This window comes from Pectinatus haikarae, from assembly GCF_015732185.1.
Taxonomy (GTDB): domain Bacteria; phylum Bacillota; class Negativicutes; order Selenomonadales; family Selenomonadaceae; genus Pectinatus; species Pectinatus haikarae.
In genome coordinates this window covers 1-114,178 of sequence record NZ_WIQM01000004.1, presented here as the reverse complement: position 1 = coordinate 114,178, position 114,178 = coordinate 1, and the positions used below count along the sequence as shown (strand labels likewise).

Annotated in this window: 133 protein-coding genes, 2 tRNA genes and 2 rRNA genes (1 of these 137 cut by a window edge); 83 read left to right on the top strand and 54 right to left on the bottom strand. The window is 40.5% G+C overall.

Features of this window, described 5'->3' with window-relative positions; all coding sequences use genetic code 11:
* The 11 genes from I6758_RS01720 to I6758_RS01670 all read right to left on the bottom strand — a co-directional run.
* Positions 1 to 1,263, bottom strand: the 5' portion of a protein-coding gene (locus tag I6758_RS01720; protein WP_196603494.1) for a SpoIVB peptidase S55 domain-containing protein. The gene continues 654 nt to the left of window position 1, outside the view; 1,263 of the gene's 1,917 nt are visible here — the first part of the coding sequence; its start codon is at positions 1,261 to 1,263; its stop codon lies off the left edge, out of view.
* A gap of 143 nt (positions 1,264 to 1,406) precedes the next feature.
* Positions 1,407 to 1,700: a biotin/lipoyl-containing protein gene (locus I6758_RS01715; RefSeq protein WP_196603493.1), complete on the bottom strand. Its 294-nt coding sequence runs from the start codon at positions 1,698 to 1,700 to the stop codon at positions 1,407 to 1,409.
* Between the two features lie 142 nt (positions 1,701 to 1,842).
* On the bottom strand, positions 1,843 to 3,246 hold the full coding sequence (locus I6758_RS01710) for a phosphodiester glycosidase family protein (protein WP_196603492.1): 1,404 nt from the start codon (positions 3,244 to 3,246) through the stop codon (positions 1,843 to 1,845).
* Between the two features lie 133 nt (positions 3,247 to 3,379).
* Positions 3,380 to 3,775, bottom strand: a complete 396-nt coding sequence (locus I6758_RS01705) for a rod-binding protein (protein WP_196603491.1) — start codon at positions 3,773 to 3,775, stop codon at positions 3,380 to 3,382.
* A 10-nt stretch (positions 3,776 to 3,785) separates the two neighbouring features.
* The gene (locus tag I6758_RS01700; protein WP_196603490.1) at positions 3,786 to 4,910 is read right to left on the bottom strand and encodes a flagellar basal body P-ring protein FlgI; all 1,125 of its coding nucleotides are present in this window, start codon (positions 4,908 to 4,910) and stop codon (positions 3,786 to 3,788) included.
* A gap of 22 nt (positions 4,911 to 4,932) precedes the next feature.
* Positions 4,933 to 5,532, bottom strand: a complete 600-nt coding sequence (locus I6758_RS01695) for a flagellar basal body L-ring protein FlgH (RefSeq protein WP_196603489.1) — start codon at positions 5,530 to 5,532, stop codon at positions 4,933 to 4,935.
* A gap of 22 nt (positions 5,533 to 5,554) precedes the next feature.
* Positions 5,555 to 6,538: a flagellar basal body P-ring formation chaperone FlgA gene (flgA, locus tag I6758_RS01690; RefSeq protein WP_196603488.1), complete on the bottom strand. Its 984-nt coding sequence runs from the start codon at positions 6,536 to 6,538 to the stop codon at positions 5,555 to 5,557.
* An 11-nt stretch (positions 6,539 to 6,549) separates the two neighbouring features.
* Positions 6,550 to 7,344 carry a flagellar basal-body rod protein FlgG gene (gene flgG, locus I6758_RS01685; RefSeq protein WP_196603487.1) on the bottom strand — a complete coding sequence of 265 codons (795 nt, stop codon included), beginning with the start codon at positions 7,342 to 7,344 and terminating at the stop codon, positions 6,550 to 6,552.
* Positions 7,345 to 7,384: 40 nt separating this feature from the next.
* The gene (flgF, locus tag I6758_RS01680) at positions 7,385 to 8,227 is read right to left on the bottom strand and encodes a flagellar basal-body rod protein FlgF (RefSeq protein WP_196603486.1); all 843 of its coding nucleotides are present in this window, start codon (positions 8,225 to 8,227) and stop codon (positions 7,385 to 7,387) included.
* A gap of 122 nt (positions 8,228 to 8,349) precedes the next feature.
* Positions 8,350 to 9,363 carry a rod shape-determining protein gene (gene mreB, locus I6758_RS01675; protein ID WP_196603485.1) on the bottom strand — a complete coding sequence of 338 codons (1,014 nt, stop codon included), beginning with the start codon at positions 9,361 to 9,363 and terminating at the stop codon, positions 8,350 to 8,352.
* Positions 9,364 to 9,561: 198 nt separating this feature from the next.
* Positions 9,562 to 10,098 (bottom strand): GNAT family N-acetyltransferase, encoded by a 537-nt coding sequence (locus I6758_RS01670; RefSeq protein ID WP_196603484.1) that lies wholly within the window; start codon positions 10,096 to 10,098, stop codon positions 9,562 to 9,564.
* Positions 10,099 to 10,289: 191 nt separating this feature from the next.
* Here I6758_RS01670 and I6758_RS01665 point away from each other — a divergent pair, with 191 nt between their 5' ends.
* From I6758_RS01665 to I6758_RS01580, 17 genes are all read left to right on the top strand, one after another.
* A complete protein-coding gene (locus I6758_RS01665; RefSeq protein ID WP_196603483.1) occupies positions 10,290 to 11,333 on the top strand; it encodes a mechanosensitive ion channel family protein in 1,044 nt (347 codons plus the stop codon).
* A gap of 214 nt (positions 11,334 to 11,547) precedes the next feature.
* Entirely contained in the window at positions 11,548 to 12,153 is a 606-nt protein-coding gene (locus tag I6758_RS01660; RefSeq protein WP_196603482.1) for a hypothetical protein, read from the top strand.
* Positions 12,154 to 12,315: 162 nt separating this feature from the next.
* Complete coding sequence (locus I6758_RS01655; protein WP_196603481.1) at positions 12,316 to 12,696, top strand: ATP synthase subunit I; 381 nt, start codon at positions 12,316 to 12,318, stop codon at positions 12,694 to 12,696.
* A 71-nt stretch (positions 12,697 to 12,767) separates the two neighbouring features.
* Entirely contained in the window at positions 12,768 to 13,445 is a 678-nt protein-coding gene (gene atpB, locus I6758_RS01650) for a F0F1 ATP synthase subunit A (RefSeq protein WP_196603480.1), read from the top strand.
* Between the two features lie 68 nt (positions 13,446 to 13,513).
* Positions 13,514 to 13,762 carry a F0F1 ATP synthase subunit C gene (gene atpE / locus I6758_RS01645; protein WP_196603479.1) on the top strand — a complete coding sequence of 83 codons (249 nt, stop codon included), beginning with the start codon at positions 13,514 to 13,516 and terminating at the stop codon, positions 13,760 to 13,762.
* A gap of 44 nt (positions 13,763 to 13,806) precedes the next feature.
* A complete protein-coding gene (gene atpF / locus I6758_RS01640; protein ID WP_196603478.1) occupies positions 13,807 to 14,310 on the top strand; it encodes a F0F1 ATP synthase subunit B in 504 nt (167 codons plus the stop codon).
* Positions 14,304 to 14,846, top strand: coding sequence for a F0F1 ATP synthase subunit delta (locus I6758_RS01635; RefSeq protein ID WP_196603477.1), 543 nt, complete (start codon positions 14,304 to 14,306; stop codon positions 14,844 to 14,846). The genes atpF and I6758_RS01635 overlap by 7 nt, the downstream gene beginning before the upstream one ends.
* Before the next feature lie 19 nt (positions 14,847 to 14,865).
* On the top strand, positions 14,866 to 16,374 hold the full coding sequence (gene atpA / locus I6758_RS01630) for a F0F1 ATP synthase subunit alpha (RefSeq protein ID WP_196603476.1): 1,509 nt from the start codon (positions 14,866 to 14,868) through the stop codon (positions 16,372 to 16,374).
* A gap of 51 nt (positions 16,375 to 16,425) precedes the next feature.
* Positions 16,426 to 17,430, top strand: a complete 1,005-nt coding sequence (atpG, locus tag I6758_RS01620; RefSeq protein ID WP_231038452.1) for an ATP synthase F1 subunit gamma — start codon at positions 16,426 to 16,428, stop codon at positions 17,428 to 17,430.
* Between the two features lie 15 nt (positions 17,431 to 17,445).
* Positions 17,446 to 18,858, top strand: coding sequence for a F0F1 ATP synthase subunit beta (gene atpD / locus I6758_RS01615; protein ID WP_196603475.1), 1,413 nt, complete (start codon positions 17,446 to 17,448; stop codon positions 18,856 to 18,858).
* Between the two features lie 3 nt (positions 18,859 to 18,861).
* Positions 18,862 to 19,281 carry an ATP synthase F1 subunit epsilon gene (atpC, locus tag I6758_RS01610; RefSeq protein WP_196603474.1) on the top strand — a complete coding sequence of 140 codons (420 nt, stop codon included), beginning with the start codon at positions 18,862 to 18,864 and terminating at the stop codon, positions 19,279 to 19,281.
* Positions 19,282 to 19,445: 164 nt separating this feature from the next.
* Positions 19,446 to 20,414, top strand: coding sequence for a beta-propeller fold lactonase family protein (locus tag I6758_RS01605; RefSeq protein ID WP_196603473.1), 969 nt, complete (start codon positions 19,446 to 19,448; stop codon positions 20,412 to 20,414).
* A gap of 1 nt (position 20,415) precedes the next feature.
* Positions 20,416 to 21,804, top strand: coding sequence for a glucose-6-phosphate dehydrogenase (zwf, locus tag I6758_RS01600; RefSeq protein WP_196603472.1), 1,389 nt, complete (start codon positions 20,416 to 20,418; stop codon positions 21,802 to 21,804).
* Between the two features lie 204 nt (positions 21,805 to 22,008).
* Positions 22,009 to 22,449, top strand: coding sequence for a 50S ribosomal protein L13 (rplM, locus tag I6758_RS01595; protein ID WP_196603471.1), 441 nt, complete (start codon positions 22,009 to 22,011; stop codon positions 22,447 to 22,449).
* A gap of 25 nt (positions 22,450 to 22,474) precedes the next feature.
* Entirely contained in the window at positions 22,475 to 22,867 is a 393-nt protein-coding gene (gene rpsI / locus I6758_RS01590; protein ID WP_196603470.1) for a 30S ribosomal protein S9, read from the top strand.
* A 131-nt stretch (positions 22,868 to 22,998) separates the two neighbouring features.
* On the top strand, positions 22,999 to 23,274 hold the full coding sequence (locus tag I6758_RS01585) for a metal-sensing transcriptional repressor (RefSeq protein ID WP_196603469.1): 276 nt from the start codon (positions 22,999 to 23,001) through the stop codon (positions 23,272 to 23,274).
* Between the two features lie 114 nt (positions 23,275 to 23,388).
* Entirely contained in the window at positions 23,389 to 25,272 is a 1,884-nt protein-coding gene (locus I6758_RS01580; RefSeq protein ID WP_196603468.1) for a heavy metal translocating P-type ATPase, read from the top strand.
* A gap of 248 nt (positions 25,273 to 25,520) precedes the next feature.
* On the opposite strand, the gene I6758_RS01575 is transcribed toward I6758_RS01580, so the two are convergent.
* From I6758_RS01575 to I6758_RS01535, 9 genes are all read right to left on the bottom strand, one after another.
* On the bottom strand, positions 25,521 to 26,633 hold the full coding sequence (locus I6758_RS01575) for a tyrosine-type recombinase/integrase (RefSeq protein ID WP_196603467.1): 1,113 nt from the start codon (positions 26,631 to 26,633) through the stop codon (positions 25,521 to 25,523).
* A 55-nt stretch (positions 26,634 to 26,688) separates the two neighbouring features.
* The gene (locus I6758_RS01570; protein WP_196603466.1) at positions 26,689 to 27,285 is read right to left on the bottom strand and encodes a hypothetical protein; all 597 of its coding nucleotides are present in this window, start codon (positions 27,283 to 27,285) and stop codon (positions 26,689 to 26,691) included.
* The gene (locus tag I6758_RS01565) at positions 27,273 to 27,536 is read right to left on the bottom strand and encodes a hypothetical protein (protein WP_196603465.1); all 264 of its coding nucleotides are present in this window, start codon (positions 27,534 to 27,536) and stop codon (positions 27,273 to 27,275) included. The genes I6758_RS01570 and I6758_RS01565 overlap by 13 nt, the downstream gene beginning before the upstream one ends.
* 18 nt (positions 27,537 to 27,554) lie before the next feature.
* Positions 27,555 to 28,247, bottom strand: coding sequence for a hypothetical protein (locus I6758_RS01560; RefSeq protein ID WP_196603464.1), 693 nt, complete (start codon positions 28,245 to 28,247; stop codon positions 27,555 to 27,557).
* Between the two features lie 30 nt (positions 28,248 to 28,277).
* Positions 28,278 to 28,835: a hypothetical protein gene (locus I6758_RS01555; protein ID WP_196603463.1), complete on the bottom strand. Its 558-nt coding sequence runs from the start codon at positions 28,833 to 28,835 to the stop codon at positions 28,278 to 28,280.
* Between the two features lie 20 nt (positions 28,836 to 28,855).
* Positions 28,856 to 29,716 carry a hypothetical protein gene (locus tag I6758_RS01550; RefSeq protein WP_196603462.1) on the bottom strand — a complete coding sequence of 287 codons (861 nt, stop codon included), beginning with the start codon at positions 29,714 to 29,716 and terminating at the stop codon, positions 28,856 to 28,858.
* Between the two features lie 13 nt (positions 29,717 to 29,729).
* Entirely contained in the window at positions 29,730 to 30,173 is a 444-nt protein-coding gene (locus tag I6758_RS01545) for an ImmA/IrrE family metallo-endopeptidase (protein ID WP_196603791.1), read from the bottom strand.
* A gap of 191 nt (positions 30,174 to 30,364) precedes the next feature.
* Positions 30,365 to 31,204, bottom strand: a complete 840-nt coding sequence (locus I6758_RS01540) for a KilA-N domain-containing protein (RefSeq protein ID WP_196603461.1) — start codon at positions 31,202 to 31,204, stop codon at positions 30,365 to 30,367.
* Positions 31,205 to 31,234: 30 nt separating this feature from the next.
* Positions 31,235 to 31,615: a helix-turn-helix domain-containing protein gene (locus tag I6758_RS01535; RefSeq protein WP_196603460.1), complete on the bottom strand. Its 381-nt coding sequence runs from the start codon at positions 31,613 to 31,615 to the stop codon at positions 31,235 to 31,237.
* A gap of 154 nt (positions 31,616 to 31,769) precedes the next feature.
* On the opposite strand from I6758_RS01535, the gene I6758_RS15175 reads away from it, so the two are divergent.
* Positions 31,770 to 31,994, top strand: coding sequence for a helix-turn-helix transcriptional regulator (locus I6758_RS15175; protein ID WP_196603459.1), 225 nt, complete (start codon positions 31,770 to 31,772; stop codon positions 31,992 to 31,994).
* A gap of 10 nt (positions 31,995 to 32,004) precedes the next feature.
* On the top strand, positions 32,005 to 32,196 hold the full coding sequence (locus I6758_RS01525) for a hypothetical protein (protein WP_196603458.1): 192 nt from the start codon (positions 32,005 to 32,007) through the stop codon (positions 32,194 to 32,196).
* On the opposite strand, the gene I6758_RS01520 is transcribed toward I6758_RS01525, so the two are convergent.
* A complete protein-coding gene (locus I6758_RS01520) occupies positions 32,193 to 32,363 on the bottom strand; it encodes a hypothetical protein (protein ID WP_196603457.1) in 171 nt (56 codons plus the stop codon). The genes I6758_RS01525 and I6758_RS01520 overlap by 4 nt on opposite strands.
* Before the next feature lie 64 nt (positions 32,364 to 32,427).
* Between I6758_RS01520 and I6758_RS01515 the strand changes: the two genes are divergently transcribed.
* The gene (locus tag I6758_RS01515; RefSeq protein ID WP_196603456.1) at positions 32,428 to 32,763 is read left to right on the top strand and encodes a hypothetical protein; all 336 of its coding nucleotides are present in this window, start codon (positions 32,428 to 32,430) and stop codon (positions 32,761 to 32,763) included.
* Here I6758_RS01515 and I6758_RS15025 read toward each other — a convergent pair.
* A complete protein-coding gene (locus I6758_RS15025; protein WP_196603455.1) occupies positions 32,757 to 33,287 on the bottom strand; it encodes a DUF2441 domain-containing protein in 531 nt (176 codons plus the stop codon). The genes I6758_RS01515 and I6758_RS15025 overlap by 7 nt on opposite strands.
* Before the next feature lie 102 nt (positions 33,288 to 33,389).
* Between I6758_RS15025 and I6758_RS01505 the strand changes: the two genes are divergently transcribed.
* The 4 genes from I6758_RS01505 (at position 33,390) to I6758_RS01495 (ending at position 34,912) form a co-directional block, all read left to right on the top strand.
* The gene (locus I6758_RS01505) at positions 33,390 to 33,944 is read left to right on the top strand and encodes a hypothetical protein (protein ID WP_196603454.1); all 555 of its coding nucleotides are present in this window, start codon (positions 33,390 to 33,392) and stop codon (positions 33,942 to 33,944) included.
* Positions 33,945 to 34,005: 61 nt separating this feature from the next.
* Positions 34,006 to 34,281: a hypothetical protein gene (locus I6758_RS01500; protein ID WP_196603453.1), complete on the top strand. Its 276-nt coding sequence runs from the start codon at positions 34,006 to 34,008 to the stop codon at positions 34,279 to 34,281.
* The gene (locus I6758_RS15020; RefSeq protein WP_269140318.1) at positions 34,281 to 34,412 is read left to right on the top strand and encodes a hypothetical protein; all 132 of its coding nucleotides are present in this window, start codon (positions 34,281 to 34,283) and stop codon (positions 34,410 to 34,412) included. Before I6758_RS01500 ends, I6758_RS15020 begins: the two co-directional genes overlap by 1 nt.
* Positions 34,413 to 34,717: 305 nt before the next feature.
* Positions 34,718 to 34,912, top strand: a complete 195-nt coding sequence (locus I6758_RS01495; RefSeq protein WP_196603452.1) for a hypothetical protein — start codon at positions 34,718 to 34,720, stop codon at positions 34,910 to 34,912.
* Here the strand turns inward: I6758_RS01495 and I6758_RS01490 are convergent.
* Entirely contained in the window at positions 34,902 to 35,447 is a 546-nt protein-coding gene (locus I6758_RS01490) for a DUF2441 domain-containing protein (RefSeq protein ID WP_196603451.1), read from the bottom strand. The genes I6758_RS01495 and I6758_RS01490 overlap by 11 nt on opposite strands.
* 449 nt (positions 35,448 to 35,896) lie before the next feature.
* Here I6758_RS01490 and I6758_RS01485 point away from each other — a divergent pair, with 449 nt between their 5' ends.
* From I6758_RS01485 to I6758_RS01380, 22 genes are all read left to right on the top strand, one after another.
* Positions 35,897 to 36,622, top strand: coding sequence for a rolling circle replication-associated protein (locus tag I6758_RS01485; protein WP_196603450.1), 726 nt, complete (start codon positions 35,897 to 35,899; stop codon positions 36,620 to 36,622).
* 10 nt (positions 36,623 to 36,632) lie between these two features.
* The gene (locus I6758_RS01480) at positions 36,633 to 37,082 is read left to right on the top strand and encodes a hypothetical protein (RefSeq protein WP_196603449.1); all 450 of its coding nucleotides are present in this window, start codon (positions 36,633 to 36,635) and stop codon (positions 37,080 to 37,082) included.
* Between the two features lie 62 nt (positions 37,083 to 37,144).
* The gene (locus I6758_RS01475; protein ID WP_196603448.1) at positions 37,145 to 37,483 is read left to right on the top strand and encodes a Cas9 inhibitor AcrIIA9 family protein; all 339 of its coding nucleotides are present in this window, start codon (positions 37,145 to 37,147) and stop codon (positions 37,481 to 37,483) included.
* Between the two features lie 33 nt (positions 37,484 to 37,516).
* On the top strand, positions 37,517 to 39,151 hold the full coding sequence (locus tag I6758_RS01470; RefSeq protein ID WP_196603447.1) for a PcfJ domain-containing protein: 1,635 nt from the start codon (positions 37,517 to 37,519) through the stop codon (positions 39,149 to 39,151).
* Between the two features lie 17 nt (positions 39,152 to 39,168).
* Positions 39,169 to 40,185 (top strand): DUF3102 domain-containing protein, encoded by a 1,017-nt coding sequence (locus I6758_RS01465; protein ID WP_196603446.1) that lies wholly within the window; start codon positions 39,169 to 39,171, stop codon positions 40,183 to 40,185.
* A gap of 4 nt (positions 40,186 to 40,189) precedes the next feature.
* Positions 40,190 to 40,459, top strand: a complete 270-nt coding sequence (locus tag I6758_RS01460) for a hypothetical protein (RefSeq protein WP_196603445.1) — start codon at positions 40,190 to 40,192, stop codon at positions 40,457 to 40,459.
* Positions 40,460 to 40,471: 12 nt separating this feature from the next.
* Positions 40,472 to 40,987: a Holliday junction resolvase RecU gene (locus I6758_RS01455; RefSeq protein ID WP_196603444.1), complete on the top strand. Its 516-nt coding sequence runs from the start codon at positions 40,472 to 40,474 to the stop codon at positions 40,985 to 40,987.
* 102 nt (positions 40,988 to 41,089) lie between these two features.
* Positions 41,090 to 41,545, top strand: coding sequence for a hypothetical protein (locus I6758_RS01450; protein ID WP_196603443.1), 456 nt, complete (start codon positions 41,090 to 41,092; stop codon positions 41,543 to 41,545).
* A 187-nt stretch (positions 41,546 to 41,732) separates the two neighbouring features.
* On the top strand, positions 41,733 to 42,455 hold the full coding sequence (locus tag I6758_RS01445; protein WP_196603442.1) for a hypothetical protein: 723 nt from the start codon (positions 41,733 to 41,735) through the stop codon (positions 42,453 to 42,455).
* Positions 42,456 to 42,529: 74 nt separating this feature from the next.
* The gene (locus tag I6758_RS01440) at positions 42,530 to 42,940 is read left to right on the top strand and encodes a hypothetical protein (protein ID WP_196603441.1); all 411 of its coding nucleotides are present in this window, start codon (positions 42,530 to 42,532) and stop codon (positions 42,938 to 42,940) included.
* A gap of 91 nt (positions 42,941 to 43,031) precedes the next feature.
* Positions 43,032 to 43,511 carry a phage terminase small subunit P27 family gene (locus I6758_RS01435; RefSeq protein WP_196603440.1) on the top strand — a complete coding sequence of 160 codons (480 nt, stop codon included), beginning with the start codon at positions 43,032 to 43,034 and terminating at the stop codon, positions 43,509 to 43,511.
* Positions 43,511 to 45,250 (top strand): terminase large subunit, encoded by a 1,740-nt coding sequence (locus tag I6758_RS01430; RefSeq protein ID WP_196603439.1) that lies wholly within the window; start codon positions 43,511 to 43,513, stop codon positions 45,248 to 45,250. Before I6758_RS01435 ends, I6758_RS01430 begins: the two co-directional genes overlap by 1 nt.
* 62 nt (positions 45,251 to 45,312) lie before the next feature.
* Complete coding sequence (locus I6758_RS01425; RefSeq protein WP_330998006.1) at positions 45,313 to 46,569, top strand: phage portal protein; 1,257 nt, start codon at positions 45,313 to 45,315, stop codon at positions 46,567 to 46,569.
* Positions 46,566 to 47,354, top strand: a complete 789-nt coding sequence (locus tag I6758_RS01420; protein ID WP_196603438.1) for a head maturation protease, ClpP-related — start codon at positions 46,566 to 46,568, stop codon at positions 47,352 to 47,354. The genes I6758_RS01425 and I6758_RS01420 overlap by 4 nt, the downstream gene beginning before the upstream one ends.
* A 16-nt stretch (positions 47,355 to 47,370) precedes the next feature.
* A complete protein-coding gene (locus I6758_RS01415; protein WP_196603437.1) occupies positions 47,371 to 48,549 on the top strand; it encodes a phage major capsid protein in 1,179 nt (392 codons plus the stop codon).
* Positions 48,550 to 48,558: 9 nt separating this feature from the next.
* Positions 48,559 to 48,849, top strand: a complete 291-nt coding sequence (locus I6758_RS01410; RefSeq protein WP_196603436.1) for a head-tail connector protein — start codon at positions 48,559 to 48,561, stop codon at positions 48,847 to 48,849.
* The gene (locus I6758_RS01405; protein WP_196603435.1) at positions 48,846 to 49,163 is read left to right on the top strand and encodes a head-tail adaptor protein; all 318 of its coding nucleotides are present in this window, start codon (positions 48,846 to 48,848) and stop codon (positions 49,161 to 49,163) included. The genes I6758_RS01410 and I6758_RS01405 overlap by 4 nt, the downstream gene beginning before the upstream one ends.
* Entirely contained in the window at positions 49,163 to 49,603 is a 441-nt protein-coding gene (locus I6758_RS01400; RefSeq protein WP_196603434.1) for an HK97-gp10 family putative phage morphogenesis protein, read from the top strand. The genes I6758_RS01405 and I6758_RS01400 overlap by 1 nt, the downstream gene beginning before the upstream one ends.
* On the top strand, positions 49,600 to 50,001 hold the full coding sequence (locus I6758_RS01395; RefSeq protein ID WP_196603433.1) for a DUF3168 domain-containing protein: 402 nt from the start codon (positions 49,600 to 49,602) through the stop codon (positions 49,999 to 50,001). The genes I6758_RS01400 and I6758_RS01395 overlap by 4 nt, the downstream gene beginning before the upstream one ends.
* A gap of 9 nt (positions 50,002 to 50,010) precedes the next feature.
* Positions 50,011 to 50,733 (top strand): phage tail tube protein, encoded by a 723-nt coding sequence (locus I6758_RS01390; RefSeq protein ID WP_196603432.1) that lies wholly within the window; start codon positions 50,011 to 50,013, stop codon positions 50,731 to 50,733.
* Positions 50,734 to 50,749: 16 nt separating this feature from the next.
* On the top strand, positions 50,750 to 51,130 hold the full coding sequence (locus I6758_RS01385; RefSeq protein WP_196603431.1) for a hypothetical protein: 381 nt from the start codon (positions 50,750 to 50,752) through the stop codon (positions 51,128 to 51,130).
* Positions 51,131 to 51,189: 59 nt separating this feature from the next.
* Complete coding sequence (locus I6758_RS01380; RefSeq protein ID WP_196603430.1) at positions 51,190 to 51,450, top strand: hypothetical protein; 261 nt, start codon at positions 51,190 to 51,192, stop codon at positions 51,448 to 51,450.
* A 44-nt stretch (positions 51,451 to 51,494) separates the two neighbouring features.
* Here I6758_RS01380 and I6758_RS01375 read toward each other — a convergent pair whose 3' ends face one another.
* Positions 51,495 to 51,926 carry a hypothetical protein gene (locus tag I6758_RS01375; RefSeq protein ID WP_196603429.1) on the bottom strand — a complete coding sequence of 144 codons (432 nt, stop codon included), beginning with the start codon at positions 51,924 to 51,926 and terminating at the stop codon, positions 51,495 to 51,497.
* A 113-nt stretch (positions 51,927 to 52,039) separates the two neighbouring features.
* Here I6758_RS01375 and I6758_RS01370 point away from each other — a divergent pair, with 113 nt between their 5' ends.
* From I6758_RS01370 to I6758_RS01310, 13 genes are all read left to right on the top strand, one after another.
* Positions 52,040 to 55,837, top strand: a complete 3,798-nt coding sequence (locus I6758_RS01370) for a lytic transglycosylase domain-containing protein (RefSeq protein ID WP_196603428.1) — start codon at positions 52,040 to 52,042, stop codon at positions 55,835 to 55,837.
* A gap of 4 nt (positions 55,838 to 55,841) precedes the next feature.
* Positions 55,842 to 56,201 carry a hypothetical protein gene (locus tag I6758_RS01365; protein WP_196603427.1) on the top strand — a complete coding sequence of 120 codons (360 nt, stop codon included), beginning with the start codon at positions 55,842 to 55,844 and terminating at the stop codon, positions 56,199 to 56,201.
* A 3-nt stretch (positions 56,202 to 56,204) separates the two neighbouring features.
* On the top strand, positions 56,205 to 56,795 hold the full coding sequence (locus tag I6758_RS01360; RefSeq protein WP_196603426.1) for a DUF1833 family protein: 591 nt from the start codon (positions 56,205 to 56,207) through the stop codon (positions 56,793 to 56,795).
* 12 nt (positions 56,796 to 56,807) lie between these two features.
* Positions 56,808 to 57,188, top strand: a complete 381-nt coding sequence (locus I6758_RS01355; protein WP_196603425.1) for a C40 family peptidase — start codon at positions 56,808 to 56,810, stop codon at positions 57,186 to 57,188.
* Positions 57,188 to 60,895, top strand: a complete 3,708-nt coding sequence (gene gpJ / locus I6758_RS01350; protein WP_196603424.1) for a TipJ family phage tail tip protein — start codon at positions 57,188 to 57,190, stop codon at positions 60,893 to 60,895. Before I6758_RS01355 ends, gpJ begins: the two co-directional genes overlap by 1 nt.
* A 1-nt stretch (position 60,896) precedes the next feature.
* Complete coding sequence (locus I6758_RS01345; protein WP_196603423.1) at positions 60,897 to 61,715, top strand: phage tail protein; 819 nt, start codon at positions 60,897 to 60,899, stop codon at positions 61,713 to 61,715.
* 10 nt (positions 61,716 to 61,725) lie between these two features.
* Positions 61,726 to 62,025: a hypothetical protein gene (locus I6758_RS01340; protein ID WP_196603422.1), complete on the top strand. Its 300-nt coding sequence runs from the start codon at positions 61,726 to 61,728 to the stop codon at positions 62,023 to 62,025.
* Positions 62,026 to 62,111: 86 nt separating this feature from the next.
* The gene (locus I6758_RS01335) at positions 62,112 to 62,411 is read left to right on the top strand and encodes a hypothetical protein (RefSeq protein WP_196603421.1); all 300 of its coding nucleotides are present in this window, start codon (positions 62,112 to 62,114) and stop codon (positions 62,409 to 62,411) included.
* A 35-nt stretch (positions 62,412 to 62,446) separates the two neighbouring features.
* Complete coding sequence (locus tag I6758_RS01330) at positions 62,447 to 62,707, top strand: hypothetical protein (protein ID WP_196603420.1); 261 nt, start codon at positions 62,447 to 62,449, stop codon at positions 62,705 to 62,707.
* On the top strand, positions 62,688 to 62,894 hold the full coding sequence (locus I6758_RS01325; RefSeq protein ID WP_196603419.1) for a hypothetical protein: 207 nt from the start codon (positions 62,688 to 62,690) through the stop codon (positions 62,892 to 62,894). The genes I6758_RS01330 and I6758_RS01325 overlap by 20 nt, the downstream gene beginning before the upstream one ends.
* On the top strand, positions 62,881 to 63,465 hold the full coding sequence (locus I6758_RS01320; RefSeq protein WP_231038451.1) for a GH25 family lysozyme: 585 nt from the start codon (positions 62,881 to 62,883) through the stop codon (positions 63,463 to 63,465). The genes I6758_RS01325 and I6758_RS01320 overlap by 14 nt, the downstream gene beginning before the upstream one ends.
* A gap of 22 nt (positions 63,466 to 63,487) precedes the next feature.
* A complete protein-coding gene (locus I6758_RS01315) occupies positions 63,488 to 63,868 on the top strand; it encodes a hypothetical protein (protein ID WP_196603417.1) in 381 nt (126 codons plus the stop codon).
* Between the two features lie 10 nt (positions 63,869 to 63,878).
* A complete protein-coding gene (locus I6758_RS01310) occupies positions 63,879 to 64,496 on the top strand; it encodes a hypothetical protein (protein WP_196603416.1) in 618 nt (205 codons plus the stop codon).
* A gap of 55 nt (positions 64,497 to 64,551) precedes the next feature.
* On the opposite strand, the gene I6758_RS01305 is transcribed toward I6758_RS01310, so the two are convergent.
* The 3 genes from I6758_RS01305 to I6758_RS01295 form a co-directional block, all read right to left on the bottom strand.
* Positions 64,552 to 65,055: a DUF4411 family protein gene (locus I6758_RS01305; RefSeq protein WP_196603415.1), complete on the bottom strand. Its 504-nt coding sequence runs from the start codon at positions 65,053 to 65,055 to the stop codon at positions 64,552 to 64,554.
* A 2-nt stretch (positions 65,056 to 65,057) separates the two neighbouring features.
* Positions 65,058 to 66,251: an ImmA/IrrE family metallo-endopeptidase gene (locus I6758_RS01300; RefSeq protein WP_196603414.1), complete on the bottom strand. Its 1,194-nt coding sequence runs from the start codon at positions 66,249 to 66,251 to the stop codon at positions 65,058 to 65,060.
* 206 nt (positions 66,252 to 66,457) lie between these two features.
* A tRNA-Arg gene (locus I6758_RS01295) sits at positions 66,458 to 66,532 on the bottom strand.
* Positions 66,533 to 66,794: 262 nt separating this feature from the next.
* Here I6758_RS01295 and I6758_RS01290 point away from each other — a divergent pair.
* The 8 genes from I6758_RS01290 (at position 66,795) to I6758_RS01255 (ending at position 75,056) form a co-directional block, all read left to right on the top strand.
* Positions 66,795 to 67,496: an AzlC family ABC transporter permease gene (locus tag I6758_RS01290; protein WP_196603413.1), complete on the top strand. Its 702-nt coding sequence runs from the start codon at positions 66,795 to 66,797 to the stop codon at positions 67,494 to 67,496.
* On the top strand, positions 67,483 to 67,818 hold the full coding sequence (locus I6758_RS01285; RefSeq protein ID WP_196603412.1) for a branched-chain amino acid transporter permease: 336 nt from the start codon (positions 67,483 to 67,485) through the stop codon (positions 67,816 to 67,818). The genes I6758_RS01290 and I6758_RS01285 overlap by 14 nt, the downstream gene beginning before the upstream one ends.
* A 155-nt stretch (positions 67,819 to 67,973) precedes the next feature.
* Positions 67,974 to 70,157, top strand: coding sequence for a Tex family protein (locus tag I6758_RS01280; protein WP_196603411.1), 2,184 nt, complete (start codon positions 67,974 to 67,976; stop codon positions 70,155 to 70,157).
* Positions 70,157 to 71,590: a nicotinate-nucleotide--dimethylbenzimidazole phosphoribosyltransferase gene (locus tag I6758_RS01275; protein ID WP_196603410.1), complete on the top strand. Its 1,434-nt coding sequence runs from the start codon at positions 70,157 to 70,159 to the stop codon at positions 71,588 to 71,590. Before I6758_RS01280 ends, I6758_RS01275 begins: the two co-directional genes overlap by 1 nt.
* Before the next feature lie 9 nt (positions 71,591 to 71,599).
* Positions 71,600 to 72,547 (top strand): phosphodiester glycosidase family protein, encoded by a 948-nt coding sequence (locus I6758_RS01270; protein WP_196603409.1) that lies wholly within the window; start codon positions 71,600 to 71,602, stop codon positions 72,545 to 72,547.
* 9 nt (positions 72,548 to 72,556) lie between these two features.
* Positions 72,557 to 73,429, top strand: coding sequence for a hypothetical protein (locus I6758_RS01265; protein ID WP_196603408.1), 873 nt, complete (start codon positions 72,557 to 72,559; stop codon positions 73,427 to 73,429).
* Between the two features lie 159 nt (positions 73,430 to 73,588).
* Positions 73,589 to 74,158: a nitroreductase family protein gene (locus I6758_RS01260; protein WP_196603407.1), complete on the top strand. Its 570-nt coding sequence runs from the start codon at positions 73,589 to 73,591 to the stop codon at positions 74,156 to 74,158.
* Between the two features lie 70 nt (positions 74,159 to 74,228).
* Positions 74,229 to 75,056: a MetQ/NlpA family ABC transporter substrate-binding protein gene (locus tag I6758_RS01255; RefSeq protein WP_196603406.1), complete on the top strand. Its 828-nt coding sequence runs from the start codon at positions 74,229 to 74,231 to the stop codon at positions 75,054 to 75,056.
* A gap of 281 nt (positions 75,057 to 75,337) precedes the next feature.
* On the opposite strand, the gene I6758_RS01250 is transcribed toward I6758_RS01255, so the two are convergent.
* Entirely contained in the window at positions 75,338 to 75,547 is a 210-nt protein-coding gene (locus I6758_RS01250; RefSeq protein WP_196603405.1) for a helix-turn-helix transcriptional regulator, read from the bottom strand.
* Between the two features lie 127 nt (positions 75,548 to 75,674).
* Between I6758_RS01250 and I6758_RS01245 the strand changes: the two genes are divergently transcribed.
* The 4 genes from I6758_RS01245 (at position 75,675) to cbiT (ending at position 78,451) form a co-directional block, all read left to right on the top strand.
* Positions 75,675 to 76,061 carry a helix-turn-helix domain-containing protein gene (locus I6758_RS01245; protein WP_330998005.1) on the top strand — a complete coding sequence of 129 codons (387 nt, stop codon included), beginning with the start codon at positions 75,675 to 75,677 and terminating at the stop codon, positions 76,059 to 76,061.
* Between the two features lie 97 nt (positions 76,062 to 76,158).
* Entirely contained in the window at positions 76,159 to 77,262 is a 1,104-nt protein-coding gene (gene cbiD, locus I6758_RS01240; protein ID WP_196603403.1) for a cobalt-precorrin-5B (C(1))-methyltransferase CbiD, read from the top strand.
* Positions 77,247 to 77,873, top strand: coding sequence for a precorrin-6y C5,15-methyltransferase (decarboxylating) subunit CbiE (gene cbiE, locus I6758_RS01235; RefSeq protein WP_196603402.1), 627 nt, complete (start codon positions 77,247 to 77,249; stop codon positions 77,871 to 77,873). The genes cbiD and cbiE overlap by 16 nt, the downstream gene beginning before the upstream one ends.
* The gene (gene cbiT / locus I6758_RS01230) at positions 77,873 to 78,451 is read left to right on the top strand and encodes a precorrin-6Y C5,15-methyltransferase (decarboxylating) subunit CbiT (protein ID WP_196603401.1); all 579 of its coding nucleotides are present in this window, start codon (positions 77,873 to 77,875) and stop codon (positions 78,449 to 78,451) included. The genes cbiE and cbiT overlap by 1 nt, the downstream gene beginning before the upstream one ends.
* Positions 78,452 to 78,499: 48 nt before the next feature.
* On the opposite strand, the gene I6758_RS01225 is transcribed toward cbiT, so the two are convergent.
* From I6758_RS01225 to I6758_RS01190, 8 genes are all read right to left on the bottom strand, one after another.
* On the bottom strand, positions 78,500 to 78,910 hold the full coding sequence (locus I6758_RS01225; protein ID WP_196603400.1) for a 3-hydroxyacyl-ACP dehydratase FabZ family protein: 411 nt from the start codon (positions 78,908 to 78,910) through the stop codon (positions 78,500 to 78,502).
* Complete coding sequence (locus I6758_RS01220) at positions 78,897 to 80,222, bottom strand: class I adenylate-forming enzyme family protein (RefSeq protein WP_196603399.1); 1,326 nt, start codon at positions 80,220 to 80,222, stop codon at positions 78,897 to 78,899. Before I6758_RS01220 ends, I6758_RS01225 begins: the two co-directional genes overlap by 14 nt.
* On the bottom strand, positions 80,209 to 81,384 hold the full coding sequence (locus I6758_RS01215) for a thiolase family protein (protein WP_196603398.1): 1,176 nt from the start codon (positions 81,382 to 81,384) through the stop codon (positions 80,209 to 80,211). The genes I6758_RS01220 and I6758_RS01215 overlap by 14 nt, the downstream gene beginning before the upstream one ends.
* Positions 81,377 to 81,928 carry a biotin transporter BioY gene (locus I6758_RS01210; RefSeq protein ID WP_196603397.1) on the bottom strand — a complete coding sequence of 184 codons (552 nt, stop codon included), beginning with the start codon at positions 81,926 to 81,928 and terminating at the stop codon, positions 81,377 to 81,379. The genes I6758_RS01215 and I6758_RS01210 overlap by 8 nt, the downstream gene beginning before the upstream one ends.
* A gap of 258 nt (positions 81,929 to 82,186) precedes the next feature.
* Positions 82,187 to 82,567 carry a metal-sensing transcriptional repressor gene (locus I6758_RS01205; protein WP_196603396.1) on the bottom strand — a complete coding sequence of 127 codons (381 nt, stop codon included), beginning with the start codon at positions 82,565 to 82,567 and terminating at the stop codon, positions 82,187 to 82,189.
* A complete protein-coding gene (locus tag I6758_RS01200; protein WP_196603395.1) occupies positions 82,542 to 82,751 on the bottom strand; it encodes a type II toxin-antitoxin system Phd/YefM family antitoxin in 210 nt (69 codons plus the stop codon). The genes I6758_RS01205 and I6758_RS01200 overlap by 26 nt, the downstream gene beginning before the upstream one ends.
* A 13-nt stretch (positions 82,752 to 82,764) precedes the next feature.
* Positions 82,765 to 82,995, bottom strand: a complete 231-nt coding sequence (locus tag I6758_RS01195) for a hypothetical protein (protein ID WP_196603394.1) — start codon at positions 82,993 to 82,995, stop codon at positions 82,765 to 82,767.
* A gap of 17 nt (positions 82,996 to 83,012) precedes the next feature.
* Positions 83,013 to 83,966, bottom strand: a complete 954-nt coding sequence (locus I6758_RS01190) for a magnesium transporter CorA family protein (protein ID WP_196603393.1) — start codon at positions 83,964 to 83,966, stop codon at positions 83,013 to 83,015.
* A 269-nt stretch (positions 83,967 to 84,235) separates the two neighbouring features.
* Here I6758_RS01190 and I6758_RS01185 point away from each other — a divergent pair.
* Positions 84,236 to 84,324: transfer RNA gene (locus I6758_RS01185), tRNA-Ser, on the top strand.
* Between the two features lie 165 nt (positions 84,325 to 84,489).
* Here the strand turns inward: I6758_RS01185 and I6758_RS01180 are convergent.
* Entirely contained in the window at positions 84,490 to 84,846 is a 357-nt protein-coding gene (locus I6758_RS01180; protein WP_196603392.1) for a hypothetical protein, read from the bottom strand.
* Positions 84,847 to 85,063: 217 nt separating this feature from the next.
* Here I6758_RS01180 and I6758_RS01175 point away from each other — a divergent pair, with 217 nt between their 5' ends.
* A complete protein-coding gene (locus tag I6758_RS01175; protein ID WP_196603391.1) occupies positions 85,064 to 85,294 on the top strand; it encodes a hypothetical protein in 231 nt (76 codons plus the stop codon).
* A 32-nt stretch (positions 85,295 to 85,326) separates the two neighbouring features.
* Positions 85,327 to 85,554, top strand: coding sequence for a hypothetical protein (locus I6758_RS01170; protein ID WP_196603390.1), 228 nt, complete (start codon positions 85,327 to 85,329; stop codon positions 85,552 to 85,554).
* A gap of 136 nt (positions 85,555 to 85,690) precedes the next feature.
* Here the strand turns inward: I6758_RS01170 and I6758_RS01165 are convergent, their stop codons facing one another.
* The 5 genes from I6758_RS01165 to I6758_RS01145 all read right to left on the bottom strand — a co-directional run bounded on the left by I6758_RS01165 (position 85,691) and on the right by I6758_RS01145 (position 90,415).
* The gene (locus I6758_RS01165; protein ID WP_196603389.1) at positions 85,691 to 86,119 is read right to left on the bottom strand and encodes a C-GCAxxG-C-C family protein; all 429 of its coding nucleotides are present in this window, start codon (positions 86,117 to 86,119) and stop codon (positions 85,691 to 85,693) included.
* A 167-nt stretch (positions 86,120 to 86,286) separates the two neighbouring features.
* A complete protein-coding gene (locus I6758_RS01160) occupies positions 86,287 to 87,348 on the bottom strand; it encodes a HAMP domain-containing sensor histidine kinase (protein ID WP_196603388.1) in 1,062 nt (353 codons plus the stop codon).
* Positions 87,345 to 88,055 carry a response regulator transcription factor gene (locus tag I6758_RS01155; RefSeq protein WP_231038450.1) on the bottom strand — a complete coding sequence of 237 codons (711 nt, stop codon included), beginning with the start codon at positions 88,053 to 88,055 and terminating at the stop codon, positions 87,345 to 87,347. The genes I6758_RS01160 and I6758_RS01155 overlap by 4 nt, the downstream gene beginning before the upstream one ends.
* Before the next feature lie 101 nt (positions 88,056 to 88,156).
* On the bottom strand, positions 88,157 to 88,564 hold the full coding sequence (locus I6758_RS01150; RefSeq protein WP_231038449.1) for a hypothetical protein: 408 nt from the start codon (positions 88,562 to 88,564) through the stop codon (positions 88,157 to 88,159).
* 129 nt (positions 88,565 to 88,693) lie between these two features.
* Positions 88,694 to 90,415, bottom strand: a complete 1,722-nt coding sequence (locus I6758_RS01145; protein WP_196603387.1) for a methyl-accepting chemotaxis protein — start codon at positions 90,413 to 90,415, stop codon at positions 88,694 to 88,696.
* Positions 90,416 to 90,740: 325 nt separating this feature from the next.
* Here I6758_RS01145 and bioF point away from each other — a divergent pair, with 325 nt between their 5' ends.
* The 4 genes from bioF to I6758_RS01125 all read left to right on the top strand — a co-directional run bounded on the left by bioF (position 90,741) and on the right by I6758_RS01125 (position 94,933).
* The gene (gene bioF, locus I6758_RS01140) at positions 90,741 to 92,648 is read left to right on the top strand and encodes an 8-amino-7-oxononanoate synthase (RefSeq protein WP_196603386.1); all 1,908 of its coding nucleotides are present in this window, start codon (positions 90,741 to 90,743) and stop codon (positions 92,646 to 92,648) included.
* A 120-nt stretch (positions 92,649 to 92,768) separates the two neighbouring features.
* The gene (locus I6758_RS01135; protein ID WP_196603385.1) at positions 92,769 to 93,563 is read left to right on the top strand and encodes an HAD family hydrolase; all 795 of its coding nucleotides are present in this window, start codon (positions 92,769 to 92,771) and stop codon (positions 93,561 to 93,563) included.
* Between the two features lie 16 nt (positions 93,564 to 93,579).
* A complete protein-coding gene (locus I6758_RS01130) occupies positions 93,580 to 94,431 on the top strand; it encodes a PHP domain-containing protein (protein ID WP_196603384.1) in 852 nt (283 codons plus the stop codon).
* A gap of 55 nt (positions 94,432 to 94,486) precedes the next feature.
* Positions 94,487 to 94,933 (top strand): universal stress protein, encoded by a 447-nt coding sequence (locus I6758_RS01125; RefSeq protein ID WP_196603383.1) that lies wholly within the window; start codon positions 94,487 to 94,489, stop codon positions 94,931 to 94,933.
* Positions 94,934 to 94,985: 52 nt separating this feature from the next.
* Here I6758_RS01125 and I6758_RS01120 read toward each other — a convergent pair whose 3' ends face one another.
* The 8 genes from I6758_RS01120 to cobM all read right to left on the bottom strand — a co-directional run bounded on the left by I6758_RS01120 (position 94,986) and on the right by cobM (position 103,156).
* Positions 94,986 to 96,113, bottom strand: coding sequence for a DUF362 domain-containing protein (locus I6758_RS01120; protein ID WP_196603382.1), 1,128 nt, complete (start codon positions 96,111 to 96,113; stop codon positions 94,986 to 94,988).
* A 167-nt stretch (positions 96,114 to 96,280) separates the two neighbouring features.
* Entirely contained in the window at positions 96,281 to 97,279 is a 999-nt protein-coding gene (gene nirJ2, locus I6758_RS01115) for a putative heme d1 biosynthesis radical SAM protein NirJ2 (protein ID WP_196603381.1), read from the bottom strand.
* 16 nt (positions 97,280 to 97,295) lie between these two features.
* Positions 97,296 to 98,477, bottom strand: a complete 1,182-nt coding sequence (gene nirJ1, locus I6758_RS01110) for a putative heme d1 biosynthesis radical SAM protein NirJ1 (RefSeq protein WP_196603380.1) — start codon at positions 98,475 to 98,477, stop codon at positions 97,296 to 97,298.
* 329 nt (positions 98,478 to 98,806) lie between these two features.
* A complete protein-coding gene (tsaD, locus tag I6758_RS01105; RefSeq protein WP_196603379.1) occupies positions 98,807 to 99,832 on the bottom strand; it encodes a tRNA (adenosine(37)-N6)-threonylcarbamoyltransferase complex transferase subunit TsaD in 1,026 nt (341 codons plus the stop codon).
* Positions 99,829 to 100,599 (bottom strand): precorrin-6A reductase, encoded by a 771-nt coding sequence (gene cobK, locus I6758_RS01100; RefSeq protein WP_196603378.1) that lies wholly within the window; start codon positions 100,597 to 100,599, stop codon positions 99,829 to 99,831. Before cobK ends, tsaD begins: the two co-directional genes overlap by 4 nt.
* On the bottom strand, positions 100,596 to 101,333 hold the full coding sequence (cobJ, locus tag I6758_RS01095) for a precorrin-3B C(17)-methyltransferase (RefSeq protein ID WP_196603377.1): 738 nt from the start codon (positions 101,331 to 101,333) through the stop codon (positions 100,596 to 100,598). Before cobJ ends, cobK begins: the two co-directional genes overlap by 4 nt.
* Positions 101,321 to 102,376 carry a cobalt-precorrin 5A hydrolase gene (locus I6758_RS01090; protein WP_196603376.1) on the bottom strand — a complete coding sequence of 352 codons (1,056 nt, stop codon included), beginning with the start codon at positions 102,374 to 102,376 and terminating at the stop codon, positions 101,321 to 101,323. Before I6758_RS01090 ends, cobJ begins: the two co-directional genes overlap by 13 nt.
* Positions 102,377 to 102,382: 6 nt before the next feature.
* The gene (gene cobM, locus I6758_RS01085) at positions 102,383 to 103,156 is read right to left on the bottom strand and encodes a precorrin-4 C(11)-methyltransferase (protein WP_196603375.1); all 774 of its coding nucleotides are present in this window, start codon (positions 103,154 to 103,156) and stop codon (positions 102,383 to 102,385) included.
* A gap of 215 nt (positions 103,157 to 103,371) precedes the next feature.
* Here cobM and I6758_RS01080 point away from each other — a divergent pair, with 215 nt between their 5' ends.
* The 4 genes from I6758_RS01080 (at position 103,372) to I6758_RS01065 (ending at position 107,235) form a co-directional block, all read left to right on the top strand.
* The gene (locus I6758_RS01080; RefSeq protein WP_196603374.1) at positions 103,372 to 104,112 is read left to right on the top strand and encodes a methylenetetrahydrofolate reductase; all 741 of its coding nucleotides are present in this window, start codon (positions 103,372 to 103,374) and stop codon (positions 104,110 to 104,112) included.
* Between the two features lie 182 nt (positions 104,113 to 104,294).
* A complete protein-coding gene (locus tag I6758_RS01075; RefSeq protein ID WP_196603373.1) occupies positions 104,295 to 105,143 on the top strand; it encodes a sulfide/dihydroorotate dehydrogenase-like FAD/NAD-binding protein in 849 nt (282 codons plus the stop codon).
* A gap of 1 nt (position 105,144) precedes the next feature.
* Complete coding sequence (gene gltA, locus I6758_RS01070; protein ID WP_196603372.1) at positions 105,145 to 106,545, top strand: NADPH-dependent glutamate synthase; 1,401 nt, start codon at positions 105,145 to 105,147, stop codon at positions 106,543 to 106,545.
* Positions 106,546 to 106,674: 129 nt separating this feature from the next.
* Entirely contained in the window at positions 106,675 to 107,235 is a 561-nt protein-coding gene (locus I6758_RS01065) for a 3'-5' exonuclease (RefSeq protein WP_231038448.1), read from the top strand.
* Positions 107,236 to 107,273: 38 nt separating this feature from the next.
* Here the strand turns inward: I6758_RS01065 and I6758_RS01060 are convergent, their stop codons facing one another.
* Positions 107,274 to 107,999, bottom strand: a complete 726-nt coding sequence (locus I6758_RS01060) for a Crp/Fnr family transcriptional regulator (protein ID WP_196603370.1) — start codon at positions 107,997 to 107,999, stop codon at positions 107,274 to 107,276.
* Between the two features lie 171 nt (positions 108,000 to 108,170).
* On the opposite strand from I6758_RS01060, the gene I6758_RS01055 reads away from it, so the two are divergent.
* Positions 108,171 to 108,731, top strand: a complete 561-nt coding sequence (locus tag I6758_RS01055; protein WP_196603369.1) for a flavodoxin family protein — start codon at positions 108,171 to 108,173, stop codon at positions 108,729 to 108,731.
* 116 nt (positions 108,732 to 108,847) lie between these two features.
* Here I6758_RS01055 and I6758_RS01050 read toward each other — a convergent pair whose 3' ends face one another.
* From I6758_RS01050 to I6758_RS01040, 3 genes are all read right to left on the bottom strand, one after another.
* Positions 108,848 to 110,293, bottom strand: a complete 1,446-nt coding sequence (locus I6758_RS01050; protein ID WP_196603368.1) for a diguanylate cyclase — start codon at positions 110,291 to 110,293, stop codon at positions 108,848 to 108,850.
* 427 nt (positions 110,294 to 110,720) lie between these two features.
* Positions 110,721 to 110,837: ribosomal RNA gene (gene rrf, locus I6758_RS01045) — 5S ribosomal RNA — on the bottom strand.
* Positions 110,838 to 111,057: 220 nt separating this feature from the next.
* Positions 111,058 to 113,981: ribosomal RNA gene (locus I6758_RS01040) — 23S ribosomal RNA — on the bottom strand.
* Positions 113,982 to 114,178 lie beyond the last annotated feature (197 nt).

The following is a 114,178-nucleotide window of genomic DNA, read 5'->3' as shown; positions in this document are numbered from 1 at the left end:
TCCATTATCAACAGCATTTGTTCTTATGGCAAATTTGACATTTGCAGTGCCAGAGCTGAGGCTATCTATAGTCCTGTCCAATGACGCATAAGCAACGCTTGCTGCTAAATTAGGCAGCAGCTCTTCATCATAAGCAATACTCGTGGCAAAAACTGATTGTTTTCCCGTCTGTTTATCAGTAACCGTAACCTTCATCGGAACTACAGAGGGATATCTGCCCAATATACCGCTCACACCAGAGTAGCGATCCTGATTTATACGTCCGATTATTTTTCCAAAAGATGAGACCTTTTGTCCGTTCACTAAGCCGCTCGCTGTACCGACAATGCTTGCATCCGTCATAAAATAGTTAACATTGCCCTTATATGTAAAGGGATGGCCGAAGGCCAGTATTCGATTTTCATCCACTGCCGTAATGGTACCCACTGCCCCTACGGAAAAATCTCCATAAGATAATGCCACTCCGACAGAACTTCCAGGGATCACATCAGCCGGACCGACAGGACTGTCATCATTTGAAGAAACGCCCGACCCTAAGCTCGCGGCATACGGATACATATTAAATGGCAAAAGCTCTTTTTTCAAAAAACTCATTCCTGCACCATAAAAACCGTTTACAGCCAATGGTATGCCGACTGATACATCATTAGGTGTGCTTTCATATCCATATGTCTTTTTCCAATCAGTCGTATCGACAAATTGCATTTTACTGCTTTCCTCTTGATTGATTTTCGGTTTGGTACCTATTATCATTTTATCCGATATATCTTTTTTCTTTTTGAATATAGCCTCCAGCTTAGCTTCATCCTTTGCAAGCATTTCTTTTCTGTCTAATGGATTTATCTTTACCTGTTTGATTGAGCCTTCATCAGCTTTTGGATCAGGCAGATTCCAAAGTTTTAACATATCTTCTATTGGTGTTATATAAAATACACGGGGATTTGTATCACTGCCAATACCGCGGGCAATAGCACCTATCAAGTATCCATTTACATACACGGGACTGCCGCTCATTCCATGTATGACACCGTTTGTATCATTTATAACCGGTCCGTAAGCTTCTGCCATGATCTGCCTGGCCGCGCCCTTCCCGTTATCAGTTACACCTATTATTTTTACATTGAAGCTTTCCACTTCGTTACCCTGCACCACAGTCTCAGCCGTTCCTATCATTCCAGGCTGCAATTGCTGTGCTGTCAATATTGGCGGCATAGCTGCCATACCAGTGACAGGTACTGATAAAATGCACGCAATTAATAACACAAAAAAACTCTTCCCAATTTTTTGCAAAAAATTCACCTCAAAATTTACTGGATTCTATATACCGACTCATGCAATTGCCCACATCATATCGACAACAAATAAACGCCCTGCACATTTTTTCTTCCAAACTAGAAAATTATCTGCTATTCGGCTGTAATCCTGGCCACGATCTGCCCAACTGCTATTTTTTCACCCGGATGCACCAGGATCTCCCTTACCGTTCCGTCCGACGAAGCCCTGCTGGCTGCCGTTTCTCCTGTCATTGTGTCTATTTTTACTAAATCGCTGCCTTCCTTTACCATACTTCCAGCTTGTGCTGTCCATGATACAGTTCCCGTTAAAGCGGATTTTTCCTCAATTATGGATTGAGCCTGTGCCATATGATAAATTCCCGCCATAATAACTATAAAAAATAAAATCAACAACTTTTTTTTCAATTCAAGCAGCTCCTTTCGCTATAAAAACATATATCATATTATTACTATAGCAATTAATTCTTATAAGCCTTTTCTTTTCATTATACATTAGCATACTTTAATAGCAAGCAGAATATTTTTGCTTTGCCTCAAATATTTTCTATCATTTTTTTTTCACAACAGCCAGTGCCACTCCCACAGGTCTTTCCATTCCATCTGACGGCGAATTGGTAATTTGCCCGCCTATCACCATTTCCGAAGAACCGCCACCATCAAAATTTACTGCCTCAATTGCCCCTGAATCAATCAGCAATTGTGCAAATCCGTTTAACGTCAGACCAGAGCTTTGCGATTGACGACCATCAACAACTACCAGCATCACATGACCATCTGCCTTGATTGCTGCAGCAGTACGAGGTGCTCTTCCGCCTGTTACATCTGGTCCTATCTGTTCATCATCGGCAGTTACATCTACCTTTCCATCTTTGACAAGCTGCGGTCCCACTCCCACAATTTGAACCGCATTTTTCCAAATATCGCCGAGATCTTCGTTGACAGTCATTTCATCTCCGACTTTCATACCGCTCAAAGCATCTTTCATTACACCATGTGCTGAAATTACAATTTGTCCGTCCCTCAGGGCTGTATCATTGGTATTTATCCTCACTATTTTATTATCCTGAACAACATATTCTATTCCATATTCATTAGTTCCCGTACTGTTCCCATAAAAAGAATTGTATTCCACTATCGTATCAGCACTGCGATCACAATTAACTCCGCTGATGGGAAAATCCCCGTTTTTAGTGTGAACACTTCCACTATAATTTACTATTCCGATTATCGCTTTTCCGGCAGTATCCATGCCAAATGCTGTTCGGGCCAGATATGTAGTCGTAGCAACAGTCCCATCAATTTTTGTCAAACCGTATACATCTTTTTGCCCGCCGAAATAAGAAGCATTGACTCCTGCTTCAGCATTATAATAGTGTACCATATTTGAAACCGTATTTTTCCCCAGGGTTCGTCCGCCGCCAAGTACAGGAATTAATTCAAATTTGGAAGGATCTATATCAAGTATATATGCTTTGAGCACTCCATCAGCATTACGTCTGTCGTATGCCGTATAATCAAGTCCGCTTTCAATACTGCGCTTTGTTGTATGTTCATAATATCTTTTTATATCTATAAATACTCTTGCCGGATTCTGCAGAGTATTTACCGTATAAGGCACCGCCTGATTCAATGCAATAAGGACGTTACAGCCTGACTGCGTATTTGTAATATCCACAGATTGTACTATATCGCCATCGACAGCTACATTATTTTTAGCTCTGGCCGCATCCACACCTGAAAAATCCATACGAATATTTTTTCCTGAAGGATCTGCAGTTACTTGATATGTTGGTACACTATCAAATTGAAGGACTATACGCACATTTTCCTCAGAGATCCCCGAACGGGCTTCTGTCATATTGAGTGGACGATTTGCCGCAAATGCTATTGACGGAAATATAATAGCCAAAAACGTTATGATATTAACAAATTTATTTAAATTTTTTATCACCGAATATATCCCTCTTTTTATAGTAATTAAAACAAAAGAGCCTATTGCAAAATGCATTGATTTGCAGCCTGAAGAATAAACAATCAGCTCACAAATTTATATTTTGCAACAGCCTCTCTGATATCAGCCAAATCTATTTCTTATACGTATTTACTGCCATCAGCGGTGGTTTTACATCCTGCTTTTGTATCTGCCGATAGAGCATATCAGCCAACCCGACGCCTCCAGCCTGCGCCAAATTTTTTGTCATCTCTGTATCATGCATTGAGCGCAGAATATTATCCGCATTTGAATCTCCCAGCAGCGAATCTTCAGGTACCGTCTTTCTCATTTCTTTATACATCAAGTCAAGAAACATCGCCTCAAATTGCACACACGCATCCTTCAATTTAGAAGCGCCTCTGGCTGTATCAGCATTTCCTGCGGTTTTTTCAAGACTTTCCCCAGCCGCTTTCAGCTGTTTCAGTTCTTGTGCCTGCTTGACCTGCTCCATGGCGGGTATTGTCGTTATAGAATTTATTTTTTCCATTTTCAAGTCCTCAAATAACCTGCAGCTCGGCATGCAATGCCCCAGATGCCTTCATAGCCTGCAAAATAGAAATAATATCTCTTGGCGTTGCACCAACAGCATTAAGTGCTCCTACTACATCATTTACATCAGCCGTTGCTCCGAGTACAACCGTATTGGCCTTTTCTTCCTTCACATTGGTAGTATTATTTTTTGTAACAATTGTTTTGCCTAAACTGTATGGCGCCGGCTGATAAACATTTGTCGTTTTATCTATACTTATACTTAATCCACCCTGCGCAATAGCGACCTCATCAACACTGACATTGCCGCCCATAACAATAGTACCTGTCCTCTCATTGACAACTACTTTTGCAGGAGAATCCGGCACTACCGGCAAATTTTCGAGATTGGCGACAAAGCCTACAATATTGTTGCGATAATAAGCCGGCACTGATACATTAATTCTTCCTGGGCTGACTGCCGAAGCTACTCCGCCAAAGTTTGAATTAATCGCTCCCGCAATACGTGCCGCTGTCGAAAAATCAGCATTATTTACGGATAAAGAAATGGTTCCATTCTGTCCAAGACTGTCCTCTACTGTCTGTTCCACTATTGCTCCATCGCTTGCAGTCCCGACTGTCGTTATATTTTTACTTCCGCCCGAAGTAGAATATCCTCCTGTAGCTATCGGTCCCTGCGCCACAGCGTAAACCTGCCCATTACCCGCTTTCAGAGGTGTCTGTAACAGAACTCCTCCTGTCAGACTTTTCGCATCTCCCATTGATGACACAGTAAAGTCTATATTATCACCCGCATGAGAAAAAGCCGGAAGAGTCGCGGTCACCATAACAGCCGCAACATTCTTTGTCTTTAACGTGGAGGTCCCCACTGCTGTGCTGTCAATACTTACTCCAAAGTTTTTCAGCATATTGACTACAGAGTTTAAAGTCTCAATGGTCTTATTGCTGTCACCCGTACCTGGAAGGCCCACAACCAAGCCATAACCCACCAGCTGATTTGAACGTACGCCTTCTACCTTTGCAATATCTTTTATCCTTGCCGCAGAAGCATCAGCAGCAAAAACATTTCCGGCCGATCCAGCGATAAAAAAGACTACTGCGGCAAAGGCTATTGTTCTCAATATATTTTGCATATAACATCCTCTTTTTCATATATCAAAAAAGTATATTAAATATCTGTGACAGAATACCCTGTCTTTGTTTCGCATTTAAAGGACCTTTTCCGTCAAATTTGAGAGTGGCGTCAGAAACCAAGTAGGAAGAAATAGTATTATCATAAGCTACATCATCCTGCCGCACTACACCGCGCAAAGTGATTTTATGTTCGTCTTTATTCTGCCAGATAGACTGCGTTCCTTCTATTATCATATTCCCATTCGGCTGCACATCAACCACAGTCACCGTTATTCTGCCGCTTACCGTATTCGTATCTTTTGCCGAACCTGTGGCCTTAAAACTGTCGGTCTGACCCGCACTGGCCTGTGCCAAGAAACTAAAGATTCCGGCTCCTGCATTCAGTGAATTACTCGCTGTTTTCCCGTTGCTTGTCGATTTTGTGGCACTCGTTGAAGATGATTCGCTTATAACAACAGTCAAGATGTCACCTATGCCATGCGCTTTCCTGTCAGCAAATAAACTCATAGATGAATTGTTCTGCGTATCGGCCCATAATGACTGTGCATCAGCCGATGGCTGCTGAAAACCCAGTGCAGTAAATAAGAAGAACACTATGATTATTAGCCGTCCACTTTTCATTGTATCACCTGCGATCAATATCTTAATTATCCATTTGAATTTCAACAGTATTTTGATCAACTACCCGTCCATTAACAACAATTCCCGTTATTGAATTTTTTACTTTAATAAATTCATCTTTGCTGCCGTTAGTCATTGCGGTTCCATCCGTCTGTATTTTCAATCCGTTATGGTTGACTATAATGTGGACTGGTGCCCCTCTTGCAATCAGAACAGGGCTTGCCAATAAATTTTCTCTCACTACATCACCGGGTTTAAGCGGATAACGAGGCATTTCCCCCACAGCCTTATCAAGATCAGTCATATAATATATATTTACGGCACTTACTTCTTTTTTTTCAAGGCGCAGATCATCCGTTGTCAAAATGCTATTTGCCCTCACTGCTCTGGCTGCAACAACAACATTATCAAATATATGCAGCTGCAATCTGCATACAGCCTTACCCGCATCTTTGCCCTTTACCTTGAAATTAACGTAAACTATGGTGGGCACCGCATATTTTATTCCGTAAGGGATTTCTGCATCCATTTGCAATTCGCCGGGTGGAATAACCATATCAGAAGTACCGTTCAATGGTTCAAGCTCCCATCCTCTCTGCTCACCGCTTTCCTTGACAGCCTGCTCCATCTTTATCTTAGCCTCAGTGATTATCTGTGCTGAAGTTACTGTCTGTGACATTCTTGTAACTGTTATATTATCCGGTATGGACCACGTTATATTGTCACTATCCACACCAGAAGACTGTATCTTTAATTTCAATACATATGCAGAAATATTTTTTATACCGCCCGGCTGTAAAATAGTTCCAAGCTTCATATTTATCAGGTCTTGCAGACGCTGACCATCATCACAGGCAATATTGGCTATTGATCCCAGAAGGATGTCTTCGCCCCATATCACCCCTGTACTATTAACAGTCACCCATGCTGGCGCCGCAGCGGATGCTGAGGATACAAAAGAAAAAATGGCAAATGCAACTGCAATAACAATTTTCTCTCTCATCATAAGTATCTCAGTTACCGTTTAAGTCCATTGGCTATTTCCAGCATAGAATCGCTGGTTGTGATAGCTTTTGAATTTGACTCATAAGCGCGCTGGGCAACTATCATATTAACCATCTCATCTGCCACCTGCACATTTGACATTTCGAGATACCCCTGGGTTATCGTTCCCGCTCCGTCTTCACCCGGATTATTGACAATAGCGTCACCCGAGGCATTAGTCTGATAAAAAATATTTTTTCCCTGTGCAGACAGTCCCGCCGGGTTTACAAATCTTGCCAAATTTATCTGGCCGACTTCTTCCGGAGTATCCTGCCCTGCCGGTGTTGCCGAAACAGTCCCATCCGAGCCAATTGTTATTGTATCCGATGGCGCATCTTCCGGAATGACAATTTCAGGGTCCAGCGGATATCCGTCAGATGTGACTAAACGACGTGTTTCATCCAATTTAAATGACCCATCCCTCGTATAACCTATCGTACCGTCAGGCATCGTTATCTGAAAAAAACCGTCGCCATCAATGACCATATCAGTCGGATTGCCTGTCGACTGATAGCTGCCTTGTGTAAAAATTCTATTTGTAGCGGACAGCCGTGCTCCATGTCCGGCCTGCATGGCAGCAGGATAAATAGTGTTCGGCCCGCTTGTTGCTCCCGGCTGACGGAGTGTCTGGTATATCAAATCCTGAAATTCAGCACGTTGTTTCTTATAGCCTGTAGTGTTTACATTGGCAAGATTATTAGAAATAACATCCATATTTTGCTGCTGCGTAGTCATTCCTGTGGCAGCAGTCCAAAGCGCTCTCATCATAATCGTAAGACTCCTTTCAAAACCATAACATAAATATTTTTTACGATACCCGGCCTACATCATTAACAGCTTTATCCAACAAAGAATCCTGCGTCACCAGTGCCTTAGAATCAGCTTCATATGTGCGGTAATTATTAATAAGCTCAACCATTTCTCTTGCCACATTAACATTGGATCTCTCCAGCCAGCCCTGCTGAATTGAACCTGCCGCCTGCTGCGGCTGTGCCCCATTTTGCGGGCGATATAAATTATCTCCCTCTTTCAGCAAAGCCCCGCGGTCAGCAAAACCGGCCAATCCGATCTGTCCCAAATTCTGTCCGCCCGCATTTACCGTTCCGTCAGCGCCAATATTGATGTCCGCTGTATCGGGAGGCAGATTTATAGCTTGTCCCGCTGTATTCAGCACCGCCTGATTATTTGCTGTCACCAGTTGCCCCGCGGCAGAACGATAAAAATTGCCGTCGCGTGTATAACGGACTCCCTGCGGTGTATTTACAGAAAAATATCCATCTCCGGTGATGGCAAGATCCAACTTATTTCCCGTGTTTTCAAGTGCTCCCTGATCACGGACAACAGCTATTTCAGCAACTTTTGCGCCGCGTCCCAAAGAACCTATGGAAGGTGCCGTACCGCCTTCATCTGCAGCCACAGTTCCTTTCAAAAGATATTTTCGTGCTGTATCGATGTTTTGCAGATCGAGTATACTGCCCTGCTGTGAATCATCATTAATACGATGTAAAAGGACCGATTCAAACTCTTCGCTTATCATTTCATCCTTTTTATAACCATTAGTATTGACGTTTGCCAGGTTATTGGCTATCGTATCAGTACGTATTTGTTCAGTCATCATCCCTGTTGCAGCCGTATACAGCCCACGCAGCATATCATCACTCCTAATTCAAATACAAAACTACAAATTATAAATATATATTCGCTAAAATTATTGCCTATCCTTTTTTGCACCAGCATAATATTACTCATTCGGAAAATAAATCGCACAGCAAATCATTTGATTCTTTTATTATTTTTTCCGAGCTTATCCACCCATTCAAGTGCTTTTCCGGTTCCTATCGCTACGCAGGACAACGGATCATCTGCCAAATATGTTGGAATTGCCGTTTCCTTTTGTATAAGCTGATCTAAACCGTGCAGCATAGAGCCTCCTCCCGTCATTATAATACCGTGATCCATAATATCAGCCGCAAGTTCAGGCGGCGTATCCTCCAATGTTTTTTTCACACATCGCACTATTGAATCCACTGAGCTCTTAAGTGCCTCGGCAATTTCATCGGAAGTCAATTCAATAGTTTTTGGCAGGCCACTCAGTAAATCTCTGCCGCGAAATTCCATTTTTACATTGCGGGCCCCTTTTATAGCAGTACCTACATCCATTTTTATATTTTCGGAAGTTCTTTCGCCAATCATAATATTGTGATTGGCTTTTATGTATTTTATTATAGCCTCGTCAAATTTATCACCGGCAACTCGCAGCGATTCGCTTACAACGACACCGCCTAAACTTATCACTGCTACATCTGTCGTACCACCGCCTATATCTATCACCATTACGCCCTGAGGTTCGGAAACATCTATTCCTACCCCCAATGCCGCAGCCATCGGTTCTTCAATTAAAAACGACGCAGCTGCACCTGCTTGTTTTGCTGCCTGATTTACAGCTCTTTTCTCAACAGTTGTGACTTTTGAAGGCACACATATCATTATGCGCGGTTTCACAAGGAAACTATGTCCGGCAACTTTTTCAATAAAATATTGAATCATTTTTTCCGTTATGTCATAATCAGCAATCACGCCATCGCGCAACGGTCTTATTGCTACTATATTCCCCGGTGTGCGTCCGATCATCTTTTTTGCCGCTTCGCCTATCTCAAGGATACGATTGGTATCTTTATCAACCGCGACAACTGAGGGTTCACGCAGAACAATTCCCTTGCCCTTGACATATATTAAAACATTGGCAGTGCCCAGGTCTATACCGATATCCTTAGCCATTCCAAACATTAAATATTCCTCCTAAAACTAAAAACCTGTATGTGTACTACTATATAATATTATAAAGACATTATCAATATATATTTCACATCAGCAGCAGGCTTGAGCATGACCATAAAAAAATAAATGCGGGAATTTTTTTGATTGGAAAAAATTCCCGCATTTACCCTTGCTATATTAATACTTTCAATAACTTCTCTTCCAGCATCATAAAACAGCCGCTTTATTTTTTTTGGCAAAATATTCTCTATCGAGTATACCTAATATCACCAGACTTTCGTAAACACCGTCAGTCAATATAGTCTCTCTTATAAACCCTTCACGAATAAAGCCTTCTGATTCGTAGACATGCAGAGCACGTTCATTATGATCCTTGCAGTCAAGCCATGCACGATGGAACTTTAAATCGTCAAATGCCCATGACTTAAGCATTTTCAGCGTTTCCCGGCCATAACCTATGCCTTTTTTATCAAGAATAATGCGCGTAAATTCAATTTCTTTGGATGGATTGTCGAGCCCCGCTATCATCAAAAACCCCACCTTTTGTTTTGTATCAATTGTTTCGATGATTATATGTATTGCTTCTTTTGTATTAAGCGTACTCATATGGACATCTCGTGTATAGGGAATTACGAATTTCGCATTTTCCGGTTTGTACTCTACTTCCATGATGTAATCCATATCATCTTTTTCTGCCTGCCGAAACTGAATCCGTGTACCTTTTTTTATTATCCTGCCGTCCATTATAATACCCCTCCTAATTATCCTTCAGCCGTTATCAAAAGGTTCTTCATTGCTATAATTTTATATTGTTAGTATAATACATTACAAACTCAATGTAAATTATACTGCTTTGCCTTGGCGCTCATCTGTTGATCAACGTATAGTCAGTATAATGTTTGTTTACAAATTTTTATCATACCGGAGGAATCATCATGGATATATTCGAGAGTATAAAAGGCTGGCAGGCTTGGTTGAGTCTTCTTATCGTTCCTTTTTTTATTCAGGTTGCCGCTCTGATAGCAGGCAAATTAATAAATAGTTTTATAAATAAAAAATTGCATGAACACCTTGAGCTGCACACCCTTCCTTATGTTTTCGCCAACGCAATAAAAGGGCTTCCTGTAGCTTGGTGTTCCGCTGTGGGATTATATTGGACTATTAATTCCGTAAAATTTATCAATGCCACTATAACACAGTTACTGTCTTCCCTGCTTTATGCTGTCATTATTTTTTCTCTGACACGTGTCGCAGCACGTACTGTATCCGGCATGATAACACTGCACATCAAACGTGCCGAAGAAAATACTCAAACAACTTCACTGCTTAGCAATATAATTTCCTTTATAATATATTCAGCTGGCACGATCATTGTGCTGCAGTATCTTGGGATATCGGTAACACCTCTTCTGACTGCTTTAGGGGTAGGCGGTATGGCTGTCGCTCTTGGTCTTCAGGATACGTTAAGCAATATTTTTTCCGGACTGCATATTATTTTGTCCAAACAGCTGCAATTATACGATTTCGTAAAACTCGGCAACGGAAACGTCGGTCAGGTAGTTGATATAACGTGGCGATTTACAAAAATACAATCTCCCGCTAACAATATAATCATCGTTCCCAATAAGGATATAGCCTCTTCTACTATAACCAATTATAATATGCCTAAACAGGAAATAGTTATTTCGCTCACTGTAGGTGTCAGCTATGACAGCGATCTCGAACTGGTCGAAAAAGTCAGCATAGAGGCAGCCCGTACTGTTCTGACTAAAATAGAAGGCAATGTCGACTTTGAACCATCTGTAAGATTTTTTGAGTTTGCGGATTCGAGCATTAACTTCAATATAAATATGAAATCAAATATATTTTTAAACCAATATGTCATAAAACATGAGGCTATAAAAGAGCTCACAAGAAGATATCGTGAAGAAAATATAAATATTCCCTTTCCTGTGCGCACTGTTATTACTCAAAAATAAATTTGATGCGTTATTTAATACAAAAACAAACAGACTGTTTTATTCTTCGAATCTCCATGCTGTACCTATTCAATACAACAGCACGGAGATTTTTTATTTTCTCTTCAGGAAAAATATCTTTTAATCTCTACTTGAAAAATAGTAAGCATTCGTTTACAATATAGTAATCAAATCTTTACTATCGTAGTGGATATTTTTAGGAGATATACACCATATGGATGGACTATTTTGGAAAAAGCAGGCCGTTAATTCATTTGAGATCTTATTATTAATATTTATTTTGCCACTGTCATTTATACTTCCGGACTCTTTTGCATGGGAAAATGGACCTCTGGAAAGTACACAGGTAATTGTTCTTGCAGCAGCCGCACTAATAAATTTTTATTTTTTTTATAAAAGACGTCATAATTTCCAACTGACAATCAGTGGTTTCTTTCTATTACTTACCGGAAGAGAATTAAATTGGGGCCGTTGCTTTTTCCCTCTGGGTATTGGTCCTGATGGTCCTATTCTTGTACCTATGAATCAAATCCCACATCATGCCATAATAAATATAATTATCGGCATATTTATTATGGTCGTTTTAGCTGGTTTTATCTTTACAACGCCTTGGTATAAAATTTTCTCATACCATCTGTTTCCTGTAAAGTTGCTTGTATATTCCTGCATTTGCACACTTTTTTCCATTACAGGCGACTCCGGACATTTTTTTGGGAAATATAAGGGGGAACTTCTCGAAGAATTGGGAGAACTTTTACTTTACCTCCTGCTTTTACATATATCATTGTATTATTACATTCAATCGAGCAATAATAACTAATGATATCATCTAAATTATTTATATATAAAATGATTTTTAGGTTGTGGCTCTTGTCTTTATCGCATTATTTCACTTGACATAAATCCCTTGTTATAGGAATAATTATATGCTATATTTATAGCAGTTGTTTTAATACGATATTAAAGGAAAGGCAGGCTACATATGCACGATTTTGCGGCTGTGCGCGGCCGCTCAATTATAATTTCAATTTTAGCGATCACACTGCTGATTTTTATTAATCTATTCCTAAACAGTGATGTTTATTTGTTTACAGCTATTATCTGCGGGTATCTTGCCGCTGTATATTACGCTTTTATGCTTGCAGTACGTATAAGAAAAATAATGCTGCTGTCTCAACCTGCCGCCAAACGAAGTGCTCGGTCCGGCATTTTATTCCGTATTGTCTTTCTTCTGCTGATTTTATTAATCGTAATAAAATTTTCCAAGGTTTTTTTTATTGCCTTTATCACAGGTTTTTTCATTATGCATCTTGTAATATTTATTAATCTTATAATTTTTTCTTACCAGAAAAAAATTCATTAGTCTATATAGTTCCTATATCAGGAGCTGTTATATAGAGCTTTATTTCAAAATTTAATATAGGGAGTGATTTTATGCCTGAAAGTGCGGCTCATGAACTCATGTTATTCGGTTTATCTTTTAACATGGAAACTTTAAAGATGACATGGATGGTCATGGCTGTCGTTGTTATTATGTCAATAGTCGCGACCCGTAATATGAAACTGGTTCCGGTCGGACTGCAAAACATATTCGAGCTGATCATAACAAGTCTTAACAGCCAGATCAATGCAAATCTGGGAAAGAGAGGAGTTTTATTCGCTCCATTTTTAATTTCATTGTTTCTTTTTCTTCTTATTTCTAACTGGTGGGGTCTTATTCCAGGTATGGCATCGCCCACTAATACGCTAAATACTAATTTGGGTCTGGCGCTTTTAGTAGTGGTAATGCTTCATGTACTAGGGCTCTATTATAAGGGGACAAAATATATAAAACATTTTTTTGAACCATTCGCCCCTTTCGTAATTATAAAATTGATTGAAGAAATAGCAAAACCTATCACTCTTTCTTTCCGTCTTTTCGGTAATATCGTGGCAGGTGAACTCTTGATTCACATCCTGCCTAAACTCCTGCCAAATATTTTTGCGGAAGTGATACCAGGCGTAATTTGGCTTGCATTCAGCACTTTTGTCGGTATCGTACAGGCATTTGTTTTTACAATGCTTTCAATGTCCTATCTCGCCGATGGTGTCAATGACGAGGAAGACGCCTAATTTTAATTCGTTTAAAGTGCCGTAACCGGCATAATATTATATTAATAACTCTGAGGAGGATTTCTTTAATGGAAAATTCAATTGCGACAGCAGCAGCTTTATTGGGAGTCGGTATCATGTTAGGTTTGGCAGCATTCGGTGCGGCTATCGGTGACGGTCTCGTAACAGGAAGGCTTATTGAAGGTATTTCCCGTCAACCGGAAGCTAAAAATACGTTATTTGTCAACACACTGATCTCAGTTGGTCTTATTGAAGCTATGCCTATCATCGCTCTCGTTGTCGGCTTCATTATCTTAAGTGCTGCAAAAGTCCTCTGATTTTAAACTTTATTTCAGTTTACAATAAAAGGAGGACAGTAAAATTGATAAATATTGATGGAACGCTTTTAGCGCAGCTTGTCAATTTCATTGTACTGGTTATTCTTCTTAGAATATTCGCCTATAAGCCGATCATGAAAATGCTCCATGACCGTGAAGCAAAAATTGCAAATTCTATAGAATCAGCAGAAAATGATGAAAAAAAAGCCAAACAAACCTTAGATGAATATCAGAAGCAGCTTGCTGAAGCCCGTCTGAAAGCCCAGGAAATAATTGATAAAGCAATGAAACGCGCTCAGCAGGAATATGATGCTTCCGTCGTTCAGACTAAGCAGGAAATTGAACAGATGCGCCAAAATGCAAAAGAAGATATTGTTCGTGAACGCGCTCGCGCTGCCACACAGCTTAAAGGCGAAGTGGTTTCTTTATCGATGGCGGCTGCAAGCAAAATCATTGCGACCAATATAGATGATGCTGCCAATCAGAAACTGATCGGTGAATTCATTGAAAAGCTTGATAAAAACAAGCTGGGTGATTTATCATGCTGAATATTCAGTTAGCCAAAAAATACGCTGCCGCTATGTTTGAATTATCACAGGAAAAAAATAAGCTGGCACTACATGACAGCCAGCTGGCACAACTCAGTAAATTATTTGAGGATAACCGCGAATTAAAAACCTTCATGGATAATCCTCAGATTAAATCACAGGCAAAAAAGGAACTTATGTCGCAGATATTAACTGATTCCTTTGATTCAGAGATATGTAATTTTATGCTTTTGCTAATTGATAAACATCGCATATCACTGCTTTCGGAGATAATCACCAGTTTCCATGCGCTTTCCAATGAAGCTCAAGGTATCCAAATTGCTTATGTTAAAACAGCTTTTCCTTTGACAGAAGCTCAGCATACCACTTTGTTGAAAAAATTGGAAACCATTACTGCGAAAACTATACAGCTGAAAATAAATATTGATTCTTCTATAATAGGCGGCGTAATTGTAAAAATAGGTGACAGGCTCATCGACGGCAGTGTTGTGGGCCAAATAAAATCTATAAAAAAACAACTGGTGGCAAATTGTTGATTGAGGTGACTAACTTCTTATGAAAATGAATCCTGAGGAAATAACAGCCATCATCAAGGAACAAATCAAAAACTACAATGTTGATTTGAACGTTGATGATGTTGGCACTGTTATGGAAATCGGTGATGGTATCGCTCATATTCATGGTCTTGATAAAGCCATGTCAGGCGAACTTCTCGATTTTGGCAGTGATATATATGGTCTAGTACTTAATCTTGATCAGGACAGCGTTGGTGCTGTTTTGCTCGGTGGTGAAAATAAAATAAAAGAAGGTGCGTCTGTAAAACGTACCGGAAAAATAATGCAGGTCCCTGTCGGCGACGCTATGATAGGCCGTGTTGTCGATGCACTCGGGCGTCCCATCGACGGTAAAGGTCCCATAGCTTCGCAGGAAAATCGTCCCGTTGAATATCCCGCCCCCGGAATTGCCGATAGAAAATCCGTACATGAACCTCTGCAGACTGGTCTAAAGGCAATTGATGCACTTGTTCCCATCGGAAGAGGTCAGCGTGAACTGATCATAGGTGACCGCGGCACAGGTAAGACAGCTATAGCAGTTGACACAATTTTGAACCAGAAAGGCCAAAATTGTATTTGCATCTATGTTGCCATAGGTCAGAAAGCTTCTACCGTAGCTCGTGTAGTCAAAACACTTGAAGACAATGGCGCTATGCAATACAGTATTGTTGTAGCTGCTACGGCGGCAGACAGTGCTCCGCTTCAATATATAGCTCCTTATGCCGGTGTTGCAATGGCCGAATACTTTATGTACAAGGGCAAGCATGCTTTATGTGTTTATGATGATTTGTCAAAACACGCAGCTGCCTACCGTGCAATGAGTTTGCTTCTGCGCAGACCGCCAGGGCGCGAAGCATATCCGGGTGATGTATTTTATTTACATTCCAGACTATTGGAACGTGCTGCAAAATTATCGGATGAATTGGGAGGCGGCTCTATTACTGCACTCCCTATAATCGAAACTTTGGCCGGTGATGTGTCCGGTTATATTCCTACAAATGTTATTTCCATCACTGACGGACAGATAATGCTGCAGACAGAAATGTTTTATTCAGGGATAAGACCCGCAATTGATGTCGGTCTTTCTGTTTCCCGTGTCGGCGGCAGTGCCCAGATAAAAGCGATGAAACAAGTTGCAGGCCGCATGCGCCTTGATTTGGCACAATACCGTGAATTGGCCGCTTTTGCTCAATTCGGTTCCGATCTTGATAAAGCAACGAAAGATCAGTTGGATCGCGGTGCCCGTATGGTCGAAACTCTGAAGCAGGCCCAATACTCGCCGCTGAATGTAGCAGAACAGGTCTTGGTAGTCTATACTGCTGTTCGTGGTTTTCTGACTGATGTTCCAACAGAAAAAGTAGCATCTTTCCAGCAGGATTATCTTAAATTTATCAACTCATCACATTCCGAACTTATTGACCTTATCAATAAACAGAAAAAACTTGATGATGATTTAGAAGCCCAGATAAATAAATCTATTGAAGAATTCAAATCATCATATACCTTTTAATCAACTATTTTCTAAGTATATTTGCCAAATAAAAGGCGAGGTGATTAACTTTTGGCCAGTTTACAGGATATACGCCATCGTATAAAAAGCGTAAAGAATATCCAGCAGATCACTAAAGCCATGAAAATGGTAGCCTCTGCCCGGCTGAGAAGAGCTCAGGCAGCCGCGGTAGCTAATAAACCCTATGCCGAAAAAATGTATCAGGTGATTGGCGAGGTTGCTTCGAATATATCAGGCACCTCTCATCCTCTACTGGAAAAACACGACACAGGAAAAATACTGTTCGTCATTCTATCTTCTGACAAGGGACTTGCTGGTGCTTATTCCAGTAATATTTTCAAAGAAGCAAAAATTCATATTACCGGTACCAATGAAGCAGAAAACTTTATACTGGAACATAAAAAATCTACTGCCAAAATTGGTACTAAAACAGCATCGGAGCTAGCACCACAAAAACAGCCTACAAAGACAGATTCTGAAAACCTTTTGGAAAAAACCATTCTAGAGACTGTGGCAAAAAATGATCTTGATATTATTGCTATTGGTCGAAAAGCGTCTGAACATTTTAAGGGACATGGCTACAATGTGGTAAAAAGCTATACTGGGTTCAGCGAAAGACCTAAATACGACAATGCCCGCACTATCGCTGCAGAAATTACAACGCTTTTCACTGAAGGGAAATATAAGGCTGTATATATGATCTATACACGTTTTGTTTCCGCCATGTCTGCCGTTCCTGAAACAGTGAAGCTGTTGCCGTTTGAAAATGTAGGTGCAGAAGCTGCGAATATACCGCACGCCGAATATATTTACGAGCCTTCAGCCGAAACGGTACTCGGCTTTTTATTGCCGCAGTATATCGTTACCATGATCTATGCCGCATTGCTGCAGGCCGCTGCCAGCGAATTGTCCAGCAGAATGACTGCCATGAGCAATGCTACAGATAATGCTCAGGATCTTATGTCCAGGCTGGATCTGCACTATAATAAAGTACGTCAGGCCAACATTACCCGCGAAATCACCGAAATCGTGGGTGGTGCGGAAGCACTTAAGTGAGGAGGTTTTTAATCATTGGCTAAGGGTAAAATTGTACAGGTCATAGGACCTGTCGTAGATATTAAATTTCCTGCCGAAGATTTGCCCGCAATATTAAACGCAATCACCATAGAAGGCAAATCCGGTGACATTGATATTAAATTGACGGTAGAAGTAATGCAGCATTTAGGTGACGGCATCACCCGCTGTATCGCAATGAGTTCTACTGACGGACTGACACGTGGTATGGATGCTGTTGATACAGGATCAGCTATAAAGGTTCCCGTTGGTGAAGAAACACTTGGACGAGTCTTCAACGTTCTCGGACAGACTGTAGATCATAATCCAAAACCTGTGGGCAATAAGGAATTTTGGCCTATCCATCGGCCTGCACCAAAATTTGACGAACAAGAAACAGCTACGCAGATTCTGGAAACAGGCATAAAAGTCGTCGATCTTATCGCTCCTTATGCACGCGGCGGTAAAATTGGTTTATTTGGCGGCGCCGGTGTTGGGAAAACCGTACTTATTATGGAACTAATACATAATATAGCTACTCAGCACGGCGGATATTCTGTATTTTCCGGCGTAGGCGAACGCACACGCGAAGGGAATGATCTCTGGTCAGAAATGACTGAATCAGGAGTTATAAATAAAACTGCTCTTGTTTATGGTCAGATGAATGAACCGCCAGGTGCCCGTATGCGTGTGGCTCTGACCGGACTGACCATGGCGGAATATTTTCGTGATGTCAAAAATCAAGATGTGCTTTTATTTGTCGATAATATATTTCGTTTTATCCAGGCAGGCTCGGAAGTATCCGCTCTGCTTGGCCGCATGCCGTCAGCAGTTGGCTATCAGCCCACACTGACAACAGATGTCGGTGCTCTGCAGGAACGCATAACTTCCACAAAAAAAGGATCGATTACCTCTGTTCAGGCTGTTTATGTTCCTGCAGATGATTTGACAGATCCTGCTCCTGCTGCTACATTTACTCATCTTGATGCTACCACAGTTCTTTCCCGCCAAATCGCTGAATTAGGTATTTATCCGGCGGTAGATCCGCTTGATTCGACTTCCCGTATACTTGACCCGCATGTGATTGGTGATGAACATTATCATGTTGCCCGCGGTGTTCAAGCTGTTCTACAGAAATATAAGGAACTTCAGGATATCATTGCTATCTTGGGCATGGAAGAATTATCAGATGAAGACAAACTTACTGTCACCCGTGCACGCAAGATTCAAAGATTCCTTAGCCAGCCATTCGCTGTAGCAGAACAATTTACCGGTACTCCGGGAAAATATGTTCCGCTTAAGGAAACGATACGCGGCTTTAAAGAAATTCTGGAAGGCAAGCATGACGATCTGCCCGAAAGCGCATTTTATATGGTCGGCAGTATAGATGAAGTAATAGAGGCAGCAAAAAAAGCAAAACAGGAGGCATAATCCATGTCAACAATTAAATTGGAAATTGTTTCTCCTGATAAAATGGTCTATTCTGAAGACGTCGAAATGGCTATTGTCTATTCTACCGGTGGAGAATTAGGTATTCTTTCCGGACATGCTCCATTGCTGACCGGCATCCTGCCCCATGCTATGCGTGTAAAAAGGAATGGCGGTGAAGAGCTGATAGCTGTCTGCGGTGGCTTTATGGAGGTAACTCCGCATAAAATAACTTTGCTGGCATCTGCTGCCGAACTGCCTATAAATATTGACATAAATCGTGCCCAAAAGGCATATGACAGGGCAAAGGAACGACTGGAAATCCTGCAAAAAACGCCTGAAGAACATCAAGATATAGATTCAATGCGTGCTCATGCGGCACTAGACCGTGCCAAGGCCCGTCTGCATGCAACAAAAAATATATAGCAGTTTATTTTTGACCGCGGCTGATCTTATAGCCGTGGTTTTTTTATTTGCTTTCAGCACTTATAAAACATATAATATTAGTAAGTTATTTCTTTAATATGATATTTTATTCCCTGAGAATTCAGTATTTTAAAGATTTTCTGTAACAGAAAGGACGGTTTGCAATGAAATTTACAGGCTATATAGGTACTTACGATTCATTTGAAAGTTTTGGTATTTATCAGTTTGTCTTTGATGACAACACAGGACGGCTTTCAGAACCCAGTCTGTTTTATAAAACAAAGGGTGGCAAATGTGTGGCTATTGCCGACGATAAAATTTTATTCACCAAAGAGTCTTCTGCCAAATCGGGAATTACGTTAATAGATAATAAGACAAATTCATTATCAGAACTTCTCACTGAGAAAGCATCTCCATGCTTTATTGCTTTTCACGATAATAATATATATACTGCCAATTATCATGACGGCGTTGTCATGATCTATAAAGTAAACGGTAATAACCTGCAGATCATAAAACGTTTATCTATGGGAAATGAGGCAGGATGCCATCAAGTTCTGCTTTTGCATAATTTGCTTTTTGTACCATGTCTCAATCTTGACTGCGTCAATATATATGATGCCGCAAATGACTTTTCTCTGACTGGAAAAATAACCTTTTCTGCCGGTACCGGACCGCGCCACGGAGTTTTTACTTCCGATGAAAAGCGACTTTACTTAGTCAGCGAGCTCAGTAATGAATTATTTTATTTTAAATTGCAACCGGATAAATCCTGGCAGTTGATGAAACAATTACCCATTTGGTTAAAGGGCACGGCAAATGCGTCTGCCGCTATACGCCTTTCGCAAGATGAGCGTTTTATTTATATTTCAACACGGGGCGATAATATATTATCAGTTTTTTCGATATCTGACAACATACCTGAACAAATTCAGCAAGTATCCTGCGGCGGAGACCATCCTCGAGACTTTCTTCTAAGCCCCAGCGGCAGTTATCTCTTAGTTGTCAATAGATTATCAAATAACTTACTCAGTATGCATATTGACAAATCCAGCGGCCTCATCACTGCTATTATTGACAGTACGACAGTACATGAAGGGGTAGGAATAACATTGAAACAGGGAGGAATTTAACATGTCAACACCAACATTTACAATATTCGGAGGAACGGGAGACCTGACTTTTCGAAAACTGCTGCCTGCACTTTACAATATGCACACAGCAAAGGACAGTGCAGACGATCGTCAGATCATTATTATCGGACGCCGTGATTACAGCACGGAGGAATATTGTGGAAAAGCCAGAGATTGGGTGAGAAAATTTTCCAGACTCCCGTATACCGATGAAGATTTTGAGAAATTTTCTGCTCAAATCAGCTATTACAAAATGGACTTTATCGACAGCAATGCCTACTCTTCATTGAATCTTTATTATAAAGAAAGAGATTTGAACGATCATATATTTTACTTTGCCGTTGCTCCCCGTTTTTTCAGCATCATCGCCAGCGGCCTTACTAATGTGAAAAACGCCTGTCATGGTAAAGTCATTTTAGAAAAACCATTCGGTGAGGATTTAGATTCGGCAAAAGTTCTTAATATCCAGTTGGAAAAATTTTTCTCCGCAAAAAACATTTTTCGGATTGATCATTATTTAGGCAAAGAAATGATCAGAAATATTCAAACGCTTCGTTTCAGCAATCCTATTTTTTCAAATTTATGGAATTCCCGCTACATTGAATCTATCCAGATATCCGCTTCTGAAGATATGGGAATAGAAGGACGAGGCGGCTATTATGACGCAAGCGGTGCTTTGAAAGACATGGTCCAAAATCATTTATTTCAAATATTATCCATAGTAGCAATGGAATGGCCCGAAAAATTTTCCGCTGACGCAATGCATGATGCTCAGATCAGAGTGCTTCGCGCACTGCGCCCGGTGGCAGACATCCGTGAAACATTGGTGCTGGGGCAGTATGAAGGTTATCATCAGGAACAGCTCGTAAAACCGCATTCATCCACAGAAACTTACGCCGCGCTGCGTTTATTCGTAGACAACGAACGGTGGTGGGGCACTCCATTTTATATACGCACCGGGAAAAAGCTGGACAGAAGGGAAATTAAAATTGCGATTATATTTCGCCCTTCCTTTCTTGAAAAGGCCGCTCAAAATATTCTAATAATAAAAATACAACCCAGTGAAGGTGTATATCTTCAATTCAATATAAAAAAACCCGGTGACACGGACGAAATAATCCAGGCAAAAATGGATTTCTGTCAAAATGACTATGTTAATAAACTCAACACACCGGAAGCTTATGAACGTCTTATAAAAGCCTGCATAAATGATAATACTTCCTGGTTTTCACAATGGGATCAAATAGAATTGAGCTGGAATTTTATAGATAAACTCCATGAATTATACATATGGGAAAAACTTCCTATATTCAAATATGCAGCCGGTACGACCGGACCGGAACAGGCTAATGAATTACTGCGCGGCTTCGGTCATGAATGGATAGATTGATGTCATCACAGCAAAATTTCAAGATCCGTTCAAAATCTATTGTATTACCGCAAAAATTCCTTGACTCTATCATTCTCTTTTATTATAATAATTGAGTATGAAGTTTTCTCTTGTGATTTCCAGCCCCGGTAATCGTGATGAGGCTTTATATAATTATATTTATAAATTATTTTAGTTAATCGCATTATAGGGAAGGAGATATCGATGAAAACCACATTCATGGCTAACAGCCAAAATGTTGAACGCAAATGGTACATCGTGGATGCTGAAGGTCAGACAGTAGGCCGCCTCGCTGCCGAAATCGCTAAAGTACTCCGCGGTAAACATAAACCCACTTTCACTCCGCATGTCGATACTGGTGATTTTGTTATTATTGTAAATGCTGAAAAGGTGAATTTCAGTGGGAAAAAATTAGTCCACAAGACTTATTTCCGTCATTCTGGCTATCCGGGAGGTACTACTTTTACTTCAGCGGGACAAATGCTCGAAAAACAGCCTGCTAAAGTTTTGGAATCTGCTATTCGCGGTATGCTTCCAAAGAATCGTCTCGGTGCTCAAATGTATAAAAAACTCAGTGTATATGTCGGTTCTGAACATCCTCATGCTGCTCAGAAACCCGAAGTACTTGAGTTTAACATTCGTTAATAACTGGAAGGGAGAACAAATTTAAATGGCATTAGTTACTTACTACGGCACAGGTCGCAGAAAAACTTCTGTTGCCAGAGTTCGCTTGGTTCCAGGTGAAGGCAACATTAAAATAAATGGCCGTGATATGGGTGAATATTTCGGTCTTAAAACATTGGAATTAATAATAAAACAGCCGCTCGTATTGACCGAAACTGAAGGAAAATACGATGTGATCGCTAAGGTAGAAGGCGGCGGAGCTTCCGGTCAGGCCGGAGCAATTCGTCATGGCATTTCTCGTGCACTTCTTCTTGTTGATGCTGAATTACGTAAATCATTAAAAAAAGCCGGTTTTCTGACACGTGATCCGCGTGAAAAAGAACGTCGTAAATACGGTTTAAAAAAAGCCCGCAAGGCTTCACAGTTTTCCAAACGTTAATATTTTATGGTATTTTTTTATCCCGCAACCACAAGGTTGCGGGATTTTTATTTATGATTGCCATGTTTAAATTATATGATAGAATATAAATTATAGTATATTTTAATATTTTCATTTATATGGAGGCCAAAATGAAACAATGTATGGACGCTGAAAATCTTCACCGCCGTCTGAAAAAAATCATAGGTCAAGTGCAGGCAATTGATCGTATGGTAGATGAAGATGTGCCATGTGAAGATATTCTTTCGCAAATAAACGCAGCAAAATCTGCCTTGCATAAATCGGGTCAGGTAATTCTTGAAGGCCATATACGTCATTGTGTACTTGACGGTATTGAACACGGTGATGTGAATAAAACCATAGATAATTTTACAAAAGCCGTTGAACGCTTTGCCAATATAACTTGATTCATAATAAAAAGGGCAATATATTCTTTTGATATATAATTTTTCTCTTGACAACCTATAGGGGTATATGTATTATATACATATACCCCTATAGGTATAGAGAGGTGATGCTAGATGTTTTATAAACTTCGGCAAAATAAATTTGTATCAAAAGATATCATATTTCTTATTATTTCTTCTGTTTCTCTGCTTCTCAGCTTCCTAAATACCTTCTCTTTTTCATTTGATATGGCATGGATAGCCATATTTCTTTGCGGTATTCCTATTATCAGGGAAGCTGCTTCGAAGCTGATTTCTTCTTTTGATATCAAAGCAGATATTTTGGTATCAATAGCCCTGATAGCCTCCGTCAGTATTGGTGAATTCTTTGCAGCAGGAGAAATTGCTCTAATCATGAAATTAGGCAGTCTTCTGGAAGAAATAACTGTTGCAAGAGCAAAAGCTGGCATAGAAAATTTGTTACATTTGACTCCCCAGACAGCACGGAAAATATTAAATGGCCAGGAGATGACAATTTCTGCCGAAAAAGTAGCAGTAGACGATATTTTGCGTGTTTTTCCAGGAGAAATGATCTCTGTTGACGGGATAATCGTATCAGGAACTACCTCTGTCGATCAGGCTGTTATGACAGGCGAATCACTGCCCGTCGATAAAAACCCCGGTGACACTGTTCTGAGCGGCACAACAAATCTCTTTGGTTCTTTTGACATGAAAGCAACAAGGGTAGGCAATGACAGCTCTATACAGCGTATTGTCCAATTGGTCCGCTCGGCAGATGCAGGGAAGGCAAAAATTGTCGGCCTTGCTGATAAATGGGCCACCTGGATAGTAATTGCCGCATTAATCACATCTTTATTAACCTGGTTCATCACGGGAGAAATTATACGCGCTGTGACTATATTAGTAGTTTTCTGTCCCTGTGCTTTAGTTTTAGCTACACCGACGGCAATAGTTGCCGCCATAGGAAACGCTACAAAGCACAATATTCTTATTAAAAACGGCGACGCCCTGGAACGGCTGGCTTCCGTATCAAAAATTGTATTTGATAAAACGGGCACGCTGACCTGTGGCAGTCTTCAATTATCCGGCATGCAAAAGTTTTCTTCCGACTATACGGAAGATGAACTTTTCACATATGCAGCGACTATTGAATCCAGATCTGAACATCCTTTGGGAAAAGCTATGGTGTCAGCCTATTATGAGAAACCTGAACAAAATCTATTTTCATTGGAAAATTTTCAAATATTTCCCGGTCGTGGTTTGCAGGCTACTATCAACGGGAAAAATATAATCGCCGGTAATATAAGAATGTTATCAGAACAGCAAATACATATCAGCCGTCTTTATCATTCCTTTATAGAAAAATATTTGACCGACGGCTATACGATTATTTATATGGCAGTAGATGGCATTCTTGCCGCCATTTTCACGTTAACGGATACGCTGCGTCCTGATATAAAAAAAACCATAGCATCAATAAAGGAATGCGGCTTTACCACAGCACTTTTGACCGGAGATAATGAATATTCCGCCAAAAATGCTGCTGTTCATTCAGGAGTCGACAGTGTTCATGCCAATTGTCTTCCTGCTGATAAATTAAAACAAATCGATACATATCAACAGTCTGGTAATAAAATTTGCATGATCGGTGATGGCGTTAATGACGCACCCGCTTTGAAAAAAGCTTTTGTCGGCATTGCAATGGGCGAAACCGGCAGTGATATTGCGATAGATGCTGCAGATATTACGCTTATCAATGACAGTATTAAGGAAGTACCACATTTACTTTATCTTGCAAAAAAAATGATGACAACAATAAAATTTAATTTGACTTTTTCCATGCTGCTTAATTTTCTTGCTGTAATCATGGCTGCAACAGGTTTTCTGGATCCAGTAGCCGGTGCTTTAGTTCATAATGCAGGATCCGTATTTGTAATAATAAACTCATCCTTATTATTGAATTGGCACAAAAAAGATACTGTGCACTCTTTTATATAAAATATTTTTTCACACAATAAAACACCATCACTTTCTTTTGTCTCTTGCTAAAAGACATTGCCTATGTTATCATTAATCAAATAAATAGAAAAATAAGAGCTGCGCAGAATTATGGCTTAACATAGCTTAAAACCAACTATCATAAGCGTCGACACTTATGGCAACAGTATTTAGGATATTTTTAGTTGCTTGATATATCAATGTTTTCAATAGTATTGGCAACTAATTTGTTGCCAGTTTGTTGCCGACTATAACTTATAAATGGTGCTGATTTTATCAGCTATTTTTTTATCATAGCCTTTTATGGCTTGGCCATACAAATCTAGCGTATAAGCCACTTTCGCATGCCCTAATCTTCTTGCGACTTCAACGATTGGAACACCTTCGGCCAGCAATGTCGTTGCGTGGGTATGGCGTAAAGCGTGAAACTTACGATATGGCACATTTGCACAGCGCAACAAATCTTCCCATGCTCTATCAATATTACGCGGATAAATAAGCTTACCGCGCTTTGTACGAAAGCACTGTGTAGATTGATTTATGTTAATATCAATTACCTGTGATTTCAAATTGCGTAGTTCGGACACTGTTTCTATAGGTATTGCTATTTTTCTAATTGATGATTTTGTTTTCGGAGTTGTTATTTGTATTCCAACGCTTGGTAAATAAGACAGAGTATATTTTATAGATATTTCCATCTGCTTAAAGTCTACATCACACCACCGCAAGGCGAGAATTTCACCAAGTCTCATTCCAGTTGTTACCGCAAGCAAAAATAATGGATAACGTTGTTTCATCAAAACATGCTTTTTACATGTTAAGAGGATATTATTAATTTCTTCTTTTGTAAAAATTTCAATTTCTTTTTTTTCGAATTTTGGAGCAGGAATGGCAAGCATGATGTTTTTCTTAATAATTTCAGTTTCATAGGCTTTTTTAAAAATAGATGATAAAAATTTATGTGTTTTATGGATCGTGTGTAATGACAATGTGTCTTGCAAATTCACATATAACTTGTTTATATGTCTTGCCGCAATATCCTGTAATCGTATGTTCGCAATAGCTGATAAATGCCGCGCTTGATCAACATAATGCTGATAAGTTGTTGCTTTGACGCTATTTTTTTTATATGTTTGTAAATATTCTACGGCCCAATTACCTATCGTAATTTCTGACGGTGCTATAAAAGTACCTTTGTTTATGTCGTTTATTTGGCTAATTAAATAAGCTCTGGCTTCTTTTTCATCGTCAAAGCGCTTATAATGCCGCTTCCCCTCGGTGTCAAAGAAAGCAACTTGCCATTTTTTGCGGGTATTATCAAAGGACACTGACCCTTCCCCATGTTTTCGATTTTTAGGCATTTATATCACCTTCATTCTGTTTTTGATCATTTATAATAATAAATTGTTTTTACTTTTAAGCTTTTTGTTTATATTTTTCTAATGCTGATAATGCTTCCCCAGCATCTTTTAAAACTTTTTCTTGTATGTTAAATGCCAATTTATGTGTATCATCTATATTTTTCTTTAATATTCTTACTATAGTGATATCTTTGGCTTGAGTAGTAGGTGCATTCGCATTACAATATGAGGCATATTTTTCCCAACGTTCAGCTAGTACCATCAATGTGTCTATCAAACTTTTCAATTGCATGTAGAAAAAAATTATTCTAGGGATATCATCTTCATCTAAAATTCCCAATTTATCCGTATTATTATCAAATGTCACAACATAGTTACATTCAAGACGAACTATTTTTATATCATCACCGTTTTGGGGAAGTTTTTTTGTTAATTTATATTCCTGATACATATCAATGAAAGCCTTAATTTCAGAGTATAATGCTTTTGCAAGCTTACTACGATTTTGTTTGAGATCCTTTTTCTCTTTTCCACGATCTCTACAAATAGTAAAACCAGATGTTATAGCAAATGTAAATACAGACGTTATAAAAGATATAATAAACTTGTCATCGGTAATAATGGGTATAATCTCCGCAATTAATCCATCCATTTGCCAATCTCCTGATTATCCCAATATCCACCATGCCTATATTTTTTAGGAGTAAATTTCTTTTTTGCCATGCGCCTGGCATATATCATTGATGTCATGTAACTTTTTTTCAATAATTTCATTGATTCTTCATCCAGCTCTGGATCATCTGGACTAAAACGCGCATAGAAGGTTTTATCAAAATCCTTTCTTATATTGCGCATATCTTTTTTAGTAAGTGGAGGTAAATCTTCCATGAGTTTGCCATGCATATCCAGCGCCTCCTAAAATTAGTTTTTCTCATACTTTTGTATAATATTAAGTGGGATAATAATGTAAGGACTATTTATTGTGTAATATGTAGCTTTATCGTTTTCATCTGATATTTTCATGCTTAACTGCACATTAAATGGATCAGATGGATTAATTGCCATGTGATCCATCTGCCACATAGAATTAATCCAATTAGCATGTGATAAGGTTATATTAATACTAATTGTTGAATTGGGCGGTACTACAGTATTTGGTGTTTTTGCCGGATCACCTAAATTTGTATATTGCATACCACCAATTGCAGGCATACAAGTGTATGAACCTATTGTAATATTTGAATCCTTCCATGAAATAACCCTAACAGTATTAGTAGTATTTTTTATTATTAGTTTTGTACCGTGAACTCCATAAATAAATTTCTGACCAAAGGCACCTGCTTTATACCAAACAAAATTATTTAAAGTTTGCTCATCAGAGTAAACGTAATAACTACCAGCTAATAATCCAGAAAATGTTATGTCTAATCCATTTCCCAGTAAATTAAAGGTAGAGCTACTAGAACTAAATTGTATTGAATTTGCAACAATCTGAGTTGCACTTCCATTTATTCTTTTTGCATATGCTGAAGGTATAAATAATATAGATGCGAAAATGAATAGAGAAAAATAAAGAAAAACCCAATCCTTCTTTTTGTGGTTACAATAAATCATATTTGTCACTCCTTCTCCTAATATATTGCGTTAATCTGCCGATGAAGGATGAAAATAAGTACCCAAGTCAGCATACTTTAAATCTAATATGCTTTTTATTTTCTCCACATAGTTATCATATAGTGGCACTTGCAAATTAAGCTTATCAACACGATTATAAATGAACGTTATCTTTTTAGCAGTTTTTAATTTATTTACAACTGCTAACGGAATTACGTAGTATCGAAATGGCTGCGTACCATGCATATTGGTAAATATATGATTAGGAATATTACTAGAAGCGGCATAATAATATTTTGATTCAATGTTATACACTGGATGTAAATCATAAATAGTTCCATCAATATTAAGCGCTGCGTTGTAGAGAATTTTGGTATAGTCCTCGGTAATGGTAAATCTCACCCAGTAATCGCTGTTTTCATCTGATTTTGCATAATTAACAAAGGTAATAAAAATGAAGGGCATATATTCATCCGTGGCAGAAAATGACGCACTGGTCGGCGATTCTGGTTCATATGCAAGTTTTGCCGCAAAACAAGTAGAGGATATAATACATAATAAAATTACTAACATTAAAATCCGTTTCATTTAGAATTCTTCCTTTCAAATTATGTTCCACTTATATTACTGTCATAACGATGAATCCATGCTTTATTTTCTGCACAATATTTCATTAGTTTATCACGCAGCATTGCTCCATTAGATCCCGGATAAATTAATGATTGTCGATTGACATAATTATTAATTTCGATCCATCCATTATTTTTTTTATAAACTGAATTTGATATTGTCGTTATAGTACTATTTTCTATATTCAAATCATTATTATTTATGAGAATATCGCTAATACTATTATCAGGAGCAAGTCCTACAAAATAAATAGAATAATAAATATGATTGATATTTTTTTTAATAGTCATTTTATTTATAACAACATTATGTACTTTTCCATTGTCATCATGATAATAATCAATAGGGATAATCCATGACTTATATTGCTTAAAATCATCTGTATGATTAAGTTGAGACAATACATAATAGTAAACACCTTGATAGCGACTCATCTCAGGAATATAAGTTTGAGGGAAATAATCATATATGCTTTTTCCATTTAAATTATATATGTGCCCTTCAACAAGTTGAATCGTATGATTATCAAGGTCGCAATGTAATCTTATAATAGAATATACTGATGCCGAATCTGGTACAGATAATCCATAACTATTTAATTCCTGTAAACCGCCTTCGGAGTTATAAGTTAACTTTACCCATATATCAGCCGTACCGACATAAGGACGAGCATTATAAACATAGGCAGATGGCATCTCTGTAGAAGTTATGCTATCCATATCAATAAATCTACTAGAATAATTATCAGAATCTATCCATGTCCAATTAACCTTTGCAGCATGACTAAAAGGTATAAAAATAATAAAGAAAATAAAAAATAATAGAGAAATCCTTCTCATTTTTATCACTTCCCTAATTAAACTCGCACCTCATAATATCATTCAGCATCGTATGAACCGTTTTGGGATCAGGATGTTTCTCAGATATTATTCGATGAATTAACCCACTGTCAATATCGTGCCTATAAGATAGCAGATATGCAGCATATAGATTTGCTTCTGCTTCACAGCGGCTTTTCACAAAATATATTGTATTGGCAGAAAAATGATAACCATATTCGCTATGTAATCTTATGTGCCCAAGTTCGTGACATAAAACAATTGTTTTTTCAATCTCAGTCATAGACTGACTGAGAAAAATCATTTTGCGCCGTAAAACTCGGACACAGAACCCTCTTAATTCTGGTGGCAAATCATATTCGTAAATTGTTATATTTAAATATTTAGCTAATTCGTAGGGACTTGAGGTATCATATTTCCTTATAAGATTTTTTACCCGAATGGGAATATTAAACATACGCATCAATCCTTTTTTACGCTTGTCAATGCAAAATAAAAGCCAGGCTACAATTTTACTGTAGCTTGGCTTTTCGGCTGAGAATAGGTGGGGTGACATTTCCACATCTCCTAATCAAACCTTTCGGTTATCCGGCGACGGCTGCCCGTTCCGTCCTCTGATTCTCTTTATCTACGGTAAAATATATATTATTACTGTTTAGTAAGTCCTTTTACACTGGGGTTAGATGATATTTTTCTCATCTGCTCAACTGCTATTCTACGAAGTTGTATAAGTCTTTCCTGTTGAGGCAATCCTTGTTTTATAAACTCAGCATTGACAGCTTCCAAATTCACCATTACCAAGAGCTGATGCAGCGAAGCGTTATCGCGGATATTTCCCTCAATATTTTTGTGAGATTGTTTCCACTCTTTAGCTGTCACGCCAAACAAAGCCATATTTAATACATCTGCTTCATTCGCATAAGTTATCCCAATTTCCTTCTTCGAAAGCGAATCTGTTATTAAATTATCTTTTACGGCATCAGTATGAACTTTATAATTTATTTTTGATAGTGTCCGCTTAACATTCCAATCCAGTGACAAATGACTATTTTCATCGGACTTTAATCGTTGATATTCTTTTATAATATAAAGCTTAAATTCCGCAGATATCCATGAAGCAAATTCAAAAGCAATATCTTTGTGAGCATACGTTCCACCATATCGACCAGATTTTGAAACTATACCTATTGCATCCGTAGATGATATCCATTTTTGCGGAGTCAAAACAAAGCTATTTAATCCTGATTCATTTTTAACCGCCTCGAATTCGACACGTTTAAAATTTTTATTATACAAATTTTCCCATGTGCCAAGAAATTCGATAGTGTTTCTATTACGCATCCAGTTTTGAATTATAAATCTGGGATTAATACTATCCTTATATTTTGCAATATCTGTTAAAGAGACATAATCGTTTTCATCTCCGCTAGATAATACTTCAATAGAATGGCCATTTGCATTTAATTCAGCTTTCATTTTTTTAGGCATACCAAAAACCACCTCACTTATTTTGACTGGTCAATCCTTTTTACGTTTATTCATTTTTTTTGCTTCATAAAATGCAAATTCCAGAGCATTTCTTAGTTTTTGCCGTGATTCATCATTCAGCTTGTGGACTTCGCCGTCAAACATAATTTCTGTTTGATCAAGGAATTTTGCCAAATCCTTAGGCTGCTTAGTTTCTTGTTCGGAAATTTCGGTCTTTATTCCAAAACCATTTAATAATACATTAATGGGTACCTTAAAAACGTCTGATAGCTTTTGCAATGTTTCCATGCTGGGACGTGTTCTACCAGTTTCATATTTGGAAATAGCAGATTTTTGTATATTTAATTTTTGCCCTAGTTCTTCTTGTGTAAAATTATTTTGTTGTCGTAGGCTCTTTATAATATTCATCATTTACACCTCAATTCTTATTATAAAGTTTCTTCTAAAGATACACAATGAAAGTATCTTATGTGGAAATAAATATTAAATATATCTTTACAAGATACTAAAAGCCGTGTATAATCTAAGTATCTTAAAAAGACACTTAAAGAGAGTAGGTGATCATATGTTCAACAACCTCCGCAAAATGCGAAAAACAAAAGGATACACATGTGACTACATGGCAAAGGAGATTGGACTATCAAATAAATCAAGCTATAGTAAAAGAGAACTAGGGAAAACGCCCTTTAGTTTGATAGAAGCGAAGAAGGTGTCAGATTTATTCAAAGCCAGTATAGATACCATTTTTTTTAGCAATGAAGTGTCTTGGAAAGATTCAAAACCAGTATAGGAGTGAGCGAATGGATTGTGAAAAAGCTGTAAAAACAATTAACGGTATTTTTATTAAAGAAAAGGCAACATATGAAGATGTGCAATGGATACTGCGTATTTTATCAGAATCATATTCAGAAAAAGGGAACTATCTCTTGAATTCCACTAAAATTCAAGAGATAGCGGAAGTAAAAACAGAAAGAAAAGAACGACTTTTTTAAAAATGTAAATCATCTATTTCAGCCTGTAAATCACAAATGATATTCGATAACTCTCTGAGTATTTCAGAATAAGACATTTTAGCTAAATCTCTTTTACTGTTAAGAATGTGAATAGCTAATGTGCCTATATTATCTTTTACAATCTTAGTACTAGCTGTCCCTGACATCTATAATCACCTCCCATCTACGGTGATTATAGCATATTTTAAAATCAGCATAGGAGTGACAATATTGATAATAAAATGTACGCCAGAAGAATTTAAACGACTTATAAAAAAAGAAGAACTTTGTATCAGCAAGACTCAAACAGGTGGAACACATACTCATTTAGAGAAGACTGTATCTGTAAAACAAAATGACATCCCGCCTTCTACATTAGTTAATGATGATAAATTTGAACATAATTTTGGGCATCCTAGCTCTTATTTATGCAAGAACCAAAATGACTATTTTACGATAAATCAAATTCAGGAATTGAAAAAAGAAAATGTCGAACTTAAGCAAAAACTTGAAGAATGTCAAAAAAGAACATTATCAGAAAGTGATATGCCAAGGCTCCATCATTGAACAATATCGTTAAGAGTAGCGTACTTTTCTATTACGTATATTGTGCCAGTAAATATAACTTCTTGATGAACAAACGAATTAGATTGAAATTTTCCTGACCAATATTGTATTGCATCAGTGCGATATGTTGGAAGATAACCGAATCTTGAAGCTAGAAAAGATTCATCTGCAATATGAATCCTTCCAGTACAAGATAGTTTGCATATTTTTGAGTTATGAGAAATATTTGTATTCCAAAAAGCGATTCGATTAGATAGGTTATCAGAAGGAATTAACCATATGCATGACATTCTTGACGGAAAATTTGGAAACATTTCAGTACGCACATCTTCAAAAATTCGCTCTCGTGCATATAACTGATACGCAGATAATAATTTTTTTGTTTCGTCCCAATCGATTGCTCCTTCATAACCAAAATGATTGAAATAATCAAAGAATGGATTTAATTGACATCCTATAGTATAAGTTTTACCACAATCGAAATTGCCAATATGATAAAAAATCTTGTCTTGTATATGTTCCACTATAATCATCTCCTGTAGATGATTATAGCATTTCTTTAATTGAATTATACCAGTGTTTTTTGTGCAAATGGTGACAATAAATTACACAAGGGAGGTGATGAAATGATTGATCCTTCGATGTTAGACAGCTCATTTGTTGAAAATGTGTCAGATATGCTTCAGCTTGCAATAATGTGCTGTGACAGGCCTCCTAAAGCTCTTGCAATAGATGTAGGATGCAGCCTGAGTGCAATATACGAAGCAATGAAAGGCACAAGAACAATTCCTATTAAAGTCAGAAAAAAACTGTCAAAGCTAAATTTCACAGCGGCTGCGACTGTTGCGCTTGAATCAACAGGGTTTATAAGATTATTTGGATACAGAAAAATAGACCGGCATATACAAAGCATGATCGTCAGTCTAAAGGTTACAGATAATATTGCTTATAAAGATTTAGAAAAATTACCTGTGCTGCTGCTGAACAAAAATAGTCGCGATGATATGGCTGATGACGATTATGCCCAAGTAAAAATAATTGCTGAAAGGCTTGTTGATCGCACAAACTCTAATATCAACCTCATTATGGAACTTGATACAAAATATAAACTTGATCTAGAAAAATATTTACGCGGGGAAAAAGAAAAGCCGCAGACGCGGGAACGTCTGACGGCTTCATAGGAAAAATTAACTTACGTTCATTATATTTGATTTTCAGATAGAAATCAATGGAGGCGATTATATGAGAATGACTGCAAAAGAATTTGCACTCAAAAATAATATGCCGTTGGCAACAGTGAAACGGTATTGCAAGAAAGGCCTGTTCCGCTGCCACAGAATTGGCCGGAAATACAGTATTGACGTTTCTTGTGCTTTGAAAGCACTAGCTGATCTGGACGAACAACAGGCAGCATTGAGCAAGCCTATGAATCCAGTGCCACGCAGACAGAGCAGAAGAATAAACACGCCTGATGATTATCTAAAGGCTCTTGATGATCTAAAAAGAGGGATAGCGTGATGAAAATAACAAAAGTCATGCATCAGACGAACAAGTGGCTTGCAAAAGAGCCATCTATATTTGAAAAAGCATTACAGGTTGTCTTAATGATAGTCGTGGCTACCGTGCTGATGGGGGCTGTGATGAAGTGACAAATGCAGATTTTATTTTAATGGTGATCATGATGGGGGTGAGCAGGTGAAAATTTTTAAACTTGAATGGTGGTTTAACCATCCGACGGTAACATCAATCACGGTATCAGTTATTGCAAGTGTCGCAACTGCTTATACCACTATTTGGTTATTAAAACCGTTAAAATAGTCGTCACAATAGCAACAGCGATTGGAGTTTCACTGAATTAATCCAGTATTTACGGTTTTCAATTTTATTCTTTAACCTATTTATTTTCTAAACCCATTGACAACCGTGACCAAAAATCAGCATAGGAGGTGAGAAAATGAAGGATTCTATCAAGTATCCCTGCGATGTAAGCAAAGACGAATTAAAAAGGATAGCTGAAATGAGCGAATATGAAAAAGAAATATATAGGTTAGAGCAGCTGCTTATGGCGGCGCGTACTCATGTGCATCCAAATACTTACCATGGACAAATTATTGATCCATATCATGTGGAAGAATTAATCAAAAATTAATTGTAAAAGGATCTCTGATTTCAATTACTTTGGCCGTTCCTTCAAATAATACTTCTGTATCAATATTATCGCACGATGCATTATCCCCTTGCCAATATTTTACGGCATCTTCGCGCAACAATTTGACATCATTTATGTTTAAAGTTAAGTATTTTTGATTGGCATAATGAATGTTTCCGGTGCAGCTAAATTTTAATATTTTGAGAGATGACATGGTGGGATTATACATTTGCTTAAACCAGAAAACCAAAGCCTGTGATAGATTCTCAGAATTAGGAATCAACCATAAACATGTTTTCCTTGATGGGAGACTAGGGAAATCTTTTTGTCGCATTTCTTCAAAGATCATCTCTTGAGCATAACGAATATATTCATTGGCTAATTGAGGGATAGTTTGATTAGACATACTTTCATAGAAAGAGTAGTAGTTATTTAATTTTTTACCAAAAGTGTAAGTTTTACTCAGTGAAAAAGGAATTTCTTTTGTTGTAACTACTCTAATATGATAAAAAATTTTATCTTGTATATGTTCCAATATAATCATCTCCTGTAGGTGATTATATCATATTAAAAAACATGAAAGGGAAGTAACCATGCAAAAAGCTATAAGCGCATTAAAGTACGCAGAACATTGCGGCCTGCCATACGATTTAGTCAAACATTATTGTAAGCAAGGTATCAGTTATCTTGGCTGCTGCTAAGGACATGGGAATGAAATAGTAAATGAAAAACACATGAAAAAAGACGCTGCCATGTGCTGGCAACGTCAAGAGTAAAAATTTCATAAAGAAATGTGCTGATGTTAGAGCATCAGTACAGAAGGGCTGACAATTACAACTTATTTATAATTATTATACTATTTTTCATGTAATTTGTCAGCCTAAAAATTAAAGAGGCTTCGGTCTCTTTTTCCCTTGATCAAGTAATTAATAAGTCAAACAATCAGCATGCATTTTTATTCACAGCAACGGGGTTGACACCTATATGCCATACATGAAAAAGATCAGGAAAACAATAAATAAAAAAGTCATAGAAAAAACACTTTATTATACTTATCGGACTTTACCAAAAGATAAAAAAATAAGAGAAAAAAGAGCAGGGCGGGTAAATCATACCCCAGAGCGGCAAAAAGAAATAAACCGGCTGCACGCTGCTAATAAACTTGCCCTGAAAATAGCCAATAACTTTAAAATCGGTGACTGGTACCTGACGATGACAATAGCCGGCAAAGCGCCGCCGAAAGAAAAAGTGAAAAAAAGTCTTGACCTCTTCATGGTAAATCTGCGGCGCTATTATAAAAGAAAAAACAGCGTGCTTAAATATATCGCCGTGCTGGAAAATCTCAAAGGAGCGGGCAGACCGCATGCCCATATGCTTATAAATTCCCTTGCACCTGAAGACATGGCAGTACTGCAAAGATATTGGACACTGGGGCGGCTCAGGATAGAAATGTTTGGCGGTCAGATCGAAGACTGCACCAGGCTTGCCGCATATTTTAAAAAAGAAGACGTCGAAGAGCACAGCGGGCGGCTGCGGACCAGCACCAACCTGATAAATCCGGTCGAAGAAAAAGAAAAAGTCACCAGATCGGAATGTTACAGCCAGCGGATAACACCGCCAAAGGGATACCACGTAAATAAGCAGCTGACCTATCAAAGCTATACCAAAGATGGCTATCCCTGCCAGCGAATCATCTTTGTAAGAGATTGAGAGGAGAAAAATGAACGAAGCAATTTTAATTGATACAAAAAAAGTCGCCAAACAAGCAAAAACCGCCGGTGAATTTATGATGTTCAAATGCCCATCCGGCAATCTGCTTGTGACCAGCCAATTTATGCTCAACATGACAGAAACACAGTTCTTTTCTGTGCAGTGCAAATTAGAACTGCCGGAGCTCAACTCATGGTGGATGCAGATCAAGCAAAACCTCATGCGCTCGGAAAATTGGGAACCGGAGCTTAATGTATGGGAAGAACGCTATAACGCATGGCTGAACGATATTGATACAGATAAAAAACTATCCAATACCCAGATAATTTTGCAGGACTGCTATTTATATACGGACGGATTTACCTATATCGCGGCAAAAGCTGAAAGAATAGACATGGTAGCATACTCCGAATTGCTGTGGTTGCCCATTGCAAGGATCAGGCATTATCAAGAATCATAACAGCAGCAAAAATAGATTAAGGGAATATTATCTCTCAGGAGAAATGGAAGGAAGTGCGATTGATGGCAAATTTTGAAGCGGCACACGAAAAACTGATAAATGAAATGAAAGGGCATGAAAACATACCCATATATGAGAGCGTATTAGATTACCTGATGCGCCAGGCAGAAAACACAGTATCGGCCGATCAGATTATAGATAGCAAAAAAAACATAAAAGGCGCGGTAGACCATATGACTGCTGCTGCAAGGAAAAAGGCAACGGGCGGTTCATACGTCATGACCGATGATGAAGGATTTAAAATCATTGATGAATATTACGGTTTCGGCGCGCAAGCGCTTGCGGAAAACAGTAAAAATCAAGCGTCAAAACGGCTTGATATAGACTTTGACGACTTATAAAAAATGACAAATAAAAAACAGAGGTGATATGCTATGCTGCTTGATTATATAAAGATCCCCAGAGTGTTTACCTTTTATACTGCCCATATGCTCAGATGGAACGAAACGGGAGGTCTGATGCCAACGCACCACTACTGCACAAAATGCGGACAAATGTTTGCCGCTGTATTGAAAATAAAAAGTAATATGGGCTATGACTATATTGACGACAAAGTAATATACTGCCCGCATTGCCGTGAACAATATATAGCATATAGTTATAAAGGCAGAAATTTCGATATTGCTATAAAATCAAAAGACCACATTATGCCGCTGGATATGACAATAAAACTGGAAAAATTTAAATATGGACTAAGACTAAGCATATCCGGAGTGGAACTAAAACCGGCTGCTGACATGACGCTCTGGAATAAAAGCCGCTACACGGAAACAATAACTTTTGACATTAATAAACGAAAAACAATATTCAAACAAGATGATTTAATTGAAATTGAGCTTGGTGATCCATTTGACACCACCTTCCTGGATAACTCACATCTCGCTTCTTTATTCGGACACCCGTGCATAGCAAAATACAAAAAAAGAATGACCGATATGACGCATCTATTAAGAAACGAAATATGTAAAGGCCTAAAAAACAGGCTTGGCCACAAAATAAAATCCATATATCGGCCATACGGATCGGAATTCGGCCCGTTTGCCATCCTGATAATGAACATTGCTTACCGTATGATCTGTACTGATGCACCGAATTTAACAGATCGGATACTTAACAGCAATCCGCATAGCAGACTTGAACCAAAAGGACATGAGACATATATACCAAATGATGAAAAAATTATGTCCGCTGACTTTTGCAATACAATCAGAAAAGAAAAAGACACTATAACGGCACTGATCAAACTTGCCCGGCTGCCAAATAAACGCATACTGCGCAAAATATTAGCGGCAGAACCCTTTGATTATTTACTGCTTAGAGACATTATGCAAATAAGCCAGAATCTTGATCATCTGGTGGCAATATATAAAAAATGCACAGAGGATAACACGGGAAATATTGATACCCGAAGATTTATAAACAGCTCCAAGAGAATAAGGCAGTATTATCCGGCTGATGATGTGCTAAGACTGATTAAACACAATAAAATGCACGAATTTTATGATACCGGGGACATGCTGGTTAACATGAGCGACAAAATGAAAAAAAAATTCAACAAAAATAAACCGTCAATCACTGATGCCCATGACTGGCTGGCAATCGAAAAAAAGAAAGAAAAAAATCCGTTGATAACCTTTGACATTACAGATTATCGGCACAGCATGGAAATGCAGTTAAACAGCATAAAATTTGCAGTGCCGCATACATCAAATGATTTGCTCAACGCGGGTGTAAAACTTAAAAACTGTGTAAGTACCTACACTGACAGAGTAGCAGCACGGGAAACAAATATTGTTTTGGCTGCAGACAATAAGGGCAAACTGATTATCTGCATAGAAGTTGAGGCCAATACAATAAGGCAGGCAAAGCTTGCAGCGAACAGCCAGGTAAGAAATAACAGGAAATTAAATGATACCGTTATAGACTGGGCGGAAAAACTCGGCATAAACTGGGTAAGCTGCCGAGATATACAGCCAAAAACAAAACAAATAACGGCTATTGCCGTATAAATAGGGGAGTTGGTAAGATGAGCAACATGATAGACGTAAACGCAAAAGCAGTAAAAATAAGAACACCGGAAATAATCGCCGCCGAAATAAACAGCATCAAGCGTCAGGTACAGCAGGCAATGCTCAATGCCAGTATCGATATCGGCAGGAAGCTTGTTGAAGCACAGTCCATCGTCGAAAAAGGACACTGGGGCGCATGGCTCAAAGAAAATGTTGATTACAGCGAGCGTACGGCAAATAACCTTGTCAGGATATTTAAAGAATATGGCCAGCTTGGTCAGCAGGAGCTTTTCGATGCTCCGGCCAACCGTCCGGAATTTGAAAAATTATCATATACGCAGGCTGTTGCCCTGCTGGGTCTGCCGACCGAAGATGCCAGAGCTGATTTTATCGAAAATAATGATATAGACAGCATGAGTACAAGAGACCTGCAGGCTGCCGTGAAAGCACAAAAAGAAGCCGAAGAGCGGGCGGCCGATCTGCAAAACCGGCTTGACAACATGCTTAAAGAGCAAAATGACCAGCAATCGCTTGCCGAAAGCGCCAACACTGAAAAAGCTGAACAAATAAAATCCCTTGAAAATGAAATTGCCGATCTGCAGCAAAAGCTTGAGACCGGCGGCCTGTCGGATGAGCAGCGGGCGGAACTGGAAACAGAAAAGGATAACCTGCACTCCCAGCTTGATTCCAAGGACACAGAGCTGCAAAAAGCCGTCAAAAAAGCTGAGAAGATGGAAAAGAAGCTCAAAGATGCAGAAAACAAGCTGCAGGCAGAAAAAGAAAAGCCGCCGGTTATCCCGGAAGCAACAAAAAAGGAACTTGAAGAACTTCGTGCCCAGCTGGGCAAAGCCGAATCGGCAAAAGACGCTGATAAGGCTGCCGTGCAGATCAAGGTCAGCTTTGAACTGCTCAAGCGCGATATCAACGACATTATCAGCTCACTTGAAAAAATAGAGGATAAAGCTACAGCCGACACCTATAAAAATAAAATAGCTAAATTGGCCGATATCATTAAAAGCACGGTTGAGGGATGAATAGATGAATATAACAGACCAACAATTTAGGGAAATACTGAGCAGACGCATAGACGGATATATAAATATTGTTGCTGTGTATGAAAAACCAAAGGATTATCCGGATAAATATGTTGGACGGTTACTTCTTGTAAACTCCAAAATAAAACTGACAGAAATATTTATAGCAAAAGATACCTTGGAAGAAATACGTCGGCAGATACCGGATTTTTATACCAGATTGAACCGCAATAAATATGATGATCCAGTGATTTATGAAACATATATATGGTAAAGGGGTGCTATTTTGCAAATAGGAAATAAAAGAAGCTATAGAGCGCTACAGTCTTTGATGACAGGGCGGCTCCTAGAAAATGAAATAGATACAGCCTGCAGACAATACGCGCTCGACGGCCGGGCGGTAATATACAAAACACCTGAAAGCTTCCGTTGCATCAGCAAAAAACCTTCTGGTCGTTTCACCGGACAGTTCACTGGCAGAGCACAGCCGGATTATCAAGGCACGTTACGAGGCGGAAAATCAATCATCTTTGAGGCTAAATTCACTGATAAGGATAGAATCCAGCAATCAGTCCTAACTAAAACACAGTTTGATATGCTGGCACAGCACTTGGAAACAAGGGCGGCTGTCTATATATGCTGTGGGATCGCAGATAAGTATTATATGATTCCATTCAACATATGGAGCAATATGAAAGCTGTATTCGGGCGGAGCTACATAGTGCAACAGGACATTAATGCTTATCAAGTAAAAAGGACAATGGCAGCAGTGATGTTTCTGGATTATATTCACCCAAAATAATATCCCCAATTTTGGGTAATAATAGATTAATTTCATATAAAACAGCGCTAAAAAAAGGACGGCATAAACCGTCCCTTTTGTGCGTTCATGGAAGGTGAGATAATGAGACAGAGAAAAAGCAGTTTGATATCCTACATAGAAAAAAGATTTTACCAGTATGAAAAAATAAAGAAAGCTGTATGGGAAGCAAGAAATGACTCTGGTGTTGGCAGGACTGGTGGCAATAGTACCGGACATGCTTTTGTTAGTGATCCAACCGCGAACGTGGCTGTAAAAGATGTTATGCCTATAAAGTCGGTGGTTATTGAAGCAGGCAAATACGAAACTGAAACAATAAAGCATCCTGAAAAGTGGCTGCAAGTCATTGAGGCTACATACAAACATTACTCTGGAAAATCGACAGAAAAATTATTGTGGCAACGCTACAAGGGTAAAGACTATAATTATACTTGTATAAACTTAGGTATAAGTCCAAATATATATTACTGCATGATCCGTGAAGCAAATCAATTTTCACTGGCATGCGCTTGCCAGGCAGGATTAGTAAAAGTTTTTTGAAATAATTTTTATTTTGGTAATAACTACCCCATTTTATATGCTATACTATAGAAAAGTGAAGAGTAACACACAGCCGCAGCCGAAAGGTTAGTGGCTTTTCTTATGTGTATAAACATTATATAAAATATTGCAGGTATAGAATTACACTCTATAGAAATATTAACAAAATATTAAAGGAGTGCACACAATGTCTAAAATAGAAAAACCAAATTCATTTGAAGAATCTATTTTAAAATTAACAAATGGGAAATGTGGTAAACTATTCAAAATAGGAGCTATAGGATTAGTGGCAGCTATACCAGATATAGCACCAGCAGTTGCGCTATTTAGTGCGATAGGTGAATCTTGTATAAAAAATTTAGAACAGCAAAATTTATTTTATTTAGCTGAAGCGTGGGCAGATAAAAATCTTGATGAAAAATTTGATGAAGGGAATAATGCCCAAGTTGAATTAGTAACACATGCAGTTTTCAAGGCTATACGTTGTAGTAAGAAGAAACAAATATATCGCATAGCTGATATTTTAAACGGAAATTTTTCTAATCAACTAGGATATGATGATGCAGAAGACTGCATTAATATAATTAGTGAATTAAGTGAAAATGAAGCAATAATACTGTTTAAAATATATAATTCGTTCCGAAGCCAAGATTCACCAGATTATAGTAAACCATTAACTAAACCGTTTGAGATGAGCATAAATCAGTTTGAATTATTAGATGAATCCAATCTTATAAGAATAGTCCCAGAGTTTAGTGATAATTTAAATTTCTTTTTAGGAAGATTATCCGGGAAGGGATTATTAAAAGAAGAACTGTCATTAGAAATACAACATAATAATATTAAAAGACAATATAAACGAACATACACTGGCAGAATGATTTTTAATGCAATTAGTGATAGCAAATAATTTATAATTAAGATTTTGGCACCCTGAAGGGTGCTTTTTTAATGCCCAAATTTCAACCAGGAGGTAGCGAAAGAATGCTGACAAAGATATGCGGACGCTGTGGTCGAAAGCTGCAAATCAATGAGCAATGCGAATGCCAGAAGCAGCGGCACAAAGAATATGACAGACACAGCCGCAATAAAGAATCAGCAGCTATTTACCACAGCAAGATGTGGAAGCTGCTGTCAGATGACTGCAAACGCAAAGGTAATGGCCTGGACTTATACGCGCTGCATGTTAAGCATAAACTTGTAAAAGGCACGCTGAGTCATCACATCATTGAGGTAACAGAAGACAAGAACGGCGCCTATGACCAGTCCAATCTCATTTATCTGAGCGATAAAAGCCATGCAGAGATACATGAAGCCTATAAAGAATCAGAAATGTCAAAGAAGAAAATGCAGGGGATTCTCTTTGATATCATTAAGGCCGGCGGGGGTACCTGAAAAAGTTTCAGAGATGAAAATATAGTACCGCGCATGGTCTTTTTTCGCGCAAAAATGCCAGAAATGAAAAATTATAAAAAGGGGTGATCGCATGCCGGGAAGACCGCGAAAAGTTGTAGATATATCGACCGGAAAAATAGGGAAGAATAAACGCAGTGCACGAAAGCAACAGGAAAAGAAAATAAAACTGCCGCGCGATGCGCTTTCACCGCCTGGATGGCTCGATGAAGATGCCGCAGCCGAATTTACCCGCGTTGCTGCCGAGGCTGGACAGATTGATCTGCTGGATAATCTTGATCTGGCTATCCTTGCGATATATGCAAATGCCTGGAGCCGGTATATGAAGCTTGTGCAGCATATCCGGGAATATGGCGATACCGGTTACCGCAAAAATGGTTATGGGAAATATGAAACGGTGTCGCCTTACCTGTCAGCGCAGGAACGCTATGTCAAACAGATCATGCAGTGCAGTACAAAGCTTGGCCTTGCCACGACAGACCGGCTCAAGCTGATCGTGCCGGTCAAAGAAGATAAGGCCGTCAATAAATTCCTCAAATTTTTGGATGCGTAATGGTAGATCGGACGACTACCTATGCAAAGCTGATTGTTTCGGGCGAGAAAATAGCCGGGCGCAGTGAATACCTTGCCTGCAGGCGGCATCTTGACGACATAGCAAATAAAGATTCGGCATATATCTTTGACAAAAAAGCTGCAGAAAAACATATAGATATCGCAAATACACTGACAATCGGCGAAGGTGAAGAGAAAAAGCCGCTAAAAACACGCGGCTTTCAGGATTTTATAATCGGCGCGTTATTTGGCTGGCGTAAAAAGCACAGCAAAGAGCGGAGATTCCGTGAAGCATATGTGCAGATGGGCCGGCAAAACGGCAAATCATTTATCGCCGGCGAACTAGGCAACGACTTTGCAGGATTTTCCGGTTATCAATTCGGGCGCATATTCTGCACGGCGACAAAGCAGGAACAGGCAAATATTGTCTGGGATGAAATAGATAAATTTATAGAGTCCGACGATGATTTAAAAGAGTTGTATAAAATCAGGACGCATGACCGCACGATTACAAGCCGAGTCACGGGTACTGTCATAAAGGCAATCGGGCGGGACACCAAAAGTGCGGATGGGTTCCGTAGTATTTTAGCTATAATTGATGAATATCATGCACACCCCACGAATCAGATGTACAAGCTCATGCTTGATGGGCAGATTACCGTTGACAATGCGCTCACAATTGCGATAACAACGGCAGGATTTGATTTAAACAGTCCCTGTTATAAACAGTATCAATTCTGCAAAAAGGTGTTGGAAGGGACAATAAAAAAGGATTCCCTGTTTATTTTCATTGCCGAAATGGATAAAGATGATGATATATGGGACTCAAAAAACTGGGCAAAAGCAAATCCGCTGCATCTGTGGCATGCGGATAATACCCTAAATCAAAACATGCTTGCCCGCATGGCCGAAAAAGCAATAGATGCAAAAGAAAAACAAGGCGATGACCTTGTTAATTTTTTGACTAAATCGCTTAACGTCTGGGTGACATACGCGGGCGGCGCACTGCTCAACCTTGATAAATGGAAAATGTGCGAATCCGATCTGACATTGCATGATATGAAAGGCAGGGAATGCTATCTTGGCATTGACCTATCTTCCGGCGGTGATTTAACCAGCATTGCGCTGGTGTTCCCGCTTGAGGGCGATAAAGTCTATATCTTCTCGCATAGCTTTATGCCAGAACTACGGCTAGCAGAACACGAAAAGACAGATGACGCACCGTACCGTGTTTGGGTGAACCAAGGCCTTATTACCTTGACCAGCGGTTTGTACGGCATAAAGACAGACTATAAAGCGATTATTGAGTATCTTAAACAAGCGATTGCCGATTATGGTCTGAAAATCATCGGCTGTGGCTATGACAATCACAATGCTGATACTTTTCTTGCTGATCTGGAAGATATCATGCCTTGCGATCTGACCGAAGTCGTGCAATCGGCAAGAAGTTTAAATGATGCAACAGTGGATTTTCAGCTGTCTGTCAAAGCATGCATGGTGTTCTATGATAAAAACAATGCGCTCTTAACGTGGAGCATGGTCAACGCCATAACCACAAAAAACAGTTTTGGTGAAATAAAGGTCGACAAAATAACGCAGACAGACCGTATTGATCCGGTCGACTGTGTGCTTGATGCTTGGAAACTGTATTTCATGAATAGGGATGACGGGCAGATATCAGCCGATGAAGCCTACGATATGTGGGAAAAAGCCATGCAGGCGGCAAAAAATATTGAATAATGTCCACGTATAGAGGTAAGAATATATAACCAATAAAAAATTAAAAGAAAGGAGGCTAAAGAGTGTCATTTTTAAATAAAATGGTCGGTGCGTTTAGATCAAATATCAAAAATGATTCGGGCGGTTTTACTCTTTCTGATGTAAATGCTTTATTTTTTAATAATCGTATCGGCACCGACGGACCGGATATATCGGAGATAACCTATTTTATTTGCATGAAAAAACTGTCTGAATCGCTGGGCAAAATGCCGATTGCCTTAAAAGACAGCGACAAAAACAGGATAACGGACCATAACACTTATCAATATCTGAATGTGCAGCCAAATGCCGTTTTAACACCGGCACAGTTTTTCACATCCCTCGAATACTGTCGGAATCATTACGGTAACGGCTATGCTTACATTAACCGTAATCCGGACGGAAGTATGGAAGGGTTATATATCCTTGATCCGCGCATGGTGCAGATATGGGTTAACAATACAAGCCAGTTTACTCAAAGACAATATTATTATTTTTATACTGACAGCGTGAGCGGGCAAAGTTACTGGTTTTACCCAGATGATGTAATACATGTAAAAAGCTGGAAACTGGGCAGAAACGGGTTCGCCGGTAAAAGCGTTAGAGAAATATTGGCGTCATACATGCAAGGCAATAAAGCATCGCAGCGTTTTTTAAATGATCTTTACCAAAAAGGATTGACGGCAAATGCCGTCGTTAAATATACTGGTGATTTAGATAAAAAAAGCATGCAAAATGTTATTGCCCAATTAACCGAATTAGCTGGACAACGCACAGACAGAATTATACCGCTGCCGCCAAATTGGGATATAGTGCCATTGGAATTAAAACTTACGGACAGCCAGTTTTACGAGTTAAAAAAGTTTTCGAGCCTGCAGGTGGCCGCAGCCTTTGGCATCATGCCAAACCATTTAAATAATTACGATAAGTCAAGTTATGCAAACAGCTCCATGCAAAACTTGACTTTTTACGTTGATACGCTGCTTTATAACATCACGCTTTATGAGCAGGAACTAAACCGCAAGTTATTGACAACAAAAGAGCTGCAGCGTGGACTCAGCTATGAATTTAATGTCAGCGTGATACTGCGCGGTGATCCGGCATCCCAGGCGGATATGCTTAATAAATATGTGGCGGGCAGCGTCTATACAGTCAACGAAGCGCGCCGTTATGCGGGTATGCCGCCGGATAAAGCCGGCAATGTGATCATTGCCAACGGCAGCTATGTAAAGCTGCAGGATCTGGGGAGTGCTTATAAAAAAAATAATGCTGCACTGAAAGGAGGCGAAGGTGGGGAATGAAAGGATTTGCAATTAAGAATGTGACTGACACATCAGCGGATTTATATGTCACCGGACAGATATGTGACGATGAGGATAAAAATTTATTGTCTTGGTGGCTGGGTGATGAAGACGGCAATGTAAACGGCTATGTATTTCCAGTCGATATAAAAAACCAGCTGGACAGCCTGAAGGGGAAAACCTTGAATGTCTATATCAACAGCGGGGGCGGCTCTGTATTTGCCGGTACTGCTATAGCAAATATGCTAAAGCGCCATGACGGACCGACCAATGCCATTGTTGATGGACTGGCGGGCAGCATTGCCACGCAGATATTTTTTTCCTGCGACAATAAACAGATACCGAAAAACGCCTATCTCATGATACACAAGCCGAGCATGGCGGCCGCGGGAAATGCAAACGATCTGCTGCAGGCGGCAAGCGTTCTGGACACTATTCAAAAGGGACTTGAAACAACCTATCAGGATAATGCAAAAAAAGATGTGACGGCTGATCAGATTCATGAGCTGGTAAATAATTCAACATGGCTGACCGGCGTAGAGGCAGCAGAACTGTTTAATGTCGACGTCACAGATGCGCTGCAAATGGTGGCATGCGCCGGTAAACTCCCTGAAAATATAGGCAATATACCGGAAAATATCAAATTTGTAGCGGAAAATATGCCGAAAAAACCTGTAAAACAGCCGGAAAACAATGATAAAAACATTGAAAAACTGGCAGAATATAAGCTCAAAAGGCAGAAAAATGACATAGCTGTTGCCCTGGCAATGGCTCAAATAATATAAAAAAGAGGTATAAAACATGAAAAAATCCGATGAAATCAAGAATCAGATTACGCAGGTACGTGCTGAAATTGAAAAATTGCAGGCCGCAGAGAAATTTGACGATGCCGCGGCTAAGGCAAAAGAACTGACAGACCTTGTCCGGGAATATAATACCGTAAAAGCAATGGAGGACAGTGATTTCAGTAATTTCACGCAGAGCATGACACCAATAAACACAATTGCTGATAAAAACGACAAAAAGCTTATCAACCGCACATTTAACAAGCTTGTGTTTGGTCAGGTATTTAACTGGACTTTGACCGATGAAGAAAAAAGCGTGGCAGATAAAATTGTTAATGCCGCGGGAACTCCGGGGCAGGTTGGCGCGACTCCGGCAAAAGGCGGTTATCTGATACCGACTGAACAGTTTGCCCAGCTTTTGGAATTCCGACGCTCCTATACCGCGCTGAAAAGCTTCTGCACAATCAGAACTGCCGGCAGCCGCAACGGACAGCAGCCGACGATAGGTGAAGAAGACGGTACCCTGACTAACTTTGAAGAACTCAACGAAATAGCACAGAGCGATCTGGACTTTGCACAAATAAAATATGCGGTGAAGGATTATGGCGATATTATCCCCATAGCAAACCAGCTGCTCGAAGATGTGGATATTGATATTATGTCTGTTATCGGCCAGCGTTTCGCCAGAAAAGCGATCAATACCGAAAATGCGCAGATACTGGCCATTATCAATGCTCTTACCGCAACGGTACCGACGACTGGTTATAAGTCGATTCAGACCGCTTTAAATAAAACACTCGACCCGGCAATATCCGCAGGTGCGACTATTTTTACAAACCAGACGGGATACGATTATCTTGACCAGCTAACAGACAGCAATAAACGTCCGCTGCTTACTGCCAGTCTTGCCGATCCCACGCAGTATCTTTTCAAAGGGCGCCGTATCGTCATGCTGAAGGATACGCTTTTAGCTAATGACACCACCACCGAAGCCGGCAAAACTCTTGCTCCGTTTGTTGTCGGTTCTATGTCTGACTTGATACACTTTTTTGACCGTGTGGGAATTGAAATTGCGGTGTCTACTGAAGCCGGATTTACTAAAAATGCAACTTTTGTCAGGGCAATAGAACGCTTTGACGTGCAGGAAGTAGATTCCGCGGCAATGACTTATCTCAAACTTGATGTTGGCGATTAAGGTGACATTATGAGCGTGACACTTGATGAAGCAAAGCTTTATTTGCGTGTTGACAGCACTGTTGAGGATGATTTAATAAATAATCTTATTGCAGCGTCCGAGTCATATTTAAAGGACGCTGTGACAGATTATGCAACAAATATAACCGACAGCGGTTTTGCGGCAAAGGCAAAAATTGCACAATTGGCCGTTATTACAGAAATGTACGAAAACCGTAATTCAACGCAGGACGGAGCAAAAGATTATGGTTATGCGATAAGAACACTGATTACGCAAATGCAGTATTGGAGCAGCTCATGAAAATAAATAAAATGTCGCATAGAATAAAAATTATGAAACCGGTATCGGGCGGAGCAGATGAAGGCTTTGGTGAGCCGATAAGCTTTACCTCTGACGGTGATGTTTGGGCGGAGTTTTTACGAGTCAGGATTGTTTCAACGGCAATGATCGGCAGCGGTGAAACAGTCGAGACAACGCAGGGTATGCGCATACGTCCCCGTAATATTGAAAAAGGCTGGGAAATTATTGAAGGTGAGCATACCTATAAGGTGCTGCATGTCGATACATCAACCCCAGGGGAAATTATACTGACAACAAAGGAGGTCGATCCGTAATGCCGCGATTTATATATGCTAATATCGAAGAAGGTGTATTTAAGGCAACGGCTCAGATCGAAAAATATGATGCCGCCACTCAGGAAAAAATTAAAGCAGCCGTTAAGAATGGGACCACCGCAGTTTTTGAGCAGGCGGTGAGAAACGCCCCAATGTCGGCAACGGGCAATCTGAAAAAGGGCATCAAAATGGAAACGAATACCAATTACAGCTATGCAAGCGGTATTGTAAAATCTACCGCTCCACATTCGCATCTTGTTGAATTTGGCACACGCGGACGTATTGTATATCCTGTAAGGCGCAAAGCAATGGTCATAAACGGACATTTTGTAAAAGGCTATGTAAATAACGGTGCAATGCCAAAAAAACCTTTCCTGCGTCCGGCAATGGATAAAGAACGTCCGGGCATTGAGGAAAGCATTAAGAAGGTTCTGCAATGATTATTATTAAGGATATACCGCTTGTGCCGTTGCAAAAAGCGGTATTTGCCCTTATCAAAACAGGACAGGATAAGCCTATATATGGTAATGTGCCGGAAAAAACGTCATTACCGTATATGACAATAGGTGCGATAACCTTCAAAAATGCCGGTGTAAAAAATGCAGTAATCTGGAATGCATCAATGCAGATAGATATATGGGCCGGCAATAATGACAAGGAAGTTGTAAATAGTATTCTGAATGATGTATCGGTGCTTATCACGGCAAAAGGACGGAAACTTGAAGTAGAAGGTTATACCGTTATTGACTGCGATGTTGATTTTGTTGAAACATTCCCGGAAGAAACGTATGGATATCATGGCGTACTAACGGCGATCTTTAAATTGCAGAAGAAATGAGGAAAAAATATGTTAACAGATCAGGAATTGAATAATTTACCGGATAACCCGAACGTATCCGTGGCCGAGGCAGGCAAAGATACACTGCTCTATTTGAACAAGGGAACTGTTGATGCTCCCGATTGGCTTATCATTGGCGGGCAGAGGAACACTCCGCTCAGCAGAAAAGCAAATACACTTGACGCATCGCATAAAACCTCCGGCGGCTGGGGTTCGACCGTGCCGGGACTCAAAAGCTGGTCGATAGACTACAGCGGCTTGCAGATCATGAGCGATGAAGCCTTACAGATGATCGATTACTGCTTTATAAATGATAAACAAGCGCATGTAAAAATTGCTTATAAAAACGGTTCTTACCGTACAGGCTGGGCCTATATCACTGAGTACAATGACGACAATGCCCATGATGCGATAGGCACAGTGAAAATAACACTCGAAGGCAACGGGCCGATCTCTGAACTTATCACGGCAGCAACTATTGATAAAACAACCGCTGCATTTAGCAAAGCTGTTCCTACTGATGCTGTGTTTACTATTTCACCGTCGACAACAGCGGTAAGCACTGTTAAAAACGGCAGCACTGCACTTACGGCCGGCACTGATTACAGCTATAGCAGCGGCACTCTGACAATTAAGCAGTCTTATCTCGATGCACAAAGCAACGGTGATGTAGTTCTTGCCGTGGCTACCGACACCACGGCATTTACCTTGACTATCGCAGTGAGTGCATAAAAAAGGGGAATAAATAATGAAAAACAGTGTAGATATTGTAATCGGTAAAGCCGATAAGCCAATCAAAAAATATGAGCTATGTTTTAATATAAAATCGCTTGCAAGAATGGAAAGGGCAATAGGTAAATCAATCACATCTTTGTTTGCAGCAGGTCCGAGGGGATTAGTACAGCAGCTTGATATCAATGTCACCACTGCGGCACTGCAAAACGGCATTGTGGACGATAAAGGGATAGACATAGAACAAGCCTATGATATTATTCAGGAATTTTGTGACAACGGTGGTACACTTGATCGTCTGAATGCAAAAATAATCACAGCAATAAATGAAACCGGTCTTTTTATTCCGGGGGTGAAGGAAAAGCCCCCGGAAGTGGTGTACGAGAGCAAAAAATAAGATCATTTGCACATTGGATTGAGCGGTCCGAAAGAATAGCATACGGACCGCTCAATTTATTGCCGGATCAATTTGAAAAACTACAGCCGCATGAATTTTATAAGCTTATTGATGGATATGAGGCAAGAGAAAAAGAAAATGATTTCAAACGTGCATATTTTACCTCATGGCTTATTGCTCCGCACCTGAAAGAACCGATAACGGTGCAGCAAATAATGAAACCGCTTCATGAGAGCAGGGAAGATCAATTAAAAAAGGCTGCTGAAGACAGAAACATTCTTCTAAAAGAATTTGGTCTGCGGGAGCCGGAAAGAAAATAAATATGCAAAAAAGGCCGCTGACAATTGTCGGCGTCTAAATGTTATTATTGATTATCCTTGACATATTGCAACGCGGATTGTAGCGTCGATTCAAATGGGGTGCCGTCTGGCATATTTTTCCAATTTGCATCTGTATAACTATAATCTGCTCTTAACTTTCCGTCACTATCATATTCCAAGCTTTCTATTTCTTTATAGTTTTCGAAAGTATAATTTACAAAATTGTGACCTATATCTGTTTCGGTTACATTGCCGTTAGAATCTTTTATTACCATTTTAATCCAAGTTTCTAATTTTCCTTGTGGCGATAGTGTTGTTAGACTTGGTGCGTAATAAAATGTAATTGCCGTTCCTGTTGTGCCGCCATATGTCCAATCAACGCTATCCATATTATTTTTATCAGGGAATTGGGCTGCATAGCAGAAAGAAGTAAGTAAAAATAGGGTTGCTATAATGTTTAATAATATTTTTTTCATAAAACCATACCTCCTTTTATAGTATAAAATTATTCGTGACAATAAATAAAAATCCCTTTATAAATACTTTTTTCTGAGATTAAAAATAAAATTATTGTGTAAAGGAAATAAATATGTCAGTAATATCCGAACTGATGGTAAAAATAGGCGCTGATTCGTCTGGACTGTCAAAAGAACTTGATAAATCCCAGACGGAAATAAAACAAGCCTTTAATGTTAATCCTGTCAATGAAATGCAAAATGCGTTAACCGGAACTACGAGCAGCGTCAGCGCACTTATAACAAAATTTGCCGGACTTGCGGCAGTTACCGCAGGTGGTTTTGGCTTATCAAGTATAGTACAAAGTGCAGTCGATGCAGGAGAAAATGTCTATCAGTTGTCCAACAGACTGCATATAACAAATGCCGAAGCTGTTGAAATGTCAAGGATATTGAAACTTACTGGTGCTGACGTTCAAACAGCAGCAAGCGCTTTCCTGCGTTTTGATAAAAATTTGACATCAAACAGTACAGAAGGGAAAAAGGCGCAGGCTACTTTAAAAGCCGTTGGTGCGTCAATGCAGGATTCAAGCGGCAAGCTCCTGCCGCTCAATGAGCAGCTTAAAAATCTTGCACAGGGCTATAAACTTGCCAGCGATGCAGGATACGGGCAGGAATTTATCATGAACACCCTTGGTGTTCGTGGCATAGGACTAACAAAAACACTTCAAAATTACACCGAAGCTGCCGAAAACGCTGCAAAAGTGAAGAGCATAGGTATTAATTCCGAAGAAATGCACAAGGTTAATCAACAAATGGAATTGCTTGAAATGCAGATGGGACAGTTAAAACTTGCTGGAGGAGTTGCTTTTGTACCAATTGCTGCAGAGATATTTCCATCAATAATTCAGGGTTTGTCGGAGACCGCAAAATATATATATGATAATAGAATTGAAATCGCTGCACTATCCAAAGATCTGCTAGAACTTGTTGCCATCTATAAAACATTTCAGGCTGTCAGCTCAATAAGCAGCAAGGTATCAGATGTCTGGGCGCAGACAAAACCCACAACTGATGCTCTGGTAGACACGAAACAACAAAAAAGTATTAATAAGTCCATACAATCACTTGAAAAGACAGCTGAAGCAGAAAAAAAGGCCATGCTGAAAACAGTCATGGCGATGCAGATATCAGAAGACGAAAAAGCGGCTCTGGTTGCCAAAAATTGCATTCAAATAGAACAACGAACTGCGGCAATGGCCGAAAAGATTACTGCCAATCTGACCACGGCCTATCAGGCTATAAACCTTGCTAATGCTGAAAGCACTGAAAAGCAGGTAACAGGCCTTGCTGCTGTTCAGCTTGCCGCAACCGAAACCGCGACAAAAGTGGGGACAGCTGAAAGTGCAAACCTTGTTGTTAGTGCAAATGGACGTGTTACCGAATCAGAAGCAATGAAGGCAGATGCGGCAAAAGTGTCTTCTGAGGCTGCCGTTGCAGCTAATGCGGCAATTACTGAATCGGCCAATACCGCGGCTTTAGCTGAGAATAAACTGGGTGAATCAACAGCTTTAGTAGGAACGGAATCTCAAATTGCAGGAGAAAAGGCAGTAGGGGCACAGACAAAAAGTGCACTAGCTACTCAGGCCGCGGGTGTGGAACAGGAAGCTTTAGGGGCAAAAACGGCACTTGCAGGTGATGCCGCAGTTGCTGCCGGAGGAAAAACTGTCGCGGCAGCAGGCAGTGCTGCAACAGCTGTTACCAGACTGACATCATTAGTATGGGCGTTAGCCGGCGGCTGGCTAGGAGTAGCTGCAGCGGCTGGATATGGTATTTATAAAATGTATCAGTGGAAACATGAAAAAGATGAAGAAAATAAAAATAACACTTATGATTTTAATGGACAGACATATTTTCATGATACGAACAAAGGCATATGGACAACACAGGAAGATGACAACGATGCGGGCTATACAGTTTATAACCCTAAAACAGGCGGTTATACTGCAAACGCACAAAAAACTGTAGAGGTGACGGATGAAGATACAGTTTCTCAGCTTGACCAGGCGGCTGGGGAAAGATGGCTTGATACTGATCAAGGCAAAGCGTGGGCAGCACAGCAAGAGGCAGAAAGAAAGCAGGCTGACATAGATGCTCAACAGCAAGCACTGGCATCGCAATTTGCAGATATCAACAATATTGGTGAAAAAACTCCAAAAGGAAAAAAACAAAAAGCACCTGAGGTTTTACATTATTCGCTGCTTGAAACTGACCAATTAAAGCCATATGCAAATGAAATTGAATATGCTGCAAATACATATGGCATCGATCCTAATTTTTTAGCATCAATAATTTTAACGGAAAGTAATGGAGATCCAAACGCTGTATCATCAGCGGGTGCAATAGGACTCGGGCAGCTAATGCCGGACACTGCGGCAGGCCTTGGAGTCTCTAATCCATATGATCCGGATGAAAATATAATGGGTTCAGCGCAGTATGCAGCAGGTCTGTATCAAAAATATGGTGATTACAGATTAGCCGCGGCAGGATATAATGCCGGCGGTGGCGCTGTCGAAAAATACGGAGATGTTCCTCCTTACGAAGAAACGCAAAATTATGTTGCAAAAGTAATGGGGCTTTATAATTCATCGTCAACGTACTTTGCCAACGGGACAGAAAAAAATAATCAGCAAAATATTCAAAAAAAGCTTGAAGATTTAAAAAAGGCACAGCAGGAAGCAACGTCACTAATGAATTCTATGCAGGAGGGAATTTATGGCGAAACCGCAACGACTTATCAGCAGGGCATGAGTAAAGTTGTTGCAGACGTAGCGCAAAAAAGTGGTGAAATAGCAAAGCTGCAGGCCGCAGGTGTAAATGTCGACGGTCTGAAGACAGAACTCAATGAGTATGAAACCGTAATGAAAACAAAGGTCGTTGATGCCTGGAAAAAATCATGGTCCGAAGTCAAAGAAGATACTAAAAGCACATTGGCTGCCGTAAACGATGATTATGCTGCTGCCGCCGATGTCGAATATCAAACGGCACTACGTAAATTGGCAGATGAGCGTAAAGAAAAATTAAAAGCAATAGCCGAAGATCAGAATGATGCGGTTGCTAAAGTCGCTGTCGAAGAATGGGCAAATGCTCAACTTTTAGCAGCTCAGAAAAAATACGATGAAGCAATCAAGCAGTCACATGAAAAAAGGATGCAGGCGCTTGAGGATGAAGGCGATTACAGGAAAATAATTGAAGAACTTACAAATAATCCGCAGGCAGAAAAAAATGATCTTGATATTGATGGACAAAAAGCTCTTGCTAAAGAATATGTAACACTTTGGGATGATGCTCACAGTTCTATTTACAATAATTTAGCGAGTTCAGCAAGTTCTTTTTACAGTTCGATGTCATCGTCTATGTCAGATTTTATAACTGGTACTCATTCAGCAATAGATGTTGTTCATGATTTTGAGAAATCGGTGCTAAATGCTATCGCAAACATAGTGGCACAAAGAGCTGCGGCACAGGTAACAAATTCATTATTAAGCGCGGCATCTAGTATATTTGGTAGTAGTCTTGATTATTCAAATACTGAAAAATGGAGCATGGGCGGCACAAGCCTTAGTGATTTTAAAATATCCGTGCCCGCATTTGCAAATGGTGGTATAGTTTCCGCCCCAACGCTGGCTTTAATTGGAGAAAAACCGGGTGTAAGTGAAGCTGTTGTGCCGCTTCCCAGTAATGGATTAATTGGCGGCGGGGGCGGCGTACAGGTAAATATCGTCAATAATACAAATTCAAACGTGCAGATGCAAAGCAGTTCTTATGACGACAGCCTGCAAAAAACAGTTTTGAATTTCGTTGTTGATGGTGTGCAGCGAAACGTAAATAATTCAGCGAGCAGTCTGAAAACGCTGCTTTCATCGAGGTGATGAAATGAATACTTTTCCTGAAATAGCTGCGCCTAATATATCATCTGCATCTAATTGCAGCGAAAGCTTTACCGAAAGCATGGCAGACAGCACGATCAGCACGACTACTGATGCAAATTATAAAATAACAAGGCCACGTACAACAAAAATGATAAGTACGTGGTCTTTTTCATGGGTAGCTTTATCCGATGATGATTATGTGTTATTAAAAGCTTTTTGGCAACAGGTCGGGAAGTTTGCTTCTTTTTCGTGGACAAATCCGATTGACGGGCAATCTTACGTTGTAAGATTTTCGGGAGATTTTTCTTTTCAGCATAATCACCCCGCCGGCTGGCAGGGGACGCTTAAATTTGAAGAGGTGTAAAAAATGCAGATATGGTCACTTGCCGGCATAATAGAAAAAAACAAACTCGCCAACGATATGCCTTTTTTGCTGCTGGTACAGGTTGAGCATAGTTCACTGACAGAGCCGATCAGGCTTGCACGCAATACTGAAGACGTCAGCTGGAACGGCCAGGCATGGTATAAGTTCCCAATCGAGATAGACAGCATAACGCAGGATGGCAAAGAAGTTCCCTCTCTTAACCTTAAAGTAAGCAATATCAGCGGTGTCATACAGACATACATTCAAAAATACGGCGGTTTTGTTGATGCAGCAGTAACTTTATATATTATTCATGCAGCTCATTTAGATAATACTACGCCGGAGTTTTCAATCACTTTGAGCAATAATATGACGCAGTATGATGAAAACTGGGTAACATTTGCTCTGACCAGCGACAAGGATTTTGCATGGCAGTATCCGCCAAACAAATATAATCGTGATTTTTGTCGCTGGAAGTTTAAATCCGTGCGTTGTGGTTATGCTGGGTCGGCAAGCGCTTGCAATGGCACTCTGTCGACATGCAGGATTGCGTCACGTTTTGGCGGAGAGCCGGGTGTTGAAAGCGGCAGCTAGGAGGGGTAAATAATGCAGTATGATGATCTTATCGGTATACCATTTGAAGACGGCGGGCGGGATAAAACGGGTCTTGACTGCTGGGGACTGGCAAAGGAAATATATTATCGCAAAGGTATAGACCTGCCGGAATTTAATATATCGGCAATGGCCACAAAACGAATAACCGATGCCCTGACGAAAAATAAACCGCTGTGGAGAAAATTAAATAAGCCGGAAGAATATGCACTTGTTGTCATAAAGCTTGTCTGTGGCGGCTGGGCAGATCATGTTGGAGTATGTATCGATAATAATAAATTTATCCATGCATACCGCCGAACTGGTGTTGTTATTGATCGATTGCCGAAATGGCAATCCCATATAGCCGGTTTTTATATTCCGGGGTGGCTGTGATGATAGAAATAATAATTGTCAAAAATCCTTTTGAACCGCATTTCAAAGAAATACGGCAGGAAGAATTTATTGTAGGAAAAACGGTAAAAGAATATTATCCTGATGCAGATATTTTTGTTGTTAATGGAGAGCTTATAAAGCAGCCGGAAAAGCGTAAAATAACAAAAGACAATACCCAGATCATAGTTACTCAGCATGTCGGCGGGGGCGGCGGACTCGGTAAAATATTAGGCTACGTGGCAACTATTGTTCTTATGACACAAGTTGGTGCAATAGCGGCGGGCGGTTGGGCAGGAGGTCTGGGTGGTTTTTTTGCTGCCGGACATTTAGGCGCAATTTTAGCGTCTGGTGCCGTTATGTATCTGGGTGGCAGATTAATAAATTCAGTTTTCCCGCAGAAATCGGCAGCCGCAACAATAAATAACAGCGACACTACTCAAACATATGGTTGGGATATCCCAACGCCTACGGCGGCAGAAGGAAATGTTATGGGCATAACCTTCGGCGAATGCATTCCACAGGCACAGGTCCTTACGCAGCATGTTGAAACTGTAAACAGCCAGCAATATCTTAATTTGTTGCTTTGCGGTGGAATAGGACCTGTTGATGAAATAAAAAATATCCGCATCGGGAATAATGATATTGGCAATTATACTGATGTCCAGATTGAGACAAAGCTTGGCACGAATGATCAGGATCCTATATCATTTTTTAACAATAATCCTATTGATCAGTCGGTAAGTCTTGAACTTGGCAGCAGCCCGCTTATTCAGACAACAAACAGTGAAAAAGCTGTATCGCTTGAAGTGACAATGGAATGGTCAGGCGGCTTATTTAAAATAAATGACGATGGCGGCTATACATCGACGACCGTGACAATTGCCCTTATGTACAGGCAAAAAGGTACAACTGCATGGAACAGCTGGAATGCTTCCTGGTCAATTACTGCGGCGCAGAGTTCACTTGTCACTCAGTCAATTCGTATAGATGGACTGCCGGAAGCGCAATATGAAATCAGGGCCGAAATGATCAGCCGCGATACATCAAGCAGAGCGAGCACTATAACGCGCTGGGCGCTTTTAACGAGCTATGAAAACGGCAAATACTGCCGGCAGGGGAAAGTGCTTGTTGCGCTCAGAATACTTGCAACAAATCAATTGTCGGGCGGTGTACCGTCAGTTAATTGGCGGCAGGTACGCAATAATGTATGGGTCTTTAACCCAGATAGCGGGGTTTACGAACAAAGATCTGCTAAAAATCCTATCTGGGCGGCCTATGACATTCTGCATCAATGCTACTACCTGAAAAATATCAATACGGGCAGCTATGAATATGTCGTTGAGGGCATTGATAAAAGCCGGCTGATAAAATATTGGGACCAATGGGTGGATGCTGCTGCCTATGCTGATGAAATGATTTTAAATAACGATGGTGAACAGGAAAAACGCTTTGAATTCGATGCATTTTTCGATACATCCGAAAAAAGAATTACACAAGCACAAAAAGCCGCAACCGTGGGCCATGCGACTATATTATCACATGGCAATGATATTGGTATTGTTGTTGACAAACCGGGAACCGTATGCCAGATTTTCGGCGAAGGCAGGACGACTGTATCATCGGTGAAAGGCAGCTTTACATCTCTTGATGAACGCGCGAAAGAAATTAATGTCACCTATAACGATATCGATAATGATTTTAAAAATACCCAGTTTCTGACAAGGTCACAGACATGGAATGATTCTGACCAGGATAATACAACCGATCTGACGCTGTTTGGTGTGGCAAGGCGTTCACAAGCATGGCGTGAGGCAATAAGATCATTGGCAACAAATGAACGGCAGCTGCAGGATATTGAATTCAGCGCAGATATAAATGCCATGGTATCAGAGTTTGGCGACATTATCGGATTTAATCATGCGGTCAGCCAGATCGGCATAGCATCAGGCAGAATAGTTGCTGTAAGTGATAATACTACTATTCAGCTTGATAAAGAAATAACTCTGTCATCTGCTTTATCATATGAAATAATAATACAGCGCTATGATGATACAATAGTCAAAAAAAGCATTGTTAGTCAGGATGCGACAACGAATTTGCTTGAAATTCAGGTTCCTTTCAGCTCTGACGAAAAACCGCAGCAATATGATGTGTATTGCCTAGGTGAAACGGAAAAAGCGGTAAAACCGTTCAGAGTTATCAATATCAGCCGTGACGGTGATCAACTGTGTAATATAAAGGCAGTCGAGTATGATGAAGCAGTATATAGCGACAGCCTTGATTACTCTAAGTATCCGGTGATTGACTATACGCCGCCTAATTCACAGCCGGAAGTAGACAGCCTTTCGGCCGCCGAAGAAACCTATATGCAGCGTGACGGTACTACAATATCAAACATAAACGTGTCGTGGTCACTGCAAAGAGGTCAGTCGGTAGATGAATTTGTTGTAGGTTTATCAGAAAATGGCGTATCCTACCAGACCGCCAAAACGACAAATGACATGAAATGCATAATAGAAAATGTTAAGACCTATATAACTTATTATGTGCATGTTTATACGGTAAAAGATGGCATTGTTTCAAAAGGTCAGACGGTTTCAGTATATATCACTGGCAAGGATGCTCCACCGCAGAACATAAGTAAGCTGTATATAATCCAATCAGGAGAATATCTGACAGCATCAATTATAGAAAATGATGATCCGGATATAAATTATTATGAACTGCGCACAGGAGTAACCTGGACGACATCGACAATAGTTGGAACCTTTACCGGAAACTCTTATAAATTTGAAGCTCTGAACGAAGGCACTCAAACTTTTTGGATTAAAGCGGTCGACAATAGCGGTAATTATTCCCTAAATGCCACAAAGGCAACTGTCAACGTGATTAATTTGCCGACTAAAAACATTATATTTCAGCGGACTGAAAATCTGGCAGACTGGAATATAACAAATATGTATATGGATCAATTCGGTGCTTTGAATGCATTCAGCGACAGTGTCCCGATAGGTTCTCTGGAATTTTTCTCGGATATATTCAAACAGCTTAGCTTTTCAAAAATTTGCACAGCATATGTACCTATTATTGATTTAGGCCCGAATATAGTAGATACAGCCTGTTTTTGGATTGATCAATGGGGCGTGCTGCACGTAAAAAGCAACGAGACAATCGAAACCTTAGCAAAATTCGGTGATATGTTCGGTAATGGCCCATGGACACCGATAGATGTAAAATACTTGGCAAGTACATTCATGTCAATAAAACTGAAAAGCAATGCTGGCGATGATATCGTCATTACACAGGATTACCAAACGAGTGTAGATGGCAAAACATGGTCTGACTGGATATCATCCACACACAGGCAGTTTTATGGCAGGTATGTGCAAATACGCCTGACCGGACAGTCCCTTTCGGGAATAAATCAGCTAAAAATATCTGGGGCTGAAGCAGATATTGATGTTCCCGACACCGAAGAGATCATCGAAAATATTGAAGTGCCCGCGGCCATAAAACATATATCTTTTAAACAGAAATTCTTTACCGTGCCAAGCAGTGTAGCATTATTTACATCAGACTTGAACAGCAAACAGGCCACCTGGCGTATGTCAAATTTAGACGCAGATGGATTTGATCTTGAAATACTGGATGATAGCGGCAATAACATGGCAGGCATGCTCATAAGAGCGGATATAAGGGGGTATTAACTTGATAGATTTTAATATTGGTATGGGACCGGAGCAGGGCATCAGTAATTTAACTGCTCTGCTGGCAACACTCAATTTTTGGGAACCGGGGGCAATACCAGCCGTCGGCGATACGGTAAAAAGTCACAGCGTGACCGCAAACTGCATGCTATATGCGGAATGTACTGTATCGGGTACAACGGGCAGCAGCGAACCGGAATGGCCGGCTGCCGGACAAACGGTGGTAGATGGCACAGTAACTTGGACAATAAAAGATTTAAGAAAACCGGCCAACATAGTTCCCATCGGTGTAATAAATCAGTTTGCTGGGGCTGCAGCTCCGGTGGGGTATCTATTATGTCAAGGGCAAGCAGTAAGCCGCTCAACTTATGCGGATTTATACGCTGTTATTGGAACGACATACGGTACCGGTGACGGTTCAACAACATTTAACCTTCCGAATTTACAGGACAGGGTAGGTGTTGGCAAAAGCAGTACGCTTAGCACATTAGGTGCCACGGGTGGTGAAAAAACACACGCCCTGACGACCGCAGAATTGGCATCTCATAATCATAGTGCTAGTGCAGCAACAGATACGCAATCAGCCACTGGTGCATTAAATCTGGCAATGTTTGATACTGGATGCACTGCCACCGGTGTATTCAGCTTTAATAGCTATAATTACCCAGGGCCAGAAGGCAAAAACGGCGCGAATATGAGTGTAGGATTTAATTATTCGCATGGACATTCTGTCAGTGTTTCTGTTGGGAGCAATGGCAGCGGAAGCGCACACAATAATATGCAGCCTTATCTGGTTGTTAACTATATTATCAAGTATTGAGGTGATTTGAATGCTGCAAACGGTGTTTCAGTTAGAAAATAATGAAGTGCTTGTTACTGACGGAAAAAATACTTATATAGACACAAAAGAAAACTTTCTTAAAGATTATCCTTCCTTCGGTTCTTTTTCAAATGATTTGGTTATTTACAACCAAACATTAAAAGTATATGTGACGGATGATAAAATAAACGACTATACCGCACAGCCTAATTTAGACACATGTATTGATTCAGTACAATCTATAATTGATGCTCAAAAAAAGAGAAATACTGATACGACAGATACATCAACAAATCCAACAAGCACCTGACAGGAAAATGATTATGAAAATAAAACAGCGTTCTCCCCGCCGCCATAGAGCGGCTATTTTTATGCAATAAATGAGGTGGTGATTGCTTGGAAAATGAAAAGGAATTTGAGAAAGAGACAGTCAGCAGGTTGTCAGCAATAGAAACAAAACTGGATATGCTCGTTGATAGTTGTGCCCCCTGCAGAGCAAAAATGGAAAACATAAATGATATGTCCCACGAAGCATTGCAGTCTGCTAAATCTGCGCATCATCGGCTGGATGAACATAAAAAAGAATTCAAAAAAGAACTGGACGCTTATAAAGAAAGTACACGCTGGACAATAGGCATATCTATAACTATTGCGAGTATTATCGTTGGCATTTTCGAATGGGTAGTCGGGAGGTGATCATAAAAATCGGTATCTAGGAAAGGAGTGAGAGCTTGAAAAATATACAAAAATATATGATTGAAGCAATAACGGGGGCGTTTATGCTCCTGTTTTTGTTTTGGTCCGTTGGTTATTTTGCCAATGCTCTGTACGGGACGAAGTTTGATATAAAGTCATGTTGGGATGGCTTTACGACCTTGGGAGGTGCGGGAGTATTGGCTATGGTTAAATACATCATGGACAGCTGGAAAAACAGTAGTGACGGCGATAAACCGTATGAAAGGAAAGATAAAAATGATAATAACAGTAACTAAGGCCGGAGCAGATATCGCAGCAGATGAACTGGACAAAATACAGCAGATCTTTAAAGAAAGCCATAATCCTAACGAAAGTATTATCAACACGTTCCCTGGTGCAACTTTTGACGGGCATACCGTTGACTTAGGCGGTAACGGGGAAATTTTTAAAACGGAGGTAAATGTTGACTATGAAAATTATTGATCTGTCCGCATGGCAGGAAAATGTAAACTGGCAAGCGATTGCCGATGCCGGCTTCGGCGGCGTCATTTTAAAAATTGGTGAACGCTCAAAACTTGACGAAATGTTTATAGCCCACGTCAATAATGCGGTTGCTCATGGCCTGAAATATGGCGTTTATTATTATGGCCATGCTGCTGATGTTGACAGCGCAAAAACCGAAGCGGCGCAAGTTGACGCGTGGATTAAAACCTATCTTAACGGCGTTAACCCAGAACTCGGTATTTGGTACGATGCAGAAGATAACAGTATGCTGACCGGTCCGCGAAATGTCGTATATCCGATCACGGCATTTATTACGAGCCTTAATGCCGCTGGCTATGGCTATGTTGGGCTGTACAGCTCGTATAACTGGCTGACGAACGTCATTGACCTTACTTGTCTTCCGGATTATGTGCCGATCTGGAGCGCGCAATACGAATATCATGAGGATAGTTTCAAGGCAGAGCACCCGGAGCGCATATCGAAAATATGGCAGCATACGGACCGTTACAGCGATGACTTACCGTATGATGCAAGCGAATATTATGAGTGAAAATTGAAAGGAAGTCTTAAATATGGCAGACACTACAACTCAGGAACAGACAGCAACCGTTGATCAGGCTGCAGCACAGGATACAGCAACACAGGAAACAGCAGAAACCACTCCAGCTCAGACCGTTAATGATGATACTACAGCAATCAAAGCCGACATTGAAGCTATGAAAGCCGCCAAGGCTGACCTTGAAGTCAAAAGTGCAGACCTATTCGCCGAAGAAATTAAAAATCTTGAGCAGAAGATTGAAAACGCTGAAGCGGAACTTGCAGCCAAGACCACAGAAACGGTCACGGCAGCGGAAACGGAAGTAACGAACTGGTGGGCAGATCATAAAGACGACGTGTTTAATGCGGCCAAGATCGCAGCTCTCATTTACATTGCGGTCCGACTGACTATGTAAGGAGGCCATTATGGCAGCTATAAATTTTATAAAGAGTCACAAAAAGATCATCTTATATGCGCTGGCCGCTATTATTTTAGGCATCAGCGCATATTTCATTTATCAATATCTGCATCTGGCCCAGCCGGTCACGATCGAATCACAGGAGCAAGCGGAAACACCGGCTGGCGTAGAAACTGCTGCAGATAATGCACAGGTGCCTATATCGACTGGTCAAGCGCAGGAGGCGGCACAGCAGATAAAATATATCGTCACGTCCGGGCAACAGCCGCAATATGTTGTTTACACGACAGCAGCGCAGGCACCGGCAGCCGAAAAGGTGGCGCAGGAAAAAGCCAATGCTGATTTTTCTATTTTGACGGACCCGGCAAATCCCACTGAAACGGTAGACACATCAGAATTGCCCGCTGACACGCAAATAAGCCTGAACCAGTACAATGTTCAAGCTTATAAAAAAATCCTTCATACAGTCAGCTACGCCCCCAAAGCGATAGATAATCCGAGTCCAAAAGAAATTGGTTATTCTGTTGCAAAGAAAATTACAAAAGACGGCAAGTATCTCGGCGTCGGTGTCGATTATAATTTTGATGACAAGGCGACGATTGTGAAATTAGAATATACGTGGTAAATAAAGACCGGAGCCTATAAAAAGGCTCCGGTCTTTTGCTTTGAAATTAAAAGAATTATAAATGGAAGTGCAAATTTTCCATCATTTGGAATAGGGTAACATAATCAAGGCTAAAATAATCACATATATCTGGTATTTTTGGATTACCTGATGGATTATGAGCGTTTAATCCGCCGGCTCTTTTTTCAAAAGTAACTATTTTATAGTGATTTTTTATTGATGCTGCTATTAACCATGGATCAGCGACAGACTGATCTGACCACTTGTCGAGAGCTCTATCATTGTAGTATTCACATCCACTTATATATGCTAAGACTTGACGGTATTCTTTTAACAAGGTTCTTTTTTTGCAATCTGTTATTTGTGATTTCAAAGAATCAATCCATTCAGATAAATCATCTTTACCAACTAATAATTCTTGCTCTACCGAATCTAACAGAACAAATTTATCCAAATTTTTTTTTAATTGTTTCCAAAAAGAAGGTGCCATCATAAACGGATAATAGGAATTTTTAGGAGTTATAAATGTATTTGAATCCAATAAGTATATTTCATCCATAATTAATAGACTAACCCTCTTTCCTGGAGTTGGTTATTTACCTTTGCAAATGTAGTTCTTTTCATATCAGTGAGACGATACGCATCAGTGTATCGTGTCTTTCCCTCTGCTAAACTGACTGTTAATGCATTAAAAAATCTATTATCTAATCTACTTATATTAGTGGCATAAAAATTACCACCAGAATTTTTAGCTTTAATATTTTTTTCATATTGGTTAATAGCTTTTTGGCTAATTTCTTCATAAAATCGTTTATCTATTTTTTTATGATCTAATGCCTTTCTTGCTATAGCAACTATACTGCTCGGTCCGAAAACAGTTTTTACTTGTTTCGCAATTGACATAATTTTATCTTGTAGATTTGTTATATGAGTGCTTTCAGCCAATTTAATATCCCAAATTTTAGAGAATATAGAATCTGGTATTAATATTTCTGCTGCTATTGCATTACAGACTACTTCTGATTCTGACACTTCACTGTCAATATCATTATTTATATTAAAAAGATCATTTTTACCAATAAAAATATGTGCCAATTCATGTAGTAAAGAAAATAATTTTCCGCTAGGGGAATCTACTGAATTTATGAATATTAAAGGTGCATAATTATCTATTAGTGTAAATGCTCTAAATTCATGCAAATCTAATTTTCTATGTGTATTTTGACCAACTACTCCATTTTGCATTATCAATACACCTAATTGAGAAATTCTTCCTTTGAGAAACTTAAACGCTTCATTAGGATCAGTATATTTTTCATACCATTTCATCTTTATGTCTAAAGCAGCTCGTATTTTTTCTGCAAACTGGATAGTAGAATTAACATGTTTTATATTTAACGACCCTACAATATCTACTGGAGAAAAATCATTATTTTGTAAGTACTCTCTCATCCATTCTTGCCTGTTTTCCATGGAATGGATAGTATCAAGTAAATTCCTACTTGGATTATCTAATTCTTTACTTTGCAATGTACGATAATCTAATAATAAGCATTTTTCTTCTGGAGGAGTTTTTAATAAAAAATACCCGAAAGGAATGCACATTTTTTTACTAATAGTTGAAATTTGATTAAAAGATAATTTTTTATTGTCAGTTTTACATTTACTTAATATATCCAAAATTTTTTTGTCATATGTTAACTTCAACATCCAATTAATAACATTATGACTAATTGCAACTTTTTCGCTGCTCATTATTAAGCACTCCTCTCTTTACAAAATAATTATATACATTTAAATATATTATATTCTATGTATTAAATATTTTTCCTATAACAATTATAAAAAAAACGGCAGAAAAATTCCTACCGTTTTACTTTAAATTTCCAAGTTTGTTGCCAATTTGTTGCCATAGGTCAGCGGACTATTTTATAAAAATACGTTATTCCCTTTAATCATACTGGTGCGCCCGATGGGAGTCGGACCCATGCACACGGCTTCGGAGGCCGATGCTCTATCCACTGAGCTACGGGCGCATGAACAACAGCTAATATTATAACATATACTGATAGTTTTTTCTATATTTTAAAATACACGAATGTAAAATTTTATTATATTTAATAATATAAACACTTTTGATATAATAAGCTTCCTGCTAATTGCGATCCTCTCATTCCGTTAGAACTTATTCTTCAATATTTTACATTTATTTTAATATTGCACATCTCCCCATATTGCGAAAAGAAATAAAAGACTATAAAATAACTACTATACTTTTATATTAAGGGGCATTTCACCATGAACATACAGAAAAAGGCTTTTTACACCGCTCTGCCACATACACTGCCTATTCTGGCAGGTTTTTTATTTTTAGGGATATCTTATGGTTTTTTCATGACCAGCAAAGGTTTTTCTCCCGTTTATCCTATATTCATGAGTATTTTGATCTACGCCGGATCCATGGAATTTATTACAGTCGGTCTTCTTATGTCTTCATTCAATCCTGCCGCCGCTTTTTTACTTGCGATCACAGTAAATGCCCGTCACCTATTCTATGGTATTTCTCTATTGGACAAATATAAAAATACCGGTAAAAAAAAGCTTTATCTAATTTTTGGTATGTGCGACGAAAGTTTTGTGATAAATTACACAGTTAAAATTCCTTCTGACACCGACAAAAGCTGGTTTATGGTCTTCGTGACAGCTCTTAATCATCTGTACTGGGCTGTCGGTGCTGCATTGGGCGCTATTCGCGGAAAATACTTTCAAATAAATACGCAGGGACTGGATTTTATTCTTGCCGCGCTATTCATAGTTATCATGCTTGAGCAGTGGTTGAATCAATCTGACCATGTACCTGCCATGAGCGGTCTTATAATTTCTATAATATGTCTTCTTATATTCGGCGATAATTTTATCATTCCGGCAATGATTCTGATGGTGTTTGCTCTGCTTATGCTGAAAAAATACAATGAGGTGCGCACAAATGCTGTCAACTGATGAAGCAATAATCACGATCGCTGCCGTTATAGGCGGAACCATGCTTACACGTTTTCTTCCCTTTGTTATTTTTTATCGTAATCGTACAACTCCTCTGTCGATAAAATATCTGGGCAATGTCTTGCCGACCGCCATTATAGCACTGCTCGTCGTATATTCATTGAAGGATACGGTCATATTATCCGGCAATCACGGCTTTCCCGAAGTCATTTCCACAACCGTCACTATCCTGCTGCATGTCTGGAAGCGCAATATGCTGCTAAGTATAGCTGCTGGAACAATAACGCATATGCTGTTGCTTCAGTACATTTTCTCATCATAACCGCGATTCTGCATTCCAAGGCTGTCACTTGCACATGCCCGATTTATTACCGATCAGAAGCATTGGTTATTTATTCATGTTATAATAAATAGGTTCGTGTTTCTGCTATACTTTCTTCCAGCTGAATTTGAATTTAAACGAAATGAGGAATTTTTTTGTTAGAACAAAATATTAATCCTGCTATTGCCAGAGAGTTGAGCATAACGTCCAAACAGGTGGATTCCGCCGTTAAACTTATAGATGAAGGCAATACAATTCCCTTTATAGCCCGTTACCGCAAAGAGGCTACAGGCGAATTAAAGGAAGAACAGCTGCGAGACCTGTCAGAACGGCTGACTTATCTGCGCGGTCTTGTGAAAAGGCAGGCAGAAATTTTAAATAGTATCATGGAGCAGGGAAAACTTACAGATGAATTAAGGATCTCTATAGATAAAGCGGTCAGGCTGCAAGAATTGGAGGACATATATCTTCCCTATAAGCAGAAAAAACGCACTCGCGCTATGATCGCCCGAGAAAAGGGACTGGAGCCGTTGTCTCAGCTCATTATTGCGCAGAATATAAATACCGGTGATGTTGCTTCTTTTGCCAAAGCATATATAAATGAAGAAAAAGAAGTTTCCTCTGTTGACGAAGCACTTGCCGGTGCCATGGATATAATTGCTGAAGCAGAGACAGAAAAAGCCGCTGTTCGTGCATGGCTGCGCAAGTTACTATGGCAGGAAGGCATTATTGAGACGATACGTGATGAGGAAAAAGATCCCGAGCAGGCTTTTCTTATGTACGCACAATACAGTGAACCGATACGCACGCTGCCTTCGCATCGCATCCTGGCGATAAATCGGGGAGAAAAAAGAGGTTCACTGAAAGTAAAACTTACTGTTGATCATAACAGAACTATTCAACGCTTTTGTGAAAAAGTAATTGTGCGCGCATCTATTTTCAGCGCCGTCATAACGGAAGCTCTCTCAGATGGTTACAAACGCCTTCTATTTCCTTCTCTTGAACGTGAAATAAGATCGCTGCTCACCGAAAATGCCGAAAAACAGGCTATTAATATTTTTGGTGCCAACCTTAAACAGCTGCTTTTACAAGCTCCGCTGGCAGGTCATGTAGTCATGGGATTGGACCCCGGTTACCGTACCGGCTGTAAAATGGCAATCGTAGACGCTACGGGACAGATACTTGACCATGGTGTTCTTTATATTACCATGAGTGATGACGCAAGAGAAAAATCAGCGGACAAGGTTCTCCATTTGATAAAAAAGCACAATGTCACATTGATTTCTATAGGCAACGGTACGGCTTCTTTTGAAACAGAGGAGTTTACCGCCAAACTTATTGAAGAAAATAATCTTAATGTACATTATCTTATCACCAGTGAAGCGGGCGCTTCCGTTTATTCGGCCTCAAAGCTTGCCGTTGAAGAATTGCCTGATTATGATGTAACGATCAGGGGTGCTGTCTCCATAGCCCGCCGCATACAAGATCCTCTTGCCGAACTTGTAAAAATCGATCCCAAAGCCATCGGTGTCGGACAATATCAGCACGATGTCAACCAGAAGGAACTCGGCAGCACATTGGATATCGTTATAGAATCAGCAGTAAATCACGTAGGAGTCGCTTTGAATACAGCTTCAGCAGCTTTGTTAAAGCACATTGCCGGTATAAATGCTACGGTCGCGAAAAATATCGTTAAATACCGTGATGAAAACGGCGGTTTCAAAACCCGTAAAGAAATTCTAAAAGTATCCCGTCTTGGACAGGCCGCCTACACTCAGTGTGCAGGATTTTTACGCATTGCCAATGGCAATATGCCTTTCGATAATACACCGGTACATCCTGAGTCTTACGAGCTTGCCGAACAGATTTTGGATAGGCTTGGTTTTTCGCTGTCAGATATGGCAGATAAGAAAAAAATGGATTTTCTAAAGGCAAAACTAAAATTGATAAAACCGGAAGACATAGCGGCAAAACTTGAAGCGGGTGTACCTACCGTACGTGATATAATGGATGCTCTTGCCAAACCCGGCCGCGATCCGCGTGATGATCTGCCTGCACCGCTGACGCGTAAATCTATCGTCAAGCTTGATGATATAAAAATTGGCACGGTTATGCGCGGTACTGTCAGAAATATCACAGATTTTGGTGTGTTTGTCGATATAGGTATAAAAACAGCAGGTCTTATCCATATTTCTGAACTAAGCTACAAAAGGGTCAAGCATCCTTTGGATGTTGTCTCTGTCGGTGACATTCTTGACGTCATGGTAATAAATGTCGATGCCGGCAGAAATAGAATAGGGCTCAGCCTTAAGCAAGTGCCAAAAGGAAAAAATGTCTGATGAAACTACTAGAAAAAACTGTAAATAATATAAAGAATGTCAATGACATAAGATTGACCTCGGCCGGAAAAATATTGGCAGCAACTTTGAATAAAAACAACGCTCTCGGCGGCCTATCCGACATATTCTTCAGCTATGCCTCAATTACAAATCAGTCTGATCCGCAGCCGCTCAAAAAAGCTGCTGTTATAGCCTGCAGTGATCATGGTGTCTGTGATATGAATGTAAGCGCATATCCGCAAAAAACCACTGTTGATATGACACGAAATTATCTCATCAGCAAAGGTGCCGTAGCCAACGCCATGACAAACTTTTCTGACGCAAAAATGCTCGTAGTCGACATGGGAATTGCTGCAGATATGAGCACTTTACCGGGACTTATCAATAAAAAAATAGCATGGGGAACAGAAAATTTTGTATATGGGCCGGCAATGACACGCGATTCCGCCATAAAATCTATAGAATCTGGCATAAAGCTTGCTGACAAGCTCGCAGCTGAAGGCTATAACTGTTTTTTACTCGGCGAAATGGGTATAGCCAATACCACGTCCAGTGCAGCTATCGCGGCATCTGTATGCGGCTTGAACCCAGAGCAGGCCACCGGCAGAGGAACTAATATATCCGACAGCAGACTGAAAATAAAAATTGATGTTGTAAAAAAAGCACTTATCACAAATAAACCGGATCCCCATGATGGGCTGGATCTGCTGTCCAAGATAGGAGGTTTTGAGTTCGGCTGTCTCGCCGGTGCCATTCTCGGCGCTGCCGCCAATGACTGTCTGATAATCCTGGACGGCTTCAATACGTCAGCCGCAGCTCTTATTGCCCAAGCCATATGTCCCCTGTCTGCCAAACATATAATGCCTTCGCATCTCGCCGGTGAGCCCGCACATCAGGCAGCCCTGCAGAAACTCGGCTTGTCTCCATATATAGATTTGCGCCTGCAGCTCAGTGAAACGGCAGGTTCTTCTGTAATTGCCCGCTTTATTGACTTAACTGTACAATTATATAATATGCTGAAGGCAGACAATCTGCCCGCCGATGTGATCTCATTTGATCAGCTGCCGCATCAGCCTTATGAGACAGACGAGAATATAGTGAATCTGTGCCAGGAGCGCATAGATAATTTGACAAAACCAATAAAATGCCTGGGAAAATTTGAAGATATAGCTATTTTTTTGGCAGGATTTTTAAAAAAAGTTAATCCCGTTATGAATGATATAATACAAAACAAAGTCTCATTGCTGCCATACATTTTTGATATGAGCCGCTGCCTAAAAATATCTGTCACCAACGCGTATGCCGCTGAAAAAATTGGTCTCATACTTATCGACGGAGCGCTTCACATGCTTAACGATATGAAAACATTTGCAGAAGCTGCCGTTTCTGTTGCCAATGACGGCCCAGGCGCCGGCAGACAAAAGGAAATTTAAGGTTGCATAATGAAAAAAAAATTCTTTAAGGAAATCACAAAATTCTTTGCAGTAATGCTTATTTTTTTTCTGCTGACTGCCCCTGTGATAATTTTGTTCGGCCCTTTTGCAAATTTAAAACGCACTGTTGTGGGTGCAATATTAAAAAGCAAGCACCCGCAATACATAACATGGCTCTTTTCGCAGGATGAACTCAATAAAATAGTAGGAAACAACGATTCCCCCCAAGAACAGGAACTGCTGAAATTTACGGCAAACACCAGCGAATCCTTAAAATTGCATACTATCGAATCAGCCCGCTATAAAGGCTTCGTACTGGAAATTCCAGACCCCAAGCGCATACAGATAGCCACGTCTGACCAACTTGGCGAAAAGGGAGAAACGACCAGTAATATTGCTATTGATAACAAAGCCGTCGCGGCAATAAACGCCGGTGGTTTTTATGACGACAACGGAACAGGAACAGGCCGTAAACCTTATGGTTTCATCATACACAATAAAGAATTTCTCTTGGGACAGGATTATCTGCCGGAAGAAACCAATGAATTTGTCGGTTTTAACCAGGAGGGCAATCTGCTCGTCGGCAAATACAGTAAAAGAGATCTGCAGCAAATAGGCGCACAGGAGGGAATTTCTTTTGGTCCTCCGCTCATATTAAACGGGAAAAAAATGATCACAAACGGTGACGGCGGCTGGGGAATAGGTCCGCGCACAGCTATCGGCCAGCGCAGAGACGGGACTATTTTATTTTTAGTAATTGACGGCCGTCAGCCGCCGTATTCTCTTGGTGCCACATTAAGTGATGTTCAGGATGTTTTATATGAAGAAGGTGCCTATACAGCCGCAAATTTGGACGGCGGCTCCAGCTCCACTTTATATTTCAACGGATCGGTCATCAACAAACCCGCAGACCTTCTTGGTGAAAGAATGATACCAACAGCATTTATCGTAAAATAGGAGAGCTTTATGAGTCTTTGGAAAATATTCTTATCCTTTATTTTAGTGATTATAATTCAATGCGGCACATATTATTATATAGACAGTGTCATTCTGGTTGCTACAGAAAAATTTCATATCAATGATGAAGCACAGCAGACACTTGACCTCGATGCGGATGGACATACACTTTATTCTTATGATAAAAAATTTGCAGCAAAAGTAGCAGATGATCAGGTGAGTATTTATTCATTGGGAGACAAAACCGAAAATACACACAATATTGAGCTGGACGGCGAAAAAGTATCATTTTTTGAATGGCTGCCTGATCGCAATCTGGCTATTTTAACTCTTTATGGAATAAATCCGCAGACTAAAAAATATGAGGTACTTATCAGGCAGTATAATCCTCTTATGCCGGAAAACAAGGCAGAAACTGAGCTGAAAAATATTCCCGCAGACAGCAAGATTGTTGATGTGGCATATTCTACCGCCACTAATGTAATCTATATGAAATTGCAGGTCGGCGAAAACAAATTTCAAATATACCGTACAGATGCCAATTATGATACGCGCCGCATTTATGTACAGGCAGAAAATATAGGTAAAATAGCAGTATTTCCCGACAAAGATATCTTGCTTTACGATAATTTAAAATCAGGAACAGTCTATATGTTTAACGGGGGTTCCGGCGGTTGGCGGACAATATCTCCCGCCGGCCGGTTCCGCCTCTTGGGTACAGCAAATGAAAATATCTTCATCGCAAAATGCGATCAGCAGAATAATAACGCCATACTCGCAGCTTATCAGGGAAAACTCGGCATAGGTTTCGAAAAAATTATAGCTTACGAAAAACCCGAAGAATTTTCAAAAATAACTTTGGAAAAAATACAAAAAATATAACTTTCATATCAACACTTATAATGAAAATGCCATAATTACGCTTTTTGTGAAACAAGTTCAAAAGGCAGCGGATGAAAAACAAAAGCTGCTGGCTAACAGGGAACTATTGTGTCATAATGGATTACAGCGTATCAATAATTATTGAAAGAGGTGCCTGCCATGTTAAAGGATTTAATCATCAAAAATCGCTCATATAGAAGATTTTATCAGGAAAAATCTATAAGCACAGCTGTTTTGGAAGAATTGGTCGATTTGGCCAGAAATTCACCATGTGGTGCCAACAAACAAAATCTGAGATTTTTTCTGTCTGCCGACAACGAAAAAAACAGCATTATCAATAAATGCATATTTTGGGCCGGCTATTATACTGACTGGGACGGTCCTGAAGATGGCGAAAAACCAAGCGCATATATAGTCATCGTGAAGGATACATCTGCCGGCAGCGGCATGGAGCAGGATGAGGGCATTGCTGCGCAGAGTATTCTTCTTGGTGCAGTCGAAAAAGGTATGGGTGGATGTATTATTGCCAACATTAACAGAAAAGATTTGAAGCAGCTGCTTGCGCTTGAAGAAAAATATGAGATTGCTCTGGTGCTGGCAATCGGTTATCCAAAAGAAAAAGTGGTCATTGAAGAATTGAAGCAAGATAACGATATTAAATATTGGCGCGATGAAAAACAGATTCATCATGTTCCCAAGAGAAAATTAGATGATTTGATCCTAAATTAAAATTTTATACCGTCAGTTTTATATTTAATGGACAGGATATTTATATCCGCCGTCGCAAGGAGAGATCTATATGAACTGGAAAAAATTTGCGTCAATTATTCTTGCCGTTGGGGTTGCGGGAGCTATCCTCAGCGGCTGCGGCGCAACAGAAAAAAAAGACGCAGCGGATTCTGCTGACAAGGAAATAAAAATAGGAGCGACTGCCGGTCCGCATGCTGAAGTTGCGGAAGAAGTTGCTAAAGAAGCTGAAAAACAAGGTATAAAAGTAAAGGTCGTCGAGTTTTCAGATTATCTTATGCCCGATACCGCATTAGCCGAAGGACAATTGGATTTAAACAGCTATCAGCATGCTCCCTTTCTGCAAAATTTCACACAGCAGAATAATGCCGATTTGATTCCCATCGGTACTACCATCCTTATGCGCATGGGAATTTACAGCAACAAATACCATGATATAAAAGACATTCCCGACAATGCCACGATAGCCGTTCCAAACGATCCTACAAATGGCGGACGCGGCCTCATGCTCTTGGAAAAAGCCGGCCTTATTAAGCTCAAAGAAGGAGTGGGTTTCAAAGCCACGACAGCCGATATTGCCGAAAATCCAAAACACTTGAAAATTCAGGAACTGGAGGCTGCGCAGCTTCCGCGCAGTCTGGATGATGTTGACGCGGCAGCTATCACCATGAATTATGTGATGAGCGGCGGCCTTGATGTAAAAAAACAAGGAATATTCCTGGAAGACAAAACAGAACCTTTAGCAGTTATGATACTAGCTGCAAGAGCAGCGGACAAAGATAATCCGACCTATAAAAAAATAGCGGAGATATTTCATTCCCCGGCAGTAAAACAATTTATTGAGGAAAAATACAAGGGAACGATTGAACCCGCAGAATAATAACATATAACAGATCGTAAATAAAAAACCGTGCTTACATTAATCTTCCAAATTAATGTAAGCACGATTTTTTATTTATAATAATTTCTATCAAAAAAGGCCTAAAATTTCTCATTCAAAGACAACGATCCAAAAACATTTCATGTTATCTGCATAATTTTTTACACTATATGAGCACTAAAAGATATATGATAAGATAAATATCCATAATAAAGTTATTTTCTTATTTTTTTTAGAAGATTATGATAAAATAATTTTTCCGTGATTATTTTATACCCAAGTCATACAGTATTTTGTTTTTGCCGTTGGCATGAATAGATGTCCTCAATAGAGCAGTTCAATATTTTAGCCAGCATCAGCAATTTTTCCACGCGCGGTATAGAGATTCCAAGCTCCCATTTACCAACGGTAGCACGGTCTACCCCAATTTTATCTGCCAGCTGCTTTTGCGTAAATCCTAATTTTATCCTTTTCTCCTCGATGATGTTCATCTTCTCACTCCTTGATTTATAATAGATAATATTTTCTCATAATCTTATTATATAGCTAACATTCTCATTGTCAATATAATTAGAGAATTTATTCTCATATACAAGAGAAAATTTAGCTCTTATAATTATGTATGAGGTGAACTATATGCTCGGAAGCAGATTAAAGGAACTTAGGATACGAAGAAAAATGAGTCAGCAAAAACTGGCTGATATGGTCGGTGTCAACCGAACCACCATAGGAAAATATGAATTGAAAAATGTTCGTCCGGCTTATGAAGTATTGGAAAAGATGTGCCGTATCCTGCATACAACGCCTGAATATCTGAGCGGTTTTGATCAGATATATCCATTGCATGAAGAGGAACCGTTGGAGCTTATCAACTTTATCAGAGAAGAAAACTATACTTTAAACGGCATGCCGGTTACCCAAAAGGAAAAAGAACGTCTTTCGAAGATTATTGAAGTCTTATACGGTGATGATGAAATAAAACCCAATAAATACAAGAAGAAATAAAACTGAAAAAATCGCGCCTTATTCTGTCAGTTGCGCCTTATTCTGTCATAAGATATAATTTATCTGTACAGTAATAACAGTATAAGGTGCAAAATTTATGGCAAAAGAAATGAAAAACGGATATACTACCGGTTCCTGCGCCGCAGCCGGCGTAAAAGCGGTGCTCCTGTTTATGCTGAATAAAACTATATCCACAGAAGTTGAATTGACTGCTCTAAGCGGAGAAAAACTAATCATCCCCATCAAATATATCAATATTTCAAAAGACGGCATATGGGCCGAAGTGATCAAAGATGCGGGCGACGACCCAGACATAACACACGGCGTATCCGTTTTCACCAAAGTGACGTTGAATAATAATAGTGCCGTCAAATTTTTTGCCGGTGACGGTATCGGCATAGTCACAAAAGAGGGCCTTTCCGTACCGGTAGGACAGCCTTCAATAAATCCTGGACCGCGCCGAATGATGACAACAGTAGTACATGAGCTGCTGCCTGAAGGACAAGGCTGCGATATTACTATTTCCATCCCTGCCGGGAGAGAGCTGGCCAAGCGCACATTAAATCCGATACTTGGTATAGAAGGCGGCATTTCTGTGATAGGCACAAGCGGCGTGGTGCGCCCTATGTCGGAAGAAGGTTTTAAAAACTCTCTCACCCCTCAGATAGATGTGGCCCTGGCCGCAGGTTTTTCTGATCAGATTTTCGTCCCGGGAAAAATCGGTGAAAATATAGCCGTAGCTTTAGGCCTGCCGCGGCAGGCCATAGTACAAACAAGCAACTTTATAGGTCACATGCTTGAATATGCCGCCGACAAAAATTTGAACGGTGTTTTACTTCTCGGCCATTTAGGAAAGCTGGTCAAGGTATCAGCCGGTAATTTTTACACACACAGTAAGATTTCTGATGCCAGACTGGAAACAATCGCAGCTTATTCAGCCTTTTTGGGAATGGAGCAGGCGGGTATAAAAAGAATTTTTAACTGTATCACAACTGAAGCTGCCATGACAATAATTAAAGAATATCATCTTGAACAAGAACTTTACCCGCTTTTATGTGAACGTGCCAGCATCCGTTCTATGCAGCATGTGTTTCAAAAGCTGAAAATCGGAACAGTAATGGCTACACTGAAGGGCGAGCTTCTGGGAATGGATGAAAACGCAAAAAGGATAGGCGAAAAATTACATTGGAATATAAAATAACAGTAGTAGGTATCGGCCCCGGATCAAAAGATTATATTTTGCCGATTGCTTTAAAGAAAATCAATGAAGCTGAGGTTTTAGTCGGCGGAAAACGTGCATTGGCAGACTATGCATCAGAAGGCCAGAAAACAGCACCGATCACGGCAGATATACAGGCTGTAATCGCTTTTATACGCACACAATCATTAGAAAAAGATGTAGTGGTAATGGTATCGGGAGATCCCGGATATTACTCCTTATTACCGGCGCTGCGCAACGAATTTACGTCATCCAGGCTGGAAGTCATTCCCGGTATAAGTTCCATGCAAATGGCCTTTTCACGCATAGGCATTCCCTGGCAGAACGCAGACCTCATGAGCCTTCACGGAAGACTCCCCGATTATGCATCGCTTGCCTATGAAAAAGGGCGCATTGTTGGAATGCTGACGGATGACGAACATAATTCACAGCGCATAGCAATGCTCCTGCTTGATGCCGGATGGCCACAGAACACACCTGCCTACATATGTGAACATCTCTCATACCCTGATGAAAAAATTTTCGCCGTCAGCCTTTTGGAAGCCACGGCCAGAGATGCCGTAAGGCATTGCATAATGGTGGTGATGGGATAATGCATATACCGGGAATCAGTGATGATTTATTTATCCGCGGCAACGTGCCGATGACAAAAGAAGAAATACGCATCCTGACCTTATGCAAAGCATCTATTCGCAGCGACAGCATCGTTCTTGATATAGGCGCCGGTACAGGATCGCTTTCTGTCGAGGCGGCTCTGATGGCTGAAAAAGGACATGTATATGCCATAGAAAGAAAACCAGAGGCGGCAGCCTTGATCAGGAAAAATGCTGCAAAATTTAATGTCGAAGCCAGACTTTCTGTGATAGAAGGAACTGCGCCCGATGCCATGAATAAAATAGATAATTATGATGTAGTTCTCATCGGCGGCAGCGGCGGTAATATTTCGGAGATACTTGACGTGATCACCGCACATATCAATCCGGGAGGAAGGATCGTTGCCAACGCAATCACCGTACAAAACACTGCTGCTATCCTTGATTATATGAAGCAAAACGATATGTATGAATATGAATCCATTCTCATTCAGGCCAGTCGTCTCAGAAAGGCGGGAGCTTACGACATGATGATAGGAATGAATCCCGTTTATATAATAACGTGCCGCGTAAAATGAAAATACAGTCCGGTATAGCCTCTTACGGGGTTATGCCTGACTGTATTTTCATTTTATGGACATGCATTGCCATGAAGCTCCTAGTACAAATTTTCCGTTCAGAAAAGCTGAACCCTTCTGCCGAAAACACCTTCCCCTCATACGCAGCGTCTGTATCTTCATTATGATTGTATCATTAATACATACCGGCGCTTTTATTTTGACCTTGCGGACAGCAGTAACAACGAATATCTCCGATTCCGCCGGAGCAATCATCCGTGAACCGGCACCACCGCATTGCATCAATGATTCCAAAAGTATCATCGACGGTACATAAAGGTTTCCCCCAAAGTTTTGATAAAAAATGATATCATTGTCATATTTTTTACTTCCGATGATAACTCCATTATCAACAGATAATATTTCATCGACGAATAAAAATGGTTCCCGCTGCGGTAAAAAATCTTTAATTGTTTTCATCAAAAGACTCCATAACTATTTTTTGCAATACAATTTTATCGACTTTGCCATTTGCATTTAAAGGAATTTTTTGCAAAAAAATTATTTTTTGTGGAGAATACCCAGCATTCTGCCGGCAAAAATGAAAAATTTCTTTTATTTTTATATCATCTGTTTTCGATACGATTGCCGCAGCTAATTTCTCTCCCCGCAGCTTATCGGGAAAAGCAAATACAGCTGCATCTTCCACCTGAGGATGTTCTTTAAGATAAAACTCTATTTGTTCAGGCTGTACCTTCACACCGCCTATATTTACAGTACCACTTTTCCTGCCGTAAAGAGTAAGATATCCATCGCCGCTGATAGAACCGAGATCTCCTGCAGTTGCCTTAGGCCTTCTCGACGGAATCAGGTAAGGACTTTCAACCCAGACCTCACCATCCACTATCTGAGCGCTGACTCCGGGAAACAGCTTCCCTGTGCTGTACGGCCTTTCAAGCAGATCGTGCATATCCGCATAACTCACATGGCCGAGCTCGCTCGCACCATAGTACTCCGTGATAGAAGCCGCAGGAAAATACGCATGCAGCTGAACAACTGTTTTTCTGTCTATTTTTGCGCCTCCTGTTACCAACGATGTTACACCGATATCAGGAAGTTTTACAGCCTTTAAAAGGATACTATAATGTGCAGGGACCATAAAGACTGCACTTACAGAATACATCTGCATTTCCCTTAGCCATGTTTGAGGCAGCCTGTTTCTTGCAACTATGACTGAAGCACCGGCAAAAAAAGCGTGTATACATGCATTCAAATTAGCAGTATAGGCCATCTCGCCGACAAGATAAAGAACATCCCGTGCTCCGATATTAAACAATTTACTTTGCCATGGAAATGCTGCCATCCAGCTTTTGTGATCACGCAAAACTATTTGGGGAATGCCAGTAGATGATCCAGAGCTCATCGCTCCAAGAAATATGTCTTCCGGCCTTAAACCAGGACATTGATGAACAGCCTTATTTTTGAAGTCCTCCAATGCGGCTTTCTTGGTTATCCCGTGTTCTTTCATCAATCGTTCTGCCAGTTTTGCCGGTATCCTGCTATTGGCCATTACACATATGCCGCCTGCCTTGATGATTGCAAAAAAACACAGGAGCTGCCGTATGGGATCACTTTCCTGAAGAAAAATCTTTTCACCTTTTTTTATAAAATCTGCAGAATCTGCCATCATCGAACTTTGGTTTTCCAAAAATCCATATGTGATTTCCGTACCATTAAAACTGAGACAAATTTTATCCTTCGGCTGACATTTGAGCAGATCAGTTATAAGCATTTACATTTATCCTTTGCAGAAGTATTGCTGTTGAAAGCCCGCCCACAGCACCGATGGATGCAATTCCCATTTTTCCACGCCTTTTTTTTAAAGCTTGCAGCAGATGCAGCAGAATTATTGCACCGGAAGCCCCATATGGATGGCCAAAAGCAATAGCTCCTCCCAAGCTGTTAAGTTTTTCAAAAGACAAATCAAGCTGACGGCAGCACGCTATCATTTGAACAGCGAAAGCTTCATTTATTTCCACTATATCTATGTCGTCTTGCAGTGACAATTTCTGCATCTGCAGCATTTTTCTCATCGCATAAACAGGCCCCAGCGGAAAAATATTGGGATCACAGCCCAGCGTGACTGCCGGAGAAACAACGGCTTGCACCGTAAGTCCATATTCGGCCGCAGCTTCAGCCGAAGCCAATAATACAAAGGCAGCTCCATCATGCTTGAGACAGGAATTACCGGCAGTAATACTGCCGTTTTTAACAAAAGCACTTTTCAAGCGGGCAAGCAATTTCAAGTTCATGTTTTGCTTTGGTCCTTCATCTTTATCAATGCACTTTCCTTCTGAATTCAAAGGCAGGATAATGTCTGATAAAAAGCCGTCTTTTTGTGCGGCTGAAGCCTTTTTATGACTATTCAGGGCAAATTCATCCATTTCCGAACGCGAGACCGCAAAATCCGCCGCCATCGTTTCTGCCGCACTGCCAATGTCAGGGTTTCCCACCCACTCCGGTGAAAAAGGCGCTTGTTCATAATAAAAATCAGGCCCCTTATAGCGAGGATCATTAGCATGGAGCCGCCTGCTGGGAGCCAAAGAATTACTTTCTGCGCCACCCGCAATAACAAGCTGTGCGCGGCCTGACTCTATCATAGCCGCTCCCATATCAATCGACGTAAGCCCGGAACCGCACTGCGCGTCAACAGTAAATGCCGGTACTGAATACGGCCATCCTGCTTCCAAAACACAAACTCTGGCAATATTTCCCCCGGGACCGACCACATTACCTGCAACAACAGCATCTATACTTTCCGGTGTAAGCGAATATTTTGCCAAAATGCCATTGAGGACAGCCGCAGCTAATTTTTCCGGAAGAAAGCTTTTCAAACAGCCATTTTTTTTACCAATTGGTGTGCGTAAGCCTCCTATCAGATAAGTCTCAGCCATCCCTTCTCACTGCCCCCGGAATATTCCTGCGCAAAGTTCTTGCCAATACCGTCGTCACCAAGGCCTTCAGTAAATCTCCAGGAAGAAAAGGAAGTGCTCCCGCAAAAAAAGCCTGCCCGACTTCCAGATGTGTAACAAATATCAGCCAGGGAATCGCTATTGCGTATACTACAAGCATACCGCCGATGATGTTTGCCGTCAATAAACGTGCCCAATTATTGCTGCTGCCGATACAAAAAGAAATTATATATGCTCCGACCAGAAAACCGGCATAATATCCGCCGCGCGGTCCCAATAAAACCCCCATCCCTCCGGCAAAACCGGAAAATACCGGTAGTCCTGCTGCACCGAGCAGGATCACTATCAGCACACTATATGCCGCTCTTTTCGGAGGCAGTACACTTGCCGCAAGCATTACCCCCAGACTGATTCCTGATATAGGGACCGGTCCTATGGGAATCGAAATGAAACCAAGAACAATAATAAGTGCTGCAAAAAGTGCGGAATAAACAAAACCTTGTAATGATGCTGTACCTTTTGTCAAAATATCCCCTCCTGTATTATTTTATATAACGGTTAAATTATCTGCCGCTTTATCACTGCCGTATATGCTGCTTTTTATAATCTTAGCAGGACAAAACAGTTTTTTTAATTTATTTGGTTATTGACTGTCAAAAGTATAAATTATTATGCAAAAATAGTCAACTTTTCAGTATCAATCAGTTTACCAAATAAAAAAACCCCATAAAGGGGTAATAAATATTACTAAAAATATTGCGGCCGAGTCATTATAAAAAAACGCTCACTTTATAAATTTGTCTATGGCGGTCTTTAGTTTTTCAATCGTCTCATTATCATTTGTTTTAGCCGCATCAACTATGCAGTGCTCCATATGATCCTTCAGAATCAGCTTGGAAACATTTGTTACGGCAGCATTAATCGCTGCCAGCTGAATCAAAACATCGCTGCAGTCACGTTCACTTTCGACCATACGGCGGACAGCCGTCATATGACCGATAATACGTGCCATACGATTTAATACAGCATGTGTCTGCGTGTGCTTATGAGTATGCGCATGAGCGTGATGTACGGCATTTTCATCTGCGTGCAGTTCAGCATAATCATCTTCACGCAGATCGATTTCAATGCCATTTTCTTCATTTTTCACTTTTTTCAGAGCCATCAGCTTCATCCTTTTTTTTCAATAAAAAAAGTTCTCTATTATATTCATTATATTTGTCCATCGACATCAACACTAAATTTTTACCGTTTGCCCGCTGAATAATAAGTACTTCATTTTCATCGACAGCCTGCTCTGCATATACGGTAAATTCTTTGAGAAAAGCTGAGGACGGTATTACCTTCATAAAATTCTCCTGTTCAACACGAACTCTTGCCAAATTTGGGATGTGATACCGGCTTCAGACTCAATCTGTGAACAATATTCATCGCTTCCGCAAAACTTACATCAAAACGCTCTCCGAATCGTTCAAAAATGCACAGAGGATTCAGCATGCCTATTTCAGATGCCGGCATATAAACATATTCTTTATTGATACCATCACCATAGATTGTTCCGCTTTTTAAAGCAGCTTCTGTCATTGTCGGCATAAAAAAACCCCCTTAATTCAAAACATATTTCTTCGCCATAAGAATATAGCACAGCAGCCCGCCAAAAATATAGCAAGCACGGATACATATATAAATCCCATGGGATCATCACTGAAAGGAATCGCCACATTCATTCCGAAAAAACCGGATATAGCAGTCGGAATAGCCAGTATAATCGTCACTGCCGTTAAAAAACGCATTACAAGATTCAGATTGTTGGACATGATCGAAGAAAAAGTATCAGCCATACGTGATAATATAGTGCTGTACATGTCTCCCATTTCACGAGCCTGTTTATTTTCTATGATTACATCTTCGAGCAAATCCTCATCTTCCTCATAAACCTTTATAATTCCCTGCACAGTGTGATTTAAACGTATACGCATAAGTTTATCCAGCACGGCAGCATTTGATCGCAAAGAAGCATTAAAATATGTGAGGCCTTTTTGCAGTTCAAGCAGCCGCAGAATTTCTCGATTCTGCAAAGAATCACGCAGCCTTATTTCTATTTCATCAGATAATTTATCGATCTGCCTAAGATAACGAAGATAATAAGTTGCTGATTTGTAAAGTATCTGCAATAAAAACCGAGTTTTTTTAAAGGTTCTGAAATTATTGCTTATCTGCTGATTAAATTCAGATATTACTGGTGTATCTTCCAAACATACAGTAATAATATGCTCGCTGGTCAAAATAATAGCCAGCGGAAGAGTATCATACATTTCCGGTCCTCTCATTACCGGCAAATTAGTAAGTACCATAATGGAATTATCTTCTACATCTATATGTGACCGTTCTTCATTATCAAGCGCCGACCGAAGAAAATCCGGTTCAACCTCTGTCAAATTGCTGACTACTTTCAGCTCGTACGGCGTGGGAGAAACTATATTGATCCAGGCTCCCTTTTCCAGTGTTTTTAAACTTAATTCCTGCAGAGGCCCTGATTCCAATGATTTATATATTTTAAGCATGATTTATGATGAAATCTCCCTTCAAAATTGGAAGCACATAGCATAAACCACAAGGATGTATGGTGCATACTTCCAGATTATTCTATTGTATAAAAGCACCGTCGCGGATGGTCTGCATCCATAATCCTCGCCTCTTCTTCTAATAATTGATAGAAATATCCACTAAAATATTACCCTAAACCATATGATAAGTCAATGATTTTAGCATTAATAACACATAAAATTTGACAACAGATTATTTAGTTGCTATAATAATGAAGCATTGCGCTGGAGAGGTGTCCGAGCGGTTTAAGGAGCTGGTCTTGAAAACCAGTGATACGGCAACGTACCGTGGGTTCGAATCCCACCCTCTCCGCCATATAACAGTAAGCTTTAAGGTCTGCCGAGGGGCAGGCCTTTTTTGTTGTCCAGTGACTTCTGACAGCCTGCTTTTTCTATTACAAATAAAAGTGTCGCAAATTGCTGATATTACCCAATTTATTCGCCCATACAAATTATCTTCCATTAAAATTTCTCTTGCAGCTTATCTATAAATTCCTGTTAAAACAGTCTGAAGATAGCTTCCTCCCGTTTCGACAATAGAAAATTCTCCATTTGCGAAACACCAGCTTGCCATCATTCCTCTGACACTGGTTTCTAAATATAAAAATGTTTTTTCAGCAGTATATCCGTCCATAAAAATACCTGCTTTTTCTCCCTGCTGCAGCAATTCTTTCAGCTTTATACTAAAAGTACGTTTATCAAGATGTTCGCACGGCCCTGGCACACAAGCAGAAAAATTCATGGCATACGCCAGACAAGTCAATTCATAGCCTATATATTCCGTAAAGGAAAATTCCAGCATCAAAAATTTTTCAATTTTATCCTGCACTGTCGCCATTGGATCAGCCAATATAAATTTTTCAAACTTTTCATTTATAAAAGCTGTCATATCAGCATAATAACAAATATAGATTGAATAGCTTATGTTATTTTTTAGCAGATTGAAAATTTATTTTAAAAAATGTCATATTATTGTCACATATTCTGAAGAGCAATATGCTATCTTATACATGTAAAAAGTAAATAAATATTTACAATAAGAAAGAGTGACTAATATGTTCAAGTTAAAGGCAAAAAAACTGACTGCGCTAATACTTTCCTCCTTTATGTCCATAACAGTTTTAGGAACAACGCTTGCCGAGGCGCATCCGAATGATAATCCTCCGCCACGGCAGGAAGAACCACGCCACCCAAAACACAATGAAGATGGACATTCCACTGGCGAAGTGACCACAGCTGCCATTGCCGGTGCCGTGGTCGGTGCCGTAATAGCTAAAAACACTTGATTTTATTAAATAAAAGAAAGAAGTAATAATGTATGCTTAAGTCACCAAAAGGAAAAATAACGGCTTTTGTATTATCAGTACTTGCCGCAGCTAATATATTCGGTGCGACCATCGCGTCAGCCAATCCGCACGGCAATTTCCCGCCGGATCGTTACGATGCTCCGCCGCCTCATCATTATCACCATCATAGACATTGGGTCGACGGTCATTGGTCCCATGGTCATTGGATCGATGGACACTGGGATAATGATCGTCGTTGAACTTTCATCAATTTATATTTTGCCATAAAAACTGCCCCCCATGAGCTGGATCTAAAAAATCCAACTCATGGGGGGCAGTTCAAGACAGCAGCGTTTTTTATATAAGAAAGGATGCCCTCCTCAGCCAAGCTGATGATTATTTTAAATTGTGCTCATCAGCTACTTTATAAACAAATTTAACCGCAAAATAGATGGCATCTTTGGTAATCTGTTCGCACAAATGCGGAGGATCATTCGGTGAAAACCCACGCGGACGCAATTCTTTACATTCTATACTACTAAATTCATTTTGAAATGCATTTACATATTCATGGCATATATCTGCTATCTTATCTTGTTCTAAATCTTTCTCCTTAAAATATATGCCAAGAAACATCAGCATTCCCTGAACTAAACCGCACTGCAATCTGTTTCTTCCTGCGCTTAGCCCTGATACAGCAGAAAATATTTGCTGGCTTACTTCCATTTCAAATATCTCACTTAATATTTTTAAAGAGGTTGCCGCACAACAATAATCATATTTCCAATAACAATCATGAACTCTTATATTTACAATATTTTTCAATGGCATTATTATCACCTTCTTTGTATGAGATGGCAATATTATAGCATAAAGAACAGTCGGTAAAAAAGCTTATTTCATCCTCTCAAATAAAGACCAAAAATTACGCCATGTTAAATAAATTCTTATGCGGCTATTATACTCCCATCAAAATTTTAAAAAACACAATATTATTTATAGATCCATATTTCCACGATGGCGGTCGTTCCAATATTTTTTTCACTTTCATAGTGAATTTCTCCGCCTAAGAGTTCTAAAATCCTCTTTACTATGGACAGTCCGAGGCCGCTCCCCTGCTTTTTGTGGGATTCTTCGCATTGATAGAATTTATCAAAGATCTTAGACATTTTTTCGTTTTCAATGCCGATTCCCTCATCCTGAAAACTGACAATCAGTTTATTTTCTTTTATGTACTCATTAATATGGATCGTGCTGTTTATTGGGGAATATTTCATTGCGTTATCAATAAGATTTATCCAGACCTGCATCATAAGCGATTTATCAGATTCTACGACTGCTTCACAAAAATTCAGATCAAACTTATGTCCACTCTCACTCCATTTTTGTGACAGCAAAATAACTGCACGGCGAAGTTGTTCATCCACCCGAACCTTATCATTTCTTACAACAATTTTTTTATGATCCAAATGTGACATTTGCAGCATATCCTCACCGAGTATTGATAATCTCCTTGCTTCCTGATATATAAGTGTCAAATATTCTTTTTGCTTTTGTTCTTCAAGCAGCTCATCCAAGAGCAGTTCCGCGACACTCGTAATTGCGGCAACAGGTGTTTTTATTTCATGGGAAACATTGCTCATAAAATCTTTGCGCATGTAATCCATACTTGAAAGTTCTTCTGCCATTTTATTTACATTGGCGGCCAGTTCATCAAGTTCGTTAGCGTAAAGATAACTTCCTTTTTTCCGTTCATCACGTTCGATCCTGACATTGAAGTTTCCTTCTGCAATCTCATTTACGACCGGATTTAATTCTTCGATAGGCTTTAATAACCGCCCGAAAATTATGTATAGTGTAATCCCTCCGCTGATCATACTTAGAATACATGCCAAAAAACACATGATAATCCCCGAAACTAAGGTAATGGGGCCATGATAAAACAGCCATGCTCCTACTACGACAATACTGCAGGAAATCAGACAAGCACAGCATAATGTAATAATAGATATAAATGTAATGTAAGGACGAAGACTCATCTTCCTATTTTTCATTTGCCACCATCTGGTACATTAACTTTCGCTTTATAGCCCAGTCCTCTGATCGTAACGATCTCAAAATCTGCACCGGACTCAAATCTGCGGCGAATTTTTTTAATATGGGCATCAACGCTCCGTCCATCAGCCTCTGATTCCATACCCCATATCTCATCCATAATTTCAAGCCGCGTAAAAATTTTATTGGGATTGCTGAGCAGAAGGAACAGCAAATAAAATTCTTTAGGCGGAATACTGTATTCCTTCGAATCAACCTTGATCATAAGTGTACTATAATCGAGAATCATCCTTCCTATGACCAATTTCTGTTCATTGGCAATTTTCGCTCGTCTGAGCAGTGCATTCACTCTGAGAACCATTTCTTTAAGATTAATCGGCTTAATCATGTAATCATCTGTTCCCGCTTGAAATCCTTTTTCTAAATCCTCCATCTGTCCCTTCGCGGTGATCATGAGAATCGGCAGCTTATACGCCGCTTCTCTGAGTTCCCGCGTAAGCTTATATCCATTCATTATCGGCATCATAATATCTGTAACCAGCAAGTCTATATATTCTTTATCAAGTATTTCCAATGCTTCTTTACCATTGAATGCCGAAAAAGTCTTGAATTTTTCATACTTTAATTTTGCACAGATCATTTTATTTAAAGTCTCATCATCTTCAACAACTAATATGGAAAATATGAGCCCACCTTCTTCCCGCAATATTTCTGCCTATAATATAAAGCTCCCTCAGAGTGGCATTCTCTAAAGGGAGCTTTATTATCTTATTTATTTTCCTGCAAGTTTAAAAACACCTGGATAGATTATCTCTGCACGGAGTCATAATCAATAGTCACCCCGACTCCAAAGTGAATAAAAAGTTCAGGATATCCTTCTACAGGCAGCCAATAGGATATGATCGTTTTATCGCCAAACTCTATTTTTTTGAATGCGGATTGCTGCTTACTCAACGCCTGATCAGCCAAACAGCCTCTGTGTGCCTCAGGCGCGCCGTGGGTTGCACAGTTCATCCCCTTTATCCTTCCGATCGCTGCACAAGCATCATTAACGGCGATAACCTCTCTGCTTTTATGTACCAAAGTAGCAGGTTCCGGAAAGTTCCCCCACATAAGCTGAAATGCTTCGATTACTCTTTGATCAACTTCTATTTTTGATTTTTCCTTTACTCTCTGCTCTGCCTTTATAGCTTTTGCTGAACCATTTGCACTCATTTCTATTTTCCTCTCATTGCCAATATCATGTTTGATACTGTTTTTTCTTTAATGAGATGATTATATACTGTGAATGTGACCTATATGTGACCAATCATTCAGAAATAAAATTATACGGTGCACTGCAGATCAAATCTTGAATTTCTGAACAGCTGACTGCAATTCCTCCGCCAGTTTTGCTAAATGCATGCTGGCAGAAGCAATCTCCTCAACCGACGCAGACTGCTCTTCTGTAGCCGCAGCAATCGTTTCTGTCTCATCAGCTGCCTGCCGGCTTTCATCCTTGACAACACCTGCGGATCGTATCACATCTTCTGTTCCCGCAGTAAGTTCCTCCGCTGCGGCGGAAATATCTGTGATCTCGCCCGAAATACTCCGTACCATTTGCAATATATCCGTGAAATTTCTTTGTGCTATATTGACAAGTTCAGAGCCCGCTTCCACTTCCCGCTTGCTTTCCTTCATAAAGGTCACTGCCGTCTGCGTTTTACTTTGTATATCAGTAATATCCATCGTGATTTCTTTAGTCGCCTCTGCTGATTTCTCAGCTAACTTTCTCACTTCTTCCGCAACGACCGAGAACCCCCGGCCCTGTTCACCGGCACGAGCCGCCTCTATAGCAGCGTTCAAAGATAATAAATTCGTTTGTTCGGCAATTTCTGATATCAATCTTACCATATCACTGATACGCTTTGATTTATCTTCCAGATCATCCACCGCATTAGCTGTATTTGCCGTCGATTGTTCAATCATCTTCATTTGCTTTAAAGTCTCTTCGATTGCCTCATTCCCGGTGACAGCCGCATCAGAAGTTTTTTCCGCAGATTCAGAAACATTCATCGTGTTCTGCGTTACCTGATGGATGCCTTTTGCCATTTCCTCAACAACATTATTTGTGGCAATTGCTATTTCCACCTGCCGCTTGGTTCCATTTGCTACTTTATCAATGGAATTTGCTACTTGGTTGGCCGCATGTGATGACTGGTCAGCGCTGGCTGCAAGTTCTTCCGATGCCGCCGCAACCTGTTCCGAAGTATTTACCATCTGTTTGATCAAGGTACGTACATTGTTATTCATTTGGTGCATAGCTTGCGTAAGTTTTCCAAATTCCGTGCGGTCTTTCAAGGCATGTCCCTGGATTTCCTGCGAAAAGTCACCCATAGCAACATTGCCCAAAAAATCTACCGATTCACGCAGGCGCGACACTATTTCTCTGATAATTATAACACCCAGAAATACTCCTATTGCAATCATTGCAATAGTAAATACAAAAAATATTTGCTGCATACGATATAAGTTGTCATCCGATTGTTCCTTCATACTCTTGCTCTCATTTTCGGCAAGCATCGACATATCGCTCAAAATTTGCAATGCGGCATTTGCCGACGGCTCCACTTTTGTTTTATAAACATTATAAGCTTCTGTATTTTTATTCTCTATCGCTAAGGCCAATGCCTCATTATTTGCTTCTTTATATTTAGGAATTATATCATTTAGTTTTTGAAAGTTTTGTTTCTGCTGATCTGAAAGATCCATTTTTCCTAACTTTGAAAAAATATCTGCATATTGACTTCGGCTGGTTTCTATATCTTTCTGCAATACTTTATTCTCTGCTGCATCCGAAGTCAGCATAAGCTCAAATATGTCGTTCCGAATCCGTCCGATAAGTATCTGATTATTATATGCCAATTTCGCCTGCATCATAGTATTCTGGTACATATTATCCAGATATAAATTGCTTTGCTTCAAATTCCAGTACCCGAATGCCCCTACAGTCAAAATGGCCATGCACAGTATTCCTACAAGTATGCCCAATTTTTGTTTGATTTTCAGTTGATGGAACCATTGCATATTACCACTCCTAGTCATATTTATTAAATAATTACTTCGTGTAAAATTATTTAAACCCTTTAAATATGATAATAAAAGTCAAAAAATTTTCATATTTTCGACTTTTATTAATTCAGCTCTTTTAAACAGCATTTATCTCATAGGAATTTTTTCGGCATTGCATTTATTAAAACCATTCTTTTATTAACGTTAACTAATTATAAAAATAAGTTGACATTATTTGCTTACGTGTTTACTCTAAAATAAGCATTAAATATCATATCTCCTGATCTATTTTTTATTTGGAGATTTAAAAAGACATCTATTTTAAGGAAGGTGCATATGCATGCCTCTGTACAGTTTAAAAATGAGAGCCAGTAAATCAGCTGAACATATTTCCGGTGCAGAAAAAATATTAAATGAAAAAGAACTTGATACAAATATAATGGCCTTGGTGCAAAGAGCACTCCACCACACAAAAGGGCAACCCGATCTTATAAATATCAAAATAGAAACGGTAGATGCCCAAAAGATAGAATATATTGACGCATTGCCCATATCCTCTATCGATGTAGACTCACCGGCGCAAGGACAAAATATTCTTCTGGAATATCTAAAAAAACTGGGACTCAGAAACAGTTCATCAATTATAAAAAAATTTAAGGAAACTTATGCTATGCGGGGTGCCATGCTGCTTAATGCTGACACACTGGAACGTCTTGAACCAAATCTTGATCGCGGCATTCGTGCTACTTATATGGATGCGGAACATACAGCACTGACGGATAACGGCTGCTGCAAAAATCATTTTCAGGAAGCTGTTATACTCGCCAGTAAGGTAGCAAATGCCCCTAATATTATTGCGGAAATATGCATATCAGATGATCCTGATTATGTGACGGGATATATTGCTTCAAAAAAATTTGGCTATGTACGCATAACAAAGCTAAAAAAAGATGCCTGCCCGTACGGCGGACGTATATTTCTTTACCGCGGACGCAGCGGAGATAAATATGAATGTATAGATTACCTTGAAAAACAGCACGTCTTAGTCCGCAGCGTACCATCAGCCCCGGCAAAAAAGATCAAGGAAGCAGATCCCTGGCAATTTGTGCGCGATGATTTACAAGAACGCAAAGAAAGTTTCATTTATCGTGAAATGAAAGAAATGCATTCCGCTCAATGCTCACATGTATACAGTAATGGCCGCGACCTTCTTATGTTAGCTTCAAACAACTATTTAAATCTCTCAAATGATCCTCGTACCAAAAGAGCTGCCCAAAAGGCCACGGAACAATTTGGCACGGGTTCAGGAGGTTCACGTCTGCTTACAGGCACTTTGCCGCTTCATACAGTTCTGGAAAAAAATATTGCCAATTACAAAAACACGGAAGCTGCCCTGCTGTACAATACCGGGTATATGGCAAATGTGGGAATCATTACTGCACTTTGTGATAAAAACAGTGTTATTTTCAGTGATGAATATAATCATGCCAGTATCATTGACGGCTGCCGTCTCAGCCGTGCCCGAACGGTTATATACCGGCATAATGATATGACTGATCTAGCCGATAAAATAAGAAAAACACCTTGCTCCAGGGGGCTGATCGTCACAGATGCAGTATTCAGCATGGACGGCGATATTGCTTTTCTGCCGGATATCTTAGAAACAGCAAAAAAAAATCATTTGCTGTGCATGGTAGATGAAGCTCATTCCACCGGTGTTATAGGAAAAACAGGACATGGTATTTGTGAATATTTTGGACTTACGGCACAGCCTGATATTATAATGGGAACAATGTCAAAAGCACTCGGCAGCGAAGGCGGTTATGTATGCGGCAGCCGTCTTTTGATCGATGAACTGTGCAACAAGTCCCGCAGTTTTATTTTTTCTACCAGTTTATCACCGGCAGTAATTGCCGCTGCTGATGAAGCCTTAAGAATCCTGGCGGCTGAACCGCAGCATGTGAAACAATTGCAGAATAACGTTCAATACTTTTGTGACTGCCTCAAAAAGAACGGTATTTATTCTCATTCTGATTCAGCTATTGTTCCTATCAATATCGGTGATGAAAAGCATAGTATGCAAATAGCGCAAAAACTTTTTGAACATAATATTTTTATACTGGCAATCCGCTACCCGACTGTAAAAAAAGGAAAGGCACTATTGCGAGCGGCTATTATGGCAACACATACTGAACAGGAACTGCATCATGCCGCAGATATCATTGCCAGATACGTTGATGAAAAATAGTATTTTATAGACAGACAAAAGCACCGCTCATATAAGGAAAATATCCGGCATGATTATTTTACTGATAATTTAATTTTGTTATGTTATAATAAAATTAATTTTAACAGAGGAGATTTGCGGATGATAAAATGGATAATTTCTGATATGGACGGTACTTTGCTTGATGATAACGGCAATCTTCCGCGGGACTTCGATGAAGTTATGCGAGAATTAAAACAGCGGGATATAATTTTTTCACCTGCCAGCGGCCGCCAATATTATGCATTGGTAAAACAGTTTTCAAAATATAAGGACGATTGGCTTTTTATCGCGGAGAATGGCACGATGGTGTCAAAAGGACGTGATCTGTTATTTTATGTGAGTCTGCCTGAAAGTCTGACAGGAACACTTATTCGTGCTGCAGCTTCTTTAAAAGACGTATATACCGTTGTCTGCACCTGTAATGGCAGTTATGTCACGACAAATAATGAGGCTCTTCTGGCCGAAATGGGAAAATATTATACAAGACATACATTTATAGAAAGTTTTGATTCTATAAAAGAACCAATTATAAAAATTTCCATTTGTGATTGCAATAATGAAAATGTTAAAGAAAATGCTTACAAATATTTACTGCCATATGAAAAGGATGTTCAGGTCGTTATGGCCACTAATATGTGGGTGGATATTATGCCGAAGGAAATAAATAAGGGTATAGCCATTCAAAAACTTCAGCAGCAGCTGGGCATAAAACCGGAAGAATGTATGGCTTTCGGTGACTTTTACAATGACAGGGAAATGCTAAAGGTCGTAGGTGAAAGTTACGCTATGGAGAATGCCGTTCCTGAACTCAAAAAAATCGCAAAACATATCGCGCCGGCTAACAGCCGGGCCGGTGTGATGACAGTAATACGAGAAATGCTCGCCAAAAATTGAAACTGAGGCATGAATCATGAAAATAGATTATCATATGCATTTTGAATACGGTTCGTATGATTTGAACTGGGTCAAGGGATTTTTCGACAGTGCGCAAAAACGCGGCATTGAGGAAATCGGCATCTCTGAACACACGCATGGTTTTACTGATTTTAAAGAGCTATACTATGAGGATGTTGTCTGTGATGATTCTTTCATCGGCAAATTTCAGAAAAAATGGCTGCAGACAAACAAGTTTAAATGTCCTTTGCGTGACTATATAAATTTTATTAATTTGCTCAAAAAAAATGGCTTTCCGGTAAAAACAGGTATTGAAGTATGTAATTTCCAAAATCAGGAAAAGGTCGGGGAAATTCTTTCCGGACACAAGTTTGATTATATAATCGGCTCTGTACATTTTCTTCATGGCTGGGCATATGATTCGTCCCAGATAAAAGATGAATGGAAACAGCACGACCTCAGAGACATTTATGAATGGTATACGGAAGAAGCGGAAAAATTATGTGCTTCCGGTTTATATGATATTCTCGGGCATCCGTTCAATATCCGTATTTTTAAATTTCTGCCTGATTTTGATGTAGAACCTTATCTTATCCGTGTCGCCGAAGCAATGAGGAAAGCTGATATGGCTGTCGATATCAACACCGGAACATATTATCGCTACCCGATCAAAGAGATTTCTCCTTATCCTGCTTTTATGAAGGCAGCGGCACACTGCGGTCTTCCCGTAATAACATCTTCCGATGCGCATAAACCGGAAGACTGCGGGGCATATATAGATGATGCCATCGCATACGCAAAATCATTTGGTTATAACACACGGATCAAATTCACGGACAGGAAACGTGAAATAGTGCCGATTGACTGATTCATGGTAATTTCATTATCAATATAAAAAACATAATTGGAGGGGAAGTATAATAATGTGTGCATTTCAAAAATTTCTGGTTCCTGTCGACGGATCGGCAGCAGCAGACAGGGCGGCAGCCAAGGCAGCAGAATTTGCCGGCATGACAGGAGCTCATATTGACCTCATCTATATAGCAGAGCTGCGCAACGGTCCTATGCCGCAGCATATTATTCGCCGTGAAGATATGCCCGCCGATGTTATTGAGGCATTGAAGAAAACAGGTGATGATATCCTTGAAAGAGTATACCAAAAACTTCCGTCGGAAATACAGAACAGAACTGTACTTCACACCGAAGCCGGTGATCCAAAAGAGATTATTTTAGAGATGGCCCAAATATTCAAAACAGATCTTATCGTTATGGGCACAAGAGGTCTTAATCCAGAACAAGCTATAATGATTGGCAGTGTAAGCCGTTATCTGATAGAATGTGCTGTATGTCCCGTAATGATCGTGCACTGAAAAAAGGCCGCTGTTTGTTTTCAAACAAACAGCGGCCTTTTACTGTGGCAAATTATAATTTTATAAGATCATATCTGCGTGATCCCATTCCCAGCTTTTCGCAATGGTCAAGGCATGACTGCCATTCCGTATCAGGATGATTATTATGGAAATGATCATGCAGCTGAGCCTCCTGAGGAGCCCGTTCAACATTTTCTCCTAATGCCGAATTACTTATAACAGGCGCCTGATTAACAAGATCAGCAGCAGCCTGATCTATGGCCACCGGATCAAACGATGCCAGCATTCCTATGTTTGGCACTATTGCAGCATCATTTTCTGCATGACAATCACAGTTTGGCGAAACATCAACGATAAGACTGATATGAAATTGCGGGCGATCATGCAAAATAGCACAGGCATATTCCGCCATTTTAAGATTGACCATTTTCCCCGCATTCCAATTGGTAGGGATTATAGCATTTGTAGGACAAGCTCCGATGCAGCGGCCGCAGCCTACACAGGCATCTTCATTAATATGGCACTTTCTGTTTTCGATTACAGGTGCGTCATGAGCGCAGGTTTTCCTGCACATGCCACAGCCAATACATTTTTCTTCTTTGACTGTTGGTTTGCCATCACAATGCATTTCCATTTTCCCTGCACGCGAACCACCGCCCATGCCGATGTTTTTTATGGCACCGCCAAAACCTGTCATTTCATGGCCTTTAAAATGCGTAAGAGAAATTATTATATCAGCATCCATAAGAGCATGCCCTATTTTTGCTTCTTTGATATATTCACCGCCAGGAACCGGAACATAAGCTTCATCTGTTCCTTTAAGACCATCAGCTATAATATTCTGACATCCCGTAGACATCGGGTTAAAGCCATTTATATTAGCCGTATCCAAATGTTCCAGAGCATCTTTGCGGGTGCCTACATAAAGCGTATTGCAATCTGTGAGGAAAGGTTTTCCGCCATATTTTTTCACAGAGTCCGCCACCACTCTGGCATAATTTGGACGGAGAAAAGAAAGATTTCCCAACTCGCCAAAATGAATTTTTATGGCAGCAAATTTTCCATTGAAACCGATACCGCCTATACCGGCTTTTTCTATGAGCTTATCGAGCTTTTGCAATAAATTATCTTTACCGGGATACACACGCATATCGGTAAAATAAACTTTTGCTTTTTCCATTCATAACACTCCTTTTAACAATCCAGCATATCTTTATCTGTTGCAATTGCTATTATAACAATTATTGATAAGACTATACAAGATACAAGAAAAGAAGTTATGGTAAAATATTCTCATGCACCCGCAGAACTGATAGGACAGTATCTATTTTTCATGCAAAAATCAGATCAATATTGACCTTCTCTTCCGTGATACAGGCACCACGGTTCTTCCGCCATATAATCGCCGTCATGATAATAAGCAGCTCTTGCCCTGCAGCCGCCGCAGGCCTTTTTATATTCGCATTTACCACAGCCGCCCTTAAAATCAAATGTGCGCAATTTATTAAGGACATCACTATTTTTCCATATTTCATCAAAAGGTGTTTCCCGAACATCGCCAAGCTGCATATTCAAATAGGCACAGGGCTGCACCTTGCCGCGCGGACTGATAATGCAGTAAGAATTCCCGGCAAGACACCCCCGCCTGAATCTCGTTTTTATTCCCATCTGGGAAGCAATGCGAATGAACTGCGGAGCACAAGTAGGCTTAAGTTCAATGGAGACCTCCTGCTGCTTTCTCATAATGCGCGCAAGAACATCCTCATAAGCACGTGCCCGCAAGGATTCCGTTTCAATGGTTTTTGCCCGTCCCGTTGGTACGAGAAAGAAAAAATGATGTGCGACAGCCCCTTCTTTTACGGCAAAATCGGTTATAGCTTCCAGTTCATGCTGATTCCAGTCCATAACTGTAGTATGTATTTGAAAGGGCAGTCCTGCCTTGCGGCAGTTTCTCATACCGCGCACAGCTCCCTCCCACGCCTTGTCAAATTTGCGGAATTTATCATGTTTTTCCTGGTCCATGGAATCAAGCGATATTCCCATTCCCATGGCCCCGGCTTCCTTCAGCCTAAACGCCATATCTTCTGTTATGAGAGTGCCGTTGGTGCCAAACACAGAGCGGAGCCCAAGCTTGGTGGCATGCTCGACCAATTCCAGAATATCCGATCTCATTAGAGGTTCTCCGCCCGAAAAGATCATTATTTTAAAACCGGCTTTGGCTATCTGTTCCAGAAGTGTTTTTGCTTCTTCTGTATCCAGTTCTTCATCAGCCTTGCAGCCGGCATCACGATAGCAGTGTTCACAATACATATTGCAGGCATTGGTCGTATTCCATGAGATTATCATTATATATACTCCTATATTATCGGCTTATACCAATTTCACTGTCAGTCAGATAGCAGGACGGATCTTCTTCCCAAAAACTGCCGTTTCTTGCCTCTGCGCGTGTACGGAAATTGCCGTTGCACACATCGAGATACTGACATTTACCGCAGCGCCCTTTAAGAAGGGGCTTGCGATCCTTCAAACCTGCCATTATCGGATGTGATACGTCCCGCCAAATGTCGCCGAATTTTCTTTCGCGCACATTGCCGAAAGTATAATACTGAGTAAATTGATCAGGATGTACATATCCCATGGGATCAACTTCCCCGAAAGCAATACCGGAACGGTTCCCCCCATTAAAGAAAGCATATTTCTTAATCTGCTCGGCAAGTGCGGTATTTCCTTCATTTACTGCTTTCAAATACATATATACACTGTCACAATGGTTGTCGACAGTAAGTATTTCTTTTTTCAGTCCGCGGCTTTCAAAATCACGCGTCCTTTTTATTATAATATCCATGGCCTGGCGCGATTGTTCGGGCAAAACATCTTCATCCATCATTTGTGTTCCTCGTCCTGAGTAAACCAGGTGATAAAAACACACACGATTGATGTTTTCCTCTTCGATAAAATCAAAAATGCTTTCCAATTCCTGTAAATTATGCTGATTTATCGTGAAACGCAGACCAACACGCTGACCGACGGCGACACAGTTTTCTATCCCCTGCATGGCTGCGGTAAAGGCACCCTCTCTGCCACGAAATTTATCGTTGACATCTTTTAATCCGTCCAAAGATATACCAACGTAACCCACACCGATATCTTTGATCCTTTGGGCATATTCCCTGGTAATAAGTGTTCCATTTGTAGAAAGAGTGGGTCTGATGCCTTTTTTTGCCGCATAATCGGCAAGCTCAAAAAAATCCGGGCGGATCAGGGGCTCTCCTCCGGAAAATAATAATACGGGAACTTTAAAGTCAGCTAAATCATCTATAAAGCGGACAGCTTCATCCGTATTAAGTTCATCGTTATATTTTTTGGCGTCTGAATCCATATAGCAATGACGGCACTTCAAATTACAGGTGCGTGTGCAATTCCAGACAACCACGGGACCTGCTCCTTCATGCACACCATTTTTAGCGTGACGCGCATTCTTTGTGTAACGCAGACTGTCTCCATAATAATCAGTAGCAAATAATAGTTTTGTAACGCTAATCATAAGCTGTTTATCTCCTATATGCTGTTATCATTAAATGTGAATATAATTCATATTTAATGATAACAGCAAGAACAATAAAGGTCAATCCTAAAACAAAACTTAATTTTTTTTTGCAGAAAAACACGTGCAAAAAAATATATAAAAATAGCCTTTGACAGCACGCATACATTTGGGGGAGTAAGCAGAAAAAAATAATTCTCTTATATTTGCACATAAGAGAATCAAACAGGCTGATAAATTTCATCTATGGATTATATTTACACGGCAGCAATATTACCACTTCTTTATAAACTGCATAAATTTCATATCAAAAGCCGTCTGCCCCCACGCTATTGATCATCTGCATATGAATCATTAAGTTCAAGATAAGGAACCGCGTTTAAATTCATATCGGCAAATTTACCGGTCAGTGCTTGATAATAACCGCGGCAGGCAATCATTGCCGCATTATCAGTGCAAAGTATTTTGCTTGGAAAATAAAAATCTATATCGTTTTGCCGGCATTTTTCCGTTAATCTTTCCTCAAGCTGGCTGTTTGCAGCAACGCCTCCTGCCAGAACGATCGTTTTCATGCCTGTTGAACGAGCTGCCATTATCGTCTTGCAGACGAGGATATCTATGACTGTTTTCTGAAAAGAAGCCGCAACATCTGCTTTATTTATTGATATATTTTTCTGACCGGCATTATGAATATAGTTGATAACCGCCGATTTTAACCCACTGAAACTGAACTCATAATTATTATCTTTCATGAGAGCGCGCGGAAAATCTATAGCCTCTGGGTTTCCCTGCCTGGCCAGTTTATCGATCTGCGGACCGCCGGGATAGGGAAGTCCCAGCAGACGGGCAACTTTGTCAAACGCCTCTCCCGCAGCATCATCACGAGTCTGTCCAATCATGGAAAAGGAATTGTAGCCCTTCATATCAACAAGTGCCGTATGTCCGCCGGAAACGACAAGTGAAACAAACGGCGGTTCCAATTGGCGATGGGATAAAAAATTAGCAAATATATGCCCCTCAAGATGATTCACCGCCAGCAATGGCACCCCGAGAGAAAAGGCCAATGCCTTGGCTGCCGATACACCCACAAGAAGTGCTCCGACAAGACCGGGTCCGTATGCCACGGCTATCTGTCCGATGTCCTTAAGCTTCAGCTGCGCTTTATCGAGTGCCTCGTCAAGCACGGGCATTATATTGATTATATGTTTGCGTGACGCTATCTCAGGAACGACACCGCCAAATTTTTGATGGATGGGAATCTGTGTGGCAATAACATTGGCGAGTATTTTCCTGCCGTCTTCGATTATTGCCACAGAAGTTTCGTCACAGCTGGATTCTATTCCTAATGTAATCATTTTTCTCCTACTTTTTTTATTTTATCTATAAGCAGTCTGCTGTCAGTGACAATATTATCGTATTCCAGCGGCGGTCTGCCGATGACGACCACAAAAATACCGGCTTCTATCGCTGCGGAAAGCTTCGTATCGGAACCGCCGAGACTGCCGCTGTTTTTCATCACGACTACTTCAGCTTTCGTATGCGCATACATTGATTTATTCAATTCCTTGGAAAAAGGTCCCTGCATGGCGATTACATGTTTGAGCAGAATGCCCTCGTTTATACATGCCTGTATCGATTCCACGGCCGGCAGCACTCTGACAGTGAGCGTTTGCTCCGGCGATTTAATCTGTGCTGTGAATTCAGTAAGATGACGGCTTCCCGTAGTGAGAAAAACATTGCGTCCCAATTCAAAAGCTTTTTTTGCCGCAGCTTCAAAGGAATTTGTTTTATAAAGTTTTTCATAATCCGGCAGGGAAATGGCGGGTCTTTCATAGCGAAGGTAATATATTCCCAGCTGACGGCATACCCGCATGGCAGTCTGTGAAATATTTACCGCATAGGGATGACTGGCATCAACGAATATTTTTGCATTGATATCCTGCAGTATTTTTTGCATTGCCTTTTCATCAAGCATTTGTTCGATAACTGTCAATTTTTGATGGCCGCTCAATAAAATTTTCCCGTAGCCACTGACAACAGAGGCGGTTACCTCATAACCGTTTTGCAGAAGCAGCTGCGCTATCTGTCTGCCGTCCTGAGTACCGGCTGCCAGAAATATCATAACTTATAGCCCCGCGGCGTTATCATGAAATTGCCTTTAACGTAGGTATTGCTGTTGCCTATGATAACCAAAGAAAACATATCTATTTTTTCTTTGGTAAAGTTTTCCAAATCGGAAATAGTCACCGATTCATCATCACGGGTTGCACCCCGCACTATTCCTACCGGTGTATTGCCAGGTTTATATTTCAATAAAATCTCACGTATTTCCTCGATATGTTCCACACGTTTACGGCTTTTGGGATTATAAAGCGAAATGACAAAATCTCCCTGCGCGGCAAATGCCGCTCTTTTTTTTATAAGCTCCCAGGGAGTAAGCAGATCGCTCAAGCTGATAACGGCAAAATCATGCATAAGAGGTGCTCCCAGAACAGCGGCAGCAGCATTTACGGCACTTACACCGGGTATTATTTCTATCTGTGGACGAATCGCCGGCTGCTCCTGCATCAGAAGCTCCAGCACCAGTCCTGCCATGCCATAGACTCCGGCATCGCCACTTGATACCACCGCAACGTCATGTCCGTCACAGGCTTCCCGCAATGCCATTGTGCAGCGGTCAATTTCCTGCATCATCCCTGTCCCGATCACTGCTTTCTCACCAAGCAAAGATTCGATCAATTTTATATATGTGTTATAGCCGACTATCGTATCGGCTTTTTCTATGGCTTTACGGGCACGCGGCGTCATATCTTCAAGACTGCCCGGACCTATGCCGATGACTGTTATTTTTCCCATGCTAATGCTACCGTCACTTTCTCAAATTTCGTTTTATTTAATACAAGTTTACTTTTTCCACCGGCAAGTGCAGCAGCTTCACAGACATTCCCCACACCTATTTGTTTTCTGACAAAAGCCGATTCCTTCAGTCCATAATATTCTATACTTTTTTTCAGAGATTCATTATCCCAAAATTTCAGGGGTATACCATATTTACCGGCAGTAAGCAAAATTCCCTCTTCATCGGCCTTGACCTGTGTGCTTGCTATAAGAGTGATCTCATCTATGTCATAATCTATAAGTCTGCACGCTTTTTTCAGGCATTCTTCAATATGCTGCTGCTGCGTTTTACGTCTGCATCCAACACCGGCAATAAGTTTATGACGCAGAAAGCAAAGTATCCCTTCCGCTTCAATGACCTTATCCGTGAGCAGCACTAAGGGCTTTCCTTCACCGTCTAATTCCTGTATGCTGAAAATTTTTGCACTTATCCCTTGTTTTTTAAGCATAGCCAGAAAGCGCTCACCGTGCGGCAGCTCTTTATCTATATAATAATTTATTGTTTTCCCCGCCAGTAAAGCGGTGTTAATAATTTTCACATTGGCAAGCGGTGAAACCAAAAAACCCAAACGGCGCGCCACAATATCCGGGGCCTCCATACCGCCGATATCTGTTGCCGTCGTTATTACCGGAACAGCGCCAATCACCGCGGCTGCTTTTTCGGCAAGCTCATTGGCTCCGCCCAGATGCCCCGACAAGAGACTGACAGCATATCTGCCTTGTTCATCGATGACTACCACAGCCGGATCGACATCTTTCTTTACTATATATGGCGCCGTCATGCGTACGGCAATACCGACGGCACAAAAAAATATGACGCCATCATACCGGGCAAATATCGCCGGCATAATATCACGCATTTTTGTAAAAGAAATGACCGGCAGGCCTTCTTTATATTTACCTGTTTTTCCGTAAACATCACAAACTGCGCCAAGAGAGCCGCGCAGTTTTTCGGCGAGAAGAGCTCCATTAGCCGTGACAGCAATGATTGCATATCTCATCGTTGCCTATTTTTCCTCCGCCCCTGTACCTTTGCGATACATATGCGTGAACTCCGGAGCATAAAGCCGCGACAGCGCATAGTCACTTTCAAGGCAGTCCCCTACTATAATCATTGCCGTCTTGTCTATTGACTGCTCTTTAACTTTTTCTGCTATTGTTTTTAGCTGTCCGCGGACAACCTTTTGTTCCGGCCAGGAAGCTTTCTGCACAACGGCTGCCGGCGTATCCGACGAATAACCGCCCGCGATAAGTTCTTCCGCTACTTTGTCAAGCATATGCACGCTTAAAAATATGCACATGGTCGCCTTATGGACAGCAAGTGATTTGAGGCTTTCCTTTTCCGGTACAGGCGTACGCCCGGCATTTCTGGTTATAATCACGGTCTGCGATATTTCCGGCAAAGTATATTCCTGCCGCAAAGCTGCCGCGGAAGCCAGAAATGAACTTACACCCGGTACTACGTCAAAATCTATTGCCAGTTTCTTCAGCGCATCCATTTGCTCCTGAATAGCTCCATATATAGCTGGATCACCGGTATGCAGCCGCACAACGCTGAATCCTTTTTTTACAGCTTTTTCAATCGTATGAATTACCTCATCGAGCGTCATTGAAGCACTATTGTGTATCTGACAGCCGGGCTTCGCATAATCAAGAAGTGCCGGATTTACCAAAGAACCCGCGTATATGATAACATCGGCTTGCTGAAGAAGCCGCTGCCCCTTGACTGTGATCAGTTCAGGATCTCCCGGACCAGCGCCTACAATATGAACTGTATGCATATATAATCTCTCCTCAAAATGGTGAAAATTTTGAAATGTTTTCAATTGAACAATCATCTATTTTATTATAGCAAAATTGGTTTGCCGGGGCAATTTACGGTATACGTCATCCCCAGATAAAATAATATTTCTTTTCAGTATATATGGAAAAAATAAATTGGACTTCATAAAGATTTTTCGTTACAATATATTATAAAATATGCAGGAGGTATGCAATGAATATTTCTGTTGAACTTGTGCCGCGCACCGAAAAAGATTTGCGGGAAGAATTGCAGCTAATCAAGAATAATGATTTCCCGATCAGCTTGATTAATGTTCCCGAACTGCTGCGCTTTGACATTCATGGCTGGGAGGGAGCTGCTATTGCGCAGGAATATGAATTTGAAACTATGCCGCATATCAGAGCTCTTGATATAGATCTGCTCAATGAACTGCCTATGAAAAAATATCTCCGGGAAAGAAAGATAAAAAAAGTTCTGGTGATCACCGGCGATCCGCCTCAAAGTATGGCGACCAAAGTGTATCCGACAATAAGTACAGACATCATAAGCAAATTTCGGCAGGAAATGCCGGAAGTTAAAGTATATGCAGGAATAGACCAATACAGATCAAGCATGCGGCAGGAAATGTATCAGGTGCGCCGCAAACTGCAGGCAGGAGCAACAGGATTTTTCACCCAGCCTTTTTTTGATATGCGATATATAGAAATGTACGCAGAAATGCTTGAGGGTTTGGATGTGTACTGGGGCATATCGCCTGTTCTGTCCGAAAACTCGGTAAGCTATTGGAAAATAAAAAATAATATTATCTTCCCAAAAGATTTTGAACCCACATTAGACTGGAATATCAACTTTGCCCGCAAAGTCGGCGAATTTGTTGAAAGAACAGGCGGTAATATGTATATTATGCCAATAAAAGCCGATCTGGCAAAATATATGGGCAGTGTATTTATCTGACGTGCCTCCTGGCATTTTCAGATCATAGCCCGTCATTGTACGCGCAAAATACAGCACCGGCTCAAAAAAAGAATAAATTTTCGGATAGGAAGGACATGGATCGGCATGTATCATATGCTGCCCGTGCCGATCCTATACACTCGGATAAACTATAGATATTTTTTTAACGGAGAGGGAATAGAATGTATAAGATTTTAAAAAAAGAACTGCTTTCACCAAATGTCTGGCTTTACGACATTGAAGCACCGCGCATTGCGAAAAAAACCCAGCCCGGTCAATTTCTGATCATCCGCACAGATGAAGAAGGCGAACGCATACCATTGACTATCGCCGATTTTGATAGAGATAAAGGATACATATCAATCGTATTTCAGGAGGTCGGTGCCGGCACACAGGTATTGGGACAGCTGAATGAAGGAGATTCTATCCTCGATGTGGTTGCTCCGCTCGGCAAAAAAACTCATATTGAAAAAGATATGGGCACTGTGGTATGCATCGGCGGCGGTATCGGTGTAGCACCTGTATATCCGATTGCCAGAGGAATGCATCAGGCAGGCAATAAAGTAATATCCATCATGGGTGCGAAAAATAAAGACATATTGATTTTAGAAAAAGAAATGCGCGCTGTCAGTGACGAAGTAATGGTGACAACCGATGACGGTTCCTACGGTATAAAGGGATTTGTTACCAACGCGCTGCAGCAGATCATAGACCGCGGTGAGAAGATCGATGAAGTGATAGCTATAGGCCCTGTGGTAATGATGCGCAGCGTCGTCGAAGCAACCCGTCCCTACAAAATAAAAACGGTGGTAAGCCTCAACCCTATAATGGTAGACGGAACCGGCATGTGCGGCGGCTGCCGCGTGCAAATCGGCGAAGAAATCAAATTTGCCTGTGTAGACGGGCCGGAATTTGATGGTCATATGGTAGATTTTAAAGGACTTATGTCTCGACAGCGTATGTACAAAGATAAGGAAAAGACAGAATCTGATCATGTATGCAATCTGACAAAAGTCAAGGAGGCTCTCTGATATGGCACTAGTAATGAAGAAATATACAATGCCCGAACAGGATCCGGCAATTCGTGCGCATAATTTTGAGGAAGTTGCTCTCGGCTACGATGAAGAAACGGCCATAGCGGAGGCCAGCCGCTGCCTTAACTGCCAAAAACCGCGTTGTGTCCAGGGCTGTCCCGTTCAAATAGATATTCCGGGGTTTATTGCCAAAATGAAAACAGGCGATTTTTCAGATGCGATCGAAGTAATAAAAGGTTCTAATTCGCTGCCTGCCGTTTGCGGCCGTGTTTGTCCGCAGGAAAATCAATGTGAAAAATATTGTGTCATGGGAATAAAGGGCGAGCCTGTCGGTATAGGTCGTTTGGAAAGGTTTGCTGCTGACTATGACTTGAATGAACAACAAAAAGGGGCTCCTGTTCAATGTGCCTCAGACGCTAAGAAAGTGGCGATCGTCGGATCGGGTCCTGCCGGTTTGTCCGCTGCCGGTGAATTAGCAAAAAAAGGCTACAAAGTCACCATTTTCGAGGCGCTGCACAAAGCCGGCGGTGTTTTGTCCTACGGTATTCCGGAATTTCGTCTGCCAAAGGAAAAAATAGTACAGGTAGAAATAGATGATTTAAAGAAGCTGGGTGTGGAAATACGTTTAAACACCGTGATAGGTAAATTATATACTGTTGATGAGCTGATGCAGGAAGAAGACTTCGGTGCTGTATTTGTGGCTACCGGAGCGGGCTTGCCTAGTTTTATGCACATACCAGGCGAAAATCTCAACGGTGTATATTCCGCCAACGAATTTTTGACACGCTGCAATCTGATGAAAGCATACAAATTTCCTCAATACCATACACCTTTGAAGGTAGGCGGTACAGTTGCCGTTATAGGCGGCGGTAACGTGGCTATGGATGCAGCACGCACTTCACTGCGCCTTGGTGCCGATCATGTATATATCGTTTACAGACGAAGCGAAAAGGAACTTCCCGCACGTCTGGAAGAAGTGCATCATGCAAAAGATGAAGGTATAGACTTTAGATTACTGAACAATCCCGTTGAAATAATAGGCAGTGATGACGGCAATGTAAAATCACTTCACTGTATCAAAATGGAACTCGGTGAACCGGATTCATCGGGCAGACGTCGGCCTGTCCCCGTTGCCGGTTCTGAATTTGACCTGCCGGTCGAAACTGTTATCGTTGCTATCGGACAGGGTCCCAATCCTCTTGTTCAGTCTACAACCCCTGATATGCTGACAAACAAACGCGGCAACATTATCGCTGACGAAGAAACAGGCGCTACAACAAAGGAAGGCGTATTTGCCGGCGGAGATATTGTCACGGGTGCAGCCACTGTCATTTTAGCTATGGGTGCAGGAAAGAAAGCAGCGCAGGCTATTGATAAATATTTAAAGGACAAAGGCTGAATTTATAACCGGCTGTAAAATACAGACTGCCCGCAAATAATTACTTTTGCAGGCAGTCTGTATTTATGATAAACCAAGCTTTATATTATATATTTTTTACTTATTTTATAATGACAGGAGTGAATGATAATGATGAATTTTATCGCAATAGATTTTGAAACCGCCAACAGCGAACGCAGCAGCGCCTGCAGCGTTGCCTTGGTAGATATACAGGACGGTCGAATGGTCTCCTCATATAATACTCTGCTGAAACCGCCTTCCATGCATTTTGAACCGGGTAATATGGAAATAAACGGTATAACCCCGGACATGGTGGCAGACGCCCCCACCTTTGCTGATATTTATCCACAAATGCGCTCAATAATGGAAAACCGAATGGTCATCGCTCATAATGCGCCTTTTGATATGGGTGTTATGCGCTCCTGCATATGGCAGTACCATCTGCCGAAAATAAAATTTGATACCTGCTGCACTGTCCAGATTTCACGAAAGGTGTGGCCTGAGCTTGTCAACCATAAACTAAATACGCTCGGTGATTTTTTCAAAATATCATTTACACATCATGATGCACTGGACGATGCGAAAGTCTGTGCAAAAATTCCACTTGTCGCAGGACGTACTATCAATGCCGATGATATCTACTTATTACTTAATAAAATAGGCATGAAAGCTAATCCGTTTAAATGTTAAAAAGTGCTGCCGGGTTTTTATTTGCCGACAGTATTTTTTTAAAGGGGAGGATTTGCAATATGTTGAAGCTTGATACGGTTTTTACAAAATGCAAGTATTCCCTCTGTCTGCATTCTAGAAAGCTCCGCACACATGGCACTGCGATTTACAGAAAGAAAATCGGCCAACTCCTGCCGATTAAAAGGAATTACAAATTCACTGCTGCCGGCAAGCAGTGCCTGCTCCGAAAAATAGGATAAAAGCTTATCCCGTGTGGTTCGTTTTGTTATATGATTGATTTTGCATGTGAGCATATAGGCTTTTTTTGCCAGGGTAGATAATAAATTATGAATGAGCTGAGAATGATAAACACAATTTGCCGTACACATGGTAGTTATCCTCTGTACATCCATAAAAAGCACCGCGGCCTCCTCTGCTGCTATCGCACTGATATTTGTCGAAAGCAAAGGCTCACATGCATAAATTTCACCAAAAAGGCCTCCTTTTTCCACACGCAGCAGCAAACTGCGATTTCCCCAATAATCTTCTCTCTCAAGGGAAAGGCTGCCGGATAAAACAAGCCCCACATTAGTAATGTTTTCATTGGCATGAAAAACAGCTTCACCTTTTTCAAATTTTCCTATATAACTGCCCAGGCAAGACAACATAGCATATATTTCTTTATCCGATGCACCTATAAAGAACGCAGAAAGCTTTAATACCCTGATATATTCTTCATCCATTTTCTCAAAAATCTTATTGTTAAGCGAAAAAACTTTTTTCATAAAAATCACCTTTTGTTATATTTACAACAGCTATTTTTTTTATATTATAATAAAATATTATAGTAATCTCGATAGCAGTATACATTCTCGCCGCATTATTGAAAAATGCTGTATATTTTTGTAATAATTTCTGCAGTAAACAATATTTTCTCTAAAGAGGAGGATACAATTTTGAAAAAATGGCTCATTGCTTATTCAAGTAATACAGGAAACACGAAAAAAATAGCGGAAGCTATGTTTCAGGCACTGAATGAAGATGAACGCCAAATTTATTCCCTGAAAGACCCCTTTGATGATCATCTTCTAACTTCATATGATATAATCGCAGTTGGTTATTGGCTTACCCGCGGCGGGCCTGATCCGCTTGCCAAAGAATTTCTGGCAAAAATAGAAAACCGTCAGGTTATCCTTTTCCAGACACATGGCACAGAGTGCGGCAGTGAACACAGCATCACAGCACTTGCACGAGCCGCAAGCTGTTTGGGTGAAGGCTGTGATATATTGGGTACTTTTTCTGCCCAGGGAAAAATAAACCCGACTTTATTGAACAGAAGAAGTTCTATAGCGGCAGATAATCCGCATGCTCCCACTGAGCACAATTTAAAAAGATGGGAAACTGCCTCCTATCACCCAAACCAAAAAGACTTTGATGATGCGATGTCTTTTATAGAAGCAATGAAAAGAAAGCTAGCCTTGCGGGAAGAATATATACTGCGCAAAAAAAGTAAGTAATGTTAAATAGAAAACGGGCCCTTTCCTAAGGCTCGTTTTTTTATTTTATCAGTTTTCATTCTTCCCGCAATAGTATTTTAAGAACAGGTAGACAATCCGTGCCGCCAGATACATTCTCATTTATGCCAAAATGCCGTAACTTTATTACGATCAATTTTACTTATATAAAGAGCCTTGTCTGCCTTATCCAGCAACGTAAAAATAGTCGAAGCGTCATCGGGATAATTTGCAACACCAATGCTCAGCGTACATCCATCGAGCATTGACTGTGCATTTATACGTATATTTTCTGCCATATTCAGCAGATCATTTTTATCTATGTCTCTTTTTAATATTGCAAACTCATCTCCGCCAAAACGAAAAACACTCCTTTCGCCGGCAAACTCCTTCATTATTGCAACTGCTTTTTGTAAAATTTTATCACCTGACAAATGCCCTGCTCTATCATTCAAGCCCTTAAAATGATCCAAATCCAAAAGTAAAAAACCAACATTTTTTATTATCCCGGACTGCATTTCATCATCGACTATCTTTAAAACTCTGTCAAAAGCCCTTCTGTTATACGCCTGAGTCAGTTGATCGAGATTAGCTGCTTCAGTCAAATTATCATATTCAGCCCGGGCTGTTTTCAAAGCGTCATTATATACTTCGACTATTTTACGAAACTCCTTTTTATAGTCAGATGTATTTAATCTTTTATAGCTCCCCTTTTTTAAATTGCCAAAAGCACTAAGCAATTGTTCGGTGGATTTAGCATACCTTCTTATAATATAAAGCGCCAAAGCAATAAATACAGTAGTCTCTATAACAAAAAAGCCCAGCATCTCATACATGACAGTATTCTTGCTTTTAATTATATCTGAAACAGGTGTCTTGACCACAACATGCCCACCTATATCAGCAATTTTACTGTAACCAATAAAATAATTCTCACCAAACATATTATTGGTCAATAATGAACCACTTTCACCAGTCATATCACCAAAAGTTTCTGCCTGCTGACCGATACGGTTTTTATCCGGACCATAAATAATAGCTCCATGAGAATCCATGACGATAGCAGTACCATAATTCCCAAAGATACCATTTTCAAACGGCGATGCAAGATTATCATCCGTCAGCCTGATAATTCCTGCCACAGCCCCTACAGCCTGATTATTTCTTATTATTGGCACGGATATGCGTATAAATTTGCGGCCTGTTGAACTGGTATGGACATTACTAATATGTGATTTTTTCTGCATTGCCTGCTTAAAAAAAGTTCTGTCTTTCAGATTAAAAACTGAAAGCACATCCTTATTGCCGGATATATTGAGAATATCACCATTTTCGTTCACTACCATCAAAATATCAACATCCTGAATAAAGTTGTTAATCTTATCCAATTCATACTTGCTGTCTCTAATATCATCATTCTCAGCAATACGGTTAAGTGTAGAATATATCCTGCTAAAATTTCTATCTATCTGACTGCGCATGTTTTCAGCAGTTTGTTTATTTATATCCAGCATCATAGAATTGATATGAGATAAAAAAGTTTTATCAAATATCAAAAACTGCATAATACATCCCATAATAAAAAAAGCACTGAATAAAAAGCATAGTCTATGTATAAATGTTATATTCTCTCCGAGCTTTTTTATTTGTTTGCCAGTACCGACTCTGCTCCTCAATTTCGCATAGCTGCCAATAATATATTTAATAATCATTTTCTTTGTAAGTATCCAATCAATTTTCCTTTCTATGAAAGAAATTACCTTTCACGCAAAATCTACAATTGCTGAATAAGATCTGTAAAAACTGTATTATATTTATAAAATATATATTATTATATAATATTCTATATGAAAGCCTATCTTCCTTTGATAATTACAATTGATATAAAAAATAAAAAGCCGGCAGAAAAATCTGCCGGCAAAAAATCAAGGACAAAAAAGACATAAAAAAACGTCTATGACAATAGTTTAACTAAAATCATAGACGCCTTCAAACCGGCAGCAACCTAATCTCCCAGGGGGCTGCCCCCCAAGTACCTTCGGCCTGTGGATGCTTAACTACTGTGTTCGGAATGGGAACAGGTGGATCCATCCAGGTATCGCCACCAGATGCTTCAGATCTTACTGCTTTAGCAGTCTAGAGATGAAGTACGCAGAGTGAGCCTACGAACGCCGCGTTTCCTTAGACGTTCTTTTCTGCACCTTAGTGCTCATATATAAAGTAAACCAGGAACTAATCTGCTTCCCCTTTACCTATATACTTTCATGAGTGATCTTGCACACTCAAAACTTCACAGAAGAAATCAGGACCAAACATTTATAGATGAAATTAAGTTAAGCTCTCGGCTTATTAGTACCAGTCCGCTTCGTATGTCACCATACTTCTACTCCCGGCCTATCTACCTCGTCATCTTCAAGGTGCCTTCCAAGCCTTACGGCTCTGGGAAACCTCATCTTAAGGCAGGTTTCACGCTTAGATGCTTTCAGCGTTTATCCTTTCCGAACGTAGCTACCCAACTGTACCCCTGGCGGGATAATTGGTACACCATTGGTTCGTCCACTCCGGTCCTCTCGTACTAGGAGCAGCCCCCTTCAAGTTTCTTTCGCCCGCGATGGATATGGACCGAACTGTCTCACGACGTTCTGAACCCAGCTCACGTACCACTTTAATGGGCGAACAGCCCAACCCTTGGGACCTGCTTCAGCCCCAGGATGTGATGAGCCGACATCGAGGTGCCAAACCTCCCCGTCGATATGGACTCTTGGGAGAGATTAGCCTGTTATCCCCAGGGTAGCTTTTATCCGTTGAGCGATGGCCCTTCCACGCGGTACCACCGGATCACTAAGCCCTGCTTTCGCACCTGCTCGACTTGTTGGTCTCGCAGTCAAGCTCCCTTCTGCCTTTGCACTCTTTGCGCGATTTCTGGCCGCGCTGAGGGAACCTTTGGGCGCCTCCGTTACTCTTTCGGAGGCGACCGCCCCAGTCAAACTGCCCGCCTGGTACTGTCTTGAAGATCGTTACTCTTTCAGTTAGATGCCCGTTAAATAAAGGGTGGTATCCCAACAATGACTCCTCACTGACTTGCGCCAATGTATCTAAGTCTCCCACCTATCCTGTACGTTATTTACCGAATATCAATGCCAGGTTACAGTAAAGCTCCATGGGGTCTTTCTGTCCAGTCGCGGGTAACCTGCATCTTCACAGGTATTTCAATTTCACCGGGTCCCTCGTTGAGACAGTGCCCAAGTCGTTACACCTTTCGTGCGGGTCGGAACTTACCCGACAAGGAATTTCGCTACCTTAGGACCGTTATAGTTACGGCCGCCGTTTACCGGGGCTTCAATTCGGGGCTTCGGATTGCTCCTGACTCCTCTTCTTAACCTTCCGGCACCGGGCAGGTGTCAGCACCTATACGTCAGATTTCTCTTTCGCAGGCACCTGTGTTTGTGCTAAACAGTCGCTTGGGCCTCTCTTGTGCCACCGCCTTCAGCTCCACCCGTTCGGGTTTCACCGTCTGCGGCTATCCTTTTCCCGAAGTTACGGATATATTTTGCCGAGTTCCTTAACGAGGGTTGTCCCGCGCACCTTAGGATTCTCTCCGCGCCTACCTGTGTCGGTTTTGGTACGGGCACTTCTTCTCTCACTAGAAGCTTTTCTCGACAGCGTAGCTCGTTTGAATTCGGTTCCTCCGTAGATTCACCTATCTATCACTTCTCAGCCTTCTCACATGGCGGATTTGCCTGCCATGCAGCCTACCGGCTTCGACGCGCTCTTCCATTCGCGCGCTCAAACTGCTTTCTGTGTCACTCCTTCGTTCAATCGATCCGAAGTGGTACAGGAATTTTTGCCTGTTGTCCATCGCCTATGCTTTGTGCCTCGGCTTAGGTCCCGACTTACCCTGGGACGACGAGCGTTGCCCAGGAATCCTTAGGCTTTCGGTGGAACAGATTCTCACTGTTCTTTTCGTTACTCATACCGGCATTCTCTCTGCTGTACGCTCCAATGCTCCTTACGGTACATCTTCAGTCGCATACAGTATGCTCCCCTACCCAGTATATATTTCTATATCCTGCCACGGCTTCGGTTCTGTGCTTGAGCCCCGGTCATCTTCGGCGCAGAGCCTCTCGACCAGTGAGCTATTACGCACTCTTTTAATGGTGGCTGCTTCTGAGCCAACATCCTGGTTGTTTATGAAGTCCTACATCCTTTTCCACTTAGCACAGCATTTGGGACCTTAGCCGGTGATCTGGGCTGTTTCCCTTTCGACTACGGGTCTTATCACTCGCAGTCTGACTCCCAAGTATTTTATTACAGCCATTCGTAGTTTGACTAGGGTCGGTAGGCTTTACGCCCCCTTGCCTGATCAGTGCTCTACCGTCTGTAATCTTCCCTTGAGGCTAGCCCTAAAGCTATTTCGGGGAGTACCAGCTATCTCCGCGTTCGATTGGCATTTCACCCCTATGCACACCTCATCCCAAAGTTTTTCAACACTCACGGGTTCGGTCCTCCACGCATTTTTACCTGCGCTTCAACCTGGACATGCATAGATCACTGCGGTTTCGGGTCTACACCATATTACTTAACGCCCTATTAAGACTCGCTTTCGCTTCGGCTCCGTGTCTTCCACTTAACCTCGCAATATAATGTAACTCGCCGGTTCATTCTTCAATAGGCACGCCGTCGCTCTCTTACGGAGCTTCGACTGCTTGTAGACATACGGTTTCAGGTTCTATTTCACTCCCCTTCCGGGGTTCTTTTCACCTTTCCCTCACGGTACTATGCGCTATCGGTCGCCAGTTAGTGTTTTGCCTTGGAGGGTGGTCCCCCCAGCTTCTCGCAAGGTTTCTCGTGCCCCGCGATACTCTGGATCCCGGCCCTTAAGTTCCGCTTTTCGCCTACGGGGGTTTTACCTCCTATGCCTGACCTTTCCAAGTCATTCGGCTAAACGTTCCTTAATTTCTGCCGGTCCTCAACCCCGTATCACCGAAGTGTTACGGTTTGGGCATCTGCCCATTTCGCTCGCCGCTACTTTGGGTATCTCGTTTGATTTCTCTTCCTCCGGGTACTTAGATGTTTCAGTTCCCCGGGTTTACCTTCCTTTCGGATGTCAGAACTTCTTCTGACGGGTTGCCCCATTCGGATATGTACGGATCACTAGATGCTTGCTCTTCCCCGTACCTTTTCGCAGCTTACCGCGTCCTTCGTCGGCTCCTGGCGCCAAGGCATCCACCGTATGCCCTTATTCGCTTAACTTCGTCAAACCTGCCATTAATACCATCCTGCTTCGTCAGTGCTTTGCTTCACTCATCAGCGTATATTAATACGCTTTCTTCATTCAGCTTTGCCCTTCCTTGCATTATGATGTTTCTTGCAGCTTTGCCGTTACATTCTAAGATTACTCTTAAAATGTCACCTTTTAGCTTAAGTTCATATGTTTCGTCTTAGCTTTT

Excerpts from the sequence above, each read along its gene's own strand:
- I6758_RS01305 (WP_196603415.1), bottom strand. The coding sequence starts at position 65,055 with ATGGATGAAATATACTTATTGGATTCAAATACATTTATAACTCCTAAA.
- I6758_RS01400 (WP_196603434.1), top strand. The coding sequence starts at position 49,163 with ATGCCGCGATTTATATATGCTAATATCGAAGAAGGTGTATTTAAGGCA.
- rplM (WP_196603471.1), top strand. The coding sequence starts at position 22,009 with ATGAAAACCACATTCATGGCTAACAGCCAAAATGTTGAACGCAAATGG.
- I6758_RS01450 (WP_196603443.1), top strand. The coding sequence starts at position 41,090 with ATGAGACAGAGAAAAAGCAGTTTGATATCCTACATAGAAAAAAGATTT.
- I6758_RS01260 (WP_196603407.1), top strand. The coding sequence starts at position 73,589 with ATGTTAAAGGATTTAATCATCAAAAATCGCTCATATAGAAGATTTTAT.
- I6758_RS01245 (WP_330998005.1), top strand. The coding sequence starts at position 75,675 with ATGTATGAGGTGAACTATATGCTCGGAAGCAGATTAAAGGAACTTAGG.
- I6758_RS01160 (WP_196603388.1), bottom strand. The coding sequence starts at position 87,348 with ATGAAAAATAGGAAGATGAGTCTTCGTCCTTACATTACATTTATATCT.
- I6758_RS01340 (WP_196603422.1), top strand. The coding sequence starts at position 61,726 with ATGCTGCAAACGGTGTTTCAGTTAGAAAATAATGAAGTGCTTGTTACT.
- I6758_RS01170 (WP_196603390.1), top strand. The coding sequence starts at position 85,327 with ATGCTTAAGTCACCAAAAGGAAAAATAACGGCTTTTGTATTATCAGTA.
- flgA (WP_196603488.1), bottom strand. The coding sequence starts at position 6,538 with ATGATGAGAGAGAAAATTGTTATTGCAGTTGCATTTGCCATTTTTTCT.
- I6758_RS01565 (WP_196603465.1), bottom strand. The coding sequence starts at position 27,536 with ATGCATGGCAAACTCATGGAAGATTTACCTCCACTTACTAAAAAAGAT.
- flgF (WP_196603486.1), bottom strand. The coding sequence starts at position 8,227 with ATGCTGCGTGGGCTGTATACGGCTGCAACAGGGATGATGACTGAACAA.
- I6758_RS01390 (WP_196603432.1), top strand. The coding sequence starts at position 50,011 with ATGTTAACAGATCAGGAATTGAATAATTTACCGGATAACCCGAACGTA.
- I6758_RS01540 (WP_196603461.1), bottom strand. The coding sequence starts at position 31,204 with ATGCCTAAAAAAATGAAAGCTGAATTAAATGCAAATGGCCATTCTATT.
- atpB (WP_196603480.1), top strand. The coding sequence starts at position 12,768 with ATGCCTGAAAGTGCGGCTCATGAACTCATGTTATTCGGTTTATCTTTT.
- I6758_RS01475 (WP_196603448.1), top strand. The coding sequence starts at position 37,145 with ATGGCAAATTTTGAAGCGGCACACGAAAAACTGATAAATGAAATGAAA.
- I6758_RS01525 (WP_196603458.1), top strand. The coding sequence starts at position 32,005 with ATGGATTGTGAAAAAGCTGTAAAAACAATTAACGGTATTTTTATTAAA.
- I6758_RS01355 (WP_196603425.1), top strand. The coding sequence starts at position 56,808 with ATGCAGTATGATGATCTTATCGGTATACCATTTGAAGACGGCGGGCGG.
- I6758_RS01485 (WP_196603450.1), top strand. The coding sequence starts at position 35,897 with ATGCCATACATGAAAAAGATCAGGAAAACAATAAATAAAAAAGTCATA.
- I6758_RS01320 (WP_231038451.1), top strand. The coding sequence starts at position 62,881 with ATGAAAATTATTGATCTGTCCGCATGGCAGGAAAATGTAAACTGGCAA.
- I6758_RS01200 (WP_196603395.1), bottom strand. The coding sequence starts at position 82,751 with ATGAAGGTAATACCGTCCTCAGCTTTTCTCAAAGAATTTACCGTATAT.
- I6758_RS01370 (WP_196603428.1), top strand. The coding sequence starts at position 52,040 with ATGTCAGTAATATCCGAACTGATGGTAAAAATAGGCGCTGATTCGTCT.
- atpC (WP_196603474.1), top strand. The coding sequence starts at position 18,862 with ATGTCAACAATTAAATTGGAAATTGTTTCTCCTGATAAAATGGTCTAT.
- atpE (WP_196603479.1), top strand. The coding sequence starts at position 13,514 with ATGGAAAATTCAATTGCGACAGCAGCAGCTTTATTGGGAGTCGGTATC.
- I6758_RS15020 (WP_269140318.1), top strand. The coding sequence starts at position 34,281 with ATGAAAATAACAAAAGTCATGCATCAGACGAACAAGTGGCTTGCAAAA.
- I6758_RS01580 (WP_196603468.1), top strand. The coding sequence starts at position 23,389 with ATGTTTTATAAACTTCGGCAAAATAAATTTGTATCAAAAGATATCATA.
- I6758_RS01660 (WP_196603482.1), top strand. The coding sequence starts at position 11,548 with ATGGATGGACTATTTTGGAAAAAGCAGGCCGTTAATTCATTTGAGATC.
- I6758_RS01695 (WP_196603489.1), bottom strand. The coding sequence starts at position 5,532 with ATGAAAAGTGGACGGCTAATAATCATAGTGTTCTTCTTATTTACTGCA.
- I6758_RS01375 (WP_196603429.1), bottom strand. The coding sequence starts at position 51,926 with ATGAAAAAAATATTATTAAACATTATAGCAACCCTATTTTTACTTACT.
- I6758_RS01545 (WP_196603791.1), bottom strand. The coding sequence starts at position 30,173 with ATGTTTAATATTCCCATTCGGGTAAAAAATCTTATAAGGAAATATGAT.
- I6758_RS01505 (WP_196603454.1), top strand. The coding sequence starts at position 33,390 with ATGATTGATCCTTCGATGTTAGACAGCTCATTTGTTGAAAATGTGTCA.
- I6758_RS01325 (WP_196603419.1), top strand. The coding sequence starts at position 62,688 with ATGATAATAACAGTAACTAAGGCCGGAGCAGATATCGCAGCAGATGAA.
- atpA (WP_196603476.1), top strand. The coding sequence starts at position 14,866 with ATGAAAATGAATCCTGAGGAAATAACAGCCATCATCAAGGAACAAATC.
- I6758_RS01315 (WP_196603417.1), top strand. The coding sequence starts at position 63,488 with ATGGCAGACACTACAACTCAGGAACAGACAGCAACCGTTGATCAGGCT.
- I6758_RS01205 (WP_196603396.1), bottom strand. The coding sequence starts at position 82,567 with ATGGCTCTGAAAAAAGTGAAAAATGAAGAAAATGGCATTGAAATCGAT.
- zwf (WP_196603472.1), top strand. The coding sequence starts at position 20,416 with ATGTCAACACCAACATTTACAATATTCGGAGGAACGGGAGACCTGACT.
- I6758_RS01705 (WP_196603491.1), bottom strand. The coding sequence starts at position 3,775 with ATGGAAAAAATAAATTCTATAACGACAATACCCGCCATGGAGCAGGTC.
- I6758_RS01410 (WP_196603436.1), top strand. The coding sequence starts at position 48,559 with ATGAGCGTGACACTTGATGAAGCAAAGCTTTATTTGCGTGTTGACAGC.
- cobK (WP_196603378.1), bottom strand. The coding sequence starts at position 100,599 with ATGATATTTCTGGCAGCCGGTACTCAGGACGGCAGACAGATAGCGCAG.
- I6758_RS01065 (WP_231038448.1), top strand. The coding sequence starts at position 106,675 with ATGATGAATTTTATCGCAATAGATTTTGAAACCGCCAACAGCGAACGC.
- I6758_RS01495 (WP_196603452.1), top strand. The coding sequence starts at position 34,718 with ATGAAGGATTCTATCAAGTATCCCTGCGATGTAAGCAAAGACGAATTA.
- I6758_RS01080 (WP_196603374.1), top strand. The coding sequence starts at position 103,372 with ATGAATATTTCTGTTGAACTTGTGCCGCGCACCGAAAAAGATTTGCGG.
- I6758_RS01120 (WP_196603382.1), bottom strand. The coding sequence starts at position 96,113 with ATGGAAAAAGCAAAAGTTTATTTTACCGATATGCGTGTGTATCCCGGT.
- I6758_RS01150 (WP_231038449.1), bottom strand. The coding sequence starts at position 88,564 with ATGAGTGCAAATGGTTCAGCAAAAGCTATAAAGGCAGAGCAGAGAGTA.
- gltA (WP_196603372.1), top strand. The coding sequence starts at position 105,145 with ATGGCACTAGTAATGAAGAAATATACAATGCCCGAACAGGATCCGGCA.
- cbiD (WP_196603403.1), top strand. The coding sequence starts at position 76,159 with ATGGCAAAAGAAATGAAAAACGGATATACTACCGGTTCCTGCGCCGCA.
- cobJ (WP_196603377.1), bottom strand. The coding sequence starts at position 101,333 with ATGGGAAAAATAACAGTCATCGGCATAGGTCCGGGCAGTCTTGAAGAT.
- I6758_RS01060 (WP_196603370.1), bottom strand. The coding sequence starts at position 107,999 with ATGAAAAAAGTTTTTTCGCTTAACAATAAGATTTTTGAGAAAATGGAT.
- I6758_RS01560 (WP_196603464.1), bottom strand. The coding sequence starts at position 28,247 with ATGATTTATTGTAACCACAAAAAGAAGGATTGGGTTTTTCTTTATTTT.
- I6758_RS01265 (WP_196603408.1), top strand. The coding sequence starts at position 72,557 with ATGAGTCTTTGGAAAATATTCTTATCCTTTATTTTAGTGATTATAATT.
- I6758_RS01050 (WP_196603368.1), bottom strand. The coding sequence starts at position 110,293 with ATGCAGTTTTTGATATTTGATAAAACTTTTTTATCTCATATCAATTCT.
- I6758_RS01700 (WP_196603490.1), bottom strand. The coding sequence starts at position 4,910 with ATGCAAAATATATTGAGAACAATAGCCTTTGCCGCAGTAGTCTTTTTT.
- I6758_RS01405 (WP_196603435.1), top strand. The coding sequence starts at position 48,846 with ATGAAAATAAATAAAATGTCGCATAGAATAAAAATTATGAAACCGGTA.
- I6758_RS01480 (WP_196603449.1), top strand. The coding sequence starts at position 36,633 with ATGAACGAAGCAATTTTAATTGATACAAAAAAAGTCGCCAAACAAGCA.
- I6758_RS01445 (WP_196603442.1), top strand. The coding sequence starts at position 41,733 with ATGTCTAAAATAGAAAAACCAAATTCATTTGAAGAATCTATTTTAAAA.
- I6758_RS01130 (WP_196603384.1), top strand. The coding sequence starts at position 93,580 with ATGAAAATAGATTATCATATGCATTTTGAATACGGTTCGTATGATTTG.
- I6758_RS01270 (WP_196603409.1), top strand. The coding sequence starts at position 71,600 with ATGAAAAAAAAATTCTTTAAGGAAATCACAAAATTCTTTGCAGTAATG.
- I6758_RS01300 (WP_196603414.1), bottom strand. The coding sequence starts at position 66,251 with ATGAGCAGCGAAAAAGTTGCAATTAGTCATAATGTTATTAATTGGATG.
- I6758_RS01575 (WP_196603467.1), bottom strand. The coding sequence starts at position 26,633 with ATGCCTAAAAATCGAAAACATGGGGAAGGGTCAGTGTCCTTTGATAAT.
- I6758_RS01220 (WP_196603399.1), bottom strand. The coding sequence starts at position 80,222 with ATGCTTATAACTGATCTGCTCAAATGTCAGCCGAAGGATAAAATTTGT.
- rpsI (WP_196603470.1), top strand. The coding sequence starts at position 22,475 with ATGGCATTAGTTACTTACTACGGCACAGGTCGCAGAAAAACTTCTGTT.
- I6758_RS01420 (WP_196603438.1), top strand. The coding sequence starts at position 46,566 with ATGAAAGGATTTGCAATTAAGAATGTGACTGACACATCAGCGGATTTA.
- I6758_RS01075 (WP_196603373.1), top strand. The coding sequence starts at position 104,295 with ATGTATAAGATTTTAAAAAAAGAACTGCTTTCACCAAATGTCTGGCTT.
- I6758_RS01465 (WP_196603446.1), top strand. The coding sequence starts at position 39,169 with ATGAGCAACATGATAGACGTAAACGCAAAAGCAGTAAAAATAAGAACA.
- I6758_RS01190 (WP_196603393.1), bottom strand. The coding sequence starts at position 83,966 with ATGCTTAAAATATATAAATCATTGGAATCAGGGCCTCTGCAGGAATTA.
- I6758_RS01435 (WP_196603440.1), top strand. The coding sequence starts at position 43,032 with ATGCCGGGAAGACCGCGAAAAGTTGTAGATATATCGACCGGAAAAATA.
- I6758_RS15175 (WP_196603459.1), top strand. The coding sequence starts at position 31,770 with ATGTTCAACAACCTCCGCAAAATGCGAAAAACAAAAGGATACACATGT.
- I6758_RS01175 (WP_196603391.1), top strand. The coding sequence starts at position 85,064 with ATGTTCAAGTTAAAGGCAAAAAAACTGACTGCGCTAATACTTTCCTCC.
- tsaD (WP_196603379.1), bottom strand. The coding sequence starts at position 99,832 with ATGATTACATTAGGAATAGAATCCAGCTGTGACGAAACTTCTGTGGCA.
- cbiT (WP_196603401.1), top strand. The coding sequence starts at position 77,873 with ATGCATATACCGGGAATCAGTGATGATTTATTTATCCGCGGCAACGTG.
- I6758_RS01655 (WP_196603481.1), top strand. The coding sequence starts at position 12,316 with ATGCACGATTTTGCGGCTGTGCGCGGCCGCTCAATTATAATTTCAATT.
- cobM (WP_196603375.1), bottom strand. The coding sequence starts at position 103,156 with ATGCATACAGTTCATATTGTAGGCGCTGGTCCGGGAGATCCTGAACTG.
- I6758_RS01635 (WP_196603477.1), top strand. The coding sequence starts at position 14,304 with ATGCTGAATATTCAGTTAGCCAAAAAATACGCTGCCGCTATGTTTGAA.
- I6758_RS01535 (WP_196603460.1), bottom strand. The coding sequence starts at position 31,615 with ATGATGAATATTATAAAGAGCCTACGACAACAAAATAATTTTACACAA.
- I6758_RS01605 (WP_196603473.1), top strand. The coding sequence starts at position 19,446 with ATGAAATTTACAGGCTATATAGGTACTTACGATTCATTTGAAAGTTTT.
- I6758_RS01145 (WP_196603387.1), bottom strand. The coding sequence starts at position 90,415 with ATGCAATGGTTCCATCAACTGAAAATCAAACAAAAATTGGGCATACTT.
- I6758_RS01290 (WP_196603413.1), top strand. The coding sequence starts at position 66,795 with ATGAACATACAGAAAAAGGCTTTTTACACCGCTCTGCCACATACACTG.
- I6758_RS01135 (WP_196603385.1), top strand. The coding sequence starts at position 92,769 with ATGATAAAATGGATAATTTCTGATATGGACGGTACTTTGCTTGATGAT.
- I6758_RS01585 (WP_196603469.1), top strand. The coding sequence starts at position 22,999 with ATGAAACAATGTATGGACGCTGAAAATCTTCACCGCCGTCTGAAAAAA.
- I6758_RS01195 (WP_196603394.1), bottom strand. The coding sequence starts at position 82,995 with ATGCCGACAATGACAGAAGCTGCTTTAAAAAGCGGAACAATCTATGGT.
- I6758_RS01395 (WP_196603433.1), top strand. The coding sequence starts at position 49,600 with ATGATTATTATTAAGGATATACCGCTTGTGCCGTTGCAAAAAGCGGTA.
- I6758_RS01520 (WP_196603457.1), bottom strand. The coding sequence starts at position 32,363 with ATGTCAGGGACAGCTAGTACTAAGATTGTAAAAGATAATATAGGCACA.
- I6758_RS01215 (WP_196603398.1), bottom strand. The coding sequence starts at position 81,384 with ATGGCTGAGACTTATCTGATAGGAGGCTTACGCACACCAATTGGTAAA.
- I6758_RS01500 (WP_196603453.1), top strand. The coding sequence starts at position 34,006 with ATGAGAATGACTGCAAAAGAATTTGCACTCAAAAATAATATGCCGTTG.
- I6758_RS01180 (WP_196603392.1), bottom strand. The coding sequence starts at position 84,846 with ATGGCGACAGTGCAGGATAAAATTGAAAAATTTTTGATGCTGGAATTT.
- flgG (WP_196603487.1), bottom strand. The coding sequence starts at position 7,344 with ATGATGAGAGCGCTTTGGACTGCTGCCACAGGAATGACTACGCAGCAG.
- I6758_RS01275 (WP_196603410.1), top strand. The coding sequence starts at position 70,157 with ATGAAACTACTAGAAAAAACTGTAAATAATATAAAGAATGTCAATGAC.
- I6758_RS01550 (WP_196603462.1), bottom strand. The coding sequence starts at position 29,716 with ATGAGAAGGATTTCTCTATTATTTTTTATTTTCTTTATTATTTTTATA.
- mreB (WP_196603485.1), bottom strand. The coding sequence starts at position 9,363 with ATGTTTGGAATGGCTAAGGATATCGGTATAGACCTGGGCACTGCCAAT.
- nirJ2 (WP_196603381.1), bottom strand. The coding sequence starts at position 97,279 with ATGATAATCTCATGGAATACGACCAATGCCTGCAATATGTATTGTGAA.
- bioF (WP_196603386.1), top strand. The coding sequence starts at position 90,741 with ATGCCTCTGTACAGTTTAAAAATGAGAGCCAGTAAATCAGCTGAACAT.
- I6758_RS01385 (WP_196603431.1), top strand. The coding sequence starts at position 50,750 with ATGAAAAACAGTGTAGATATTGTAATCGGTAAAGCCGATAAGCCAATC.
- I6758_RS01470 (WP_196603447.1), top strand. The coding sequence starts at position 37,517 with ATGCTGCTTGATTATATAAAGATCCCCAGAGTGTTTACCTTTTATACT.
- I6758_RS01255 (WP_196603406.1), top strand. The coding sequence starts at position 74,229 with ATGAACTGGAAAAAATTTGCGTCAATTATTCTTGCCGTTGGGGTTGCG.
- I6758_RS01430 (WP_196603439.1), top strand. The coding sequence starts at position 43,511 with ATGGTAGATCGGACGACTACCTATGCAAAGCTGATTGTTTCGGGCGAG.
- I6758_RS01310 (WP_196603416.1), top strand. The coding sequence starts at position 63,879 with ATGGCAGCTATAAATTTTATAAAGAGTCACAAAAAGATCATCTTATAT.
- I6758_RS01555 (WP_196603463.1), bottom strand. The coding sequence starts at position 28,835 with ATGAAACGGATTTTAATGTTAGTAATTTTATTATGTATTATATCCTCT.
- I6758_RS01415 (WP_196603437.1), top strand. The coding sequence starts at position 47,371 with ATGAAAAAATCCGATGAAATCAAGAATCAGATTACGCAGGTACGTGCT.
- nirJ1 (WP_196603380.1), bottom strand. The coding sequence starts at position 98,477 with ATGATTAGCGTTACAAAACTATTATTTGCTACTGATTATTATGGAGAC.
- I6758_RS01225 (WP_196603400.1), bottom strand. The coding sequence starts at position 78,910 with ATGAAAACAATTAAAGATTTTTTACCGCAGCGGGAACCATTTTTATTC.
- I6758_RS01460 (WP_196603445.1), top strand. The coding sequence starts at position 40,190 with ATGAATATAACAGACCAACAATTTAGGGAAATACTGAGCAGACGCATA.
- gpJ (WP_196603424.1), top strand. The coding sequence starts at position 57,188 with ATGATAGAAATAATAATTGTCAAAAATCCTTTTGAACCGCATTTCAAA.
- I6758_RS01090 (WP_196603376.1), bottom strand. The coding sequence starts at position 102,376 with ATGAGATATGCAATCATTGCTGTCACGGCTAATGGAGCTCTTCTCGCC.
- I6758_RS01570 (WP_196603466.1), bottom strand. The coding sequence starts at position 27,285 with ATGGATGGATTAATTGCGGAGATTATACCCATTATTACCGATGACAAG.
- I6758_RS01365 (WP_196603427.1), top strand. The coding sequence starts at position 55,842 with ATGAATACTTTTCCTGAAATAGCTGCGCCTAATATATCATCTGCATCT.
- I6758_RS01250 (WP_196603405.1), bottom strand. The coding sequence starts at position 75,547 with ATGAACATCATCGAGGAGAAAAGGATAAAATTAGGATTTACGCAAAAG.
- I6758_RS01125 (WP_196603383.1), top strand. The coding sequence starts at position 94,487 with ATGTGTGCATTTCAAAAATTTCTGGTTCCTGTCGACGGATCGGCAGCA.
- I6758_RS01285 (WP_196603412.1), top strand. The coding sequence starts at position 67,483 with ATGCTGTCAACTGATGAAGCAATAATCACGATCGCTGCCGTTATAGGC.
- I6758_RS01665 (WP_196603483.1), top strand. The coding sequence starts at position 10,290 with ATGGATATATTCGAGAGTATAAAAGGCTGGCAGGCTTGGTTGAGTCTT.
- I6758_RS01440 (WP_196603441.1), top strand. The coding sequence starts at position 42,530 with ATGCTGACAAAGATATGCGGACGCTGTGGTCGAAAGCTGCAAATCAAT.
- I6758_RS01670 (WP_196603484.1), bottom strand. The coding sequence starts at position 10,098 with ATGGACGGCAGGATAATAAAAAAAGGTACACGGATTCAGTTTCGGCAG.
- I6758_RS01360 (WP_196603426.1), top strand. The coding sequence starts at position 56,205 with ATGCAGATATGGTCACTTGCCGGCATAATAGAAAAAAACAAACTCGCC.